Here is a 114952-nt window from a genome sequence, read left to right on the forward strand (position 1 = left end):
CCGGCCATCTCCACGTCGATCTGGTGGAACTCGGCGAGGTGCCGGTGTGTCGCCGAGGTCTCCGGTGGCTCGAGGCGAACGTTGGGCGCGATGAAGAAGATCTTGTCGAAGCCGACCAGGGTGGCCTGCTTGTAGAGGATGACGCTGGCCATCAACTTGTACCGATGACCGTAGTAGTCGATGTCGACCTGTTTCGCGCCGCGAACAGCCGGATCGGTGACCGGGCCGATGAGCGGCGGCAGGAATTCCATGAACCCTTCCCCGCGGAGGTACTCGCGGGCCGCGGACAGCATTTTCTGCTGGACGGTCAACACGGTGCGAGTCACCGGCGAGGACAGGTGCTCCCGAGGCAGCGGAGGCACCCGCCGCGTTCCCTCACCCTGTTCACGATTCATCGGTTCACTCCCTCGAGTCGGGTGCGTGCACTGATCACTGTGGACAGTCTTCCGACACCGGCCTCGAACTCGTCCGGGGTCAGCGACTGGAACGGCAGCCTCAGGAACAGCTCGCCCGGTGGCCGTCGTTCGGCGCGGGGATAGAAGGCCGAGCCCGGGATGAGCGCGAGTCCCTCCCGGCTCGCTCTGTCTATAAAGGACTGTTCGTCCTCGTCAACGGAGAGCCGGACACCGATGTAGTACCCACCACCGGGCACGGCCAGCATCGCGTCGCCGATCATGGCTCGTACGGCCGCTTCGGCCGCGTCGTGCCGTGGCCGCAGAAGGTCCACGATCCGCGCGACATTCTCGTCGACGATGCCCAAGCGCAGACAGCGTGCCGCCACCGCCTGGCAGAGCGGAACCGGCGACAGATAGACGCCTTCGGAAAGCGTGGCCAGCGTACGGGCGGTGTCACCGTCGCTTACCGCGTAGCCGACCCGGAGGCCCGGGCTGAGCACCTTGCTCAGTGAACCGATGGTGATCACGCGCGCGCTCCCGGCGATCTCCCCCAGGCCCGGCGGCGGGGTCCCGTGGAATCGAATCCGCCGGTAGGGGATGTCCTCGAGGACGGTGAACCCGTAGACCTCGGCCAGTTCGACAAGCTCTCGCCGTTTTTCGCCGCTCAGCGTGACGCCGCTGGGATTCTGGAAGTCCGGGATCGTGTACAGCACATCCGGTACCTCGTCCCGCAAGCGGTCACGCAACCGCCCGATGTCCATACCGTCGGACTCCACGGGTATCGAGCTCACTCGCGCGCCGTGCCGCTCGAAAATGCGCGCCGCTCGATCGTAGGTCGGCCCCTCCACGTACACGAGTGGGGAATCACCGGTCAGCAGGCGGGTGGCGAGCAGATCGAGCGCCTGCAGCGAGCCGGTGGTGACGACGATGTGATCGGGATCGGCGTTGTGGGCCTTCGCCAGCTGCTCGCGCAACGCCGGATCGCCGAGATAGCTGCCGATCGGCGGGTACTGGAACATCGTGGGGCCGAACTCGTCGAGCACGGCCCGCACCTGCTCCGCCAGCCGGTCGCCCGGAATCGCCTCGATGGGTGGGATGCCACGGGAAAAGCGCAGCACTCGCCCGGTGTGTTCGCTCATCGGATTCCTTTGTTCTCCAGGGGCGCGGACCAGACACAGTCCCGCCGAACTTCCGATACCGAAGCCAGCCCGAGCTGAAGGAGAACGTCGGTGATCTCCCGCCGGAAGGTCGCGAGCACCGCCTCGACCCCCGCCTGACCGGCCACACGCAGCCCCCACAGGTAAGGCCGCCCGACGCAGACGGCGTTCGCGCCGAGGGCGAGCGCCTTGACCACGTCGCCGCCCGAGCGGATCCCGCCGTCTACCAGGAGCGTGCATTCGTCACCGACCTCGGCGGCGATGGCGGCCAGCGCGGGCAGTGCCGGTGTCACGCAGTCGAGCTGCCGCCCGCCGTGATTCGACACGACGACACCGTCCACGCCGGCGTCCACACAGCGGCGGGCGTCTTCGGCCCGCAGCACACCCTTGACCAGCAACGGCAACTGCACCCGGGCCCTGATGCGGTCCAGATCGCCCCAGCCCAGCGGGATCCGGTCGATCCTGGCGTCGGGAGGTACCTCGCCGTCCAGGATGCCCAGCAGGCGCAGCGTGCCGAAGTCGACCTCCGGCGGGACCCGGAATCCGGCACGGCGCGCGGTGACGCGCTGGGGCCGGTGATAGGCGTCCACGGTGAGCACGATTCCCCTGGCGCCGGTCTCCTCGGCCATCGCGATCATCTTGTCGATATGGGCGTGGGACCGGTACGGATATACCTGGAACCAGCAGGCCGTACCGCCCGCTTCGGCGATTCGCGGAAACGGGAAATGGCTGTCGGAACTCACCACGGAAACCGTGCCGGCACGTTTCGCGGCGCGGGCGGTGGCCAGTTCGGCCTCCTCGTGCAGAATCCGCTGCGGACTGGTGGGTGCCAGGATCACGGGCAACGACAGGCGCTGCCCGAACAGCGAGACCGCCGTATCCGGCCGGGACCCCGCGTCACTGAATATCCTTGGCCGGAACCAGAATTCGTCGTAGGCGGCGATGTTCGCGTGCACCGCGCGCTCCTCACCGGCGCCGCCGGCCAGGTAGGCCCACCCGGCCCGGTCGAGGCTCGCTCCGGCCGCCCGCTCGTAGTCGGCCACTGTCATGAACGCCGTCAAGTCCACGTTTTGCCGCCCTTGTTCGTGTCGTGTTCCCCGGCCGCACCAGATTAGGTCGGCGGAGTTATCGGGAGCTTTTCGTCGCGATTTACCCCATTCGCTCGGAACCGCCGGGGTCACGTCCGTCACCGGCCCCGTCCGGCGATTCCGCGAAATGGATTCAAAATTCGGCGCGACTACCGTCTTCGGCACAACTTTCGCCGTTGTCCGGTATCATCTGGAGGTCGTCGTGTCGTTGCACGCCGCAGAAATGCCCAGCTATCCGCTGACCGTCGGTGAGCGGCGCGCTTTCCACCAGCTGGCCGCCACGCTGGCCTGCCGGTTCGACTCCGCGCCACAGGAGACCGTGATCCCCGTCGAGGGGGTCCCGGCCGGCCTCGCGGCCTTCGTCTCGCGCTTCGCCAAGGATTCCGGCCGCCACGGTTTCGCGGTGATCCGGGGTATCGCCATCGACGCGCTGCCACCCACCCCGGACTCCTACACCACGGGGTTCCTCACCGGTCACAGCACCAGCGGATATCTGCTGCTGGTGGCCGGGCTGCTCGGCTCGCCGGTGGGCTACGCCGACGAAAAGGGCGGCACGCTGATTCACGAGGTGCATCCGGTGCGGGGCGAGGAAGCCCGCATCGAGAACACCGGCTCCCGCGAATTCGGTTTCCACACCGAAAACGTGCACCATCCGCTGCGCCCGGACTTTCTCGGCCTCCTGTGCCTGCGCCAGGATCACGCCGGCCTCGGCGCGGCGCGGTTGTCGTCGGTGCGCGAGGCAGCGGAAGGGTTGCCCGCGGAGACTGTCGCGATCCTCGGAAGCCCCGTCTTCCGCAGCCTCTACCCCACCTCGTTCACCCGTGGCAGCTCGGGAGCGCGCCCGTCCAGCCGGCCGCATCCGGTGATCTCCGGCCAGGACGACGGCCTTCTCATGCGGTTCAACGTGCACAACACCTACTCGCACGAGTCGCGGGGCAAGGCCGCGCTGCGGGAACTGTCCGCCGCGCTCGACGCCAGTTGCCGGGAGGTCTTGCTGGAACCGGGCGACCTCATCCTCATCGACAACCACGTGGCCGCCCACGGCCGGTCGGCTTTCACCGCGCGCTACGACGGCAACGACCGCTGGCTGCGCCGTTTCTACTCGCTGCGCACGGTGCCGGCGTGGATCCGTGACCACATGCCCGCTCCGCGAGTGCTGCCCTCGGTCTCCGAGGTTTGCCGGCTCGCTCGTGCGTAGATGTTCCGCGCCAGGTCACCGCGGCCGGGTCACCGCGGCCGGGTCACCATCCGGTGAGGCAGGGGCGGCCGTCCGGGGACATGCCCAGTGTGCCGTCCCGGATCGCGTCGCGCAGCCTGCACAGGCGCGCGCTCGGCTCGATGCCCAGGTCCGTCAGGAACAGCTTCCGGGTGGCCTGGTAAACGCTGAGCGCCTGGGTGCGACGGCCGGCCCGGTAGAGTGCGATCATCAGCTGTTCGCGGGGTCGCTCTCGCATGCCCCGGTCGGCGACCATCGCGGTCAGCTCGCCGATCACCGCCCGATGCCGGCCCAGGTCCAGGTCCAGTTGCACGCACTGTTCGAGCAACTCCACCCGGCGTTCCTCCCAGCGCACGATCTCCGGCGCGAGCAACCGGCCGCCCAAGCCCGGCAGGACCGGTCCGCGCCAGCACCGCAGGGCCGCGCGCAACTCCGCCAGTGGCTCCTCCCGCTCCCCCCTGGACTCCGCGTCCCGTACGCGCGCGATATGGGACTCCACCCGTAGGGTGTCCAGCTGTCCCGGTTCGATTCGGATGAGGTAACCCGGCGACCGGGTGATGATGAACTCGCGCGGGGCTCCCGCCGCCCGCAGCCTTCTGCGCAGGGAGAGCACACAGATCGCGATCTGGTTGGCCGGGTTCGCCGGCAGGTCGTCGTCCCACACCGCGGCGGCCAACCGGCCCGTCGACACGATTTCGTTGGGATGAAACAGCAACGCGGCCAGCGTGGCCATTTCGCGGTGCGCCTTCACTTCGACCGCGCGGCCGCCGACCCGCACGTCGAGCGGCCCGAGGAGACGAAATTCGACCGAATCCGCCATGGTGCCCCCAATCTACTCGGTCGCCGGGACGTGGTCGGCGCGCACTTCACGACTGTCGCCGACGCTATGGCGCGCCCTTTTCGTCTGTATATCGTGACCCGGCGCACGGGCACCGCGGTCCGCTGACCAGCCACTAAGGCGACATGACACCGGCGTTCGTCCGATGCCGAGTACGTTTTGGCCGTGTGGCAGGTGCGCCGAGCCCACAAAAACATCAGGACGCGGACGTCCGGTCGCGCACACGCCGGTTTGACCGACCTGCGGACGTGCGCCGCTGCTCTGCGGAGGTGACCTTGCGACCATGACTCAGCTGGTTTGGGGATATCTGGACGAATACGAGCGGGAACGGGACGACATCCTGGACGCGGTGGACACCGTCTTCCGGTCCGGCCGGCTCGTGCTCGGACCGAGCGTGAAGCACTTCGAAGAGGAGTTCGCCGCATATCACGGCGTTCCCCACTGTGTCGGGGTCGACAACGGGACCAACGCGATCGTGCTGGGCCTGCGCGCGCTCGGAGTAGGTCCTGGCGACGAAGTCATCACGGTTTCGAACACAGCGGCTCCGACCGTCGTGGCCATCGACGCGGTCGGCGCGACCCCGGTCTTCGTGGACATTCACGGCGACACCTGCCTGATGGACGTCGAACAGGTGGAATCGGCGATCACCGACCGAACCCGGTGCCTGCTGCCGGTGCACCTGTACGGCCAGTGCGCCGACATGGACACGGTGATCGCGATCGCCGAAAAGCACGGATTGACGGTTCTCGAAGACTGCGCCCAAGCCCACGGCGCACGCTATCGAGGCCGGCTCGCCGGAACCATGGGCAAAGCCGCGGCCTTTTCCTTCTACCCCACCAAAGTTCTCGGCGCCTACGGCGACGGTGGTGCGACCATCACCGGCGACGCGACGGTGGATGGAAATCTCCGCAGGCTGCGCTACTACGGCATGGAGCAGGTCTACCACGTCGTCGAGACACCCGCGTACAACAGCAGACTGGACGAGGTGCAGGCGGAGATCCTCCGCAGGAAACTGCGCAGGCTCGACACCTACATCGAAGCACGCCAGGCCATCGCGGCACGCTACGCCGAGGCACTGGCCGGCACCGAGCTGGTCCTGCCCCGGATCGCCGACGGCAACAGCCATGTGTACTACCTCTACGTCGTGCACCACCCGGCCCGGGACAAGATCCTCGCCGCGCTACGCGAGCGCGGCATTTCGCTGTCGATCAGCTATCCGTGGCCGGTGCACCGCCAGCGGGGTTTCGCCCACCTCGGTTACCGCCAGGGCGCGCTGCCGGTGACCGAACGGTCGGCGGAGGAGATCTTCTCGTTGCCGATGTACCCGTCGCTGTCGCGCGGTGACCAGGACAAGGTCATCGACGCCCTCCTCGATGTCCTCACGATGATGTGAAGGAAGTACGGCGTGACCGAACGAACAAGGAGATCGCCGGACGACGTGGTCCGGCCCGCCCGGAACGAAGTGCTGGCCGACGCCGGGGAGTTCCGGCGCTGGTGGTCGGACCGGCACCACACCGGAACCTTCGAAGTGACCAGGGTGCCCTTCGCCGACCTCGAGCCGTGGAGCTTCGACCCCTCGACCGGCAACCTCAGCCATGCCAGCGGCCGATTCTTCACCATCGAGGGGCTCCAGGTCGAGACCGGCGGCCTGGCCGTGCGCGCCCAGCCGGTGATCAACCAGCCGGAGATCGGCCTGCTCGGCATCGTGGCCAAGACGCTCGACGGGGTGCCGCACTGTCTCATGCAGGCGAAAATGGAACCCGGCAATATCAACACGCTGCAACTGTCCCCGACCGTGCAGGCCACCCGCAGCAACTACACCCAGGTGCACCGTGGCCACCGGACCCGCTACCTGGAGCATTTCCTGGGTGCGGACCGGGGCGAGGTGGCCGTCGACGTCATCCAGTCCGAGCAGGGCTCGTGGTACTGGCGCAAACGCAACCGCAACATGGTCGTGCACGTCGCCGGAGAAGTGCCGGTCAACGACGACTACCGGTGGATACCGCTGCCCCTGGTCTACGACCTCCTCCGTGTCGACAACCTCGTCAACATGGACGCCCGCACCGTGTTGTCCTGCATACCACCCAGTGACACCATCGCTCCCCACGTCCGCGAGGACGACCGGGACGACGACCGCGCGCTGCACGGCCTCGGTGAGATCCTGAGCTGGCTGATCGAGGCGAAAACCCGCTGCGACTGGAGCACCCGCTTGGTCCCGCTGCGCGACGTACCCGGATGGCGGCGCACCGAGGACGAAATCGCCGACCCCGGCGGCCGGCATTTCCGGATCATCGGTGTCCAGGTCGCGGCCGGGAACCGGGAGGTCACGACGTGGCGGCAACCGCTGCTCGCGCCGCACGGGCCTGGCCTGGCGGCGTTCGTGTTGTCCCGGATCAACGGAGTGCCGCACCTGCTGGTGCAGGCCCGGCCGGAGATCGGCCTGCTGGACATGGTCGAGATGGGACCGACGATTCAGCTGCTGCCCGGTGAGGACCCTTCCTCGGTGGGCCATCCGCTGTTGAAAGAGATCGCGCTCGGCGGGCTGGGCCGCCCGCTCTACGACGCGATGCTCTCCGAGGAAGGTGGCCGCTTCTACCACGCCATGACGCGCTACCAGGTGATCGAGGTGGGCGAGGACTTCCCGGTGGACGTGGCCGACAACTTCCGGTGGGTGAGCATGCGCCAGCTCATGACGCTGCTGCGGCATGGGCACTACGTGAACATCGAGGCACGCACGCTGCTCGCGTGCGCCCAAGCCCCGCGTGACCGAGGAGACTTCCATGCAGGTACGTGAACTCGCCGTCGAAGGCGCTGTCGAATTCACCGCCAAGGCCTATCCCGATGACCGCGGATATTTCGTGTCGCCGTTCCAGGAGGAAACCTTCATCGCCGCGACGGGAAGACCCTTGTTCCCGGTGACGCAGACGAACGTCAGCAACTCCCGGCGCGGAGTGGTGCGCGGTGTCCATTTCACCGTCACCCCGCCGGGAGGCGCCAAATACGTTTGCTGTGTGCGCGGGCGGGCGATCGACATCGTGGTCGACCTCCGGGTCGGATCACCGACCTTCGGGCGGTGGGACAGCGTGCTCATGGACCAGGAATCCTTCCGCGCGTCCTACTTTCCCCTCGGCGTCGGACACGCCTTCATCGCGCTCGAGGACGACACGGTGATGAACTACCTGGTTTCGCAGAGCTATGTGCCGGAGTGGGAACTGGCCGTGTCCGCCCTGGACCCGGAACTCGGGCTGCCGATTCCCGCCGACATCGACCCCGTCATGTCCGACCGTGACACGGTGGCCCCCACTCTGGCCGAAGCCCGGGCGGCCGGTCTCCTGCCGGACTACCGGCAGTGCCAGGAACTGACAAGGAAACTGCATGCGATCGACTAGCGCGGACGAGCGCAGGACCGTCGTGCTCGGTGCCTCCGGCCTGCTCGGTACCGCGATCACCAGGGAACTCGCGGCGCGTCCGGGACGACTCCGGCTGGTCGGGCGGCGGGAACCGGCAGTGCCCGCCGCGCCCCGGGCCGAAGTGGAGATCCTTCGGGCCGACCTCACCACGCCGGGCGAACTGGCGCGAGCGGTTTCCGGTGCCGGCGCGGTGGTGCATCTCGTCGCGCACACCACCGGGGCGGGGCAATGGCGGACGGCGGAGAACGACCACACCGCCGAACGCCTGAACGTGGGCTTGATGTGCGACCTGATCGAGGTGATCCGGGCACAGCGGGCCGCCGCACCGCCCGCCGTGGTGTTCGCCGGGTCGACCTCGCAGGTGGGCAGGCCGACCGCGCCGGTGCTCGACGGTGGCGAACCCGACCGGCCCGTCACCGAATACGACCGGCACAAGCTCGCGGCCGAACGTGCGCTGGAGGCCGCGACCGCCGCGGGAATCGTCCGCGGCTGCACACTCAGGCTGGGAACCCTGTTCTCCCAGGGCACCGGGCCGGGCTCGCTCGACCGCGGGGTGGTCGCCGCCATGATGCGCCGGGCGCTCGACGGCCGGCCGCTCACCATGTGGCACGACGGCAGTGTGCGGCGCGATCCGATCTGCGTGGACGACGTGGCGCGCGCGTTCGTCGCCGCGCTCGACCACGCGGACACGCTGGCCGGGAAGCACTGGCTGATCGGCACCGGGCGAGCCGTCTCCGTGCGGAACCTGTTCACCGCCATCGCGGCCGCGGTGGCGGAACTGACCGGAAAACCGCCGGTCCCCGTGGTGTGCGTGGAACCACCGGAGGAGTCGGTCGCCGGCGACCTGGTGGACTTCGTGGCCGATCCCTCGGCCTTCCGGAACGCGACCGGATGGTCCGCGCGGATACCGCTGCCCGACGCGCTGGCACGCCTGGCGAGCTCCTTCGTGGCGGAACGGAACCTCCCGTCCACCGGCCGGTGAAGAGAAGACGGTGCGAGGAGAAGCCGTCACTGTGCCCTTCGTGACCAATCCGGCCACAGTCACGGCTATCCGGCTTGTGTGGCAACGGTTGCGCGCGGCCCGGGGTCTGCCTTCCTTCGGCCGGATTGGTAAAACTGAAAAACTGGGGAATCAAGAATGTCGATCCAATTGGAGTTTTTCCTGTTAGGCGCGCTCGAGGCCCGGGTCGGCGCCCGTCCGGTGGTGGTGGGCAGTCCACGGCAGCGCACCATCCTGGCCATGCTCCTGTTGTCCGCGGATCGGGTGGTTTCGGTCGACAGCCTGATCGAGGCGGTCTGGAACGGGAGCCCGCCTGCCACCAGACGGACGCAGGTCGCGATCTGCATCGCCGCTCTGCGCAAGGCGTTCAAGGCCGCGGGCTATCCCGGCGAGGTGATCGTCACGGCGGCTTCCGGCTACGTGCTCCGCTCGGCCGAACACCGCATCGACGCGGTCGAATTCGCCGCCGCGGTGCGGGCCGCGCACCTCGCGGTCGAATGCGGGCAGATCGCCGAGGCCACCGACCTGCTGGGCCGGGCACTGAGTCTGTGGTCCGGACCGGCGCTGGCCGGAGTGACCGGATATCCGGTGGAGACCGAGGCCGCGCGGCTGGAGGAACAGCGTCTGACCGCCTACGAGATGCGGACGGCGCTGCAGCTCGAACAGGGCCAGCATGGTCCCCTGATCAGCGAGCTCGCCGCGATGGCCCAGGAATATCCGCTTCGCGAACAGGTTCGCGCGCAACTGATGCTCGCGCAGTACCGGGCCGGCCGGCGGGCCGAAGCGCTGGAGACCTTTCGCACCGGACGTGACCACCTCGTCCGGGAAATCGGCATCGAGCCTGGGCGGGCACTGCAGGAACTGCACAACGCGATCCTGGCCGACGACCCCTCGCTCGCCCTGCCACGGCACCTCGGCATCCAGGTCGGCGACGCGCTGACCCCCGCGCAGCTACCGCCGGATCTTCCCGGTTTCATCGGGCGGCGCGAGGAGTTGCAGATCCTCGACGGGCTGCTGGCGGCCGAGACCGGGAAGGCGCCTGCCGTCGGCGTGGTGATCGGCGCGGCCGGCGTGGGCAAGAGCGTCCTGACCCTGCACTGGGCGCATCGCGTCGCACACCGGTTCCCGGACGGTCAGCTTTTCGCCGACCTCAACGGCTATGACGAGCATGCCCGGCCTCGCGAACCGCACGCGGTACTCGAGGTTTTCCTGCGCGCCCTCGGGGTCCCGGGTGAGCGGATCTCCGACGATCTTCATGAGCGCGCGACCCTCTACCGCAGCCTTCTCGACCGAAAGCGTGTTCTGGTGGTCCTGGACAATGTCCGCGGCCCCGAGCAGATCCTCCCGTTGCTGCCGGGCAGCGGCCAGTGCTGCGTGGTGGCCACCGGACGCGGCGAGGTGGGCAGGCTGCTCGGCGGGCACGGCACGACCCAGGTCCGGCTCGGTGTCATGGCCGAGCGGGAGGCCGTGGAACTGCTGGACGTCGCCATCGGTGACAGCAGACCGGCCAGCGAACCGGAAAGTGTGGCCAAACTCGGGGAGCTGTGCGGCCGCCTGCCGCTCGCACTGCGGATCTCCGCGACCAAGCTGGCCAGAAAGCCACATTGGACGGTCAAACACCTGGTGAGCCGGCTGGAGGATCACCGGCGCCGCCTGGACGAACTCGACGCGGACAACGATCTGCGCAACAGCTTCGAACCCAGCTATCGCGACCTGAGGCCGAACGCGGCACTGATGTACCGCAGGCTGGGCCTGCTCGATCGCGCGAATTTCGCGCCGTGGGTGGCCGCCGCACTGCTCAATACCGATCTGGGCCACGCCGAGGAACTACTCGAGCAACTCGTTGACGCCCAGCTGCTGGACGTCGGTTCCGGCAGGTTCACCGTGCGGTACCAGTTGCACGAGTTGCTGTGGTTGCACGCTCGTGAGCACGCCTTCCGCGAGGAGACCCGCACACAGCTGCGAGCCGCCAGTGAACGTGTGCTCAGTGGCTGGCTCGCGCTCACCGCGGAGGCGCACCGGCGCGACGTCGGCGATACCCTGCCCGTCCTGGCCGACGTGTCGCAGCTTTGGCACTGGGATCACGACTACCTCAACGAGTTGTTGCGTGAGCCCCGGGCATGGCTCGAGCAGGAACGCGCATCGATCGTGGCCGCGATGAACGAGGCGGTGCGGCTGCAGCTGGGGAACCTGGCCGGCCGCTTCACCGACACCGTGAGCAAACTGTTCCCCGGCCACGACGCGATGTGCGTTCTGTGACGCTCGTGGCGCGAGCTTCGTCAGGGCGGTCAGGAGGTGGACGACGTCGGGCGCGGGGCCGGGACGATGAGCACCTCCTGACCGCTCGCGGGTTCGATCCCGCGTCCGAGGGAAGCGGCGTACTGCCGCATGAGATCGAGGAACCGGTAGCGACCGGGCACCGGTTCCTGCAGCATGTGCGCGTCCACGAGGTCCTCGAGCAGCGCACCGGCGGTCTCGAGGCCGACACCGGCCAGGGCGGCCGCGGTGCCCGTGTCGAAGTCGCGGTCGGGGCAGGTGCCCAGGAGCCGGAACATCCGCTGCTGCGCCGTGGTGAGATTGCGGTAGGAGACGCCGAACGCGGCGGCCACCCCGCGATCGCCCGTGGTGAGTTCGGCCAGCCGTCGTTTCCCGTCGCGAAGCCGGTCGGCCAGGTAGCCGATCGTCCACACCGGACGGTTGCGCAGCTTGACCGCGGCGTTCCTGATCGCCAGCGGGAGGTACCCGCAAAGCCGGGCCACCTCCTGCACGGCATCCCGTTCGGCCACCGCGCGTTCCTCGCCGACGATGCGCGCGAACAACGCGGAGGCCTGCGACGGAGAAAGCGGGTCCAGGGACAGATGTCCAGCGCCTTCGAGTTCCGCCAAGCGATGGCGGCTGGTGACCAGTGCCAGGCACCGTGCCGTGCCCGGCAGCAGCGGCCGTACCTGGGTGGTGTCGAAGGCGTTGTCCAGAACCACCAGGACCCGGCGCGCGGCCAGTTCGGCACGCCACAGCGCGGCCCTTCCGTCCAGCCCGTCCGGAATGACCGCGGCGGGGACGCTGAGGGCGCGCAGCAGGTTTTCCAAAGCCGTCGACGAATCGAGCGGACCGCGGCCATGGGTGTGGCCGTGAAGGTCGAGATAGAGCTGCGCGTCGGGGTAGTTCCACGCGAGCCGGTGCGCCAGGTGCACGGCCAGGGCCGTCTTGCCGACCCCCGCCATGCCGTCGATGACCTGTACCGTGGCCGCGCCCGTCCCGGTGGCCCGCGCGTGCCCGGCGTCCGGCAGATCGCCGAGCACGCACAGCACTTCCCGCTGCCTGCCGGTGAAATCGACGACGTCGGCGGGGAGATCGTTGCGTCTGACGAACCGCTTGGTCAGGGTGGATCTGGCCGGACCCACGTCACCACGCAGGATCCGCTCGTGCAGTTCCCGCAGTTCCGGGCCGGGATCGATGCCCAGCTCGTCGGCGAGCCTGCGACGGACGTCCTGGAAGACCGCCAGCGCCTCCGCCTGGCGGCTGGCGCGGTAGAGCGACAGCATGAGCAATGCCCACAGATGTTCCCGGCCGGGATTGACCGCCACCAGATCCCTGAGTTCGGCGATCGCCTCGGTCGTCCGGCCGCGGTCGATCGAGATCTGCGCGCGCAGTTCCCTGGCCGTCAGATGCAAGTCACCGAATCGCCGCCGCTGGGCCTCCACCACGGGCCCGTCGAGCCCGGTGAACGGGTGGCCTTGCCACAGCCGGAGCGCGGTGTCCAACTGCGTCCCGGCCGCAGGAAGGTCGCCGTGCTGGTAACGCTTCTGCGCGCCGACCAGATGCCGTTCGAACATTTCCAGGTCGACCAGAGCCGGATCGCCGCGGAGCAGATACCCCGAGCCGGTGGAGACCAGCACTCTGCCCGGCCAGCCCACCCCGCGGTCCGGTTCCAGCAGACGGCGCAGCCTGCTGACATAGGTCTGCACCGCGTTGCGCGCGTCCCGGGGCATTTGCCCTCCGTGCCACACCGCTTCGATTATCGTCGCCACCGGTACCGGCCGGTTCATTTCGACCAGCAGCGTCGCGAGCACGGACTGCTGCTTGTGCCAGCCCAATTCGACCTCGCGGCCCGCTCGCCGCACGCTCAGCGGGCCCAGCGCCCGGTACCGTATCCGATGGTCCATCTCGTTGCCGCCCTCACGAGGGATCGGCACATTCTTCGCCACGCTGCCCCCAGCCGACGATGCGATCTTCGAACCTTACGATTCGCCATGGTAACCATGCGAGTGCGGTACGTCAGGGGGCAGGTGCCTTACCGGACTAGTCCGAATGACCGAAACCATCGTCGCATCGCGCGTGGGCCGACCACGGAAAGCGTGGCGGGAAATCGGAACAAGTCACCCGTTATCGGCCGGATATCACGGCTTTATCGCCTGACGCGACAGGCGTTACCCGCCGGTGATGCCGTGCTCTTCCGAGGTGGGCGCGGGGTCGCCGGTGGTGGACCGGGCGGTGTGCCGCCGGGAGCCGATCACAGCGGTGGCTGCGGTGACGAACGCGGTCGATGTGACGAGCGCCGGGGCGTGGGTGAGCAGGGTGGTGCCCGTCGCCGCGAGCAGCACGGCCAGCACGCCGCGCAGGAGCCGCGCGGGGATCCGGCCGGCGAGCAGGCTGCCCGCCACGACCGCGGGCACGCCGCCGAGCAGAAGCGGCCATGCCACCGACAGGTGGAAGTCACCGACCAGCAGGTGGCCGATCGCCGCGGTCACGACGATCGGCAGCGCCTGGACGATATCGGTCGCCACGATCGCCGACATGCGCAGCGCGGGGTAGGCGAGCAACAGGCACGCGGCCACCACCGAACCGGACCCGACGGAGGTGAAACCGACAAGCACTCCGGTCACGCCACCGAGCAGCAGCGTCGGCCCCCGCCGCACCGGGACCTGCCCCGGCCCCCGCCGCCCGCGTGGGTCCCATCGGGACAGCGCGACCACCATCACGGCGGCGACGGCGAGCAGAATGACGCCCAGCAGGATGGTGAGCGCCCGCTGCACCACCGGTGCCGTGCCCACGTAGTGGATCACCAGCGGACCGAGGAGACCCGCCGGAACGCCACCGAGCGACAACCAGCCGACGATCGGCCAGTGCACGTCTCCACGCCGCTGGTGCACCACGCCGCCGGTGAGTTTCATGCACGCGGCGACAAGCAGATCGCTGGACACCGCGGCCGTCGGCGGGAGTCCGAACACCAGCACCAGGACCGGCGTGAGCAGAGCGCCGCCGCCCACCCCGCTCAGCCCGACCAGAAATCCGGCAAGCATCCCGGCCGCGGTCAGCGACAACACCGGATCGCCCCCCTTTCCATTGTCTCCCCCGTTTGCGCGAAACCGGCCCCGGAGCATACTCCGATCGTCCGGGATCTCATTCCGCACAATGGGTTGATACCTGCCACTGGACCATCCCGCGCACGGAAGAACTCGTGTGTGCGGCCAAATGATGCCATGTTGACACCTCGGGTACCGACATATAGTTTCGACTTGTCTGAACATGGGGCACGGTCACCCACCTATTTCCTGACGACCGTTGTTTTGGGGGAGGTTGTTCTTACTGTGCCGTTTTCGCCGGACGAACCTGATCGCGTCGTCGTCGTTTCCGTCGTGAAAACCGGAACGCACCGCACCGAGGCCGGACCGTGCTGAGTCACCTACGCCGCCTGGAGGCCGAGAGCATTCACATCTTCCGCGAAGCCGTGGCGGAGTCGGAGAATCCGGTGCTGCTGTACTCGGTCGGCAAGGACAGTTCGGTGCTGCTGCACCTGGCGCGCAAGGCTTTCCACCCCGGACCGGTGCCCTTTCCGTTGCTGCACGTCGACACCACGTGGAAGTTCCGCGAGATGATCGATTTCCGGGACCGGGTGACCGCGGAACACGGGCTTCGCCTGCTGGTGCACCAGAATCCGGAGTGCGTACGCCGGGGCATCAACCCGTTCACCCACGGCTCGGAGCTGCACACCCGGCTGTGGAAGACCGAGGGGCTCAAGCAGGCACTCGACGAGCACCGGTTCGATCTCGCCTTCGGCGGTGCCCGGCGGGACGAGGAGAAGTCGCGGGCGAAGGAGCGGGTGTTCTCCGTCCGCTCGGCGGGGCACACCTGGGACCCGAAACGGCAGCGGCCGGAACTGTGGCAGCTCTACAACGCGCGCACCGGACCGGACGAGACGGTGCGAGTCTTTCCCTTGTCGAATTGGACGGAGCTGGATGTCTGGGCCTATGTGCATTGGGAGGCCATCCCCGTGGTCCCCTTGTACTTCGCCGCGGAACGTCCGGTGGTGCGACGCGACGGCCGCCTGATCATGGTCGACGACGACCGGATGCCGTTGGCGCCCGGTGAACGCCCCGTACCGACCAAGGTGCGATTCCGCACGCTCGGCTGTTACCCGTTGACCGCGGCGGTGCCGAGCGCCGCCGACACCGTTGCGGCGATCATCGCGGAACTGGCGGCCGCCACCACGTCCGAGCGCGCCGGCCGGGTGATCGACCACGACACGGCCGCCTCCATGGAGCGAAAGAAGCGCGAGGGATACTTCTGATGCTGACCGACACCGGCGAAGAAGAAGGCGCCGACGTGCTCGAGTTCCTGCGCGCGCACGCCGAGGCGGACCGGCTGCGGCTGGTCACCTGCGGCAGCGTGGACGACGGCAAGAGCACGCTGATCGGTCGGCTGCTGTACGAGTCCCGCGCGCTGTTCGCCGACCAGATCACGACGCTGGCCAAGGAGTCGGCGCGGTTCGGCACCCGCGGCGACGAGCTGGACTTCGCTCTGCTGGTGGACGGTCTGGAGGCCGAGCAGGAACAGGGCATCACCATCGACGTGGCCTACCGGTTCCTCACCACACCGCGGCGGCACTTCGTGGTGGCCGACTCCCCTGGGCACGTGCAGTACACCCGGAACATGGTCACCGCGGCGTCCACTTCGGACGTGGCGGTGATCCTGGTGGACGCGCGGAAGGGCGTGCTCACCCAGACCCGCAGGCACACCTGGCTCGTGTCGCTGGTCGGCATCCGGCGGGTGGTGCTCGCGGTGAACAAACTCGATCTGGCCGGGTACGCGCAGGACGTGTTCGACGGAATCAGTGCCGAGTACACCGAACTGGCGGCGAACCTGGGCGTCGAGGACGTGTCCGCGATACCGGTTTCGGCGCTGCACGGCGACAACATCGTGCGGCCGAGCGAAAACATGCCCTGGTATACCGGGGAACCGCTGTTGCGACTGCTGGAGGACATGCCGGTCGATCGGCTGGGCCAGGGGCCGCTGCGGCTGCCGGTACAGCGGGTCGAACGGCCGGACCCGGACTTCCGCGGCTACTCCGGCTCGATCTGCGGCGGGCGAATCGAGGTGGGCGACGAGGTGGCGGTGCTGCCCGCCGGGTCGCGGTCGCGGGTCACCCGGATTCTTTCGGCAGGCCGCGAAGCGGCGGCCGCGAGCACCGGTGAAGCGGTGACCGTGGTCCTCGCCGACGACATCGACGTCAGCCGGGGCGACCTGCTCTGTGCGGTGGACGACCGCGCGCACTCCGGGCGCCGGTTCACCGCCTGGATCGTGTGGATGGCGGAGGAACCGATGCTGCCGGGCCGCCAGTACCTGCTCAAGATCGGCACACTGTGCGCGGGCGCGCGCGTCGTCACACTGCACCACCGGGTGGACGTGGACAGCGGTGAGCGGCGGCCCGCTGCCGAACTGGCGCTCAACGAGATCGCGCTCGCCGAGGTCGCGCTCGAGTCGGCGGCCGGTTTCGACCGCTACGCCGACTGCCCCGGCACCGGCGGATTCCTGCTGATCGACCGGCTGACCGGCCACACCGCGGGCGCCGGGATGGTCGATGAGCCGAATACGCGGCCCGCGGAGGTGCACTGGCAGGACCTGGACATCGACAAGACGGCGCGCACCCTGCTGCACCCGCACCGGCCCTGCGTCATCTGGTTCACGGGTCTGTCCGGCGCCGGGAAGTCGACCATCGCGAACCTCGTCGAACGCAAGCTGTACCCCCACGGCGTCCACACCTACCTGGTGGACGGTGACAACCTGCGACACGGCCTCAACGCCGACCTCGGGTTCAGCGCCGCGGACCGGGTGGAAAACGTGCGCAGAGCGGCGGAGGTGGCCGCGCTGATGGCCGACGCCGGGCTGATCGTGCTGGTTTCGCTGATCTCACCGTTCCAAGCGGAGCGAGCCAGAGCACGGTCGCTGGTCGCACCGGACGAGTTCTGCGAGGTCCATGTCGACGTGCCACTGGCCGTCGCCGAAGAACGCGACCCGAAGGGCCTCTACCGCAAGGCACGCACCGGCGAACTTCCCGACTTCACCGGTATCGGTTCACCGTACGAGCCACCGCACCGGCCCGACATCCGGGTGGACACCACCGCGGTATCGCCGGAGGAAGCCGCCGACAAGATCCTGCGGATGTTGCGCGACAGGGGAACGCTGCCCGGCACCACCGCTTGAGTTCTACCCTTCGCCCCGAGTGAAGACCGGCTTGTCCGGCGGCGGTTCCAGCAATATCCCGATCGCATCGTCGTAGCGGAAAGGGCCGGACAGCATCGGCGACGGGTCCAGGATTCCGTCGCCGACAAGCCTCAGCACGTCGGGTACGTGCGGGCTGGCGTGAGGTGGACCGGTGACGAGGTTGATTCCCGTTCCGTACAAGGCGAAATAGGGCAGGCGCAACTCGCCGAAATAGACGGACCGGATGACGCAGGTGCCGCCGGGGCGCGTCGACAACAGGGCACAACGGAAGCCCGCGGTCGAGGCCGAAGCATCCACGACCAGGTCGAAGCCTCCGTCGAACCGGTCGGGATAGGCGTCGGCGGTGACGACGGCAGCGCCCGCCGCGGAAGCCTTGGCGCACCGTCGTTCGTCGACGTCAAGGTAGGTGACGTCCGCGGCCCCCAGCGCGATGGCGCTCAAGACGGTCAACAGCCCGAGGCTGGCCGTTCCCCCGACCACGAGCACCTTGGCGTCGGGACGGCCGGTGAGCGTCGGCCGGACAGCCTGAAAGGCGTCGGTGAGATTGTCGGCGGCCGAGGCGGCCAGGAACGGTTCGACGGCAGGCGGCAGCGGCGTGAGGTTGTGCCGGGCCCAGGGAACGCGTACCAACTCGTCGAACAACCCTCCCCACCGGCCACCGGCGGTCGTGCCGTAGGACGCGAGGCGCGGCACCGACGTGCACGTGCCCGGGAGGCCACGCCGGCAGTTCTCGCATGTGCCACAGCTGATGTGCCACGGGATGACCACCCGCTGGCCGACCCGGAGCGCCGAATCGTCGTCGGCGAGGTCGACGATCTCGCCGACCGCCTCGTGGCCGAGCGCGAAAGGGGGCTCGAAGGGCGAAGGTGACGCCACCAGCCGGCGGTCGAGGTCGCAAACGGACGAGGCGATGGGCCGCACCAGGGCGTCCATGGGTGCGGACAGGCGTGGCGCCGGGCGGTCCTGCCATTCCAGGCTGCGGGGACCGGTGAGGACGAGGCTCTGCATGGGGTCTCCCCGCGTGAAGTAGACGACGCTCTCTAGAGAGAGAACTCTAGAGAGCATGTCCGGTATCTTCAACCCATGCCGCGGCTCGTTCACGACACGTCGGCGATCCTCGACGCGGCGGTACGGCTGCTCGCGGCCGGGAGCGCGGACGCGATCACCATCGCCAGCGTGATCCGGGAAGCGGGTGTGTCCAGCGGCTCCGTCTATCACCGGTTCCCCAACCGCGCGGCACTGCTCGCCGCCGTCTGGAACCGGGCGGTGCAGCGCTTCCACAACGAGCTGTACCCGCTTTTCGGCGACGAGCCAGTGGACGCGGCGGCCGCTCTGGGGCGCCGGACCGTGTCCTGGTGCCGCGCCAACCCGGCTGACGCCCGGGTCCTGCTGGCCGGTCTCGGCTCCTTCGAGCCGGCCGCTTGGCCCGCGGAAAGCAGAAGCCTGCGAGAAGCCGACCAGGCACGTTGGGACAAACACATCCGACGGCTGGTGAAGGACCTCAAGGCGGCGACAGGGCGCGAGACGGCCGAAGTGCTCCTCGTCGTCGTCGATCTGCCCTATGCCGCCGTACGCCGGTACCTCGCTATCAACCGCGAAATCCCGGCGTCCCTCGAAGGCATCGTCGAGCGTCTCATCCGGTCAATGCTCACCTCGGCCGCGCCACCCGCGCCGGAATGCGCGTAGCCCGGCCTTTCGCAGGGGCTCAAAGGGTCCTGAAAAGCCGTTCGACAAGCCGGGCCGCGGTGCCCGGCTCGACCGGGCGCCGGAACAGCACTCGCACGTAGAGCGGGGCGAGAACGTGGTCCAGCACTTCGTCGACCGACGGCACCGCCTCACCGCGCGCCGCCGCCGCGTCGATCGTCTTCTGGAGATCATCGCCGCGCGCCTTGAGGTACTCGAACGGCTTCCCGTCGGGGGCCATGGTCGCCACGAGCGCGCGGAGCAGGATCTGGCCGTGCGGGTCCCGCATCGCCCGTTCGACGCCTTCGGCCCAACCGAGCAGATCGCCCCGCAGCGAACCGGTGTCCGGAATGGGCGACGTCGAGCGCAGCCGTGTCACGGCGGCGTCCAAGAGCAGGTTCTCGCGGCCACCCCAGCGCCGGTAGATGCTCGTCGGGTTCACGCCCGCGCGCTCGGCGATCTTCGGAATGGCCGCGTCGATTTCTCCGGCGGCGAGCAACTCGATGACGGCTTCGTGCACCGCGTCGCGGACGCGGGCGCTGCGGCCGCCGGGTCTGGTCATCGAGGGAATCTTAAAGCAAAAATTCTTGCCTTTGCCTGCGACACCCGGATAGCCTTAAAGCAAATATTTTTGCCTTAAGGAGACTGGTTCATGGCCCGCAAGATGACCAAGGAAGAGCGCGAAGCGTTCCTCGCCCGCCCACAGGTCGGCGTGCTGAGCGTCGCGGCCGAGCCCGGACGGGCACCGCTGACCACGCCGATCTGGTACCGCTACGAGCCGGGCGGCGACGTCGTCGTCATGACCTCCCCCGGCGCGCGCAAGGCCCGGCTGATCGAAGAAGCCGGCCGGTTCGCGCTGTGCGTGCAGCAGCAGGACGGCGTCTACAAGTACGTCTCGGTCGAAGGTCCGGTCGTGAGGTCGTCGCCGATGACCAAGGCGGACCGGCACGAGATGGCGGCGCGCTACCTACCGCCGGGGGCGAGCGAGGCCTACACCGACGCGACCGACGAAGCCCACGCCGACAACATCGAGATCGTGATGCGCCCGGAGCGCTGGAACACCGCGGACTTCAGCGACATCACGGAAAGGCTCTCCTGAGCACGATCAAGTCGCATGACGGCCGCGACGGCGCGAAGGCCGTCGCGGCCGGCCGGTGACCACATCCCGGCCTTCGTGGTCCACGGCGGCCAGGTTGACACGAACTAAGTTCGTCTTATAGAACTTAGTTCGCTCCTGCGCTCTCGCAGACCATCGCGAAAGGGATATGCCGCCGTGACCACCAAAACCGCTTTGATCACCGGCACGAGCCGGAGATCCGGACTCGGCTTCGCCGTAGCCCGCCAACTCGCCGAACTCGGTTACCACGTGATCCTTACCGCGCGCGATGTCACCCGCGCGGAGCCACTGGCCGAGCAGTTGCGTCAGGACGGGTACGCCGCCACCGCGCTGCGCCTCGACCTGACCGACCACGCAAGCATGCACGAAGCGGCCGGACATCTCACCGGACTCTTCGGCCACCTGGACGTCCTGATCAACAACGCGAGTGTCATGCCCGACTTCAAGGCACTCTCCGCGCTCGACGCGGACCTCGATGTGGTGCGTTCGGCGATGGAGGTCGACGTGATCGGCCCATGGGGACTGGTCCAGTCGATGCTGCCGTTGCTGACCGCCGCGCCCGCGGCGCGGATCGTGAACGTCTCCAGCATTTCGGCCCTTCAGATCGCCACCGGACTCGATCTCGGCGCGAGTCTGCGTGCTCCGGCGTACTCGATGGCCAAGCACATGCTCAACGTCCTGACCACCGTGCTCGCGCGCGCCTTGGCGGACACCCCGATCCTGGTCAACGCCGTCGACCCCGGCGAAACCGCCACACACCCCGAACGCGGTGACGACGAACACGACCGCCCGGCCGCGGAAAGCGCGCGAGGCATCGTCTGGGCCGCCACCCTGGGCGCCGACGGGCCGACCGGTGGGCTCTTCCGCGACGAACAGTCCTTGGTCTGAAGGCGATATGGCAGAGATGGGGATGACGGCGACCGGCGCACCCGCCGGTACCAGTACGCCAGGGCCGCACCACGCGCGCCGATGGTGGATCCTGGCCGTGATCTGCCTGGCCCAGCTGATGGACGTCCTCGACGTCACGGTCGTGAACATCGCGTTGCCCGGTGCGCAAAAGGAACTCGGCTTCTCGGTCGGCGACCGGCAATGGATCGTGACCGCCTACTCGCTCGCCTTCGGCAGCCTGCTGCTGCTGTTCGGCCGAGTTTCCGACCTGGCCGGACGACGGGTGATGTTCCTGGCCGGCCTGATCGCCTTCGGCGCCGCTTCGGCCCTGGGCGGTGCGGCGCCGAACTTCGCGATACTCGTCACCGGCCGCGCTCTGCAGGGCGCGGCCGGCGCGATGCTCGCTCCCGCCGCTTTGTCACTGCTCTCGACGACCTTCACCGAAGCCAAGGAGCGTGCCACGGCGTTCGCCGTGTTCGGTGGCATCTCCGGTTCGGGAGCGGCGGTCGGCATGCTGCTCGGCGGTGTGCTGACCGAATACCTCGACTGGCGCTGGACGCTGTTCGTCAACGTCGTCATCAGTGTCATCGCGGTCGCCGGCACCGCGACCCTGATCCCCCGCCGGCCCACCTCCGGAGACCGGCCCCGTCTGGACCTCCCCGGCACGCTCATCGCCTCGGCAGGCCTGTTCGGCATCGTCTACGGCTTCGCGAACGTCGAATCGCATCCGTGGAGCGCCCCGGGCACCTGGGTCTTCCTGGCCGGTGGCGCCCTGTTGCTCGCGATGTTCGCCTGGTGGCAGACCCGTGCCGCGCATCCGGTGCTGCCGCCGCGCGTCATCGCCGACCGCACCCGCGGCGGGTCTCACCTGGCGATCTTCATCGGCGGCGTCGGCCTGTTCGGCGCGTTCCTGTTCCTGAACTACTACCTGCAGGAGATCCTGCGGTACTCACCGGTCATGACGGGCCTGGCGTTCCTGCCCATGGTCGGTACCCTCGTGATCACCGGGGGCATGTGCACCACACGGCTTTACCCGCGCGTCGGCGCGAAAATCCCGGTGTTCGCGGGCATGGTCGCCGCCGCCGGAGGGATGGCCTGGCTCACCGGCATCGGCCAGGACAGTTCCTATGCCGCGAACATCCTGGGCCCGCTGCTGCTGTTCGGGAGCGGCATCGGCGCCATCATCGCCCCGGCGATGAACGCCGGAACCTCCGGCGTCCGGCCGCACGACGCGGGCGTTGCCTCGGCCACCGTGAACATCGCCCAGCAGATCGGCGGCTCGATCGGTATCGCGTTGCTCAACTCGCTCGCCGCCTCCGCGCTCACCCGGTCCCTGATCGGCCGGGACGCCACCAGCCCGGTCGTCGCGGCGGAGGCCGCGATCCACAGCTACACCGTGGCTTTCCGGTGTTCGAGCGCGATCTTCGCCGTCGGCGCCGTGGCCTGCGGCCTGACTTTGCCGGCCGGCAAACCCGGACTCGTCGAGCCCGGCTCCCGTGGCTGACGCCGGTCAAGGTGCGCCCGGATCGGGCGTGCCACTCAGCGCGGCGGCGATCGAAGAAAGGTCCGCGCACAGACGCTGACGAGCTTTGGGCGCCACCGCCGAGTGCATCCTGTCTTCCACCACGGCGAGTGCCTCGTTCGCCGCCAGCAACCGTTTCCGCCCGGCGGGGGTCAGCTCGGTCGGCAGGGCTTTGCCGTGAGTCGGCGCGGGCGGACGGCTCAGCAACCCCCGGTCTTCGAGCCCCTTCAGCACCACGTTCATCGCCTGACGGCTGACGAAGACGGCCCGGGCCAGTTCGGATCCGGACAGTCCCGGCTTTTGCCGCAGCACTTCGAGGCACGCGTACTGCGGCACCGTCAGGTCAAGCGGCCGCAACGCATTGTCCATCGCCGACCTCAGCGCGGTGGCCGCCTTCTTCAGCACGTACCCGAGCGACTCGTCGACCGGCTGGAGAATTCGCTCTTGACTCATGTCAATATCTTGACACAAACTATGCGTGTCAATGTTTTGACACATCAAGCGAAGGAGATGGACATGACCGTCGGTGGACCCGACTTCATCGGCCTCCAGGTCCGCGACCTCGAGCGGGCCGCGAACTTCTACGAATCCCGGCTCGGGCTGAAGCGGGCGCCGGGCGCTCCCCCGCACGCCGTCGTCTTCGCCACGACACCCGCCTTCGCCGTCCGCGAGCCGTTGCCCGGCGTCGACCTCGACGCCGTCACACCCCATCCCGGAAGCGGAGTCGTCCTGTGGCTGGGCGCGGACGACCCCCAGGCACTGCACGACAAGCTGGCCGCCGACGGCGTCTCGATCACCGTCGCACCCTTCGACGGGCCCTTCGGGCGAACGTTCACGTTCACCGACCCGGACGGCTACGCCATCACCATCCACGGACGCGCCTGACCCCGCCGTCCTCCACCGAAAGGCCACTTCGGATGACCTCCACCGACTTGTCCGGTTCCACCGCGCTGGTGACCGGCGCCACCAGCGGTATCGGCCGGGCGGTAGCCGTCTCGCTCGCCGGACGCGGTGCCCACGTGCTCGCCGGCGGCCGGAACGCCGGCCGAGCCGACGCCGTCGTTTCCGCGATCCGCGCCGCGGGCGGCAAGGCCGACTTCCTGGCCGGCGACCTTGGTGACGCCGGTGCCGTGCGCGCACTGGCCAGGGAAGCCGTCGACCTCGGCGGCGGACACGTCGACATCCTCGTCAACAACGCCGCCGTCTATCCCGCCCGCGGGCAGTCGGCCGAAACCCTCGAGGACGACTTCGACTCTCTCTACGCCGTGAACGTCCGGGCGCCGTTCTTCCTGGTAGCCGAACTGGCTCCCGCGATGGCCGCACGCGGCCACGGAGCCATCGTCAACGTGCTGAGCATGTCCGCGCGTTTCGGGATGTCCGGATTCGCCCTTTACGGCTCCAGCAAGGCCGCATTGGAACTGCTGACCAAGGCGTGGGCGGCCGAGTTCGGACCCAGCGGCGTACGGGTCAACGCGGTCAGCCCAGGCCCCACCCGCACCGGAGGGACCGAACGGTTCGGACCAGGGCTGGACCGCATGGCCGCCGCGGCTCCGGCCGGACGGCCGGCGGCGCCCGAGGAGATCGCCGCCGCCGTCACCTACCTCGCCGGCGGCGGGGCGAGTTTCGTGCAGGGCGCCGTCCTCGATGTGGACGGCGGCCGCAACGCGACCTGAGAACCGGCTAGTTCGCCGCCCTCTGGTCCGATCCCGAGGTCTCCGACGAACGCCACCTCATGAAGACGGTCGATCATCCCGAGCTGGGTCCCCTCGACCTGATCTGCGACATCCTGTCCGTGCCGGAGCGCGACCAGCACGTCGTGCTGTTCACCGCCGAGGCCGGCACACCCGCACACGAGGCATTGCGGTTGCTTTCGGTGATCGGGCTGCAACAGTTGGGCTGACCAGGCGATCAGGGCACCACGGACCGGGCCTCCGCGAAGTGACACGCCGAGAGATGTCCGTCGGTGCGCGGTTCCAGCTCCGGCACCTCGGTGGCGCAGACATCCCGCGCCTTCCAGCACCGCGTGCGGAACCGGCAGCCCGACGGCGGATCGAGCGGGCTCGGCACGTCGCCTTCCAGCCGGATCACCTGCCGCTGGCCGCGCACCTGGGGGTCGGCCACCGGAACCGCCGAAAGCAGGGCCTGCGTGTACGGGTGCGAGGGCCGCTCGTAGATCTCGTCCTCGGTGCCGATCTCCACGATCTTGCCCAGGTACATCACCGCCACGCGGGTGGACAGGTGCCGTACCACGGACAGGTCGTGCGCGATGAACACATAGGACAGTCCGAACTCCCCTTGCAGCTCACCGAGGAGGTTCATCACCTGCGCCTGGATCGAGACGTCCAATGCGGACACCGGCTCGTCGCAGATGATCACCTTCGGCCGCAGCGCGAGCGCCCGCGCGATCCCGATCCGCTGGCGCTGTCCGCCGGAGAACTGGTGGGGATAGCGGTTGAGGTGCTCGGGATTGAGCCCCACCACCTCCAGCAGCTCACGCACCTTCCGCGCGCGCGAACCCTTCGGCGCCACCTCGGTGTGGATCTCGAACGGCTCGCCGACGATGTCGCCGACGGTCATGCGCGGGTTCAGCGACGTGTAGGGGTCCTGCAGCACGATCTGGATTTCCCGCCGCAGCCGCCGCAACTCGCTGCCGCGCAGCTGGAAAATGTCGCGGCCCTCGAACGTCGCCCCGCCGGCGGTCGGCTCTTCGAGCCGCATCAGCACCTGCGCGAGCGTCGACTTGCCACAGCCCGATTCGCCGACCACGCCCAGCGTCTCGCCCGGCATCAGGTCGAACGAGACCCCGTCCACGGCCTTGACCTGCCCGACGGTGCGCTTGAACAGGATCCCTTGGCGCACCGGGAAATGCTTGACCAGGTTCCGCACCCTCAAGATCGGCTCAACCACGGTTTCCGACCACCTCTTCGGCGAAGTGACACGCACTGACCCGGCCGGAACCGAGGCCGTGCAACGACGGCCGTTCCTCCGAACAGCGTTGTTCCGCCCGCTTGCACCGCGGGTGGAAGGGACACCCGGGCGGGATGTCGAGCAGGCTCGGCGGCAAGCCCTTGATCGTCTCGAGCGTCTGCCCCTTGAGGTCGAGCCTCGGCAACGAGTCCATCAGCGCCGCCGTGTACGGGTGGCCCGGTGAGGAGAACAGCTCGTGCACGCCGGCCTGCTCGACGATCCGGCCCGCGTACATCACCGCGATGCGGTCGGCGACCTCCGCGACCAGCCCGAGGTCGTGCGTGATCAGGACCAGGCCCATGCTCCGTTCCCGCTGGAGCTCTCCGAGCAGGTCGAGGATCTGGGCCTGCACGGTCACGTCGAGCGCGGTCGTGGGCTCGTCGGCGATCAGCAGGTCGGGGTCGAGCGCCAGCGACATCGCGATCATCGCGCGCTGGCGCATGCCGCCCGAGAACTGGTGCGGGTAATCCTTGACGCGCCGCGCGGCGGCCGGGATGCGGACCAGGTCGAGCAGTTCCACCGCGCGCCTGCGAGCATCCTTTTTGGACAGTCCTTTCCGGACGCGGAGCTGCTCTTCGATCTGGAAGCCGACGGTGAACACCGGGTTCAGGGCCGAGAGCGCGTCCTGGAAGATCATCGCGATCTCCGCGCCGCGCAGCTCGCGCCGCCGCTCACCGGTCGCGGTGAGCAGATCCTCGCCCCGGAACCGGATCGAGCCGCCGGTGATCACGCCGGGCGGCGTGTCGAGGATGCCCATCACCGTCTGCGCGGTCACGCTCTTGCCGGAGCCCGACTCGCCGAGCACTGCCAGCGTTTCTCCGGCGTGCACGGAGTAACTGACGCCGTTGAGCACGTTGGCCACGCCGTCGGAAGTGCGGAACTCCACGTGGAGGTCGTCGACCTCGAGGAGCAGTTCGCTGGTTGTGTGGGTCATCGCCGCTACCTCGACTTCGGGTCGAGCGCGTCGCGGATCCCGTCGCCGAGCATCACGAACGCGAGCACGGTGACGGTGACGAACGCACCGGGGAACAGGAGCATGTGCGGGTCGGCCCGGAAGTAGTCGCGCGAATCGCTGATCATCACTCCCCACGAGACCACCGGCGGCCGCACACCGATGCCGAGGTACGCCAGCGTCGCTTCCGCGCCGATCGCCGCGCCCAGCGCGATGGTGGCATACACCAGGACCGGGGCGACCGTGTTGGGCAGCAGGTGCCGGAAAATGATGCGCGGGGTGCCGGCGCCGAGCGCGCGAGCGGCCTTCACGTAGTCGAGTTGCTTCGCGACGAGGGTGGCCGAGCGCATGATGCGCATGGCCACCGGCCAGGTCAGCACCGCGATGGAGCAGACCACCTGCACGATGATCGTGACCGTGCCCGGATTGGAACCCGGCGCGTTGAACGTCGTGAGGATCACGATGGCGCCGAGCACGAACGGCAGGCCGGCGAAGATGTCGCCCAGCCGCGAGAGCAGGCTGTCGACCAGCCGGCCGTAATAACCCGCGAGGATGCCGACCAGCGACCCGAAGAGCACCGTCAGGACCGTCGCGAACACGCCGACCAGCAGCGAGGCCCGAGCGCCGTACATGGTCCGGGCGTACACGTCGTAGCCCTGGTTGTCGTAGCCGAACCAGGCGTCGGCCGACGGACCCTCGTTGGCCTTCGTCAGGTCGCTGAAGCCGGCCGGGCGGTGGGAGAACAGGCCGGGCGCGATGGCGATGAGCACCACGAACAAGATGATCAACGCGGAGAGCACGAAGACGGGCTTACGGCGCAGCTGACGCCAGGCGTCGCCCCACAGGCTGCGGGGTTTCTGCGTCTCGGTCGCGGAGTCGGACATGTCACTGACGCGCGACAGCGCCGCCGCGTCAGGGACTCCGCCGCCCCCGCCTCCTGCGAGATTGGGTTCACTCATAACGGATCCTCGGGTCGAGAACGGCGTAGAGCAGGTCCACGATCAGGCTCATCAGCAGATACACCAGCACGAGCAGCACCACGACGCCGGTCACGGTGGCGCTCTCCCGGTTCTGGATGCCGCGGAAGATGAGCCCGCCGAGGCCGTTGATGTTGAACACGCCCTCGGTCACGATCGCGCCGCCCATCAGCGTGCCCAGGTCGGTGCCCAGGAAGGTGAGCACCGGGATCACCGAGTTGCGCAGCAGGTGGATGCCCACCACGCGGCTGTTCGGCTGCCCCTTCGCGATGGCCGTGCGGATGTAGTCGGCGTGGCGGTTCTCCGCGATCGACGTTCTCGTCAGTCTCGCGACGTAGGCCATGGAAAGGCTGCCGAGCGCGATGCCGGGGACGATGAGTTCGCCGAAGGAGGGGTCGCTCGACACGCTCGCGTCGATGATGCCGAGCTCCGTGCCCAACACGATCTGCAGCAGGATCGCGGTGACGAACACCGGGAGCGAGATCAGGAACGTGGTCGAGACCAGCACCAGGTTGTCGAGGAATCCCTTGCCGCGCAGGCCGGTGAGCACACCCGCGGACAGGCCGATCACGGCCTCGATGAGCACCGCGACGAGGGCAAGGCGCAGCGTGATCGGGTACGAGGTGCCGATCAGCTCCCCGACGGAGTTGCCGTTGAAGGTCTCGCCCCAGTCGCCGGTGAAGAGGCTCCCGAGATACTTGAAGTACTGGACGATCAGGTTGTCGTGGAGGTGGAACTTCTCGGTCATGAGGTCGATGTAGGCCTGGGGACAGGCCGTTTGACCGCATTTTCCGGAGAAGGGATCCCCGGGGACCGCCCACACCAGCGCGTAGATCAGGAAGGTGGTTCCGAAGAACACCGGGATCAGCTGGAGCAGGCGTCGCAGGACGTAGCGAATCATGCGTGGAGTTCCTTGGAGTGCGCGCCGGGCGAACCGCGGAGAAGTCCGGCCGGGACTTCTCCGCGGCCCGCCCTCGCTGGCGGGACGTCGATCAGCGCGTCACTTGGTGACCTCGACCGACGAGTAGTCGGCGCGGCGGCGGAAGTCGAGCGTCACGGTCTTGACGTGACTGGACTTCGCGCCCACCCCCTTCTCGTCCCACACCGGGATCGAGGGCAGGTCCTTGGCGATGAGGTCCTCGGCCTGCTGGTAGATCTTGATCGCCGCGTCCTTGTCCGGCGTGGAGTCGGCCTGCTTCAAGAGTTGGTCGACGGCGGGGTTGGAGTAGGCCGAGTCGTTGGACGAGGCACCCGTGCGGTAGATCGGGTTGAGGAAGTCCTCGATCGACGGGTAGTCCGCGGACCAGTCGGAACGGCCCATGCCGGTGAGCTTGTGGCCGGTCACGATGCTGCGCCACTGACCGAAGTCGGTGGCGGGCACGAAGTCGCACTCCACGCCGAGCACGTTCTTGATGCTGTTGCACGCGGCCACCAGCGGCTCCTTGCGGCCACCGTCGGCGTTGGAGGCGATGGTGAGCTTGCCCTGGAAGCCGGACTTGGCGAACGCGTCCTTGGCCGCCGCCGGGTCGAACTTGCAGAACTGGCAGACGCCGGGGCGGTAGCCCTCGATGCCCTGCGAGATGTAACCGTCGGCGGGTACGTAGGTGTCGTTCATGACGGTCTTGGTGATCTGCGCGCGGTCGATCGCCATCGAGATGGCCTTGCGCAGTTCCAGGTTGTTGTAAGCCGGGACGTAGTACGGGACCGCGATCGCGCTGATGCCGAGCAGGTGGCCGAGGACCAGGTTGTTCTTCAGATCGGCCTTGTACTTGCTGCCGGCGAGCGCCGAAGGCGGAAGCGTCTCGATGAAGTCGAGCCGGCCGCTCAGCAGGTCCTGGTACGCGGTCTCCTGGCTCGCGTAGATCTTGACGTCCAGGTCCTTGAACTTGACCTTGTCCTGGCCCTTGTAGTCGTCGAAGCGGGTCAGCTTGATGTCCACGTTGGGCGTGCGGCTGACGAACTTCATCGGGCCGTTGCCGATCGGGTGCGCGGCGAAGGCCTTCGGGTCGGCGAAGAACACGTCGGGCAGCGGCGCGAAGGCCGTGTAGCCGATCATGGTGGCGAACACCGAGAACGGCGCCTTGAGCGTCACCTGGAACTCGTAGTCGCCCTTCACCACCAGGCCGGACATCTTGTCCGTGGCCGGCTTGGCGTTCTCGTCGGCCGGGTGGACGTCGTCGTAGCCCTGGATGTTCTCGAAGAACGTGCTGTTGATCTGGCCGTTGGGCGCGTAGGCGCCGTAATTCCAGGCGTCCACGAAGTTCTTGGCCTTGACTTCGGTGCCGTCGTGGAACTTCCAGCCCTGCTTGATCTTGATGTCGTAGACCTTCGAGTCGGTCGTGGCGATCGACTCGGCCATCAGGTCGTAGGGCTGGGCGTTGTCACCGCGATAGGCGACCAGCTCGGCGAACATCGGGTCGACGGCCTTCGTGCCGCCGAGTTCGTTGGTGTTCGTGGGGATCAGCGTGTTCTGTGGTTCGGTGCCGTAGACGGTGAAGGTACCGTTCGGATCTACCTGGCCGGACGACCCGCTGCCACCGGAACCACCGCACGCGGCGAGCACCAATGACAACGTTGTCACCACCGCGGCGGCTCCCCAGAGCCTGCGCGAACCCCACATGTTCCACTCCGTCTCGTGTTCCGAAAAGTGAGACGCACGGTATCGGGAGATGGGGCTTTGTAACCAGATCGCGGGGTTGCAAATGAGTGACAAACTCATCCTTCACCCGGAAAGAGCAATACAACGGGGGCGTCGATCACCGAGGGTAGCGTCACCAGCTCACGCAGGTGGGGCTCAATCGAGGTACAGACGATAGCCCTGGGCGATGGTCCGGAATCCCAGCGACTCGTAGAAGGCGTGTGCCGCTTTGCGGCTGGACCGAGACAACAGTTGCATCTTGTAACAGCGCGTCTGCCGGGCCAACGTGTGTGCCGCTTCCAGCAAGGCCCTGCCGACGCCCGAACGCCGATGCGCTGCCAGGACCACGACGTTCTCCACGAGCATGAACGGCCGCGTGCCCCGGGTCAGATTCGGCAGGGTCGTGCAGTCGACCGTCCCGACGACGAGACCCCGCGATTCGGCGACCAGGACCGTCCGCCCTGCCTGGGTTTCGATCGCCCGCCAGGTCTCGAGCGCGGTGTGCGGGTCCGGCGCGGGGTCGCTCGGATGCAATTCCGCGTACAGCCCGAGTAACGCGGGCAGGTCCCCCTCGTGCGCCGGGCGGATCGTGACCGTCATTCCCGGCAACCTACCGGTCAGTGGTAGAAGTGCCTCAGTGTGGGCCAGATCCGCGACCAAGGCCCGTCCGGTGGCGAACACACCGACACTCCAGTGCCCTGTTCTTCGTTCTTGAGGCCGATCCCGTTGTCGTTCACCGCGACCACCCGGCATCCGGTGAACCGTCCCGGGTTCCGACCGACGAGCACGACCGGGCCGGTCATGCCATCCGGCGGTGGTCCCCAGTCCGAATAGGACATATGTCCGGAGTAGGGCGCCGGCAGGCCGTATTCCGGGCCGTACCGTTCGATCGCGGACGCCTGACCGTAGTCGGCCGTGAAGATCACCGCGGTGGCGCGTTCGCCCTCGGGGACCTCCCGCCACGCGCGAGCCACGGTCGCCGCGAACTCCGGCCAGCCGTACTGCTCCCCGAGTTCCTTGTTGATCGCCAGAACGGGACCGTTCAACGCGTTCGGTGGCAGGATCGGCAGGCCGACGACCAACGAGAGCACCACCCCGACGCCGACCGCCACCCCCGTCAGGCCCCGCCGGACGGCGGGCCTTCCCCGGGACAGCCACCGCAGGGCCGGTTCCGTTCCCGCGGGTATCAAGAGCAGCAGCATGGGCAGCGAGTAGTACGGTTTTCCGCCCAGTACCAGCAGTTCCACACAGATGACCGGATAGGAAACCGCGAAGGCCCGTCCCCAGCGTGATCGCCAGAACCACACAATGCCCGCGATCCACACCGGTACCAGGACCGGTGACAGATACACAAACTGCAAGGGCAGGAACAGGATCCGGTTTTCCGGACCGTCACCCTGGCTGATTTCGGATGCCACGGTGAGCATCGGGAAGCCGTGCACCGCCTGCCACACCATGATCGGCGCCGCCGGCACCAACGCGGCCGCGGCCCCGGCCGCCGGCCACCGGCCGCGCAACACGCTCCGCGGTCCGCACGCGAGCACGCCGATCGCGAGCCCTGACACGAGCACGAGGATCAGCCACTTGTTGGCCAGGCCGACGCCGATGATCGTGCCGACCGCCACCCACCACCGGCCGTCGCCCGTCCGCAACAACCGCATCACCGTGAGTCCGAGCGCCACCCAGATCAGCATGTCCACACTCGTGGTGGACAGCATGTGCGTCACGACGACCACATATGTCGACAGCGCGGCCGCGGCCGCCGAAACCCCTTGAGCCGTCCGGCCGGCGCCCACTTCCCTGGCCACCAACGCGACCAGCACGACGGTCGCGGCACCGGCCAGCGTCGAGACCACCCGTAATCCGGCCGGGCTGTCGCCCAGCGTCGCGGTGGCCAGCCGGGCCAGCAACGGCGTGATCGGCGGCTGGTCGGTATATCCCCAGTCCGGGCGTTTGCCCGCGGCCACGTAGTACAACTCGTCCCGGTGGAATCCGTAGCGCGATGAGAAGGCCGTGGCCACCGCGACCTGCACGGCGACAACGATTCCCACGCCTCGGAAAGCGAACCGAGGTAACGAAGTGGCCGAACGGGCTTCGCTCATCTGCGGCCTCCCCAGCGGCGCAGCCACTATAGCGGTCCTGTCATGGGGAGCGGTGAACTCTTTGGTGACGACGCTGTCTTCCTGGTCACCGCCGAGCCGTGGCCCGGGCGCATTTCACCTCTTTGAGGTGGCGTCTGGCGGAGACGTCAGCGCACAGCCTGGGAACCGGCCCGGAACAGCATGCTCCTGGGCCGTGGACGATGGGAGACACGAGATGGTCAACCCCGACGCGGTATTCGTCTACGTCGGCACCTATCCCGACAAAGCGACGGCAGAGGCCGACTACGACGTCGTGAAGGACCTGCACACCGTCGGCGCGGTCGGCTCCTACGACGCGGCCGTGGTCACCAAGGACGACAAAGGCAAGATCCACGAGAACAAGGACGAGACCGCGACCCGGCACGGCGCCTGGGGCGGCGGCGCCGTCGGCGCGCTCATCAGTGTCCTGTTCCCGCCCGGCTTCATCGCCGCCACCGCGGCCGGTGCGGCCCTCGGCGCGGTGAGTGGCCATTTGTGGCGCGGCATGTCCCGCGCCGAGTGCAAGGAGCTCGGGGAGTTCATCGACAACGGCGAGGCCGCCCTGGTCATCGTCGGGGAGAGCAAGGTCGCCGAGGCGGTGGACAAGGCCGCGCTGAAGGCCGCGAAGCGGGTCGCCAAGGAACTCGACGTCAAACCGAAGGACATCGACAAGGCGATCCGGGAAGCCGCCGGCGGAGCCGGCTGACCCGCCGGGCTCGGCCCGGCGGCGGCAGATCGAACGGGTCACCAGCGAGCGGCGGCGCGCCGGATCGGCAAAGGGAGGGCCGTGTGATCGTCGCTCTCATCACCATCGCCGTGATCCTCATCCTGTACGGCGTGGTCTCCCGGCCGCTCGGCGCACGAGGCATCACGTCGGCCATGGTGTTCACGGCGGCCGGCGTCGCCGTCGGGACGTCGGCCCTCAATCTCGTGAACATCCACCTCGAGAGCATCGCCGCGCAGCGGTTCTGCGAACTCGCCCTGGTCTTTCTCTTGTTCGCCGATGCGACACGCATCGACCTCGCGGGTCTCCGCCGGCATCTCGCCTGGCCCAGACGACTTCTGCTGATCGGCCTGCCGCTGACGCTGTTCGCCGCCTTCGGCACCGGCCTCCTCGTTCTTCCCGGCATCGCGCTGACCGGCGCGTTCGTCCTCTCGACGATGGTCTGTCCGACCGACGCGGCGCTCGGGCAGCGTGTCGTGTCGGACCAGGCCGTGCCGGCGCGCGTGCGCCAGGCGCTGGACGTCGAAAGCGGGCTCAACGACGGCCTCTGCGTGCCGTTCTTCCTGGTGGCTGTCGACCTGTCGCTGGCGAGGCTGTCGACCGGCGTCACGGCCGCCGTCATCCGCAACATGGCGGAGCAGATCGGGTGGGGCCTGGTCGCCGGTGTCGGAACCGGCGCGCTCGCGGGCCTGTTGCTCCGTGCGGCAGACGATCGCGGGTGGATCGAAGGCCAATGGCGGCAGATCCTGCCCCTGTCGGCGGCACTGCTTTCCTACCTGGTCGCCCTGCGGCTGGGCGGCAGTGGCTTCATCGCGGCCTTCACCGGCGGGATGACGTTCGGCTATTTCTCCCGGCGTCACGATCTGCGGGTAACCACCCTGAGCGAGGATGTCGGCGGCGTACTCGCGGGCGCTACCTGGGTCGGCTTCGGGGCGCTCGCCGTCGGCGTGCTGCTGCCGCACGTCACGTGGCAGACCGTCGTGTTCGCGGTGCTCAGCCTGACGCTCGTCCGCATGGTCCCCGTGGCGATCGCCCTGCTGGGGACCGGGACGCGGCTGGAGACCGTTGCCTTCATGGGATGGTTCGGTCCTCGGGGCCTGGCCTCCATCGTGTTCGCCCTGATCGCGCTCGACGAAGGCGTCCCCGACCGGCAAACGCTGCTCGCCACGGTGATGATGACCATCCTCCTGAGCGTCTTCCTGCACGGCTTGTCCTCCGCGCCACTGGTGGCGGCCTACAGCCACTGGTACGCCGGGCACGTAGCGAAACAGCCGAGTGCGGCCGAGGCGAAGTCGACGGCCATGTCCCGCCTACGGCGTCACCCGGCACCGGAGTGACCGGATCTTCAGGCGCCGCACGGCTCGGCACGAGGACAAGAGGAGGTGGCGGCGATGTTGTCCGAAGCCGTGCCCGCCGCGTTCGGTGCGGCGATCTACCCGCCTGCCCTGCTGTTCATCGCGTTCCTCCTGGCCAATCCGCGCCCGAGGAGGCGGGCGCTGATCTTCCTGGCCGGCGCCGTGCTGATCACCCTGAGCGTCGGTTTCCTCGTCGTCTTCCTGTTGGAGGACAGCGGAATCGAGAGCCCGAAACACCGGACCGTGCCACCCTGGATCGACCTCGCTCTGGGCATCCTGGCGCTGGCCTTCGCCGTCGTGGTCTACCTCCGGCCACCGCGCGGGCCGAAAGCGGCCAAGCGCCGCCGCGAACTCGGCCTTGTCGGACTGCTGGCCATAGGCATAGCGATGTACTCGCCGTCACCGCTTTACCTGGCCTCGCTGCATTCCATCGCCAAAGCACACGCCGGCGTGCCGGTCGTCGTGCTCAGCGTCATCCTCGTCGCCGCGATCTACATGCTGATGATCGAGATTCCGATCATCGCCCACGCCATCTGGCCTGACGCCACGATCCGCGCCGTCACCGTCGTGAACGCCTGGCTGTCGAGACATGGCCGCACCATCGTCATCGTCGTGGCGGCCTGCTTCGGCACCTACTTCGTCATCTCGGGAATCGTCCACCTCAGCTGACGATGACCGTCGGCCATACACTGTCCACTTCGGACCGATACGTCCTTCTGGGCACGTCCCCTTGCTCCTCACGCGGCCCGAAGCAAGGCGACAAGGAAGTCCGAATCCTCTGTGTAGGGACGAAGATCCCACGTGGACAGCAGCAGGTCGGGTTCGAGCGCGGCAGCTGTCGCGTGCTCGATGAACTCGGCGAACTCATACCCCCGGCCCGCGCCGAAGCCGATCACGACCCGGCCGTCCGGCGCGAGGTGCGCGCGCAACCGCTTCAGTACCTCACCACGGGTGCTCGGGGCGAGGAAGGTCATCACGTTGCCCGCGCAGACGACGACGTCGAACGGCGCGGTGATACCCCGCGCGGGCAGGTCGAGTTCGGCCAGATCGCCCACCATCCACAGTGGCCCGGGATGGTCCTGCTCGGCGGCCTCGATGAGGAACGGATCGACGTCGACACCGACGACATCGTGACCGGCCTCGGCCAGCGCGCCACCGACCCGGCCGGGTCCGCAGCCCGCGTCGAGGATGCGGGCGTGGCGCGGGACCATGGCGTCCACGAGGCGGCCCTCTCCGGCGAGGTCGTCGCCGGAGCGAGCCATGGCACGGAACCGCTCGACGTACCAATGGGAATGTCCGGGGTCCGCGGCGACCTTCTGCATCCAGATGCTCTGCTCGACCATGCCCTCATCCTCCCAAACGGGAGGCGACCCTCACCCCGCAAGGGCGCGGAAGCCAGGCCTGGCCGGAGCCAGATGTCAGGGCGCGGTGCGCAGGGCGCGCCGGCCGTGAGCGAGGACCTCGGCGAGGCGATCGACGTCGGCGCCGGTGTTGTAGAGGCCGAAGGAAGCCCGCAGCCCACCGCGGACCGGGGACAGCCGCACGCCCGCGTCGGCGAGGAACGCGGGCCAGCCGTCGTCGTGGAGGTCCAGTACGTAGATGTGACTGCGGTGCTCGCGCTCGCGGGGGCCCACCAGTTCGATGCCGAGACTGTCCAGGTGCTCGATGAGCCGGTCGCCGAGGCTGAGCACGTGCTCGGCGATCGCGGGCAACCCGGTCGACGAGATGAGGTCGAGAGCACCGCCGAGGGCGTGAATCGCGGGAAGGTTGAAATTGCCGATCTCGAACCGGTACGCGTTGGGCCACAGTTCGACGGCCTCGGGACCGGCGACGAGGTCCGCGCGGGCGTTCGCCACCCCGGCGGTGGCGACGTAGGTCGGGGCCAGGACATCGGCGGGTGCGGTGGTGCACAGGAACCCGAGGCCTTGGGGCACAAGGAGTCCCTTGTGGCTGCCCGCGGCGAGCGCGGCCACCCCCAACTCCCCCGCGTGGACGGGAAACACGCCGACCGACTGCATCGCGTCGAGCACCACCAGCGCACCGGCCGCCCGAGCGAGTTCGACGATGCCGGCGATGTCGTTGCGTTGCCCACTGTGGAACATCACGTGCGAGATCGCTATCGCGCGCGTGCGGTCGTCGACGTAGGGGGCGAAGGTCGCGGCATCCGCCCACTTCTTGTCCTCGGGTATCTGCCGGACTTCGAGTCCGCCGGGGCGCTGGGACAACCAGGCATAGGCATTGTTGGGGTGCTCGGACTCCAGGAGCACCACGTTGTCGCCTGGTTTCCAGGACAGCCCACGGGCGGCGATGTTCAGGCCTTCGGACGTGTTCTTGGTGAAAGCCACCGCGGCAGGTGCCACCCCGAGCAGCGCGGCCAGTTGCGCCCGGACTTCTTCGATCCGTTTCAGCCACCTCGATTTGGGTCCCGCGGTGAACTGGGCTTCGTCGTAGAACGCGTCCAGCCTGGCACGCACCGGACCGGACAGGGGTGTCTGGTGTGCCGCGTCGAGGTAGAGCATCGCGTCCACGGCCGGGAAATGGGGGCGGATGCCGGCGTTGTCCAGCAGTACCAAGTGCTTGGTCCCCTTCACTTCGTCTCGCGGGAATTTTGCCCGTGCAGCACGGGATAGTCCTCGTAGTGCCGGGTGATGGCGTCGAAGACGCCGGCCGGGTCATGGTTCACGATCGCCTCGACCAGATCACGATGGACATCGAAGGAGAAGGCCGCCACCTCCGGGGTGTACCGATCGTGCAGCAGCCATTGGTCGTCGCGGTGGCGGTCGGTCAACTCGGTGACGACGCGGATCAGGTAAGCGTTGCGCGAGGCCTTGGCCACGAGGATGTGCAGATCCAGCGTGCTGAGCAGGTACGACTTGTAGTCGCTCTGCTCGAGGTGCTCCTCCATCTCGGCGACCACGGCCTGCAGCTTGAGCAGGTCCGATCTGCTCGCGCGCCGGATCGCCATGAACGCGCTGGACAGTTCGACGGCCTGGCGTACCTCCAGTGTCTCGCTGATCGACAGGCCCGCGAGCAGGCCCGGGTCGTCCTCCGTCGAGGTTCCCGCAGGCGGCTCGGCGACGAAACTGCCGTCCCCGAGCCGGGTCTCGATGTGCCCGGACAACTGCAGGACCTGCAACGCCTCCCGCACCGCGGCCCGGCTCACCTTGTATTCCGCCGACAGATCACGTTCCGACGGGAGCTTGGTCCCGGGAGCCCACTCTCCCGAGCGCACCCGTGACAACACCGCGTCGACCACGATCTGGGGCTTGCGGATCCGCTCGCCGCGCGCATTCTCCACCACTCGTCTCCCCTCACCGCACCCAGCTTTCCGGCATGGGCGTTCCACTGGTCGAACCGTGGTCAGACCAGCATGTCTCACCGGAAACACACCGTCAAGGCGCCCGGTTCACGCCACACCGGGGTCCGGCTCGGCGCCACCTGCCGCGAGCCCCTCGCCGCGCGCGGCACCGGATGACGCGAGATCGCGTCCGGCGTCCGGACGGCGACCCGTCGGCGCCTGATCGGCGGCCACGACCGGGACGCGCCGGTTCCGCCGCCGGCCGGCCCGGCGCGCCGGGCCGCTGAAGGTGCCCTCCGAGCGGTCCAGGATCACCGAAGCCAACGCGTCGCCGATCACGTTGACCGAGGTGCGCGGCATGTCCGCGAAGAAATCGATCGCCAGCAGAATGGCCACGCCTTCCGGCGGCAGCCCGACCGCGGTGGCCGTGGCCAGCAACGTCACGATCGACGCCGACGGCACCGCCGCGATGCCCTTGGTCAGCAGCATCAACACCAGCACCACACTGACCTGATGCCCGAAGGACATCGGCACGTGGTAGGCGTGGGCGATGAACAGCACCGCGACCGCCTGGTACATACACGCCCCGGAGGTGTTGAACGAGTAACCCAACGGGACCGTGAACGAGTAGGTCTTGCGCGAAACGCCGTAGCTGTCCAGTTTCTCCAACAACGGCGGGAGCGCGACCTCGGTGCTACGGCTCAGAAAAGCGATCAGCGACACGGGGAAGATGTGCCGGAACAGGTGCCAGTACCGGATACCGAACGCCAGACCGGCGAGCGGGAAAAGCCCGAAGATCACCACCGCGAAGCCGAAATACAGCACCCCGAGGAATCCGAGCAGGGAAACCAGTGTCGACACCCCGTAGTTGGCACTGGCGTAGGCCATCAAACCGAACACGCCGAGAGGGGTGAGCTTGATGATGTAGCCCATCACCTTGAACATCGTCTGCGCCAGCGAGTCCAGGAAGTTCTTCACCGGGGCCGCCTTCTCACCCAGCGCCGCCAGGCCGACCCCGACGAATCCACCGAACACCAGCAGGGCCAGCAGGTTCCCCGAGGACATCGCCTGCACGATGTTCGACGGGAACACCGTCAGAATCAGGCTCTTGAAGTCGACCCCGTGTTGCAGGGTGCTCAGCTTCGCGGTGTTCGCCGACGGCAACGACGCGCTCTGACCGACCTCGGTCAGGTTCGCGATCGCCAGCCCGAGCAACAGGATCACCGTCGTCGCGACCTCGAAGTAGAGGATCGCCTTTCCGGCCAGCCGCCCGAGCGCCCGCGTCGATTCCATGGTCGCGATCGCCAGAATGATCAGCGGCAGCATCAGCGGAACGATCACGACCTCGATCAGATTCACGAAGACCGTACCGAGAACCTGCAAATTCAGGCCGAGCTGCCTGTTCGCCAACCCCACGCCCACACCGGCCGCGACGGCCACTCCGGCCTGTAGCGAAAGGGGCACTCTGGTCCACCAGCCCCGGCGCCGGCCGGGCTCCTCTGAACCGGGTTCTTGTGACTTCGTCGACATGGTGGTTCCCTTGGTCCGAAGTTGGTCAGACCAAGGTCTGACCGGTTGGACCAGTCTGCTTCGTCACCCCGGACGCGGTCAATGTCCACACAGCCAGGAATTTCTTCCCCGGCAACCGCGCCGATGGCTGCCGTGTGACCGCACGGTTTTCGGAACCGCTCGTCGTGCGCGACGATGGGAATCACGACGACCAGTCGCCCTTCACCGCCCGCCTCGCCGACCAAGGGGGTGATCATGGTGGGTCCCTCGCCGGGCCGAGTCCGCGGTCACCGGCGGTTCGCCCTCGCGGCGGTCGTTTGTCTGCTGTTTTCCGCATGTGGATCCGAGACCGGGAAGCCACCGGAGCCGGTCCCCCGCATCACGGATGGGCAACTGGCGCAACAGCTCAAGAGCGCCGTCAGCGACTCCGGAGCGTTCACCCACCTGCAGGCATTGCAGGAGATCGCCGATCGCAACGGCGGCAACCGGGCCAGCCCGGGACCTGGATACGACGCCAGCGTGGATTACGTCGTCAGCGTCCTGCACGGCGCCGGTTACGACGTCACCACTCCGACCTATGCGTTGTCTCCCGACGACAGCCACGGGCAACCACCACCACGCAACGTCATCGCACAGACCCGCACCGGCGACTCGGGGCGCGTGGTGCTGCTCGGTGCCCACCTGGATTCGGTCCCTCAAGGACCGGGCATCGTCGACAACGGTTCCGGCGTCGCGACGCTCCTGGAGATCGCCACCCACCTCAGCGCATCGGCCCCCGTGCGCGACGCGGTCAGGTTCGCGTTCTTCGGCTCGGAAGAAACCGGCTCACAGGGTTCCGGCGCTTACGTGCAAAGCCTTTCCGCCCAGGACCGCGCGAAACTCATGCTCTACCTGAACCTGGACATGGTGGCTTCGCCCAACGCCGGCTACTTCGCGCAGGGCGGCAGGGGGAACGACAAGTCCGAAGCGGGCCCGCCCGGATCGGCCACGGTGGCCGGCGTCCTCGCCGACCAACTCGCGAAAACCGGTATGGACGCGGAGAACGCCGAATTCACGGGGGACGACGAAGCACCCTTCATCGACGCGAACATTCCCTCCGGCGGTGCCGAGAACGGCGACCGCAAGGACAAGAACCCCGGGCAGGCCCACGCCTGGGGCGGCCAGGCCGGACAGCCCTTCGACCCCTGCTACCACAAAGCCTGCGACCAACTGGGCAACGTCAACCGGGACGTCCTGAATCGCTACCTCCACGCGGTCGCCGGTACCACCGCGTATTTCGCCACGTCCGGACAAGATCTTCCCGGCTGATCAGTCGCTACCGTTCAGGCTCGGCAGGTCAGCGGGCGGCCGCCGTTGTAGGTGACCATGTCGCGGAACGCGCCCGGGATGTCGATGCGCGCGCCCGGCGCCGCACCGTTCTCCTCGGCGTAGGCGCGGTGCAGGTTGCCGACGATGCGCTCACTGTCGAGCCATTCGGCGTACCGACCGAGGTCGCACTGACGGGCGGCATCGAGTGGCGACAGTCCGGCCGCGACGCCCTGCTTCGCGACCTCCTGGACGAAATGGAGATATCCCAGCGTGTCGTCGATGGCCTCGGGTCCGCACACCGGACCGTGGCCGGGAACGATCGTCGTGGCACCGAACGCGATGACCACGTCCTCGAGGACCGCGATCGAGCCGGCGACCGAACCGGAGAGAAGGAAGGGAGTGCCGCCCGAGAACAGCAGATCGCCCGCGAACAGGACGGAGCGCTCCGGCACCCAGATGACCGAGTCGTTCGTGGTGTGCGCCGGAGTGCCCACATGGCGGACCTCGCAGCGCAGGTCGTCGACCCACAGCGTCACGCCCTCGCGGTAGGTCAAAAACGGTGGTGCGCTCGGCAGCGAGCCCTCGTCGATCGGCTCGAAGATCCCGGTGAGCGGCGGCGCGGCGGCCATGGCCAGCATCTCCGACCGGGTCTCCTCGTGGGCGACGATCGTGACCCCGGGCAGCCAGCCGTTGCCCGCGGTGTGGTCGGGATGGCTGTGGGTGTTGATCAGGGTGTGCACCGGTCCCGGCGACACGGTACGCAGGGCGGCGTCGAACGCACGGGTGCGCCGCTCCGTCGAACAGGTGTCGACGGCCACCGTCCCCGACCGGCCGACGAGCATCCCGGTGTTGTTGATCATCCAGCCGCCGTCGGGCTGCACGTAGGCATAGAGACCGCCACCGAGGTCCTCGATCCGCGGATCGCCGAGGGCGTCGTCGCTCATGCGTCCACCCTCGCGTCCCGTATGCCCATCGGGAAGCTGATTTCGCGTATACCCGCCATCAGCCGGACCGATGGGCATACTAGCCTGAATTCGCTGATGTCCCACATCAACGAACGCGATGTGGAGGCCGCCGTGAAGCTGTCGAACCTGGACCTGAACCTCCTTGTGTCGCTGGACATGTTGCTGGAGGAGCGATCGGTGACGCGCGCCGCCGCGCGCCTTGGCCTGTCCCAGCCCGCCCTCTCCGGCGCGCTCGCCCGGTTGCGGCGCCACTTCGACGATCCGCTGCTCGTCCGTTCGGGCAACAAGTCCGAGTTGAGCCCACTCGCCCAGGCGCTGCGGCTCCGCACCTCGTACGCGTTGAACGAGGTCGAGCGCGTGTTCGCCAGCGAGGCCGTGTTCGATCCGGCGACTTCCCAGCGCACCTTCACCGTGCAGGCCTCGGATTACGCCATGGCCGTGCTCGGTCCGCGGGTCGCGCAGGTGCTCGCGGACCGGGCTCCGGACGTCATGCTGCGGTTCGAGGGTCATTCGAGCACCGCGACGGACAGCCCGACCGACTGGCTCCGCGGGGTGGACGGCATGATCCTTCCGCGAGGATTCGTCTTCGACCTTCCCTCGAGCGACCTGTTCACCGACGAATGGGTGTGCGTGGCCGATCAGGACAACGGCGCCGTCGGCGATGCCCTGACCATGACGGACGTCGCCGAGATGCCGTGGGTCCTCACCTACCACGGACCGACCCGCTTCCTCTCCGCCGTGCGGCAACTGGAGCAACTGGGAATCGAACCCAGGGTCCAGGCCGTCGTCGAGAGCTTCCTCGCCCTGCCGTTCTACATCGCCGGGACGAACCGGCTCGGACTCGTTCAGCGCCACCTGGCGGATGTGCTGGCTCCCGGCAACCGGCTCCGGGTGCTCGCCTGTCCCTGGGACGTGGTGCCCGTGGTGGAGACGCTCTGGTGGCACCCGCTGCACACTCGCGACCCGGGTCACGCCTGGCTGCGGTCGGTCCTCACCGAGACGAGCCGTCACCTCAGCCGGCGGCCCTGAGGTTCGCGGTGGAAACACCGCCCGGCGACCACGCCCACGGCCGAAGCGACATTCGTCTGCCTTATGGAGGGCATCAGCCATTTCGGCTTCCCTGATGCTGTCGGCCGCGCAGATAGTAGTGGCCGTCACAGCAAACGGAAGGACCACTCGTGGTTACCCCTTTCGCTCTCGCCACGGTCACCGACGGCACCGCGGAGCGTCCCGCGCTGGTCGTCGATCTCGACGGAGCTCCCACCTGGCGGGACCTCTCCGATCTCGCGCCGACCGTGCACGCGTTGCTGCAGGACTGGGACGCGGCGCTACGAACCCTGTACGCGCTGACCGACGAGGCCACTCGCCCGCTGGAGCAGGACCAAATCCGGTGTCCGTTCGTGCCGGGTCAGATCCTTCAGGCCGGTGCGAACTACCGCACGCACGTCATCGAGCTCGCGGTCAAGCACGCCCCCGGCGACCGCCCCGAGTCCGAGGTACGGGCCGAGGCCACGGCGGCGATGGAGCGCCGCACGACCGAAAGCGAGCCGTACCTGTTCATCGGACTGCCCTCCGCCGTCACCGGCCCCTATGACGACGTCGTGCTTCCCGCCTACTCGCGGCAGCACGACTGGGAACTCGAACTGGCCGCGGTGATCGGCCGGGAGGCATTCCGCGTGGACCGCGCGCATGCCCTCGACCACGTCGCCTGCTACACGATCGCCAACGACCTGACCATGCGTGACCTGGTGTTCCGCCGTGACATGCCGGCGATCGGCACCGACTGGTACCGCGCGAAGAACGCCCCTGGCTTCACCCCGCTGGGCCCCTACCTGGTGCCCGTGGAATTCGTGCCCGAGCATCCGCGGATCCGGCTCGAACTCAACGGAGCGGTGATGCAGGACGAGTCCACCAAGGACATGATCTGCGACGTCGCCTCGATCGTCGCCGCCGCGTCGCGGACGACCCCGCTGCGCCCAGGCGATCTGCTGCTCACCGGCAGCCCGGCGGGCAACGGCATCGCCCACGGCCGCCTTCTTCGCCCGGGCGACATCATGACCGGCACCATCACCGGGCTCGGCGGTCAGCGCACACGGGTGGTCGCGCCGTGACCGCGGTCGGATCCGCCGGGATCATCGGAGCCGGGATCGCCGGCCTTGGCGTCGCCATCCTCCTCGCCGAAGCCGGCGTGCCGGTGGACGTCATCGAGACCACGGCGGCGGTCGGCGCTCTGGGATCGGGCGTCACGTTGCAGGGCAACGCGCTGCGCGTCCTACGCCGCCTCGGGGTGTGGGAAGGGATCGCGCAGGCGGGGTACGCCTTCGACTCGGTCGGCCTGCGCACGCCGGACGGCGCGCTTCTCACCGAGATGCCCGACGCCCGGCTCGGCGGTCCGGACCTTCCCGCCACCGTCGGGATCTACCGCCCCGATCTGGCGCGTCTGCTCCTCGACCGCGCCGTCGAACTGGGTGCGAAGGTGCGGACCGATGTCCGGCCCGTCTCCCTCGAGCAGGACGACCGCGGAGTCGATCTCGGTTGCTCCGACGGCACGCGCGCTCGCTACGACCTCGTCGTGGGCGCCGACGGCGTGCGGTCGTGGACCCGTGACGCGCTCGGCGTCCCGTTGAGGACCGACCCGGTGGGCATGGGGATCTGGCGCGCGTTCGCGAAGCGGCCGGCGTCGGTGACCCGCACCGACCTCTGCTACGGCGGCGCGGCCTACATCGCCGGGTACTGCCCGACCGGCGAGGACACGCTCTACGCCTACCTCGTCGAAGACGCGCGGAACCGCAGCACGCTCTCCCCCGACGAGCGGCTGGCCACCATGCGCGGCCTCGCCGAGCACTACCACGGCGCGTGGGACGAAATCCGCGAGAACCTGACCGACCCGTCCCGGGTGCACTACACGTGGTTCGAGTGGCATCTCGTGGACGGGCCGTGGCATCGCGGCCGCACGGTGCTGATCGGCGACGCCGCCCACTGCTGCCCGCCGACGATGGCCCAGGGCGCCGCTCAGGCACTGGAGGACGCGCTGGTGCTGGCCGACCTGCTCACCACCCGCGACACCTTGGACGAGGACCTGTGGTCGGCGTTCACCGCGCGCCGGTTCGACCGCGCACGCACGGTCGTCGAGGGTTCCGTGCAGATGTGCCGATGGCTGCGGGCCGGTGAGCAGGGCGACCTGCCCGGACTGTTGGGCCGCGTCCACTCCCTGCTCGTGGAGGAGCCGTGAACACTCCAGTGGGAAACCCTGTGATCGACGTCCACGCCCACTGCCTCATCGCCGAGGTGGAGGCGCTGGTCGCCAACGAGCCGGGGCTCGCCGAACTCCGCGCGCTGGAGGTTCGGCGCCACGGCGCGGAATCCATGGCGGTTTCCGGACAGATGGTCCAGGCGGCTCTGCCCGCGTTGACGACCGTTGAGCGGCGCCTGTCCGACATGGACGCGGCGGGTGTGGACGTGCAGGTCGTCTCGCCGTCCCCGTCGCACTACCACTACTGGGCCCGCCCCGATCTCGCGATCGCGGTGTGCCGGGCGGCGAACCGCGGTGTGGCGGCCGTGGTCGCCCAGGCTCCTGGCCGCCTCACCGGGTTCGGGCTGGTCCCCTTGCAGCATCCCGATTTGTGCGTCGCCGCGCTCGACGACGCCCTCGGTCGCGGTCTCAAGGGCGTCGAGATTTCCTCCTTCGCCCCTGGCGTCGAACTGTCGGACGCGCGGCTCGACCCGTTCTGGGCGCGTGCCGCCGAGACGGCCGCCGTGGTGTTCCTGCACCCCTTCGGCTGCTCGCTCGACGAGCGGCTGGACCGGTTCTACCTGGCCAACACGGTCGGACAACCGGTCGAGAACGCCGTCGCCCTCTCGCACCTGATCTTCGCCGGGGTTCTGGACCGCCACCCGGACCTGCGGGTGGTCGCGGCGCACGGCGGCGGTTACCTGCCCACCTACCTCGGCCGCTCCGACCACGCCTGGCAGGTGCGCGGCGAGGCCCGGCACTGCGCCGAAACACCCTCGGCGTATCTGCGCCGGATCTGGTTCGACTCGCTCGTCCACACCCCACAGGCGCTGCGCGCGCTGGTCGCCGCCGTCGGCGCCGACCGGATCCTGCTCGGCTCCGACCATCCTTTCGACATGGGCGTGCCCGATCCGGTGGCCCGCCTCGACGCCGCCGGACTGGAAGCGGCGGACCGCGCCGCGATCGCCGGTGGCACCGCACAGAAGCTGGGGCTTGTCCCCGGGAAGGAATCCTGATGCCGGACACGGCGGCTCCACGCCTGATCACGCACGTGCGGCACGTCGACCTCGCCGTCCCCGACCTGACCGCCCAGCAGGCGTTCTACACCGGCCACTGGGGTCTCACGGAAGTCGCCACGGACTCCGGGTTGTCCTTCCTCGCCGCGGAGGGTTCGCCCGAGCAGTACGTCGTGCGCCTCCGTCAGGCCGCCGGCAAGCGCATCGACCTCGTCGCGTTCGGTGCCGCGACCCCGGCCGACGTCGACACTCTCGCCGGCAGACTGGCGCGGGACGGAGTGACGCTCGTGTCGGAGCCGGGAACGATGGCGACGCCCGGTGGCGGCTACGGGTTCCGGTTCTTCGACAACGAGGGCCGCACCATCGAGATCTCCGCCGATGTCGCCAAGCGGGTCCACCGCAAGATCGAGCAAGGCGAGTCGATTCCGGTGCGCCTGTCGCACGTGGTGGTCAACTCCGCCGATCCCGAGGGCACCGTCGCGTTCTACGAGCGCCACCTCGGGTTCGCGCTGTCGGACATCCTCACCCACCCGCACATGGGTCACATGATGTGGTTCCTGCGCTGCAACCCGTGGCACCACAGCTTCGCGATCGCCCGCTGCCCGCATCCGTCGCTGCACCACGCGAGCTTCGAGTTGCGCGGGATCGACGAGTACATGCGCGGTACCGGGCGTCTCCTGCGAGCCGGTGTCGAGAAGATCTGGGGGCCGGGCCGGCACAAGGCCGGGAACAACACCTTCTCCTACTTCCTCGACCCGCAGGGCAACACGGTCGAGTACACGACCGAACTGGAGCGCCTGGACGAGGACGCCTGGCACCCCGGCCTGCACGACTTCACCGATCCCGAGGTGTCCGACCAGTGGGGCACCGCCAACCGGATGGACGAGTTCGTCGCGAGGAAGTCGTTCAACGACCCGGACCAGGGCCTGTTCCTGGCCCCGCCCGTCTGAGGAGGCTGTCCATGCGCTTCGCCACAGTCTCCGACACCGGAGGCCAGGTGCGGTGCGGGGTGGTGCGGGACGACACGCTCTTCCGCCTCCCCGCCGGAAACACGGTACTCGACCTGCTCCGCACCGGGGGGCTCGTCGAGGCCGGAGCTCGCGCCGTGACCGAAGGCGACGCCGTCCCGCTGGCCGGACTACGGCTGTTGCCACCGCTCGAGGCGCCCACCGTGCGCGACTTCGTCGCGTTCGAGGAGCACGTCGAAGGGATGGCCGCCGGGGCGGGTGTGGTGCCGGAGTGGTACGAGGCACCGACGTTCTACTTCACCAACCCGTATGCGCTCGTGGGCGCGCACGACGACGTGGCGGTGCCGCCCGGCTGCACCAGGCTGGACTTCGAGTGCGAGGTCGCGGCCGTCATCGGCCGGGGTGGCGCCGACATCGCCCCCGAAGACGCGTCCGCCCACATCGCCGGCTACACGGTCTTCAACGACTGGTCGGCGCGAGACCTCCAAATCCGCGAAATGGCCGTCCGCCTCGGCCCCTGCAAGGGCAAGGACTTCGCCACCACGCTCGGCCCCGTCCTGGTCACGGCCGACGAACTCGAGCCCTACCGCGACGCCGACGGCTTCCTCGTGCTCGAGATGACGGTCGCGGTCAATGGCATCGAGATCGGCCGTGACCTGCTCTCCAACATGAGCTGGCCGTTCGAGGACCTCGTCGCCTACGCCAGCCGCGGAACAGAGGTCCGTCCCGGTGACGTCCTCGGCTCCGGCACCTGCGGCAACGGCGGTTGCCTCGCCGAAGGGTGGGGCCGCGGCCGCACCGATCTGCCCCCGCTGCGGCCCGGAGACGTGGTCACGATGACCGTCGAAGGACTCGGCACCCTCCGCAACACCGTCGTCGCCGGACGCGAACCGCACCCGATCCCCAAGGCCCGGATCCGCCCTCGCACCCGTCCCTGAATCCGTCCTGTTCCGCCCCCACAACGTCGTGAGGTCGCCATGAACACCAACGCATCCCGCACCGCCGGGCTGCCCCAGCTCATCCTGCTGCTGGCCGCCAGTTCCCTGCCCGTGCTGGGAGCGGTCCTGATCGCTCCCGTGCTCCCGCTCATCGCCGCGCACTTCGCCTCCGTGCCGGGGGTCGGGGTCCTGGTGCCGATCGTGCTCACCGTCCCCGCGCTCGTCATCGGGCTGACCGCGCCGTTCGCCGGGCAGATCGTGGACCGGCTCGGCAGGCTGCGGGTACTACGGGCCGGCATGGCCGGCTACGCGATCGCCGGCACCGCGCCGCTCTGGCTCGACAGCATCGGCTCGATCATCGCCAGCCGTGTGTTCGTCGGCGTGTTCGAGGCCGGCATCACGACGGCGGCGACCACCCTGGTCGGCGACTACTGGAAGGAAAAGCGCGACCGCTACATCGGTCTCCAGGCGACGACGGCGTCGCTGGGCGGGGTCGTCTTCATCGCGCTCGGCGGCGCGCTCGGGGCCGGAGGCTGGCGCACGCCGTTCTGGGTGTACGCGATCGCGCTGGTTCTCGTCGTCCCGATGACGTGGCTTCTGCCCTCGCCCGAACGCTCACCGGAGGCGGCGGATCCGCGCTCGGTCGGCGTCCCCTGGCGCGCGATCGCCGCGCCGTGCGTAGTCACGCTGTTCGGCGGCGTCGTCTTCTACATCCTCATCGTCCAACTGCCCACCGTGCTGACCTCGATCGGGATCACGTCCACCGCGACCACCGGTCTGCTGACCGGTGTGCTCGCCGTCGCGATCGCCGTCGGCGCGGCGCTCTACGGGCGCTTCGCGAAGCTGGGCAGGCGAGTGCTCCTGCCCGTCGAGTTCGCGACATCGGGACTCGGACTCGTCATCGTCTTCGCCTCGTCAAGCGTCACGGTCGTGATGGTCGGCGCCGTCGTAACCGGGTTCGCGAGCGGTCTGCTCTTCCCCACACTCATCTCCTGGGTGCTCGACAACGTCGAGTTCCCCCAGCGCGGGCGCGGCACCGGCCTCTGGACCGGCACGGCGTACGTGGGCCAGTTCCTCTCCCCCATCGTCGTGGCGGGGCTCGGCGTCTTCACCGGCGGTCTCCAGGGCGGAATCGGCGCACTCGGCGCGCTCTCCGTCGTCCTCGGAGCCGCGCTGTTCGTGGCCTTCCGCAAGCAGAACCCGACGGCCGCTTCCGCCGTCCGGCCCGCGCCGGCCGGTGACGGGATCCGTCCCGAGGCCCCCTGACCGACCAGTCCACTGTGGACAGTCCGGCCCGGGCCCGGTGGCCGGTGGTCACCGGGCCCGGCCTTCTACTGCTGCGAAGACGGCCCGCCGGACGGTCCCTGCGGGGGCTGCTGCGGCGGCTGGTTCCGGTTCGGTGAGCCGGGCGGAGCGCTCGGCGGAGATCCGTAGTGCAGACCGGGCTGCCGGTGCGGCAGGTCGGCCTGGGCAGGACCCGTCGGAGGTGGCTGCGGGACGAACGGCTGCGGGGGCCGCGACTGCGGTGCCGGCTGAGGCGGCGGCGCCTGGCGTTCGGTGACCGGTTCGGGGTCGTCTTCCTGCTCGCGCGTCTCCTGCCGGGGCTGGCCGCCGGAGGCCGCCTGCGACGGCCGGGCGGGCGGTGGCAACGGCGAGGCCCCGCCGACGATCGGGCTGGGCACCTCCTTGCGCGCGACGGCCTCGGCCGCCCGGACCGCCTCCTCGATGCGCGGATCGGTGGAGGTGTCGAACCAGCCGGACACCTCGTCGTCGTCGATGGCCGGCGGCGCGACGGCCTCCTCCTTCGGCGGCTCGTAGCGGAACACACCGTCGTCGTCGGCCTTGGCGAAGGCCCGGGCGAACTGCTCCAGCGAACGGCCGTAGTCGCTGGGTACCAGCCAGACCTTGTTCGCGTCGCCCTGCGCCATCTGCGGCAGGGTTTGCAGGTACTGGTAGGCCAGCACCTCGGGGGTCGGCTTGCCCGCCTTGACCGCCGCGAAGACCTTCTCGATGGCCTTCGCCTGGCCCTGCGCCTGCAGGTAGCGCGCGGCGCGTTCACCCTGCGCCCGCAGGATGCGGGACTGGCGGTCGGCCTCGGCCTGCATGATGGTCGCCTGCTTCTGGCCCTCCGCGGCGAGAATCTGCGACTGCTTCTGCCCCTCCGCGGTCTTGATCGCGGCCTCTCGCTGCCCTTCGGCGTTGAGGATCATCGCGCGCTTCTCCCGGTCGGCGCGCATCTGCTTCTCCATCGAGTCCTGGATGGACGGCGGCGGCTCGATCGCCTTGAGCTCGACTCGCGCGACCCTGATCCCCCACCGCCCGGTGGCTTCGTCGAGCACACCGCGCAGCTGGCTGTTGATCTGGTCGCGCGAGGTGAGCGCCTGCTCCAGGGTCATGCCACCGACGACGTTCCGCAGGGTCGTGGTGGTCAGCTGCTCCACACCGACGATGTAGTTCGAGATCTCGTACACCGCGGCGCGCGAGTCGGTGACCTGGAAGTAGACCACCGTGTCGATGGAGACGGTCAGGTTGTCTTCGGTGATGACCGGCTGCGGCGGGAAGGTGACGACCTGCTCGCGCAGGTCGATGCGGGCGCGCACCTTGTCGAGGAAGGGCACCAGGAAGTTCAGGCCGGGCGAGGCCACGGCGCGGAACCGGCCCAGCCGTTCGATCACCGCCGACTGGGCCTGGGGGACCACCATGATGGCCTTGGCGATGGTGATGATCACGAACAGGGCGATTACCGCGACAACTATGACGGCTGCGGTCGTCAAGATCTCTCCCCTATATTCAGGTTGTTTCCTAGGGCTCGGGCGAGACCACCGCCGTCGCGCCTGATATCTCTACCACGGTCACCTTGGTGCCGGGCTCGATCCGCACACCTTCCACGAAACTGCGGGCGGACCAGACATCGCCGCCGATCTTGATCCGGCCGCCGTGGCCGTCCACCGTGGACAGCACGATGGCGTGTGCCCCGATGAGCGCCTCGACGCCGGTCTTGACGTGCGGCCCGTGCAGGAACCTGCGCTTGAGCGCCGGCCGGGCGAGCCAGATCAGTCCCGCCGAGGACACCGCGAAGACCAGGACGTCGATCAGCGGGTTGCCGGTGAACGACGCCGACGCCGCTCCGGCGAGCGCACCCAAGCCCAGCATCAGGAGGACGAAGTCGCCGGACAGGACTTCGGCGGCCATCAGCACGAGGGCCACGATCAGCCAGACGAGCGCCGGTGTCATGAGTCCATCGTGGCAGATGGTGACCACACGCGGCGAGTGAACCACGAGATGTGATCATCACTTGCGTCACTGTTCGGTGACGAAATCGATCAGGCGTTCGACCGCGCCGATGAGTGGCGTCTCCAGGTCGTGGAAATCACCGACCGCGCCGAGCACACGCTGCCAGCCCTCGTAGGGCTCGCCCCACCCGAGCGCGGCGCAGATCCCCTCCTTCCACGGACGCCCGCGCGGTACCTCCGGCCACGCGGCGATGCCCAGCGCCGAGGGTTTGACGGCCTGCCAGATGTCCACGTAGGGATGCCCGGTGACCAGCACGTTCTCGTCCCGGATGCGCTCGACCAGCCGCGACTCCTTGCTGCCGGCGACCAGGTGGTCGACCAGGACACCGAGCCGCCTGCCGGGCCCGGTGCCGAACTCCTCGATCCGCTCGGCCAGCACGTCCACCCCGTCCAGCGGCTCCACCACCACGCCCTCGACCCGGAGGTCGTGACCCCACACGCGTTCGACGAGCTCGGCGTCGTGTTTGCCTTCCACCCAAATGCGTGAATCCCGGGCGGTCCGGGCCTGGTGACCCTGGACCAGCACCGAACCCGATTTCGAGATGACACGATCGGGTGGTGGCGCGGCGGCGGGCGCCACGAGCGTCACCGCCTTGCCCTCCAGCAGGAAGCCCGCCGGGGCGAGCGGGAAGACGCGATGCCTGCCGCGACGGTCCTCCAGGACGACGTTCCCGTACTCGAGCCGGACCACCGCGCCGCAGAACCCGCTGCCCGGTTCCTCCACGACCAGCCCGGCCTCGGCCGGCACTTCGGGGATCTTGCGCCGACGGGGGCCGGCGAGCACGTCGTCGTACGAATGAGAGCGCACGAACCGGCACGGTAGTGCCGGGACCGCCGTCCCGTCGGGCGCCACGCCGGAACCGCCTCCTCCGCGAGTTCACGCGAGGGCCCGCGCCCTGCACACCCCCGGCTCAGTGCCTGTCTTGAAACCCGCCCACCCGTCACCCACCACCGCCCTCATCAGAACAACGGCCACGGGATCGCGCGCCAGTCGTCGCCGGGCGCGGGGAACACACCGCTGGACACCAGCTTTTCGGTGCGTTCGAGGATGGCGCCGATCTCCACGCCGGTCAGGTGCGCGGACAGTTCCTCGCCGAGCCCGCCGTAGATCTTCTCCGGCAGCGCGCCCAGCTTGTCCATGGCCTCCTCGGGCAGCGGCTCGCCGATCCAGCCCCACAGCACCGTCCGCAGCTTCGGTTCGGCGTGCAGGCAGATGCCGTGGTCCACGCCGTAGACCTCACCGTCGACCCCGGCGAGCACGTGCCCGCCCTTGCGGTCGGTGTTGTTCGCGATGATGTCCAGGATCGCCAGGTCGCGCACGCCGGGGCGGTCGGCGTGGGTGAGGACCGCGGGTTCGCCCAGCCGGTCGTGCGCGTGGAGCACCACACGCCAGCCCTCGGGCACCTGCTCGGGCGAGACGACGTCGATCAGCTCTTCGTCGGTGGTGTCCACCCACAACTGCACCATGCCGACGCCGAGCGGCCCGTCGCGCAGGACCGTGGGCGGCACCGCGCCCAGCCCGGACTCCCGGGACAACAGCGCGGTGGCGACCTCACGCCCGGCCAGGGTGCCGTCGGGAAAGTCCCACAGCGGCCGCTCCCCGGACACCGGCTTGTACACCGCGTGCCCGCTCATCCCGTCCAGCTCGATGGTGCAGTACAGGGTGACGTTCGAGGCGTCCACCATGCGGCCTTCGACTTCGAGCCTGCCGTGCGTGATGAGTTGTACCGCTTCGGGAGTCACCGTCACCTAACCCTCGGTGAAGTCGGGCTCGCGGCGGTAGCCGTTCTGCCGCGGGCAGATGTGGCCGGCCGGGTCGAGAGGCTCCCCGCACAGCGGGCACGGCTTGCGGCCCGCGTTGACCACCCTGTCGGCGCGCTCGGCGAAGGCACGGGCGGCGGCGGGCGTGAGGAACACCCGCACCGCGTCGGGGCCTTCTTCGGTGTCGTCGAGCACCACCGTTTCGTCGACCTCGCCCTCGGTCATGGCCAGCAGTTCGATCACCACCGCTTTGCTCTCGGCGTCCCAGCCCAGCCCCATGGTGCCGACCCGGAACTCCTCCTCGACGGGGACCCGCAGCGGGTCGACGTCGACCAGGTCGTCGGGGGCCACTTCGGGCACGTCGGCGCCGAACCGGTTGGCCACCTCCTCCAGCAGCGAGGCCAGGCGTTCGGCGAGGACCGCCACCTGCTGCTTCTCGATCGTCACGCTGATGGTGCGGACGTCCTCGGACGCCTGCAGATAAAAAGTGCGGTCGCCAGGCTCCCCGACGGTCCCTGCGATGAACCGGTCAGGCTGGCGGAAGACGTGGATTACACGAGACATGGCACCCCCGACCCTAAGCCACCGTTCCATGATCGGCATCCGCCGCCCTGGCTAAGAGTTTAGTTAGGGTGAGGAGGTGGTCGAAACCTCACCATACGGAACGTGGAAATCGGCGATCGGCGCCGCTGATGCCGCGGCGGCCGGAGGCGGCCCGCAGTGGGCGGACGTGGTGGATGGCCAGGCCTGGTGGGCCGACGCGCGCCCGGCCGAGGGCGGCCGGATCACCGTGGTACGCGGCGGAAACGACGGAACCGCCGAGGAGATGCTGCCCGCGCCGTGGAACGCGCGCAGCAGGCTCCACGAGTACGGCGGGCGTCCGTGGCTTGTGCACGAAGGGTCACTGTTCTTCACGCACTGGGACGACCAGCGTGTCTACCGCCGCGAACCGGACTTGGGGGAAATCACACCGATCACGCCGGAACCGCCGGTCCGGCAAGGTGTCCGGTATGCCGGCCTGCGGCCGGGCCGCGGCCCGGAGATCTGGGCCGTGCGGGAAACCCGCACGGGTTCGCGCCGCACCGACATCCGCCGTGACCTCGTGGCGCTCGAACCGGGCAGGGAGCCACGAACGCTCGCGGCGAGTCATCACTTCCTCACCGCGCCGCAGCTTTCCCCGGACGGCAGGCACGCGGCATGGCTCGGCTGGGAGCACCCCGCGATGCCTTGGGACGAAACGGAACTCTGCGTGGCCAAGGTTTCACCCAGCGGCGCCTTCGGACCGCACCGCGTACTGGCCGGTGGTCACGGTGTCTCCGTTTGCCAGCTGGAATGGGAGTCCGAGGACTCGTTGCTGGCGCTGCTCGATCCCAGCGGCTGGTGGAACCTGCACCGGATCACGCTCGACGGCCACGCCCGGAATCTCGCTCCGGTCGAAGCCGAACTCGGCGGCCCACTGTGGAAAATCGGCTTCCGCTGGTTCGCGCCGCTCGGCGACGGCCGGTATGCGGTGCTGAAATCGGGGCGGCTGGCCGTGCTCGACGAGGCGAGCGGCACCGTCACCGAGGTGCCGTGTGAGCTGACCGAATGGGAGCCATCGCTGGCGATCTCTCGCGGCGAGGCCGTGGGGATCGCGATGGGACCGGACCGGGACCACGCGGTGGTCCGGGTCCGCCTCGATGACGGCACGGTGACAGACCACACGGATCCGGCGCCGCCCGTGCACCGTGCATATCTTTCGAAGCCTCAGGAAAGAATTTTCACCGCACCCGACGGTGAAAAGATCTTCGCCTATCTTTATCCTCCGGCGAATTCTCGTTACCGCGCCCCGGACGGCGAACTTCCGCCTTACCTGGTGAACGTGCACGGCGGCCCGACCGGTCGTGCGTTTCCCGTGCTGGATCTGGACTTCTCGTTCTTCACCAGCCGGGGAATCGGTGTCGTGGCGGTGAACTACGGCGGCTCCACCGGTTACGGCAGGCGTTACCGGGAACGGCTGCGTGGGCAATGGGGCGTGGTGGACGTCCGGGACTGCGTCACGGTCGCGCGGGCCCTGGCGGCGGAGGGCATCGCCGATCCCGCCCGGACAGCGATCCGGGGCGGCAGCGCGGGCGGCTTCACCGGCGCGCTCGCCATGACCACGGAACGGGCCTTCGCCGCGGGCACGATCAAGTATCCGATCGTCGACCTCACGAACTGGACCCGAGACGGCGACGAGACCCACGACTTCGAATCCCGCTACATCGAAGGACTGGTCGGCCCGTTGCCGGAAACCACCTCGCGCTACTACGAACGGTCACCGCTCACCCACGCGGCACGGCTGGCGGGCCCGGTGCTGTTCCTCCAGGGCCTCGACGACGAGATCTGCCCGCCGGAACAGGCCGGACGCTTCGTCGACGCGGTGCGGGGCAAGGGAATTCCGCACGCCTACCTGACCTTCGAGGGCGAGCAGCACGGGTTCCGCAAGGCGGAGACGATGATCGCCGCGCTGGAGGCTGAATTGTCCTTCTACGGTCAGGTCTTCGGCTTCACCCCGCCCGGGGTGCCGGTGCTGGATCTGCGCCGATGATCGTTGAGAGGGGCCTTCGGCGTGGTGACGTCGTCGCGCTGGTCTCCCCTGCGGGCCCCGCTTCGCCGGAGGCGCTCGACCGCGCCGCGGCGGAGCTCGCGGACTGGGGCCTGGTGGTCGACCGGCTCGACAGTGTGCGGCCGGTCCGGAAGTACCTGGCCGACACCGATGCCCGGCGCGCGGGGCTGTTCCAGGCGGCGTGGACGGATCCGGTGGTGACGGCGGTCATCGCGGCGCGCGGCGGGTACGGCACGCATCGCATCCTCGATCTGCTCGACTGGGAGGCGCTGCGCGCGGCCGGTCCGAAGATCTTCGCGGGGTCGAGTGACCTGACCGCGCTGCATCAGGCGATCGAGGCGCATCTCGGGCTCCCCACGCTGTTTTCGCCCATGCCCGCCGCCACCTTCTGGGACGAAGAGGCCAAGCGCCACCTGCACCGCGCGCTGTGGGCTCCCGGCGAAGAGATCGTGTTCTCGGGCCTGGAAACGGTTGTTCCGGGCACAGCGCGGGGCGTGCTCACCGGCGGTACCCTCAGCGTTCTCGCCGCGGGCGCGGGTGCCCCCGAGTACCGGCCACCGGAGGGCGCCATCGCGGTGTTCGAAGACATCGCCGAAGCGCCGTACCGGATCGACCGCCTGCTGACGCAGTTGTCGCGGTCGGGCTGGTTCGGCAAGGTGAGCGGGATCGCGCTCGGGTCGTGGTTCCGCTGCGGTGACCCGGGCGAGGTCCGCGCCGTCCTGCTGGACCGGCTCGGCACGCTCGGGGTCCCGGTCGTGGGTGACCTGCGGTTCGGGCACTGTCCCGGCGCGGTGACCCTGCCGTTCGGGACCCGGGCCGTGCTGGACGCCGAAGCGGGCACGCTGACGGTGCGGGGATGGGCCACGGGGGCATCCTGAAGACATGCGTCTTTCCCCAGACGATTCCCGGGAACGGTTCGCGGCGGCACGGGTCGCGCACCTGGCCACGGCGGACGCGCTGGGCGTGCCGCATCTGGTGCCGGTGACCTTCGCCGTGCACGGTGACGAGATCGTGTTCGCGGTGGACCACAAACCCAAGCGGAGCAACGACCTGCGGCGGTTGCGCAACATCGCGGCGAATCCGTCCGTGGCGTTTCTGGCCGACCACTACGACGAGGACTGGGCCCGGCTGTGGTGGGTGCGTGCGGACTGCTTCGCCACCATCATCACCACTGCCACCGAGCCGGAAAGCCGGGTGGAGCCGCTGCGGTGGTTGTGCGCCAAGTACCGCCAGTACGCGGACCACCCGCCGAAAGGGCCGGTGGTCCGCGCGGCGGTCACTGCGTGGCGGGGGTGGGCTGCGAGCTGAGGAAGTCCGGCACCTTCTGCTTGCGCCACGCCTCGATCAGGCCGAGCGGGTCGGGGCGCAACAGGGACGCGGCCGCGTAGACGCCCAGCGCCAGCGTGAGCACGACGTAGGGCCAGGCGTAGAGCGCCTGCTCGCCCGTGGGGTAGTACGCCATGACGAGGAACACCGCGACCCCGACCACGATGGCGAGATGCCTGCGCCGCCACGGGAACGCCGCGGCGAGGACGAAGCCCCAGGTCAGATACCACGGCAGGGTCGGCGGAGCGAGGATCGCGGTGGCCAGCAGCGTCACCGTCATGCGGAAGATCGCCTCGTTGCCGCCGTAGCGGGACCGCCACCACTGCCGCGCGAAGACCACGGCCAAGGTGATCATCGACACCAGCCGCGCGACCGTGATGAACGGCGACTCCGGCACCTTGATCACCAGGTGCACCAGCGTGTAGACGACCTGCCCGATGCCGGTCGACGGGTTCAGCCAGTTGGTGACCAGAGTCGGCGCCTGCAGGCCGGTGACCCAGCCGAGGTTGAACGAGCCCAGCGAAACCCAGGTGCCGAGCACGAACACCGGCAGGAACAGGCCGACCGACGCCGCGCCCGCCTTGAGGAAGTTGCGCCTCCGGTTCTCGCCTGGCAGGTGGTTGGTCCAGACCCAGACCAGGAACGGCAGCGCCACCGCGGCCGTCGGCTTGATCAGCATCGCGGTCGTCACCAGCACGATCGACACCGCGTGCTTGCGCTCCAGCGCGGCCACCACGCCGACGGCGAGGAAGCCGAGCATCATCGCGTCGTTGTGCGGGCCGCCGAACAGGTGGATCACGGTCATCGGGCTGGCCACGGCCAGCCACAGGGTGATCGGCAGCTTGCCGCCGAGATGCCGCACCAGGCGGGGCAGCGCCCAGACCATGGCGCCGAGGCCGGCCAGCAGGACCAGCCGGGTCACGATCACCCCGGCGATGACGTTGTCACCGGTCAGCGCGACGATGCCCTTGGCGATGAGCAGGAAAAGCGGTCCGTAGGGTGCGGGGGTCGTCTGCCACACCGGGTGCACGTTCTGCACGATGTTCGGCAGGATCTCCAGTTCGGCCGGGCCGTGCGCGTACGGGTTGAGCCCGTGCAGCAGTTGCGCGCCCTGTCCGAGGTAGGAGAACACGTCCCGGGTGAACAGCGGCGGCGAGACCAGCAGCGGCGCCATCCAGCAACCCGCCGCGATCAGGATCGCCCTGCTGCCGACGCGCCCGGCCAGCATGTAGCGGCCGAGCCGGACCCAGGCCCACACCACCAGCCCGAATCCGGAGTACAGCACCGCGTTGGCCAGCATCCGGCCGTGTCCGTACCGGATCCACGACAACGGCCCCGTGCCGAGGACCGGGTCACGGATCAGGATGCCGCCGGCGCCGAACGCGCCGAGCAGCACCAGCACGCTCCCGATGGTGCCCATCAGGGTGGTGCGAACGGGAAACGGAGGCGTCTCGTCACGCGCCTCCGCCGGGCGCGCCTCGTCGGGCGCCCCGGCCGCCGGAGTCCCCGGCGCGGGATCTGTAGTGGTCGCCATTTCGTTGAAGAAGATTACACAGGGCGGCGGCCGGGGCGCTCGGCGCCTTGACATCGCGGGCGGCGTAAAGGTATTTGCGCGCGGGCAGAAAGGAGGCTCACCTCGCCGCCTCGAGGTTGGGCACGGCCGCCAGCAGGGATTTCGTGTAATCGTGCCCCGGCCGCAGCAGGACCTCCTCCACGGTGCCGGTTTCGACCAGTTCGCCCCGGTACATCACGGCGACCCGGTCGGCGATGGTCCAGGCGAGGCCGAGGTCGTGCGTGATCACCAGCGCGGACAGCCCGGCGGACCGGCGAAGCCGCAACAACAGGCCGAGGATCTCGCCGCGCACCGAGGCGTCCAGCGACGCGACGGGCTCGTCGGCCACCAGCACGGACGGCCGCAGCGCGAGCGCCCCGGCGATCACCACCCGCTGCCGCTGGCCGCCGGAGAGCTCGTGGGGCAGGCGGGCGAAGAAATATTCGGCGGGACGCAGTTCCGCGACTTCGAGCGCGGCGGTGACGATCTCACGTTCGTCACCGGGAAGCCGGTGGATCCTGGGCCCTTCCGCCACGGCCTCGTAGACGGTGTGGCGGGGGTTCAGCGCGGCCGCCGGGTCCTGCAGGACGAGCTGGACCTGCCGCCGGTAGGCCTTGAGCCCGCCGCCCGAGGCCGGCACCGGCGCTCCCTGGTAGGTCACCGTGCCGGAAGTGGGCGCCTGCAACCCGAGCAGCGTCCTGGCCAGCGTGGTCTTCCCGGAACCGGATTGGCCGACCAGCGCGACGATCTCGTTGCGCCGGACCTCCAGGTCCACGCCCGCCACGGCGTCGACACGGCTCCCGGCACGGTCGCGAAAGGTCACCCGCACGTCGTGGGCCGCCAGCAGGACCTCTGGTTCCTCCGCCGGCTCCTTCGCGGGTTCCGGCGGCGCGATGGGGGTGCTGGTGGCGGGCGCGTACCGGGAGGCCCGGTCGCCGATCGTGGGAAAGGCGGCGGCCAGCGCCCGGGTGTGCTCGTGCCGCGGAGCGGACATGATCCCGGCGCCCGGGCCTTCCTCGACGACCTCGCCCCGGTACATCACCGCGATGCGGGCGCACGTGGCGGCCAGCACGGACAGGTCGTGGCTGATCATGACCAGCCCGAGGCCGCGCTCGGCCACCAGCCGGGTGACCAGGTCGAGCACCTGGGCCTGCACGACCACGTCCAACGCCGTGGTCGGCTCGTCGGCGATGATCAGCCGGGGGCGGCAGGCCAGCGCCATCGCGATCATGACGCGCTGTTTCTGCCCGCCGGAGAGCTCATGGGGGTAGGCGGTGGCCCTGGCCGGCGACAGGTCCACCTGCTCCAGCAACTCGGCCACCCGCGCGTCGGCCTCGGATCCGGAGGGCGGCTTCGCGGCATGCAGCCGGATCGGCTCGGCGATCTGGTCACCGATCCGGCGCACCGGGTTGAGCGAGTGCATCGCACCCTGGAACACGACGGACGCCTCCGCCCAGCGGACCGCGCGCAGCCGTCCCCACCGCATCGTGGTGACGTCTTCGCCGTCGAGCAGGATTTCGCCCTCCACGCGCGCGGATTTCGGCAGCAGCCGGAGCACGCTCATCGCGACCGTGGACTTGCCCGAACCGGACTCACCCGCGATGCCGAGCGTGTCACCGGGATCAAGACGCAGGTTCACGTCCTTCACGGCCGGTACGTCACCGCCGGCGGTGCGGTAGGTGACGTTGAGATTTTTCAGTTCCAGCAAGGGATTCACTGCCGCTCCCCGGAAAGCCGCGGGTTGATCACCGTCTCCAGGGCCCGGCTGACCAGCGTGAAGCCGAGCACCACCGCGACGATCGCGAGCCCGGGCGGCAGGAGGTACCACCACGCTCCCCCGGTGACCGCGCCCGAGCTGAGCGCTCGTTGCAGCATCGAGCCCCAGGACACCACGGTGGGATCGCCGAGACCGAGGAACGACAGCGTGGACTCGGCGATGATCGAGTTCCCGACCACGAGGGTGGTGTTGGCCAGCACGAGCGGGAGCACGCCGGGCAGGACGTGCTTGCCGATGATGTGCCAGTGCCCGCCGCCCAGCGCCTTCGCGCGTTCGATGTACGGGCGGCTTTCGATGGTCAGTGTCTGGGCCCGCACCAGGCGCGCGGTGGTGGGCCACGACGTCACGCCGACCGCGAGGATGATCGTCGCCACGCCTTGCGGCAGCACGCTCGACAACGCGATGGCGAGCACCAGGGAGGGCAGGACGAGGAAGAAATCGGTGAACCGCAACAGGATCGCCGACACCCAGCCGCCGAAATGCGCGGCGGCGATCCCGGCGATCGTGCCGATGAACACGGACAGGATGGTCGCGGACAACCCGACCAGCAGCGAGACTCGTGCGCCCCACAAGGTCAGCAGGGCCACCGAGCGGCCGTCGACATCGGTGCCGAGGAGGAACGCGCCGGTGGGTGGCTGTAAGGGTTTTCCGGTGGCGTGGATGACGTCGAGCCCGGCGGGGTCGGTGATGACCGGGGCCAGCAGCGCCAGCAACGCGATCAACGTGAGGATTCCCAGCCCGCCGAGCCCGGCCCGGTTCGCCGCGAACGCGCGCCACGTTCCGGCCGCGGCCGCGCGGCGCCGCCGCCAGGCGACGGAGGCGGTCATGTTTTCTCCGCGAGCTTGCGCGCCCCCGCGAACGTGTCGACAGGGCGCTCCTTAACCGCGCAGATCACGGAGAGCCGCTGGGCGCCCTGCCGCCCCGTTAGCGGACTCAGACGGCGCGCTTTGTGGTCACATTGAGAGCCGCGAGTTGACACAACGTGTGGTCTCATGAGGCACGCACCCGGGGGTCAAGCGTCCGGTAGAGCACTTCGGCGATCAGGTTCATCACGATCACCGAACCGGCCAGCACCACGAAAACTCCTTGCAGCAACGGAAGATCCGGCACGCGCAACGCCTGGTAGGTCAGGTAGCCCAGCCCTGGCCAGGAGAACACCGCCTCGACCGTGACCGTGCCCGAGACCACCATGCCGAACTGCAGGAAGATCAGCGTCACCGTGGGAAGGAGGGCGTTGGGCACGGCGTGACGGCGGCGCACCAGGTCGTCCCGCAGTCCCTTGGCCCGCGCGGTGGTGAGGTACTCCGCGTTCATCTCCCCCAGCAACGACGCGCGCATCACCAGCATGTACTGCGCGTACATCACCGCCAGCAACGTCAGGCACGGCAACGTCAGGTGCCACAGCAGGTCCAGCGTGTGCGAAACGAGGCCGGGCGCCACGTCCGGGGATCGCATCCCACCACTGGGGAACGCGCCGTGAGCGGCGATCAACAGCAGCAGGCCGAGCCAGAACTGCGGGACCGACCACAGGGTGAGGGCGATCCCCGTCTGCGTGCGGTCGAAGAAGCTCTCGCGCCGCCAGGCCGCACGGACGCCCAGCCACAGCCCGATCGCGACGGCCAGCACGGTGGCCGCGCCGACCAGCAGGACGGTGGGCCAGAACCGTTCGGCGACGAGGTCGGCCACCGGCCGGTTGTAGGCGTAGGACGTGCCGAGGTCTCCCCGCACGATCCCGCCGAGGTAGTCGAGGAACTGCCGGTACATCGGCTTGTCCACGCCCAGGCGCTCGCGCAGCTGCGCGAGTTGGACGGGATCGAACGGCTTTTCCTTCGACATCGTGGCGACCGGATCGCCCGGGATCATCCGGAACAGCAGGAATCCGAGCACCACGACGAAGAACAGGCTCGCGACCGCGCCACCCAGCTTGCCCAGCAGGAACCGGGCCGTACCGGTCCCGCCGCGCCGCTCCCGCGGTTCGACGGTGATCGCCTGGCTCACCGCCGGGCCTCCATCGCGTCACTCACGGTCTTCGTCGGGCTTGCGGCGGTGGGTGGCCGCGACGGCTCCGATGGCGACGAGGACCACCACACCGGCGCCGATCCCGATCCAGGCGCCGGTGGGCAGACCACCGGCGCCACCTTGCCCGGAACCCGGGGTCGCGCCGTAGAAGCTCCAGTAACCGGACTGTTCCATGATCGTCCCGTTGCCCGCCGGCTGGGTGGGGAAGGCGGTGAAGTGATCGGACCGGTAGGCCTCCAACGCGTTGTCGTAGTCGAGGACGAAGCTGGGCACCTGGTCGTAGTAGCGCGCTTGGGCCTGTTTCACCTCGTCCACGCGCTTGGCGGGATCGAGGTCGGTGCTTTCCTTGTCGTACAGGCTGTCGAACTCCGGGTCGCAGAAGAAGGCGGTGCTACTGCTGCTGCCCCCGACCGCGGGCAGCGCGGCACAGGTCTGCTTCGCCAGGATGTAGTCGGGATCGGGGCTGGTGCCCCAGCTGGACAGGGCGAGGTCGTAGTTTCCGGCACTGGTGCGCTCGTCGACTTCGTTGTCGGAGACCAGTTGCTTGGTCACGCCGATGCCGACGGCGCCGAGCCAGCTCACGATGTAGTCCGCGGCGCGCTGCGAGAAGTCCTCACTGGACTTGGCCACCAGCCGCAGGTTCAGCGGCTTGCCGTCCTTGCCGGTGCGGATACCGCCCGCGCCGCGCGGGTATCCGGCACGGTCGAGTCCGGCGTTCGCGGCCGCCGGATCGAAGGTGTAGCGCTTGCCGGGCTCGGGATCCCAGTGGTAGAGCGGGAACGCGGCCGGGATGATGCCGCCGCCGAGTTGCCCGTACCCGCCCAGGACTCGGTCGATCAGAGTCTGCGGGTCCACGGCCCTGGCTATCGCGCGCCGCACTTCGACATCCGTGAGCGCGGGGTTGCCGTCCCCGATGGGCTGCCGGTCGGCGTTGCGGGCACCCGGGTTCATCAGCAGTTCGCGGTAGCGGCGGCCGATCGCCTTGTTGGTGGTGATGCCGGCCTGATCGCGCAGGCTGTCGAACTGGGTCGAGGTGAGCCGGTTGACGACGTCGACCTCACCGTTGCGGAGCGCGTTGACCGCCGCGTCGGCGTTGGTGTAGCTGACGAACTGGAGCTCGTCGAGCTTCGGCCTGCCCCGCCAGTAGTCCGGGTTGGCCTTGAGCCGGATGAGCTGGTTGGGCCGGTACTCGGTGATGACGAACGGGCCGTCCCCCACGCCGACCACGGCGAGAGAGTCGGTGGCCGGGTCGTCCATCTTGCCGATCTTGCTCCAGACGTGCTCGGGCACGACCGGGATGTCGATCGCGGTCATGCTCGCCTGGGGCTTGCGGGTCTTGATGACCAGGGTCGCCTCGTCGGGCGCGGTGACCGTCTCGAAGTTCTCGACGTAGGTGCCGTTGGCCTCCTGCGCCTCCTTGTCGGTCATGATCCGGTTGTAGGTGTAGGCGATGTCCTTGGCCGTCATCGGCTGGCCGTCGGACCATTTGATCCCACGCCGGATGCTGAAGGTCCAGGTCAGCTTGTCATCGGAGGCCCGCCACGAGGTCGCGAGCACCGGGCTCGGCGTGTTGTCCTCGGCCGAGGGCGGCGTCAGGTATTCCCAGGTCATCCGGCCGACCATGATGCTGGAGGCGAACGAGGCCAGGAACGGGTTGAGGTGGTCGATCTCCTGGACCAGGGCCACCCGCAGCACCTTGCCCGTGTCCTGCGCGTGAGCGTCCGGGGCCAGTGTGGCGGTCAGCGCCACCGCCCCCGCCACGGCCCCGGCCGTGCGCCATCTCACCGGGTTTTTCCACCTCACGATTGCGCGCCCCCATCTCTGGTCTGGTCCTCAAGGGGAAGAAGTAACCACATGGACACAGAGGCGCGCAATATCCACCCGGGACACCGGGTGGCCGATCGTTGCCCAACCGTGTCCGGATCAGATGGAGGGGACCTTGAGGACCGGCGTCCAACCGGGTGGTCCACTGTGGACGATTTTTCTCGACGGTCCGCGGGCGCGGGCGGCGGCGGGTGACAAGGGGGCCGAGAACGGTTCACGGGCGTGCTCGGCGGCGGCGGGCGTACCGTATGTTGTGGGTCCATGCGCATCCTCATCTCGGCGGACATGGAGGGCGCCACTGGCGTGACCTGGACCGACGACGTCGTTCCCGGAACCGAACAGTGGCAGCGCTTCCGCCGCCTGTTCACCGGTGACGTGAACGCGACGATCACCGGACTCTGTGAGGGCGGCGCGACCGACCTTCTGGTCAACGAGGCGCACTCGTCCCAGCGCAACCTCCTGCTCGAAGAGCTCGACGTGCGGTCACGGATGCTCACCGGGCGCCACAAGCCGCTGTCGATGATGCAGGGCATCGAATCGAACGTGGACGGCGTGGTGTTCGTCGGATACCACGCCGGAGCGGGGGCCGAAGGTGTCCTGGCCCACACCTACCTGGAGAACCAGATCACCGGCGTCTGGCTGGACGGGGTGGCGGCGAGCGAAGGACGGCTCAACGCCGCACTCGCGGCCGAGTACGGGGTGCCCGTGCTGATGGTCAGCGGCGACGACCGGACCTGCGAGGACGCCCGGGACTACGCGCCCGAGGCGTCCCTGGTGGTGGTCAAGGAATGCGTGAGCCGCTACGCGGCCATCTGCACGCCGCCGCTGCGCACGGCGGCCGCGCTGACCTCGGCGGCGAAACAGTGCATGAAGATCGCCGGCCGGGGGAACCCGAAGGCCGGCGCGCACCGTATCGAGGTGGAGTTCGACGCGAGTCATCTCGCCCAGGCCGCGGCCGTGGTGCCCACCGTGGAGCAGATCGGCGTCCGCCGGGTCGGCTTCACCGCGCCGGACATGACCGAGGCGATGAAGGCGTTCAAGGTGGTCACGGCGATCGCCGGGGGCGCGGTACAGGGGTTGTATGGCTGAGTCCGATGTCGCGGCGTTGTGCGCCGAGCTGATCCGCTTCGACACCACCAACCGCGGGGATGGTGACGCCGAGGGCGAGCGGGAGGCGGCGGAATTCGTGGCCGGCGTCCTCTCCCGGGCCGGGGTGGAACCCAAGATCATCGAGTCGGCGCCGCGGCGGGCCAACGTCCTGGCGCGGATTCCCGGCCGCGACCCCGCGCTGCCGGCCCTGTTGGCGCACGGGCACCTGGACGTGGTGCCCGCGGACGCGGCGGACTGGTCGGTGCCGCCGTTTTCCGGCGAGATCCGCGACGGGTACGTGTGGGGCCGGGGCGCGGTGGACATGAAGGACTTCGTGGCCATGATCCTGGCCGTCGTCTCCGAGGGGCTGCGCCCGCGCCGCGACATCGTGCTCGCCTTCGTCGCCGACGAGGAGGACAACGGCCTTTACGGCGCGCACTGGCTGGCGGCCGAGCATGCCGAAGAGTTCTCCGGCTGCGCGGCGGCGATCAGCGAGTCGGGCGCCTACACCTACCGGGTGCCCGCGGCGGACGGCCGGATGGTCTCCCTCTACCCCGTGGGCGCGGCCGAGCGCGGCACCGCGCACATGCGGTTGACGGCGCGTGGCCGCGCGGGGCACGGCTCCCGGCGCAACGACGAGAACGCGGTGACCCGGTTGATCGGCGCGCTGGGGCGGATCACGTCACACCGGTGGCCGGTCCGGCTCACCCCTGTGGTGGAAGCGTTCCTGACCCGCACCGGCCAGGCGCTCGGCGTGCCGGTCGATCTGTCCGATGTGGACGGTACGCTGGCCCGCCTCGGGCCCGCGGCGTCACTGGCCGAGAACACGGTCCGGGTCAGCACCACCCCGACCATGCTCCAGGCGGGTTACAAGGTGAACGTGATTCCCGGCGTGGCCACCGCTCAGCTGGACGCCCGGGTGCTGCCCGGCACCGAAGCGGAGATGCTCGACGAGCTGGACGCCTTGCTGGGGCCCGGCGTGGAGCGTGAATTCGTCGCGCACCAGCCGGCGGTCGAGGCTCCGGTCGACTCGCCATGGTTCACCGCGATGGCCGACGCGTTGCGCGCCGAAGATCCCGGAGCCGTGGTCGTGCCGTACTGCCTGGGCGGGGGGACCGACGCGAAGGCGTTCAGCTCGCTGGGCATCGACGGCTACGGGTTCGCGCCGTTATGGCTGCCCGAAGGCTTTCCCTACCGGGAGATGGCCCATGGCGTGGACGAGCGCGTCCCGGTCGAGGGGCTGCGCTTCGGAACCCGGGTTTTGAAGCATTTTCTCCGTACCTGCTGACGAAACGGGCGTTGTCCTGTTCGAGTCAGGATCGGGTGGCGGTCTTGACTCGGACGTGACTCCTCGGCGAGTTTCAGTACATGGTTCGAACCATTCGCGTGCTGGTGGCCTCCGCCCTGACCGCCGGGCTGATGGCCGTTCCCGTCGCCGCACAGGCCGACTCCGCGGGCGTTCCCGGGTTCTCGTCTTCGTTCGAACCAGGCGATCCACAGCCGAGCTGGCAGGACACGGTCGAGACGGGCCCGGACGGGAAGCCGAAGACCGAGGGTGTGAACGGTGCCAACGGTTCGGCCATCCCGGGTGACATCCGCGGGAAGATCACCGACATCGTGGCCAGCGGCGAGAACACCGGAGCCGGTGAAGTCTCGGCGAATCTGGTCGACGGCAGCCCGGAGACCAAATGGCTGACGCCCGAGCCGACCGGCTGGGCCCGGTTCACGCTTTCGGAGCCGACCGCCATCACCCACTACGCGGTGACCTCGGCCAACGACGCGCCGGAACGCGACCCGAAGGACTGGACGCTGGAGGGGTCCGACGACGGAAACGCCTGGACCGCGCTGGACCGGCAGACCGGCCAGAGTTTCGCGGACCGCTTCCAGACCAGGCAGTACCAACTCGACCCCGCCGTGGCGAACCGGCCCTACCGCTACTACCGCATCGACATCACCGCCAACAACGGCGGCCCGCTCCTGCAGTTCTCCGAGCTTCTGCTCGCCAACGACCAGCCCGCGCCACCACCGTCGCCGAACATGCGCTCCTACGTCGGCAGCGGCCCGGCCTCCGGCTACACGAGCAAGCCCCGCGCCGGTTACTCGGGCATGCACGCCCTGCGCTACGCCGGCACCCAGACCACGACGGGCCACGGCTACTCCTACAACAAGGTCTTCGACGTCAAGGTGCCGGTCCTTCCCGACACCGAACTGTCGTACAAGATCTTCCCCGACTTCGCCGACCAGTCCTACACCGCCACGAACGTCGCGGTCGACCTTGCCTTCACCGACGGCACCTATCTGTCCGGTCTCGGCGCCCTCGACCAGTACGGCTTCACGTTGTCGCCGCAAGGACAGAGCGCGGGGAAAGCGCTCTACAGCAACCAATGGAACCTCATCCGCTCGCAGATCGGCCACGTGGCCCGCGGCAAGACGATCGCGCGGATCCTTGTCGCGTATGACAATCCCGCAGCCGCCGCACCGGCGAGCTTCGGCGGCTGGATCGACGACATCCGTCTCGGAGCGAGCCATCCACAGGCAGTGACGCATCCGGCGGACCAGGTGCTGACCACACGCGGGACGAACGCCAACGGAACCTTCAGCCGCGGCAACAACTTCCCGGCGACCGCGGTGCCGCACGGGTTCAACTTCTGGACCCCGGTCACCGACGCCGGCTCGGACAGCTGGCTCTATTCCTACCAGCAGGCCAACAACGCGCGGAACCTGCCGGAGCTTCAGTCGTTCTCGGTGAGCCACGAGCCGAGTCCGTGGATGGGCGACCGGCAGACGTTCCAGGTCATGCCCGAGGTGGGCGCGCCGAACGGGAACCGCACACAACGGGCGCTGGCGTTCAAGCACGAGAACGAGACCGCCCGCCCTTACTACTACGGGGTGAAGTTCGACAACGGGATCGGTACCGAACTCGCGCCCACCGATCACGCGGCCCTGTTCCGGTTCACCTTCCCCACCGACGACGCGAGCCTGGTCTTCGACAACGTCAACAACAACGGCGGATTGACCCTCGACCCGGCGACGGGCTCGCTGAGCGGCTTTTCCGATGTCAAGAGCGGTCTGTCGGCCGGAGCCGGACGGTTGTTCGTCTACGCGACCTTCGACCAGCCGGTCGCCAATGGCGGGATGCTGCCCGGCGAAGGTCGTGACAACGTCCGCGGTTATCTGCGTTTCTCCGGCCGCACCGTGACGATGCGCATCGCGACCTCGCTGATCAGCGTCGATCAGGCGAAGAAGAACCTGGACGCCGAAATCGCACCGCACGCGACACTGGAATCGGTACGGGACGCGGCCCGGGCGGCCTGGGACGCCACCCTCGGCGTCATCGAAGTCGAAGGCGCGAGCCAGGACCAGCTCACCACTCTGTACTCCAACCTCTACCGGCTGTTCCTGTATCCCAACTCGGGCTTCGAGAATGTAGGGACACCGCGTCGGCCGCAATACGCCTACGCGAGCCCCTTCACGAACAAGGTCGTCGACGGCCAGTTGTATGTGAACAACGGGTTCTGGGACACCTATCGCACCACCTGGCCCGCGTACAGCCTGCTCTCTCCGGACATGGCGGGGAAGATGATCGACGGCTTCGTGCAGCAGTACCGAGACGGTGGCTGGATCGCGCGGTGGTCGTCCCCGGGGTACGCGAACCTGATGACCGGCACGAGTTCGGACGTCGCCTTCGCCGACGCCTACCTCAAGGGGGTGCGGAACTTCGACATCCGCTCCGCCTACGACGCGGCGATCAAGAACGCCACGGTCGCGCCGCCCAACGACAACATCGGCCGGAAGGGGCTCGCGGACTCGATCTTCCTCGGTTACACGCCCACCACGACCGGGGAAGGAATGTCGTGGGCGATGGAGGGCTACGTCAACGATTTCGGCATCGCGAACCTGTCGAAGGCATTGCTGGACGAAAGCGCGCCCGGGGATCCGCGACGGCAGGAATACGCCGACAACTACACCTACTTCCTCAACCGCGCGCAGAACTACGTGAACATGTTCGATCCGAGTATCGGCTTCTTCCAGGGCCGTAACCCCGACGGTTCGTTCCGGTTGCCAGCCTCCCAGTACGACCCGCGGGTCTGGGGTAACGACTACACCGAAACCGATGGCTGGAACATGGCGTTCACCGTGCCGCAGGACGGTCAGGGACTGGCTGGCCTCTACGGCGGCAAGGCGGGATTGGCGAACAAGCTCGACCAGTTCTTCGCCACCCCGGAAACCGCGGGCTTCCCCGGATCCTACGGCGGCACCATCCACGAAATGCGTGAGGCGCGGGACGTGCGCATGGGCCAGTACGGCCATTCCAACCAGCCATCGCATCACATCATGTACATGTACGACTACGCGGGCCAGCCCTGGAAAACACAGGCCAAGGTCCGGGAAGCGCTTTCTCGCCTGTATGTCGGCAGCGAACTGGGACAGGGTTATCCCGGCGACGAGGACAACGGAGAAATGTCCGCCTGGTACATTTTCGGCGCCCTCGGTTTCTACCCGCTGCAAATGGGCAGTCCCGATTACGCGGTCGGCTCGCCGCTGTTCACCAAGGCCACCATCCACCTGCAGAACGGCCGTGACCTGGTGATCAACGCGCCGAAGAACAGCGCGAAGAACGTCTACGTGCAGGGCCTGCGCGTCAACGGCAGGCCGTGGTCGTCGACCTCCTTGCCGCACGCTCTGCTCGCCGCGGGCGGCAGGCTCGACTTCGACATGGGCCCCACGCCATCACGCTGGGGCACCGGCCCGCAGGACGCGCCGAAGTCGATCACCCAGGGCGACCGGCCGCCGGCCCCGCTGGCCGATCTGACCGGCCCCGGCAAGGGCACCTCCGCCGGCCAGGATGCCTTGTTCGACAACACCTCCACCACCGAGGCGTCTGCTTCGACGGTGGACTACCAGCTCACCACCGCCGGTGAAGCCACCTACTACACCCTTACGTCGGCCAAGACGGCGAACGATCCGACCGGGTGGACGCTCGAAGGTTCCGCCGACGGAGAGCACTGGACGACCTTGGATGTCCGCCACGGTCAGGTCTTCCCGTGGCGGGACCAGACCCGGGCGTTCCGGGTCGCGCATCCGGGCCGGTTCACCCATTACCGGTTACGACTGGACGGACCCGCGACACTGTCGGAGGTGGAACTGCTCGCGCAGCCCCGCTGATCTTCGCTGGTCGCCACGCGCCCGGGGCTTCAGGCTTCAGGCCTGCGAGCGCGCCGGGAACGCGGCTGCGAGTATGGACAGGGTGATGTGTCGATACCAGGCGTCGTAGCGGCGCTCAGGAACGGACTCGGTCCGCGGGCGCGGTCCAGCCGCTGGACCGGATCCACTCGGCCAGGTCCCAGGTGGTCGGCTCGATCGCCCGCACCGCCGCGAGGTCCGACGGGTGTTCGGACGCCTTTTCGAACTGGCGGAACATCTCCCTGTCGAGTTCGTTGGGCAGGACGCTCAGCGGCAGGGCCTCGTAGCGCGACGGGAGCCCGGCGTAGGCGCCGAACGCGGCGGCGATCTGAGGGCCCGCCAACTCGTCGCCGACGGCCTCGACGGCTCCGCCGGGCACGTCCACGGTGCCGAGCAGGACCGCGGTGGCGACCCGGCCGATGTCCCTGATCGAGATCAGCTTGAGGGGGGCGTCCTCCGGCAGCGGCATCCTCAGCACCATCGTGCCGTCCTCCACCCTCGGCGCCATCACGTTCGCGAAGTTCTCCATGAAGCCGGCCGGACGGACCATCGTCGTCCTCAGGCCGGAATGCCTCAGGTGCTCCTCGATCCGGTGCTTCGAGTCGTGGTGTGGCACGCCCGTCACGCGATCCGCTCCGAAGACCGAGTTGAACACGACGTGCGGCACGCGCGCCGCGACCGCCGCGTCGACGAGGGTGGTGCCCACGCGGACCTCCTCCTCGATCTCCTCGAGGCTGTTGGCCTCCGGGGTCATGAAGTAGAACGCGTCGACCGCCTCCAGCGCGGTGACCACGGACGCCGGATCGTCGATCCGGACGGCTGCCAGCTCGACGCCCCGGGCGGCCAGTGCTCGTGCCCGGTCGGATTCCGGGGAGCGAACGAGGGCCCGCACCCGCGCCCCTCGGTCCAGGAGCGCGTCGACGACCGCCCCGCCCTGCTGCCCTGTGGCACCGAAGACGGCGATCGTGCCGGTTCCCTGCGTGTTCATCTCGTCCACCCTCTCGCTAGTTCATGACATGAACCATATTAGTTCATGCCGTGAACTACCGCAAGGCGTACGGGTGCCGCGAGGGCACTGCGCGGTAGGTCAGGACGAAGTGGACGCCGAGACGCCCGACGCGTCCACGACGGCGGTGGCGACGCGTTCGAACTCGCGCTGGTCGTCGGCGTCGAGGTTCTCCGCGATGTCGGGCAGGCGCTTGGTGATCTCGGCGTACACGGCCTCGGCGAGCACCTTCCCCGTGGGCGTCACGCCGAGCATGATGACCCGCCGGTCCTGCTCTGAGCTCACCCGGCTGACCAGGTCGCGCCGCTCGGTGCGGTCGACGAGCTGGCTCAGCGCGTTCTTGGTCATGCCGAGCGCGGTGGCGAGGTAGCTCATCCGCCGCGGCTGGTCCTTGACCGCGCACAGCAGCGTGGCCTGCGAGGAGGTCAGGTCATACTCAGCGCAGATCTGCGCGTACCTGCGCTGGATCAGGACCGAGAGCCAGAAGAGCTTGTCGCCGTAGTCCACGCCCGCCTCCCCTCGTCCGGTGCCGAACGCCCAGTCTACCGCCGCGGGACCGGCTCGCCCGGCCGCTCACCTGCCGGTGAAGTCCGGCTTCCGCTTGGTCTGGAGCGCCGTGACCCCCTGGGCGACGTCCTCGGTGCCGAACAGCGCGAGCTGCCCCCGCGTTCACGGGCGAGCGCCGCGCCGGGCCCCGCCTCCCGTCTAATTCGCCTACCCACGAAAGACCTCACCGCGCCCGGGACCCGCTCTGTAGAAGCTTCCCGCCACCAAGCCGTGGTCGTTGACGATGTCAGCGGTGTTGTTGCCCCCCAACGACTCCAGGTCGGTCACCACCCCGTCGTGCCAGACGGTGAGCGGGCATCAGGACGAGGCGACCGACCGTTCCGAGATGACACGTTCGACCGCTTTCGTGAAGCCAAGCGGGGGTCGTCGCAGGATGTGGCGGATGGCGCTGGTGTCGCCCGTCGAGTCGGACTCGAGGCCGGAGACAAAGCCTCGCAGGGAGCCGCGGGGCAACCGGCCGAGCCGCTCCATCGCCGGAGCGATCGAGGAGATCACCCAGCGGGGAATGTGGATCTTGATGGTGCGGGGGCGCCCGAGTATGCCGGCGGCGAGATCGACCATCTCGTTATAGGTGAGAACCTCGTCGCCGCCGACGTCGAAGGCGTGACCGAAGGTGCGCGGCTCTTCGAGCGAAGCGACCATGTAGTAGGTCAGGTCCTCGATGGCGATGTGCTGGAATCGCTGCTTGCCGTCGCCCAGGACCAGCGCCACCGGGTGTCTGGCCTGGCTCATGAGAGCGCTGAAGCCTCGCCCGCCGGTTCCGACGATCATGCCGGGCCGGAAGATGGTGACATCGAGGCCGCTGCCCAGCAGGTACTGCTCGGTGTCCCAGCGTCCACGGGTCCACCGGCTGGGGGAATCCGGGCGGACTCCGAGAAAGGTGATGGAGACGAGCCTGCGGACGTCGTTGGCCCGGCATGCGGCGACGATGTTCTTCAGACCTTGGATCTCGATGTCCATGAAATCCGCCGCGGCGTCGGTACTTCCCGGTTGCCGCAGGACGGTGTGCACGCAGACGAACACCGCGTCCATCGAATCCAGCGCCGCGTCCATGGAGTCCGCGTCGGACATGTCGCCTCGGACGACCTCGCAGCCACGGGCCGCGAGATCGTCGAGTTTTCCGGGCCGGCGGGTGACACAACGCACCTGGTAGTTCTCCGCCAGCAGATGCTCGACCGCGTGGCGTCCGACAAATCCGGAGGCCCCGATGACCAGCACCGAGCGAAGAGCTTTGGGGGTCATCGCGTTCTCCTTCCTCTCCCCCACAGCTTCCTGCCACCGGTGCCTGCCGTCCAATGAATCTCGCGTATCGCCCGATCCGTTTTCCGCATCCCTCACCGCGCGTCGCGCAGCCGTATTCCGCTGAATTCCACGGTGCTGGTGATCACCGCCGCCCAGAACGGCCGGAGATCGGCGAGCACCCGGAGTCGGATTCCCGCTTCCTCGTGCAGCGCCAGCAGGTCGCCGACCGGCTCGGCCGGGCCGAGTGGCTCGACGGGTTCGGTGGCTTCGGCCCTCGGCGGGTTGGCTGGAGGCAGGTGCCTCCGCGACACTGGCCCGGCACGCCGAGGAAAGGGAAGGCCGTGAGCAGCGAGCTTCGGGATCATCAGTCCAACGCAGTCGCGACCCGCGACGAAGTCATCCACCTGGCCGGCAAGGAGTTGCCGGACATCGCCGTCCCGGTGACCACCGCGCCGGAGCCGCGCTCGCTTCGCGATCTCGCCCGGAGCACCGCGCGCCTGGTCGTCTACGCCTATCCGTCGATCGGCGCGCCGGACCGCGAGCCGATCACCTCCGACTGGAAGAGCATCCCGGGCGCGTTCGGTTGCACCGCCGAGTCGTGCGGCTTCCGTGACCTCGCCGCCACGCTCGGCGAACTCGGTGCCGGTGTCTGCGGGCTGTCGACCCAGTCCCCTGATGAACAGGAGGAAGCCGCTCAACGGCTCGCGCTCGGCTTCCCGCTGCTGTCCGACCGCGACCACGCGATCACCGGCGAACTGCGTCTGCCCGTCTGGTCCGCCGGTGGACCAGACGGGCCGGGCCTGCTCAAGCGGTTCACGATGGTCACGGACGGGACCGTGATCCAGCACGTGTTCGCCCCAGTACCCGACCCGGCGACGCACGCCGCCGATGTCGTCGCCTGGCTCCGTGAGAACCCCCGGTAGGCCCGAGCCGCCCGCTCGCGGCCGACGACTTCGTCGTAGATACTGTCAACAATTTCATTGGCGATTAGGGTTACGAGAGACCGGCTGTCCGCATCCCGAAGAGGAACCGCCTTGATCATCGACTGCCACGGCCACTACACGACCGCCCCGCCCGCCCTCGCGGCCTGGCGCGACCAGCAGATCGCCTCCCTGTCCGGCTCATCGGCCGCGCCCGCCCGCGCGGACCTGCGGATCAGCGACGACACGTTGCGAGAGACGATCGAGCGGAACCAGCTGCGAATGATGGACGAACGCGGCATCGACCTGACGATCTTCTCGCCGCGCGCGTCGTTCATGGCCCACCACATCGGCGACTTTTCGACCTCGTCGGAGTGGGCGAGCATCTGCAACGAACTGTGCCACCGCGTGAGCCTGCTCTACCCGGAGCGGTTCGCGCAGGCCGCGATGCTGCCCCAGTCGCCGGGCGTCGACCCCGCCACCTGCCTCCCGGAACTCTCCCGTTGCGTGGAGGAATACGGCGCCGTCGCGCTGAACCTCAACCCCGATCCCTCGGGCGGCCATTGGACCGCTCCCCCGCTCACCGACCGTTCGTGGTACCCGATCTACGAGAAGATGGTCGAGTACGACATCCCGGCGATGGTGCATGTCAGCACGAGCGTCAACCCCGCCTTCCACACGACCGGGGCGCACTACCTCAACGCCGACACGACCGCGTTCATGCAACTCGTGGAAGGCGACCTGTTCCGCGACTTCCCCACGCTGAGGTTGATCATCCCGCACGGTGGCGGGGCGGTGCCCTACCACTGGGGCCGGTTCCGTGGGCTGGCCATGGCCTTGGGCAAGCCGGAACTCGAAGAACACGTGCTGGGCAACGTCTTCTTCGACACGTGCGTCTACCACCAGCCAGGTTCGGACCTGCTCTACGACGTCATTCCCGTGCGCAACATCCTGTTCGCGTCCGAAATGATCGGCGCGGTGCGGAGCGTCGACCCCCGCACCGGTCACTACTTCGACGACACCCGCCGCTACGCGGAAGCCTCGAAGCTGTCCGAGGACGACTGGGCGGCGGTCCGGGAACGCAACGCCCGCGCGGTCTATCCCCGGCTGGACGCGTTGCTGAAGAAGCAGGGCCGATGAGCACACTCGCCCCGAAGACGCCCACCTGGCTGGACTGGCACCCGAATCCGTCGAAGCCCGCCTTCCGGCTCCCGCCCGGGACGGTCGACGCCCATTGCCACGTGTTCGGCCCGCAGGCCGAGTTCCCCTTCGCGCCGGAACGCAAGTACACGCCCTGCGACGCGAGCAAGGACCAGCTGTTCGCGCTTCGCGATCACCTGGGCGTCGCACGCAACGTCATCGTGCAGGCCACCTGTCACGGTGCGGACAACTCCGCGATGGTCGATGCCGTCCGGGCGGCCGGTGGCCGGGCTCGCGGCGTCGCGACCGTTCGTCCCGATGTCACCGAAGCGGAGCTGCGTGAACTCGACGCCGCAGGTGTGCGGGGCGCGCGGTTCAACTTCGTGCGGCGCCTTGTCGACGCCTCTCCCGAGGAGGATCTGCGGACGATCGCGAGGAAGATCGCCCCGCTGGGCTGGCACGTCGTGCTCTATTTCGAAAGCGCGGATCTGCCGGAGCTGGAAGGCTTTTTCACTTCGCTGCCCACACCGCTGGTGGTGGACCACCTGGGACGCCCCGACGTGACGCGTCCGGTGGACGGGCCGGAGTTCGCCCGGTTTCTGAACTTCGCCGAACGCAACGATGTCTGGGTGAAGGTGAGCTGTCCCGAACGCCTGACCGTGACCGGGCCCGCCGCTCTCGACGGGGAGCGGCACGCCTACACCGATGTCGTGCCCTTCGCCCGCCGCGTCGTGACGGAGTTTCCCGACCGGGTGCTGTGGGGCACCGACTGGCCACATCCGAACCTCGTCAGCCACATGCCCGACGACGGCCTGCTCGTCGATTACGTGCCACAGGTGGCGGTGACCACCGAACAGCGGCGAAAGTTGCTCGTCGACAATCCCATGAGCCTGTACTGGCCGGACGAAACCCCCTACTGTGCCGATCGTTACCAATCCGACCACAGCCACGGCGGAAACGGGTCTATATAAGCAGGTTGGCGGCGGTCCGTCTCCGCCTCCTTTTGGTCGGATTGGTAACCCGGAAGGAATGTGATGGTGCAGGCCAACGCGCGGAACCGGCTGGACCGGCTCCCGATCGCCCGATTCCACAAGATCACCATTCTCGCCGTCTCGTTCGCCTACTTCTTCGAGTTCGCGGACATCAACAGTTTCTCGGCCACCGCTCCCAAGCTGATCAAACTGTGGGGCGTGACCGTCAACCAGGTCGCCTACGTGACCTCGCTTTCGTTCGTGGGCATGTTCTTCGGCTCGATCGTGGCCAGCACGATCGCCGACCGCTGGGGCCGGAAGAACGCGCTCATGGCCACGACCCTGTGGTTCGGCGTGTTCTCCCTCGCCGCGACTTTTTCGTGGGATGTCGTGTCGATCGGGGTCTTCCGGGTGCTGACCTCGGCCGGGCTGTCGGCGATGACGGTGGTGGCGGTCATCTACGTCAACGAGCTGTATCCCGCCGCCAGCCGTGGTAAGTACCAGGCCTACGCGATCGTGATCGGCATCTGCGGCACGCCGGCCACCAACCTGATCGCGAGCCTGGTGATCCCGATCAACACCTGGTCGTGGCGCCTGGTCTACCTGTGGGGCGCGCTCGGTGTGCTGCTCGTCTTCTTCACGCGGCAGCTGAAGGAGTCTCCCCGCTGGCACGAGAGCCGTGGTGACCACGAACAGGCGGACGCGGTACTGAGGGAGATCGAGGAACAGGTCGCGGCCGAAAAGGGACCGCTGCCCGAACCCGCGCCGCCCGTCGAAGAGGCGCCCGCGACCAAAGCCCCGTTGAAACTGTTGCTGCGGAAGAAATACCTGCTCCCGACGCTGTTGCTGACCGTCGTCTGGGTCACGCAGACCATCGGGTTCTTCGGGTTTTCGAGCTGGGCGCCCACACTCCTGGCCAAGGAAGGCTTCAGCGTCGAGAAGTCGGTCTTCTACGTCGCGCTCACCACGGTCGGCGCCCCGCTCGGCTCGTACCTGGCGGCCCTGGTCACCGACCGCTTCGAACGCAAGTGGTGCCTGGTCGCCTTCGGCTCGGTCATCGCGTTGTGCGGTCTGCTCTACGGGCTGACCTTCACACCCATCCTGATCGTGGTCTTCGGGTTCCTGGTCAACCTTTTCGAGCGCGGCTACACGGCACTGGCCTACGCCTATTCCCCCGAGCTCTTCGACACCCGCGGCCGCTCACTCGGGACCGGCGTTTCCTACGGTCTCGGCCGCTTGTCGAACGCGGCGGGCCCGCTGATCGTCGCGGCCCTTTACAACGGCAGCGGGTACCGGAGTGTCTTCTTCTTCATCGCCGGCACCTGGATGGTCGGTGCGGTGGTGCTCGCCGTCTTCGGGGCCCGGACGCGCCCCGCGAGGGTGATGGCGCCGGAACGGAAACCCGCCGGTGCCTGAACGACCCTAGGGGGTGGGCGCGCGGCGTTCGATGAACACGGTGTCGTGCCAGACGCCGTGGAGCCGCGCGATGCGTTCACGGACACCGACCGTGCGGTATCCGGCGCCGTGATGCAGCGCGATGCTGGCCGTGTTCTCCGCGAAGATCGCGGTCTGCAGCGTCCAGATCCCGGCGGCGTCCGCGGCGCTGATCTGCCGGCGCAGCAAGGCTTTGCCGACTCCTTGCCCGCGAAACCCGTCCCTCACGTAAACCGAGGTTTCGGCGACCCCGGCGTAGCAGTCCCGGTCGGACGCCGCGCTCGCGGCCGTCCAGCCGGCGACTTCACCGTCGATCTCGGCGACCCAGCGGTGGCCGGGGAGCCATTTCGCGTCGAGTTTCTCCTGGCTGGGCACCATGGTTTCGAAAGTGGCGATACCGGTGGCGATCCCTTCGGCGTAGATCCGGCGCACCGCCGGCCAATCCCTTGGCTCCAGGGCACGGACAGTGACAGCACGGAGAGACCCGATCGACATGCTTCGAAGTCTATCGACGGGCGACGGGCTCAGGATCGGCGTCGAGCGCGTCAAGAACCGCTTCGCCGTTCGCCCTCGCCCACTCGGTCAGCACGTGGATCGGATCGATCAGCGTCACCCCCAGCGGGGTGAGTTCGTACTCGACGCGAGGCGGCGCCTCGGCGTAGGCGTGCCGGCGCACGAGTCCGTGCGACTCGAGCCGCCGGAGCGTCTGGGTGAGCACCTTGCGAGAGATGCCACCGCCGATCAGCTCGATCAGCTCTCCATGGCGCACCGGGCCCTTGCTGAGACCGGCGAGCACGACCACCGTCCACTTGTCGGCGATCAGCTCGACCGTCAGACGCCCCGGGCAGTCGGCGAGGAAGAACTCGCTCATGGCCTCGAAGGGTACCTGGGGGTCCCTTTCGGAAACCTAATCTGGGGTTCTCCCACCCAGAGCCAGGAGAGTCATGCGAGTCATCACGCAGCAGAAGCTCGGCGGTCCCGAGGTGCTCACCATCGTGGACGCGCCCGAGCCCAGGCCGATTCCGACCGAGGTCCTCGTCCGCGTCAAGGCGGTCGGGCTGAACCCGCTGGAGCCGCGCCTGCGCGGCGGCGAATTCCCGCTGCTCGGCCGGCCGCCGTTCATCCTCGGCTGGGACATCAGCGGCGTGGTCGAAGAGGCGCAGACCTGGCGGTTCAGGCCCGGCGACGAAGTGTTCGGAATGCCACTGTTCCCGCGTGCGGCCAACGCGTACGCCGAAGTCGTGGCTGCTCCGGCGCTGCACCTGGCGCGCAAGCCGGCGTCGCTCTCCCATGTCGAGGCGTCGGCGTTGCCGGTCGTCGGTCTGACGGCCTGGCAGGGCCTCGTCGACCTCGGCGGGGTGACCGAGGGCGACCGCGTCCTGGTCCACGGCGGTGGTGGCGGGGTCGGCCACGTCGCGATCCAGATCGCGAAAGCACTCGGCGCGCACGTGATCGCCACCGCCGGCCCAAGCAAGCGGGCGTTCGTGGAGGAACTCGGCGCCGACGAGGTGATCGACTACACGGCCGTCGACTTCACCGAGGCGGTCCGTGACATCGACGTCGTGCTCGACACGCTCGGCGGCGACACAGCCGAGCGCTCGCTGGAGGTGCTCCGCCCAGGGGGCCACCTGGTGACTGCGGTCGCCGAGGAGGATTCGGAGCTCATCGCCAAGTTCGAGGGCGCCGGGATGCGTTTCAGCGGCATCGCGGTCGACCCCGATCCTGTCGCCCTGCGACGTCTCGTCGAACTCGTCGAGCAGGGCAAGCTCCGGGTCCACGTGCACAAGACGTTCCCGTTCGAGCGCGTGGCCGACGCGCACCGGGCGCTCGAACGCGGTCACCTCCAGGGCAAGCTCGTCCTCACCGTCTGATCCCGTTGTGGGGCCTCGCACGTCGGGCCCCACGGACCTCTAAATCCCCATGGCGAACGAACGGAGGTAAGCCAGGGCGGCGTTCATCGACGCCTCCAGCGGCTGGACGTGGCGCATCGTCTGCGAGAGCAGAACTCCGCCCTGCAGCGCGGAAAGCAGCGCGAAAGCGAGTTCATCGAGGTCGGTGCCGTCGCGCAGCTCTCCCCGATCGCGCATGGCCCGCAGGCCGTTGAGGATCATGTCCTTCCAGCGCAGGAAACCGTCCGCGATATCGGTGCGGGATTCCTCGTCTTTGGTGCTCAACTCGCCCGCCAGGGAACCGAGACTGCAGTCGCCGCGACAGTCGTTCTCCCGCTGGCGTTCGATCGCGGCGTCGGCCCACGCGCGCAACGCGTCGAAGCTGTCCAGCGCCGCGACGCGGGGTTCGCCGGTATCGAGCGCGGAGTCGGCCTGACGGGTGATCACCGCCCTGATCAGCGCCTGTTTGCTGATGATCGGCCGGCCACGACTCCGGGAAATGGCGGCTACGGGGTGAGGTGGGCCAGCTGGTCCCGGGCGGCGCCGGCGATATCGGCGCGGACGCCCAGTTCGCCGAGCATTTCCGCCGCGGCCGCCATTTCGGCGGTGCGGCGGACGGCGTGCCGGTACGAGCCGGTGACCACTCTGTCCACAGTGGACTCGTTCGCGGCGGCGAGTTCGTCGACGATGATCTTGCGCAGCCAGTCCTCACAGCCCGCGGCCCGAGCCGCCTGGAGTGCTTCGACCACCGCGGCCGACATTCCCTTGAAGAAGACGCTGCGCAGCAGTTTGCGCTCGGCGGCGAGCCCGGCCTCCCCCGCCATGACCTCGACCGCGGCGCCGAGCGGATTCAGGGTGTTCGCGACGACTTCGGCGGCCCCGGTTTTCGAGCCGGTGACGAGCATCGGAACCCGCAGGCCACGGCCCGGCACCGGGGCCATGATCGCGACATCGGCGAACGGCACGTCCCGGGCGGCGGCGATCTCCGCGAGGCGCCGTTTGGTGCCCGGCGACGCGGTGTTCAGGTCCGCCCAGACCGCCCCCTTCCGCATACCGCCGAGACCCGCTTCGAGCGCGCCGACAGCCGCTGACGCGCTGTTCACACTGAGCACGAGATCGGCGCCCTCGGCGGCCTCGGCTTCCGACCCGGTGCCGATCAGGCTTTCGGCCACCGACGACGCCGGCACAGCCGGGTCGTAGGCCCGCACGACGGCCCCGGCGGCGGACAGGTCACGCGCCAGCGCACCGCCGGCCTCGCCGAGCCCGAGTACCGCGATTGTTCCGGTCATAGCAGAATCCTTCCCGCAGGCTACGATCGAGTACACGATGCGCTCGACAAAATTGTCAACAAACGGAGTCCGGCACGAGACGCGCCAGCGCGGACTCGCGGAGGCGGAAAACTATGACCGAGAGTGCGGTGGACCGGCAGCCGGGGCAGCCTTCCGTGACCGCGGCCATCCGTGACGCCATCGTCCGCGGCGAGTTCGTGCCCAACCAGCGGTTGGTCGAGGCGGACCTGTGCGGCCAGTTCTCGGCCAGCCGGGCGACCGTGCGGTCCGCGCTGATCGAACTCGCCAACGAGGGGCTCGTCGAGCGGATGCAGAACCGGGGTGCCCGCGTGCGCGCGGTGTCCCTCGAGGAAGCCGTCGAAATCTCCGAGGTCAGGATGATGCTCGAAGCACTGTGCGCGGCGAAGGCGGCGGAGCGCATCTCGGACGAAGAGATCATCGAACTGCGAGAGCTGGGAGAGGCGATCCGCGCCGCCGTGGCGGGCGGGGATGTCGTCGGGTATTCCAACCTCAACCAGCGGTTGCACCGCCGGGTGCGGGAGATCAGTGGTCAGCGCACGGCGGCGGGCTTGCTGGAAAGGTTGCGGGGACAGAGTGTCCGCCACCAGTTCCGCCTGGCGATGCGACCGGGACGGCCGCAGGTCTCCCTGCCCGAGCACCTGGCGATCATCGACGCGATCTGCGCGCACCGCCCGGACGAGGCGGCAGAGGCGACCCGCGCGCATCTCGCGAGCGTGATCGAGGCCTTGCGGGCGAGCGACACAGCGGACATCTCCCCGCTGCACCCGTGAGCCCGCCCGCGACCTGCTCACCAAATTGTTGACAATTTCGTCGATCGATCCTAACGTCTGAGTCGTCTCACCGCCGAGGATCGACAAGGAGCGGCATGACCGGCGTGCGCTGCATGCTCATGCGCGGGGGAACCTCGAAGGGCGCCTACTTCCTGGCCGATGACCTCCCCTCGGACCCTCAGGCACGGGACGACCTGCTGCTGCGGATCATGGGCACCCCCGACCCTCAGCAGATCGACGGCCTCGGCGGCGCCCAGCCGGTCACCAGCAAGGTCGCCGTCGTGTCGCCCGCGGGCGGCCCGGATCGTGACGTCGACTACCTGTTCCTGCAGATCGGCGTGGACGAAGCCACCGTGTCCGACCGGCAGAACTGCGGGAACCTGCTGGCCGGCATCGGCCAGTTCGCGGTCGAACGAGGACTCGTGCCCGCCGGGCCCGAACGCACCACGGTGCGCATCCGGATGGTCAACACCGACAGCATCGCCATCTCGACCTTCGCCACCCCCGGCGGAGAAGTCGACTACAGCGGTACGACCGCGATTTCCGGAGTCCCCGGCACGGCGGCCCCGGTCGAACTGGACTTCACCGGCACGGAGGGCTCGGTCTGCGGCAGCCTCCTGCCGACCGGCAACGTCCGGGACGAGATCGACGGCATCGCGGTGACCTGTGTGGACAACGGGATGCCGGTCGTCGTGGCGCGCGCGGCCGATCTCGGGGTGACCGGGTACGAACCGGTCGGAGACCTCAAGGCGGACACCGCGCTCGCGGCACGGATCGACGCGCTGCGCATCCAGGCCGGGAAGCTCATGGGCCTCGGTGACGTCAGTGGCACGTCGGTCCCCAAGACCACCCTGGTCGCCGCGCCCCGTGACGGCGGGGCGATCTGCACCCGCACGTTCATCCCGGTCCGGCCGCATCCCTCGATCGGCGTCCTCGGCGGCGTCAGCGTCGTGACCGCGCTCCTGCTCGACGGCGCGGTGGGACACGACCTCCTGGTCACCCCACCCGACGGCGCGCCGGTCGACATCGAGCACCCCAGCGGCAAGCTCGCGATCGGAATCGAGTTCGACACCACTTCCCCGTCACCCCGGGTCAGCCGGTCGACGGTGATCCGGACGGCGCGGAAGTTGTTCGACGGCACCGTTTTCCCGCGCCCCTGATCCTTCACCGAGGAGCCCCGAGAATGTCATCAGCGCCCCAGCCCTCGCCCCGCCACGAGATCGCGCACCTGGGTCACGTGGAACTGCTCACCCCGGAGCCGGAAAAGAGCCTGGACTTCTTCGTCCGCGTGCTCGGGCTGACCGAGAACGGGACCGAAGGCGACTCGGTGTACCTGCGTACCTGGGACGACTACGAACACCACAGCCTCAAGCTCACCGCGAGCAAGACCTCCGGTGTCGGGCGCACGGCACTGCGCGCATCCAGTGAGGAGGCCCTCAAGCGGCGCGTGGTGGCGATCGAAGAGCGCGGACTCGGGATCGGCTGGGCCGACGGTGACACCGGAATCGGCCCCACGTATCGCTTCCACGACCCGGACGGCCACGAACTCGAGATCTACTGGGAGACCGAGCGCTACGACCCGCCGGAGCATCTTCGTCCGGCGCTGAAGAACCAGGCCCAGGCCTACCCGGGCCGCGGGGTCGGCGTCCGCCGCCTCGACCATGTCAACTATCTCGCGCTGGAGGCCGAGGCCAACGGCCGGTTCATCTGCGACGCTCTCGGCGGGCGGGTGACCGAGCAGATCCAGCTCGACAGCGGGGTCATTTCCGGGCAGTGGACCAACTTCGCGCAGAAGTCCTACGATTTGGTCTATACCAATGACTGGACGAAGACGAAGGGCAGGCTGCACCACATCGCCTTCGCCACCGACACCCGCGAGGACATCCTGCGCGCGGCCGACATCGCGCTCGACAACGGCGTCCACATCGAAACCGGGCCGCACAAGCACGCGATCCAGCAGACCTTCTTCCTCTACCTCTACGAGCCCGGCGGCAACCGGATCGAACTGTGCAACCCGACCGCGCGGCTGATCTTCGCGCCGGACTGGGAGCCGGTCACCTGGACCGAAGCCGAGCGGGCCAAGGGACAGGCCTGGGGGCTCAAGACCATCGAGTCCTTCCACACCCACGGCACCCCGCCGGTGGAGTGACGACGGAGGCATGACCGACCTCTGCTTCATGACCGCGCTCGACCTGAAAGCCGCGCTGGCCGCCAGGGAGCTGTCCGCACGCGAAGTGGTGCGAGCACACCTGGACCGGATCGAGCGGGTCAACCCCAAGGTCAACGCCGTGGTGACCCTCGTCGCGGAGCGCGCGATCGAGGCGGCGAAGGCGGCGGACGAACGTGCCGCCGCCGGTGCCGCACTGCCGCCGTTGCACGGAATTCCCGTCGCGCACAAGGATCTCCACGAGACAGCGGGAATCCGTACGACGTTCGGCTCGCCCCTGCGCGCCGACTACGTCCCGGAGCGCGATCAGCTGATCATCGAGCGGATGCGCGGTGCGGGCGCGATCACGCTGGGCAAGACGAACGTGCCCGAGTTCGGCGCCGGGTCGCACACCTTCAACCCGGTGTTCGGGGCGACGCGGAATCCTTACCACACCGGCAAGTCCGCGGGCGGCAGCAGCGGTGGCGCGGCCGTCGCGCTGGCCTGCGGGATGTGCGCGCTCGCGGACGGCAGTGACACCGGCGGCTCACTGCGCAACCCCGCGTCGTTCACCAACGTCATCGGTTTCCGGCCTTCGCCGGGGCGCGTGCCGAACTGGCCGGCGCTGCTGGGATGGACCACGCTCAACGTGTCCGGACCGATGGCGCGGACCGTCGCCGACGCCGCGTTCCTGCTCTCCGTGATCGCCGGGCCGGACCCGCGGTCGCCGATCTCGCTTGAGGAGCCGGGCGCGAGCTTCGCGAAGCCGCTGGACCGTGACTTCCGGGATGTCCGCGTGGCGTGGTCGCCGGACCTGGGCGGTGCGGTGCCGGTGGAACCCGCGGTCGCCGCCGTGGTCGGCGACTCGGCGAAGGTGTTCGCGGATCTCGGTTGCGTGGTGGAGCGTGCCTGCCCGGACTTCGCCGGAGCCGACGAGGTGTTCCGGACCCTGCGAGCCTGGCAGTTCGAAGTGTCGTTCGGCCCCCTGCTGGAAACGGGGCGGCTCAAGGAGACCATCCGCTGGAACACCCTGGCCGGAAGGCGGCTCTCCGGGCCGGAACTGGGCCGTGCGGAGGTGTTGCACACTGAGTTGTTCCAAAGGATGCGCGAGTTCTTCACCCGCTACGACTTCCTGCTGCTGCCGGTCAGCCAGGTGCCGCCGTTCGACCTGGAACTGGAGTACCCGGCCGAGGTGGCGGGGGTGGCGATGGAGACCTACCTGGACTGGATGCGCTCGGCGTACTTCGTTTCGGCCACCGGCAATCCGGCGTTGTCCGTGCCCGCCGGTTTCACCTCGGACGGTCTCCCGGTGGGCGTGCAGATCGTCGGGCCGCACCGGGCGGATTTCGCCGTCCTGCAGGCGGGGCACGCGTTCGAACAGGTCACCGCCTTCGCGCGCCGCCGCCCACCGGTTTGTGCGGACTGAGCCGTTACTTCGGGTCGAGCACGAAGACCGGGATCTGCCTGTCGGTCTTCGTCTGGTACTCGGCATAGGGCGGGAAGGCCGCGACGGCCCGCTCCCACCACTCGTCCCGCTCGGCGCCCTCGACCTCGCGCGCGACGTAGTCCTTGGTCACCGTTCCGTCCTGGAGCGGGAACTCGGGGTGCGCCTTGATGTTGTAATACCAGGTCGGGTGCTGGTCGGCACCGCCCTTGGACGCGACGACGGCGTAACTGCCGTTGTGCTCCACCCGCATCACCGGGGTGTAGCGCAGTTTGCCGGTCTTCGCGCCACGCAGCGTCAACAGCACGATCGGCATGCCGTTGATGTCGACGCCGTCCGTGGTCCCGGTCTCAAGGATCTTCTCGGTCTGGTCACGAACCCAGCCCGCGGGGCTGAGTTCCACAGTCTCGTTTGGCACGTCAAGGTAGAACGCTCTTGGCGCCGAGACCATTCCCGCGCCTGATATAACCGACGGGACATTTGCCGAAGGAAGGCGGGCACCTCGGATGACGGACCTCGACGCATGGCTGGCCGAGAGCCCGTTCCTGCGTGACCTCGGCGTCCGGTGGCGCGACGGGAAAATCGTGATGACGGTCACCGAGCCGCACACCCTCACCGGGGCTCTGCACGGGGGCGCGACCGCCGCACTGGCCGCGGTGTCGGCTCAGGCGACGATGCGCGCCTCGGAGCCGGAACTCGATCCCAGCACGTCGTCGATCCACGTCACCTACCCCCGCTCCGGGCGGGGCACCGTCTTCACCGCGGTGAGCACGCCGATCCGCCGCGCACGCGAGCTCGGCTTCTACCAGACCGAGGTGCGCGACGCCGAGGAACGGGTCATCGCCACCGCGTCCAGCGCCCTGTCCACCGATCGCCACGGCGGCGCCGACATCCCCGCCCAGCCGTCACCTCCGCACGATCCGGGTGGACTGGGCAAGGGAATCGAGTCGATTCCGTTCATGCGACGCCGGGGTGTGCGGACCGAGGGCATCGACCACGGCGCTCTCGAACTCACCATGGCCGCCGAGGAGCGGAACCTCGACGGCAAGGGCAGGCTCCACGAAGGCGCGGTCCTCACCCTCATCGACGTGGCAGGCGCATGCGTGCCGTGGACGCACTCACGTCCCTCCGATGCCACCAGCGGTGTCACCATCACGCTGCACGCGCACATTTTGGGCGAGCTTCCCGACAGCGGCGTGGTCGCCCGGGCCGGGGTGACCGCCCACGACGACCGCTTCTTCTGGTGCGACGTGGACGTTTTCACCCAGGCCGACCGCCGGCTGTGCGCGAAGGGACACCTGACCTACCGGTACCTGTGACCGTTCGCGCGGCATTACCCCGGTGACCCGCGAGCGAATGTACGGAAAATGCGTTTTGTCGCGAACAACCGTCCGGAAGCGCGCTGCCGCATGGCCCAGAAGGCACGGCCGAATGTTCGTATTTTTCGTCTGACGCTTGCCTCGTTTCAGCGAGCGCGTTAGATGGAAAACGCTGTCCGCGCCGGTGTGGAGCGGAGTCGCTGGGGGACGACGTGGTGCCGGAATTCCGTCTGCTGGGTGATATCGAGGTCCGTCTTGACGGACGCCCGATCGCGATCGGCTATGCACGGCTTCGCCATGTCCTGGCCGTCCTGTTGCTGGAGATCAACCGGCCGGTACCGGTGGACGAAATCGTCGGCCGTGTCTGGGGAGAACGTCGCCTGCCGCGCAATCCGCGTGGCGCCGTCCAGCACAGTGTGAGTGTTTTGCGCCAGGCTTTGGCCGTTATCGAGGACGTGTCGATATCCCGGCGTCCGGCGGGATATCAACTCGATGCCGATGCCGGAACCGTCGACGTGCACCGATTCGCCGCGCTGCTGCGGGAGGCGCGCGCCACGGAGGAAGACGAACGCGCCGCCGAGTTGTTCGAGCAGGCGCTGGAATTGTGGCGCGGAGAACTGTGTACGGGCCTGGACACGCGCTGGGCCGAATCCGAGCGCGCCGCGCTCGACGCGCAATGCCAGGCGGCCCGGTGCGATCTGACCGACATCCGGCTGCGCCTTGGCCGGCACACCGCCCTGCTGGCCGAACTGTCCGGCCAAGCCCAGCGGTATCCGCTGGACGAACGAGTGGCGGGCCAGTATCTGCTCGCGCTCTACCGCAGCGGCCGTCAAGCGCAGGCCTTCGAGTACTACCACCAGGTCCGGCACCGTCTGGCCGAGCAACTGGGCGTCGATCCCAGCGCCTCGCTGCAACGGCTGTACCAGCGGATCCTGGCCGCGGATCCGGAACTCGCCGCTCCCGAGCGCCCGCCCTCCCCCGGCCTCACGCCGGTTCCGGTGCCACGCCAGCTGCCCGCCCGGCCGCGGTCCTTCACCGGCCGTGAGCGCGAACTCGACGACCTGACCACCGCGCTGAACACGGCGGAAGGACCCGGTGGCACGATGGTGATCTCGGCGATCGGCGGGAGCGGCGGGATCGGCAAGACGTGGCTCGCGCTGCACTGGGCACACGAAAACCTCGACCGCTTCCCCGACGGCCAGCTGCACGTCAACCTGCGCGGGTTCGACCCCACGGGAGAACCGATGCCGCCCGCCGTGGCGGTGCGCGGATTCCTGGATGCCCTCGGCGCCGGACCCGCCGCGCTGCCTTCCGGAGAGGATGCCCAGGTCGGGCTGTACCGCAGCCTGGTGGCGGACCGGAAGATGCTGATAGTGCTGGACAATGCCCGCGACAGCGACCAGATCGCCCCGCTGCTGCCGGGCAGCACGAGCTGCACCGTCGTGATCACCAGCCGGCGTCGTCTCACCGGGCTGGTCACCGGACACGGCGCGCACATCCTGGATCTGGACGTGCTGGGCCCGGCCGAAGCGCGGGACCTGCTCGCCCGCCGCCTCGGGAACGAACGGGTGGCCGCCGAACCCCGGCCGCTGGCCGAACTGCTCGAAGGCTGCGCCGGGCTGCCACTGGCACTCGGCATCGTGGCCGCGCGCGCCGCGGCCCATCCCGGCTTCCCACTCGCCTCACTGGCCGGCGAGCTGCGTGACCTGGCCGGCCGTCTGGACACTTTGGACGGTGGGGAGCTGGCCACCAACATGCGCGCGGTGTTGTCCTGGTCCTACCACGCGCTGGCCCCCGAGACGGCCACCGTCTTCGCGTTGCTCGGACTGGTGCCGGGGCCGGACATCGACACGGCCGCCGCGGCGAGCCTCACCGCGCTTCCGGCGACGCGGATCCGCGCGATACTGCGTGACCTGGAAAGCGCGTCGCTCGTCCAGCAGCACGTCCCGGGCCGCTACCGGATGCATGACCTGGTCCGCCTCTATGCCGCGGAGCAGGCGCAGCGCGATGGTGACGACGAGGTCCGGACCAGTGCCCTGCGCAGGTTGACCGATTTCTACCTGCACACCGCGTTGAACGCCGAGCAGTTGCTTCAGTCCCTGCTCCCGCCGATCGAACTCGGCGAACCCGCCGCCGGCTGCCATCCGAGCCCACTGAACGACCAGGCCACGGCGCTGGCCTGGTTCACCATCGAATATCCGAACCTGCTGGCCATGCAACGCCTGGCCGCGGCACAGGGCTGGGCCATGTCGGTCTGGCGCCTGGCCCGGAGCGTGACCACCTTCCTCTACCGGCAAGGGCGGTTCCCCGCGGCCCTGACCGCGTTGCGGACCGGCGAGGCCGCCGTCGCCGATCTGGACGACCCGATCGTGGCCACCGGCTCGCATCAGCTTCTCGGCGCGATCTTCTCCGAGCTGGGCCAGTACGACAACGCCCTGCGTCATCTCACCCTGGCCGAACAGGGCGGTGACCTGCCCGGCCAGGCCTACACCGACCACACTCTGGGCTGGCTGTGGTCATTGCGCGGGGACAACCAGCGGGCGTTGCGGTATGCGACCCGAGCCCTGCACCGGTACCGATCCCTCAACATGGTGGCGGGACAGAGCCGGGAGCTCACCGTGATCGGCTGGTACCTGGCACAACTCGGCGAATACGACAAGGCCCGCACCCAGTGCGCGGCCGCACTGGGCCTCGCCCGCCGCCACGGGCAGGTCGAGGACGAAGGGCTCACCCTCGGCATCCTGGGCCACATCGCCCATCACACGGGCAAGCAGGTCGCGGCCCTCGGCTACCTCCGGCAGGCCCTCGCCATTTTGCGCGAAATCGGCAACACCTACTACGAGGCGACCGTCCTGGACTATCTCGGACGATGCCACGAAGCCATCGGCGACATCGGATCAGCGCACGCGGCCTGGCGAGAAGCGTTGCGGCTGTACCGGATCCAGCATCGCACGACCGACGCTGAGCGCCTTGACGAAAACCTCGGCTCAGGCCCCGCATCGTGACCGGGCCGGCTGACGCCGGCCCGGAAGCGCACGCGATGCTCAGGCGCAGTACGCGATGAAGTACGGGCCTTCATAGACTGGACTGGGGAAAAAGTCGCCATATTCGTCCTCGTACCAATAGGTCACCCCGCCGGGATAGACATAGGTTTGCACGAGGACGAAGACGTCGGTCCCGTCCGTCGCGCAGTCCGCGGGTTTCACCTGGTTCGCGGAAGCGGTCGCCGTGGGAGCCGGTGCGGTGGCCGCCATCGCGGTACCGGCGGGAACGAGCAGAGCGGCGGCGAAAGCCACCACCACGGTGATTTTCCTTGCGACTGACTTCACGAGCGTGCCTGCCCTTCATCCGAGTCGTCATCCGGACCGGCGAAACCGGCCGGGGAAAGACTGCGCTCCCGGCCTTTGGCGTTTCTTTGGTTTCGCGTTGGTACGGAGAGCGCGGTCGATCGACGCCGGGCGCCTGACCAGCGGCCAATGCACCACCAAAGCATTACCAACGGGCCCGGGAGCAGTCTTTCCCCGCGGTCACCCGACCACCGAGGTGACTTAGCAGAAAGGTCGATGATGAAGAGAACGCTCTGCGTTGGTGCCATCGCGGCGGCCGCCGTGCTGGGGACGGTAGGTACCGCGGCGGCCGCGACACCGGCCGCTTCCCAGGGGCAGGCCGCACCGGCGGCGTCCTGGGTTCTCTACGAGTCCCATGTTTCGGGGAGCCAGTGCGTCACCGACGGCCAGTGGGTTCTGGCGCATATTTCCGGTGTTTTCAACTACTGGTGTGACGCCTCGGACAACCACGCCAACGACGGAAAGTACGCCCTCTGGGTGAACCAGTGATCTGATTCACCTCGCGTGGGCCCGTCCTGTACGACGGGCCCACGCCGCGCTCGCTGGGCGCACTCCCTGATGTTCGGCATATGGTCTTCCCGTCCGCATTGTGCTACAAGTGAGACGGTCCAATGACGGCACCCCGACGATGAGGAACAGTGTGAACGCAGAGTTTCCCGACTACGACGCACTGTTCCAGCGCCCCGGCACCGCGAAGGGAACCGCCTGGGGCCTGTGGGGCGATGACGACCAGCTCGGCACGATCAACCTGCTGACCCCCGAGCGCGTGGTCCAGGCGGCGGCCCTCGTGCGATCCGGCAAACGGTTCAATCTCGACTATCCGGTCAACGCCTTCGAGCCGTTCCCGACCGGCACGCGGCACGCCGCCGGCCACCACATGTTCGCCAACAATCCCCACCACCGCGACGACTACCTGGACTCGTTCTACCTGCAGTCGTCGTCGCACCTCGACTCGCTCCGGCACATCGGCCATCCCGGGCGCGGTTTCTACGGCGGCCGCGCGAAGGAAGAGATCACCGACGCCACCGACGTGCTGGGCATCCACCACTACGCGCAGGCGGGCATCGTCGGGCGGGGTGTGCTGCTCGACGTCGACCGCTACCTCGCCGCTCAGGGCACACCGTTGGAACTCAACGATCCCACCGCTTTCGATGGTGACCTGCTCGACGCGGTCGCCGCCGCTCAGGGCGTGGAACTCGCGCCGGGAGACATCCTCCTGCTGCACACCGGCTGGGCCGCGCGCTACCTCGCGCTGACCACGGAGGAACGGATCGCGCTCAACAAGCGGCGCTCCACGCCCGGACTGGCACAGACCGAATCCGTCGTCCGCTGGCTCTGGAACCACCGGATCGCGCTCGTCGCCGCCGACAACACCGGCGTCGAGCGTTCCCCGGCGCAGCAGTCCGACTACTTCGACCCGGCCCAGCCACCACCGGAGCGGGGGCCGAACCACAACGGCATGATCCACCGCCCGCTGATCGCGCTCCTCGGCATGGCCCTGGGTGAACTCTGGGCGCTCGACGAACTGGCGGCCGACTGCGCCGACGACCACCGCTACGAATTCCTGCTGGTCGCCTCGCCGCTGAATCTGGTCGGCGGGGCCGGGTCGCCGTGCAACGCGATCGCGATCAAGTGACGCCTCCGATGGAACTCGGACTGGCGCTCGATCTCGGCACCGATCCGTCGTCCGGCGGCATCGCCGACCAGATCCGCCGGGCCGCTCCCCTGCTCACTTTGGCCGAGCAGGCCGGTTTCACGTCCGTCTGGCTCGGCGAGAGCTACCACACCGCACCCGCGCCGTTCCATCTCCCCAGCGCGCTGATGGTCCTGGCCCACCTCGCTCCGATGACGAAGCTGGGACTGGGAACCGGGGTGCTGCTGGCCCGTGCCCACCATCCGGACCGGCTGGCCACCGAGGCGGCGCTGGTCGACCAGCTTTCCGAGGGACGGCTGACGCTGGGAATCGGGCTGGGCGCCGACGGTTTGAAGGGAGTGCTGGGCGGCCTCGGCCAAGCGGGCGGACCGATGTTCGAGGCGATGCTCGCCCGGCTCCGCACGCTGTGGCGAGAGCGGCCGGCCGGAACCTACGTGCCCGCGCCGTACCGGACGGGAGGACCGCCGATCCTCATCGGCGGGCGCGGCCCCGTCGCGGCCCGGCGCGCGGCCACCCTGGCCGACGGCTACTACTCGGCGACCAACTACTCCGACCGGCTTCTCGCCGCGCAGAGCACCGCTTACCTGGAAGCCCTCGCGGCGCACAACCCTCATGCCCGACCGTCGATCGCGGTCAACCGAGTGTGCATTGTGGACAGTGATGGCGCCACCGCCCGGAACCACGCCGAGGAACACCTGGCGCGGCTGCACCATTACTACCGGTCCCTCAACGCGTGGGACATCGGTCGTGCGGACGGCGACCCCGAGCCGGTCCTCGTCGGTACGCCGACGGAGATCATCGCCAGGCTCCGTCACTACCGCTCGCTCGGCGTGACCCACGTGCAGGCCCGGATCGCTCCGGCCGGTATGCCGGAGGAAGTGATCCGGCGCACCATCACGGAACTGGGCGAGCACGTGATCCCGAACTTGCGGGCCCTCGACGCGGGCCACAGGTTTACGCAGGGCACTTCTTCGGCATGAAGAACGGAAGGGTCAGCTGCATCAGCGGTCCGATCGCGACGGCATACAGCACGGTCCCCACGCCGACCGATCCACCCAGCGCCCAGCCGATCGCCAGGACGAGGACTTCGATCACCGTCCGCACCACGCGTATCCGGTAGCCGCGCGCCGCGAGCGCGGTGGTCAGGCCGTCTCGCGGGCCCGGACCGAAACCGGCCGCGATGTACAAGCCGGTCGCCACGCCGTTCAGCAGGACACCGGTGACGAGCGCGACGACCTGTAAGGCCACAGCGCGTTGGGGCGGGACCAGCCACACCGTCGCGTTGACGCACAAGCCGACCAGGACCGCGTTGCCGAAGGTCCCGACGCCGAAACGCTGACGCAGCGGGAACCACAGCAGCAGGATGACCAGGCTGACCACGATCGTCCAGGTGCCGACCTGTCCGCCGAAGGTCCTGGACAGACCTTGGTGCAGCACGTCCCACGGCCCGACGCCGAGATTCGCCCGGAGGATCAGGCCGCTGCTCACCCCGTAGGCGACGAGACCGCTGAGCAGCATTGCCGAGCGCAGCGGAAGACGGTCATCGGGCAGCGGGAGAAGGATGCTCACGTGATCAATCTGCAGGAATTGGTCTGCGTGCTCCAGTACCAATCTACCCTTGCTGGTATGGCTGACCTCACCGAACTCGTCGCCCAGCTCAAACCCGCCCTGGGGCGGCGTTCGGCCTATCTGGATCTCGCCGACGGTCTCCGGACGCTGATCATGGACGGTCGTCTCGTGGCCGGCGACCGGCTGCCGCCTCAGCGGACGTTGGCCGACGCGCTCGAACTGAGCCGGACGACGGTCGTGTCGTCGTTGACCCTGCTGCAGGCGGAAGGGTTCCTTTCGTCCCGCCAGGGAAGTGCCACCACCGTGTGCGTCCCGCCCGAGCGCGTCGACCGGCCCGACGAACCGGCCTGGCTGGCGAAGGACGAGCCCCCTGCCATCGACCTGTCGATCGCCGTTCTGCCCGCGCCCGGCCAAGTGAGCCCGGCGGCCCACCGGGCCGCCGAACGCCTGCCGGCGATCCTCGCCGGAGGAGGGCTGCACCCGCTGGGGCTCACCGAACTGCGGAACGCCGTCGCGGCGCGGTTGAGCCGTCTCGGGGTGCCGACGCGGGCCGACCAGATCGTGATCACACAGGGCGCGTTGCACGGCTGGGACCTGATCCTGCGCACCTTCGCCCGGCCGGGCAGCCAGGTTCTCGTCGAGCAACCCAGCTACCCGGCCGCGATCGACGCGATTCGCGCGCATTACGCCCGCCCGCGGCCCGTGGCCGTGACAGCGGAGGGCTGGCAGTGGCCTCAGCGTCTCGACAGATCCGCGGACATCGCCTACATGGTGCCCGATTTCCAGAATCCGACGGGCCATCTGGCCGACGAGAGCGAGCGGCGCCGTCTCGTCAAACGCACCCGGGGAATGATGCTGTGCGTCGACGAGACCTTCGCCGAACTGGGCGACGGTCCGGTGATCACCCCGACCGCCGCGTATGACAAACGGGTCATCACGATCGGAACACTGTCCAAACTGGTCTGGGCGGGACTGCGGATCGGCTGGGTGCGAGGGCCGCGCGAGGTCGTCAACCGGCTGGCGGCGGCACGATCGAGCCAGGACATCGCCGGGCCGGTTCTGGACCAGTTGCTCGCACTCGAACTGATGGACCATCTCGACGAGATCGGCGACGGCAGGCGATCCCTTCTGCGACAGCGACGCGCGCACACCGCCGCAGCGTGCCGTCGTGCCGGCTGGGAGGTCGTCGAACCGTCGGGCGGACTGTTCCTGTGGGTGGACCTGAAGGGTGCCAGCAGCACACGACTGTCCCATCTGGTTCGCGCACGGGGCGTCCGGGTCCCGCCGGGAACGCGTTTCTCCACCGGCGGAACGCATGATCGGTACCTGCGCGTGCCGTTCACATCTACGCCACCGGTGTTGTCCGAGGCTGTCCGCCGAATAGCGGAAGCGGCCGACGAGGCCGACGGGAAGTCCCGCTCCGCGACGTCTCCCGTCTGGACGATCTGAGCTTCGCTTTACCTGTGGGAAAGCGGCTTTTCGCCGTCGTCGTCCGGTAATCGTGCGGTGAGGACCGGTTGGAAGAATCCGGTCCCCTCCGGGGGATGCCAGACCGTTTCGCGGAAGCCCACACCGGTGGCGACCGCGGTGATCTGGTTCTGGGTCAACGCCCAGTAGGTAGCGCGGTAGACGTGGGTCGACCAGGTTCCGTCGTGCGGGACGAGCTGGAAGAGTTCGAGATCGTAGCGTTCTCCGTCGTCATGCCAGTTCCAGAGTTGGAAGGTGATGGCTCTGCCGCGCGGAGTATCGATGACCTGCGGCAGTGTCGCGGGTGGCCGGTGGGCACGGAGCACGTCGTAGGGCCGGGCTGACCGCGGCGTCTCGTCCGCGTTCTGACCGAACGTCCCCAGCCGTCCTAAACCCGCGGTCCCATCGCGTCGACGCGCGCCTCGGCCGTGGCCCAGTCGCCGCCGGTGGGCAGATAGCGCTCGACCGTCTGCGTGGCACGCACCAGCGCCCGCATCGCCGCCAGATCCGGCAGGTCCTGTCCCAACGCCCGTGCCTGGACCAACAGGTTGCCCAGTGCCGCCGCCTCGACCGGTCCGGCGATCACCGGTACCTCGCACGCGTCGGCGGTCAGCTGGCACAGAAGCCGGTTGCGCACCCCGCCGCCGACGATGTGCACCACGTCGACCGGGCTGCCCGTCAGCCGGGCCGCGCACCGCACGGTTCGCCGGTAAGCGAGCGCGAGACTGTCCACAATGCACCGGACCGTCTCACCACGGGTGCGGGGGGTGGGCTGCCCGGTGTCGCGGCACACCCTAGCGATCCGGGCGGGCATGTCGCCGGGGGCGAGGAATTCGGGCGCGTCGATGTCGACGACCGCGGCGAGCGCCGGTGCCTCGGCGGCTTCGGCGAGCACCTGGTCCAGTTCGACGGCTTCGCCCCGAGCGGACCAGGTGCGGAGCGTTTCGGAGAGCACCCACAGGCCCATCACGTTGCGCAGGAAGCGGATCGTGCCGTCCACCCCGCCTTCGTTGGTGAAGTTCGCGGCGCGCGCGTCCTCGCTCAGCTCCGGCTCGGGCAGTTCGAGGCCGACCAGGGACCAGGTCCCGGACGAGATGTAGGCGAAGCGCGTGCCGGGTTCGGCGGGCACCGCGACGACGGCCGATGCGGTGTCGTGGGACGCCACCGCGACCACCGGCAGTTCCGGCAGGCCGTGCTCGGCGGCGATTCCGGGCCGCAGGGTGCCGACTCGCTCGCCCGGGTCTCTGAGCGGTGGCAGCAGTCGCGGCGGAATGCCGGCCCGTTCGGCCAGACTGGTTGCCCATGTTCGCGCGCGGACGTCGTAGAGCTGGGTGGTGGAAGCGTTGGTTTGTTCGGCGCCCACGTTCCCGGTGAGCCAGTAACCCAGCAGATCCGGCATCAGCAGCATCGTCTCCGCAGCCGCGAGACGGTCCACTTCGGACAACAGTTGATAGAGCGTGTTGAACGGCAACTGCTGCACACCGGTGACCTGATAGAGCTCGCGTGCCGAAACCGACTCGGACACCCGCGCGGCCACGCCGTCGGTCCGGAAATCCCGGTAGTGCACGGGATTGCCCAGCAACCGGCCGGCCCGATCGAGCAGGCCGTAGTCGACGGCCCACGAGTCGATCCCGATGCCCGACACCGGCCCACCGGCGCACGCGGCCCGCACACCGGCCAGCGTCTCGCGGTAAAGCCCGAGCACGTCCCAGTACAGCGTGTCCCCAGCCCGCACGCCCCCGTTCGGAAAGCGGTGCACTTCGTCGAGAGCGAGCGTGCCGGAACCCACGCTTCCCGCGATGACGCGCCCGCTCGTCGCGCCGAGATCGACCGCCGCCAAACGCAGCGGCCGCCCGGGATGAGTGCTCATGACGCTCAGCGCAGGAAGGCGGCGGGCACGCCGGCGTCGACGGGCACATGCATGCCGGTGGTGTGACCGAGGTCGCCGGCCGTGAGCGCGAACACCGCGGCGGCCACATGTTCGGGCAGCACCTCGCGCTTGAGCAGCGTCCGCTTGGCGTAGAAGACGCCGAGTTCCTCCTCGGGCACGCCGTACACGGCGGCGCGCTGGGCACCCCAGCCCCCGGCGAAGATGCCGGAACCTCGGACCACACCGTCCGGGTTGACGCCGTTGACGCGGATGCCGTACTCCCCCAGTTCCGCCGCGAGCAGCCGGACCTGGTGCGCTTGATCGGCCTTGGCCGCGCCGTAGGCCAGGTTGTTCGGCCCGGCGAACACGGAGTTCTTCGAGGCGATGTAGACGATGTCACCGCCGGTCCCTTGCGCGATCATCGCTTTCGCCGCCGCCTGCGCCACCAGGAACGAACCCTTCGCCATGACGTCGTGCTGAAGATCCCAGTCCTTCTCCGTGGTTTCCAGTAGTGGCTTGGAAATCGACAGCCCCGCGTTGTTGACCACCAGGTCGATTCCGCCGAAGGCGAGCACCGTGGCGTCCACCGCCGCCGCGACCGCACCGGCGTCGGTGACGTCGGCGGTGACCGCCACCGCCGTGTCGGGACCACCGATCCCGCGTGCGGTTTCGCCGGCCGCCCCGGCGTTCAGATCCGCGACCGCGACGCACGCGCCCTCGGCGGCCAGCCGTTCGGCGATCGCCTTGCCGATGCCCGAACCCGCGCCGGTGACCAGCGCGATCCGGCCCGCCAGCGGCTTGGGCCTGGGCATCCGCCGCAGCTTGGCCTCCTCCAAGGCCCAGTACTCGATCCGGAACTTCTCGCTTTCGGGGATCGGGGCGTAGCTGGAGATCGCTTCGGCGCCGCGCATCACGTTGATCGCGTTGACGTAGAACTCACCCGCGACCCGCGCGGTCTGCTTGTCCTTGCCGAAGGAGAACATCCCGACGCCCGGCACGAGCACGATCGCCGGATCGGCGCCCCGCATGGCGGGGCTTTCCGCGGTGGCATGCCGCTCGTAGTAGGCGCGGTACGAATCGCGGTACGCGGCGTGCAGTTCCTTCAGCCGCGCCACGACGTCCTCGATCGGCGCGGTCCCCGGCAGATCGAGCACCAGCGGAGCGACCTTGGTGCGCAGAAAATGGTCCGGGCACGACGTGCCCAGCGCCGCGAGCGGCTCGAGCCTTTCGCGGGAAAGGAAATCGAGCACGACTTCGGTGCCGGTGTAGTGGCCGACCTGGCGCTGATCGGTGGAGACGAGCCCGCGGATCACGGGGGCGAGCGCGGCGGCGCGGGCCAGGCGGTCGGCTTCGGGCAGCGGTTCGAAACCGGATACGACGGCGCCGAACGGCTCGGCCTTGCCCCGCTCGGCGATGAACCCTTCGGCGGTGCGGATGATCTCCAGCGAGTTCCGCTCGCATTCCTCCGACGTGGCGCCCCACGCGGTGATGCCGTGGCCGCCGAGGATCACGCCGATGGCACGCGGATTGGCCCGCTTGACGGCCGCGATGTCCAGGCCCAGCTGGAATCCCGGGCGGCGCCAGTCCACCCAGGCCACGCGGTCGCCGAAACACTCCTTGGTGAGCGCCGCGCCGTCTGCCGCGGTCGCCAGCGCGATGCCGGAGTCCGGATGCAGATGGTCGACATGGACGGCATCGACCAGCCCGTGCATCGCCGTGTCGATCGACGGCGCGGCACCACCACGACCGTGCAGACAGTAGTCGAACGCGGCGACCATCTCGTCCTCGCGATCGACTCCCGGGTAGACATCGGCGAGAGCGCGCAACCGGTCCAGCCGCAGCACCGCCAGTCCCGCTTCGGTCAGCGTGCCGAGGTCACCACCGGATCCCTTGACCCACAACACTTCCGTGGGCTGGTTCGTGACCGGGTCGCGGACCTCGCCCTTGGCGGAGGTGTTCCCCCCGGCGTAGTTGGTGTTGCGGGGATCGGCGCCGAGCGCGTTGCTGCGCGCCACGAGTTCTTCCGGGACTGTCATGGCTTTCAGGCTCCCCATCCGGCCTGCCGGCCACCGACCCGTTCGGCCTCGATCTTCTGCTGATAGCCACTGCGGTGGTAGGCGGCGACCGGGTTCTCGTCGAGCCCGGCTTCGGCACGAACCTCGGCCAGAAGCGGCCGCACATCGGTGTTGTAGGCGTCCATCAGCACGGCGTTGGCTTCGAGCACGTTCCCCTCGCGCTGAGCGGCCCGCAGCGCGTCCCGGTCCACCAGCAGCGCCTTGGCCGTGGCCTCCTGGACGTTCATCACCGAGCGGATGGTCGCGGGAATCTTCCGCTCGATGTTGTGGCACTGGTCGAGCATGAACCGGATACCGGAGGACTCCCCGAGCCCGTCACCGCGGACGATCTCGTACATGATCCGGAACAGCTGGAACGGGTCGGCGGCACCGGCCATCAGATCGTCGTCGGCGTAGAACCGCGAGTTGAAGTCGAACGCGCCGAGCTTTCCGGCCCGCAGCAGGAACGCCACGATGAACTCGATGTTCGTGCCGGGCGCGTGGTGGCCGGTGTCGATACACACCGTCGCCTTCGGACCGAGTTCGACGCAGTGCGCGTAGGCCGTGCCCCAGTCCGGGATGTCCGTGGCGTAGAAGGCCGGCTCGAAGAGCTTGTACTCCAGCAGCATGCGCCGGCCGTCACCGAGCCGGTCATAGGCCTCGCGCAGCGCCTCGGCCAGCCGGTCCTGACGGTCGCGCAGGTCATCCTGGCCCGGATAGTTCAGGCCGTCGGAAAACCACAGCTTCAGGTCGCGTGACCCCGTGGCGTCCATGATGCCGATCGCTTCGAGGAGGTGGTCGGTGGCCTTACGGCGAATGGCCGGGTCGGGATTGGTCACCGAGCCGAGCTTGTAGTCCTCGTCCTGGAACACGTTGGTGTTGATCGCCCCGATCTCGACACCCAGGTCGCGCGCGTAACGGGCGAGCGCACCGAAGTCGGCCACCTGGTCCCACGGGATGTGCAGCGCGACCGAGGGCGCGACGCCGGTGAACCGGTGCACTGTGGCGGCGTCGGCGATCTTCTCCTCCGGAGTGCGGGGAACGCCGGGCTGGCCGAACACCTTGAAGCGGGTGCCCGAATTCGCGTACCCCCAGGACGGGGTCTCGATGCGCTGCGCCCGCAGCGCGGATTTCACAGCCGTCTTGTCGGCCACGTGGCTCACGTCTTTCCTTCCCGGGCACCGTCGCGTCCTTTGTGGAGGGACCGGCCGGGCCGCGCGGCCCGGCCGGTCCGGCGCGTCAGAAGTGGAACTGGTCGATGTTGTTCGCGTCGAAGACGGTCGGCGGGCCGAGCACGATCTCCCCGTCCTTGCCGATGGTGTACTCACCGAGCTTGCCCGCCTTGAACTTCTGTCCCGCGGTGCCGGTGATCTGCCCGGAAGCCAGGGCGACACCGGCGTAGGCGGCCAGGTAGCCGATGTCGGCCGGGTTCCACAGCGCGAACTGCTTGACCGTGCCGTCCTTGACGTATTCCCGCATCTGGTTCGGCGTGCCGAGGCCGGTGACCGCGACCTTGCCCTTGTAGTTCGACGACGACACGTAGCGCGACGCGGCGGCGATCCCGACCGTGGTCGGCGCGACGATCACCTTCAGGTTCGGGAACGACTGCAACAGGCCCTGCGCCTCCTGGAACGACTTCTGGTCGTCGTCGTTGCCGTAGGCGATCTTGTCCAGCTTCAGGCCCGCGTTGTCCGGCTTCGCCAGCTCCTGCTTGACCACGTCGATCCAGGCGTTCTGGTTGGTGGCGTTGGGCGTCGCGGACAGGATGGCGATCTCGCCGGAGCCGCCGGTCAGGTCGCGGGCGCTCTTCACCAGCTGCTCGCCGATGCTCTGGGTGGTGGCCTGGTTGATGAACACGTCCCGGCAGTCCTTGGCCGCGTCGGAGTCGAACGCGACGACCTTGATGCCCGCGCTCCGCGCCTGGTTCAGCGACGGGCACACCGCGTTCGGGTCGTTCGCGGCGATGCCGATCACGTCCTGCTGCTGCTGGATCAGCGTGTTGATGTAGCTGACCTGTGACGACGCGCTCGCGTCGTTCGGCCCGACGAGCTTGTACTCGCCCTTGAGTTCCTCGACCGCGGCCTTGCCGCCACCGGCCTCGATATCGGAGTAGGGATTGTTCAGCTGCTTGGGCAAAAACGCCATCTTCACGCCCTGTTTGGTGGGCGCGTTCGGGTTCGCCGTCGCGGTCGACGGCGCGGCCACGCCCGAACCCGAGGCGTCGTTCTTGGTGGTGCCCCCGCACGCGGCGAGCGTCACCACCAGACTCGCCGCCAGGAAGCCGGTGAGAACTCGACTGGACAATTTGGGCACCTTTCTTTCGCGAGTGGGGATCCGCGACGCAACGAAAGCCATCCATCACCTCATTCGCTGACGGCGAGCACAGGATCGGGAATCCGGGACGAACGGCCTCGGCGTCGCCGGATCGCGGCGCGGGCCGAGGAGACGATGTTGGGCAGCAGCACGGAGATGATCAGCAGCACACCGGTCACGATGTTGAGCGCCTCGTTCGACACGTCACGCAGGCGCAGGACGTTCTGCAGGGTCGCCAGCAGCACCACCCCGGCGAGCACGCCCGGCAACGTGCCCTTGCCCCCGAAGATGGACACGCCGCCCAGCAGCACCGCGGCCACCACGGCCAGTTCGAGGCCGAAACCGTTGTCGGCGCGGGCACTGGAGTAACGCAGCGTCCACACCACACCGGCCAGGCCCGCGACCGCGCCGCTGGTGACGTACAACCAGAACTTCAGGCGCCCGGTCCGGATCCCGGCGAAGCGGGCCGCCAGCTCACCACCGCCCGCCGCGAACACCGCGCGCCCGGCCGGAGTCGCGTGCAGGACCAGTCCGAAGATCACCGCCAGGAGCACCAGCGGGATCAGCACGTTCGGGACGCCGCCGAGCGTGCCGGTGACCCACGACGTGTAGGCGCGCGGGAAGTCGGCCACCGCGGAATCGCCCAGCACGACGAAGGCGAGCCCGCGGTAGAGCGCGAGGGTCCCGATGGTGACCGCCAGCGAGGGCAGTTTGAGCACGGTCACGAAGAAGCCGTTGACCGCGCCGAGCACCGCCCCCAGCACGACGCACAGGGGCATGATCGAATCGATGGTCAGGCCGCTGTCCCACAAGGACCCCATGACCGCGGAGGTCAGGCCCAGCGTGCTGGCGACCGAAAGGTCGATCTCGCCGGTGACGATGACGAACGTCATCGGCAGTGCCACCAACGCGATCGGAAGCAGGTCCAGCAGCAGGAAGGTGAAGTTCCGGCCGGTGCCGAAGTTCTCCACGGCCACCGACGCGATCACGAGCACGACGGCGGTGACCACGATGACGGCCGCGTCCCAGCTCGCCAGGCGACTCTTAAGCGCTCCGGACATGAGCATCCCTCTTCTTGAGTGCCTTCGCGACCCGGGCCGCGACCAGCCGGTCGGCGCCGATGGCCAGCAGGATCAGCGCGCCGACGATCGCCTGTTGCCAGAACTGGTTGATTTCGAGCACGGCCAGGGCGCTGCCGATCACGGTCAGCAGGAGCGCGCCGAGACCGGCTCCCCAGACCGTTCCGCTGCCGCCGAACACCGCCACCCCGCCGACCACCGCGGCCGCGACGACGTTGAGTTCGTAGCCGGTGCCCGCGGCCGCGTCGACGGTGCCGAAGCGGGCCGCGAACAGCACACCGGCAAGCCCGGCGAGCGCGCCGCTGACGCCGAACGCGACGACCGTGTGGCGTCCCACCTTGATGCCGGCCAGCTCGGCGGCCCGCGGGCTCGACCCCATCGCGTACAACTCGCGCCCGGCGCGGTAGTTGCGGAGCACCACGCCGGCGACCACGATCACCAGTGCCGCGATCAGGACCAGCCAGGGGACGCCGAGCAGCGACGAACCACCGAAGTCCAAAAAGGACCGTGGCAGCCGGTCGGCGTTGATCTGGCGTCCGCCCGCCCAGAAATAGCTGATTCCGCGATAGGCGTAGAGCGTGCCGAGGGTGACCACGAGCGCGGGCACCTGGCCGAAGCGCACCAGCGCGCCGTTGACGAGTCCACATGCGACACCCACGCCCACCCCGGCCAGCAGTGCCACGATCACGGGCAGGCCCTGGTCGTCCCGTAGCAGCGAACCGACCGCGAACGCCGACAGGCCCAGGACCGACCCCACCGACAGGTCGATGTTGCGGGTGATCATCACGATCGCCTGGCCCACCGCGAGCACCGCCAGGATCGCCGTGCCGAGCAGGATGTCCCGGATACTCTGGCCGGACAGGAACCGGGAGTTCTGGGTCGCGGTGAACGCCACGAGCGCGACGAGCGCCAGCACGATTCCCAGCTCGCGCGCCTGGAAAACCGCCGGCGACACCGAACGTCCTGGAGAAGTCTTCGCCCGCGCGGACGCCGCCACCCTGGTCGCGTTCATGCCGCCGCGTCCTGTCCCATCGCGGCGAACATGACCGAGTCCTCGGTCGCCTCGGCCCGGGGGATCTCCGCGACGAGGCGGCCTTCCCGCATGACCAGGATCCGGTCCGCCATGCCCAGGACCTCGGGCAGGTCGGAGGACACCATCACCACCGCGACGCCTTCCGCCGCCAGTTCCGACATCAGGCGGTGTACTTCCGCCTTCGTGCCGACGTCGATGCCCCGGGTCGGCTCGTCCACGATCAGCACCGCCGGGGCCATCGCGAGCCACTTGGCGAGCACGGCCTTCTGCTGGTTGCCGCCCGACAGTGTCCCGACGGCGTCCCCGAGCCGGCCGTACTTGATGCGCAACCGGTCCGTCCAGCGCAGTACCTCGCGCCGTTCTCCCGGCCCGAACAGGAAACCGAACCTCGACAGCGCACCCGACCGTGGCAAGGTCACGTTGCGCTGCAGGGAAAGGTCCATCACGAGTCCCTGCTGTCTGCGGTCCTCCGGCACGAGCGCCATACCGGCGGACATGGCGGCGCGGGGTGAGTGGGGCCGCAGCCGTTTCCCGCGGACCGTGACCGTTCCGGCGTCGCGTTCGTCGACGCCGAACACCGCCTGCACGACCTCGGAACGCCCGGCTCCCACCAGGCCGGCGAAGGCCACGATCTCGCCTGCCCGCACCGAAAACGAAATGTCACGGAAGACTCCCTCGCGCGTGAGTCCGTCGACCTCGAGCACCACCGCGCCCGGAGTCACGTCCTGCTTGGGAAAAAGCGCGTCGAGATCACGGCCGACCATCCGCCGGACCATCTCGTCCACGGTCAGCCCGGCGATCGGGTCGGTGGAAACATGCCTGCCGTCACGCATGATCGTCACGCGCTGGCACAGCTCGGTGATCTCCTCGAACCGGTGCGAAATGAACATGATCGCCGCACCCTCTTCCCGCAGCGCCCGCACGACCGAGAACAGCCGCTCGACCTCGACCACGCTCAACGCCGCGGTCGGCTCGTCCATGATCAGCACGCGGGCGTCGGCGGAGAGCGCCTTGGCGATCTCGACGATCTGCTGGTCGGCGATCGACAGCCCGCGGGCGGGGCGCGCGGGATCGATCCGGACGCCGAGACGCTCGAAGAGTGCCCTCGCCTCCGCGCGCATCGCGGCACGGTCGATCATGCCGAGGCCACGCCGGGGATGGCGCCCCATCACGATGTTCTCCTCGACCGAAAGATCTCCGAACAGCGTGGGTTCCTGATAGATCACCGCGATCCCCGCCGCCTTGGCGTCCGCGGGTGACGAGAATGCGACCGGTTCACCGTCGAGGGCCACCGTGCCGGCGTCCGGACGGTGCACTCCGGCAAGGATGCCGACGATGGTGGACTTCCCGGCGCCGTTCTCGCCCACCAGCGCGTGCGCTTCTCCGGGGTGGAGGCCGAAGGAGACATCCGCGACGGCGGCGACCGCGCCGAAGGACTTGGCCACGCCGCGGACCTCCAGCAGGGGCACGCCGCCCGGATCGGGGCGCTCCATCGCGACCTCCGAAATTGAAAGGTTTCATTCACCTGGCCGCGGTGACGGTACTATGAAGGAAATCACGGTGTCAATCGCGAGGGTGAAAACCGCGATCAACTACGGTTTGGCGGAGTCGGCAGCGCCTGCCTACGGTGTTGTTGTCACGTTTCAACGAAGGGGCCGCGGATGCCGGTTCAGGGATCATCGGAGACGTCCGGCGCAGACGCGCGCGCGGCGGGCATCAAGGACGTCGCCGCGCTGGCCGGCGTGTCGCTCGGCACCGTGTCCAACGTACTCAACCGCCCGGACCGCGTCAGCCCCCGCACCCGGGCCAAGGTCGAGGCCGCGATGGCGGAGTTGCGGTTCGTCCGCAACGAGTCCGCGCGCCAGCTCCGGGCGGGCCGCAGCCGGATCGTCGGCTACGTGATGCTCGACGGGCGGAACCCGTTCTTCACCGACGTGGCCGCAGGCATCGAAGATGCCGCCGACGAGGCGGATCTCTCGTTGTTCCTGTGCAACAGCGACAACCAGCCCGAGCGTGAACGCGCTTACCTGAGCAGGCTCGAGGAGCAGCGTGTCCAGGGCATTCTCATCACGCCGATCGACCCGGACCTGCGCATGCTGGACGAAATGGCGTTGCGCGGCACCCCGATCGTGATCGTCGACCGCACGCGGGACACCGCCACGCACTGTTCGGTCGCGGTGGACGACGTGCACGGCGGCGAGATCGCGGTCAAGCACCTGATCGAGCGCGGGCACGAGCGGATCGCGTTCATCGGCCCCCCGCCGGAACTCGGTCAGGTACGGGACCGCAGGGACGGAGCGCTGCGCGCCCTGCGTGACGCGGGACTGGCCCGCGACCGCCTGGTCGACCTGACCACGAAGGCCCTCACGGTCGCCGACGGCCGCAACGCCGGTGAACGCCTGGCCGGGCTGCCCGCGTCGGTCCGCCCCACGGCCGCCTTCTGTGCCAACGACCTGCTCGCCCTCGGCCTGCTGCAGACCTCGGTGAGCCTGCGCCTGCGCGTCCCGGAGGATCTCGCGATCGTCGGCTACGACGACATCGACTTCGCCGGCGCGGCGGCGGTGCCCCTCACCTCGGTACGGCAGCCACGACACCAGCTCGGCCGGACCGCCGCCGAACTCCTCCTGCAGGAGACGACCGATCCCGGCCACGAGCACAAGCGCGTGGTGTTCACCCCCGAACTCGTGGTGCGGGCCTCGACTCAGCGAGGGCGCTAGACAGCGGCGCCCCCATTTGGTCTAGACCGGTAGCCGACTTTCGCCGGTCCCGCTCGTTCGCTGATCCTGGTAGGGTCTCCAAATTGAAAGGTTTCATTCACTGGTTGAACCAACTCCCTGCCGTTGCCATCGTCGCGTCCGCGACCGGAAACGGTCCCTCGTGAAACGTTGCAACCTCTCCCTTGCCGTTCTGGCGTTCACCACCGCGAAACGGAGTGAGCACGATGTGGCGCAACGAAGCACCACGCCCCCGCCGAGCACGGATCGCCGGCGCGCTCGCCCTCGCCGCCGTCCTGGCCGCCGTCCTGGCCGCGACGCAGGCGATTCCCGCCGTGGCATCGGCGGCGCCCTCTCCCGGCCCGTACCAGGCCGGTACCGCGAGCGCCCCGGATTCGCTGCGCGTCGACGGCCAGTCGTCCGGCGCGCTCGTCGATGCCGCGAACCCGAGGTTCTCCTGGGCCGTCAACGACACCGCGCGCGGTGAGGCACAGACCGCCTACGAACTCCGCGTCGATCCGGTCGCGACAGGCCCCGCGCCCCGGACGCCGGGCTGGGATTCGGGCCGGGTTTCCTCGGCCGAGTCCACCGGAATTCCCTACGCGGGACCGGCTTTGCTCAGTGACCGCACCTACCGATGGTCGGTGCGCACCTGGAACCGCGAAGGCCGGATGTCACCGTGGTCGGCACCCGCGTCCTTCGACACCGGACTGCTCGCCCCGTCCGATTGGTCGGCGTGGTGGCTTCAGGTCGGCGACGGCGCCCTCGTCCGCGGCGACTTCGACGTGACCAAGCCCGTGGCCAGAGCGCGGCTTTACTTCGGTGCGCAAGGCATCGTGGAGCCGCACCTCGACGGTGCGCGGGTGAACCCTGCCGAAGTGCTCGACTCGTCGGTGACCGACTACGCCTCGCGCGTGCTGTATCGCGACTTCGACGTGACCACCCTCCTCACCACCGGCCGCAACACGCTGTCGTTCATGGCGGGTAAGGGCCAGTATGCGGATCACCCGGCCTTCGTCGCGCAACTCGACATCACCTACGCCGACGGGAGCACCTCGCGCTTCGGCACCGATCCGGCCTGGAAGACCACTGCCGGGCCGGTGACCGGAGACGACTTCTATCGCGGCGAAACCTACGACGCACGCAAGGCGATCCCGGGCTGGGACACCGTCGGCTTCGACGACGGATCGTGGGCGGCCGCGCATGCCGTCGCGCCCGCCTCCCATCAGCAGAGCCTGGCGCGGGGAAAGCCGGTCACCGCACTGGATGCCACGATCTGCTGCGGCTGGTCGCCCGCCGCGCTGACCGACGGCATCGACGGGTCCAGTGACGCCTCCGAGGGCTACCACTCGGCGATAGTGTCCACATCGGACACTATCAAGTGGGTTCAGACCGACCTGGGCTCCGCTCAGCATGTTCGTGGCATCCGGCTGTTCCCGGCGCGGCCGACGAACGACGCGCACGGTGCCGACCTCATCGGTGCCGGCTTCCCCGTGCGGTACCAGGTCCAAACCAGTGATGACCCCACCTTCGCCACCGCGACCACGATCGTCGACCGGACCGGGGCCGATCAGGCCAACCCCGGCATCGCACCGGTGAGCCTGGACACCGACGTGACCGCCCGCTACATCCGTGTCATCGCGACGAACCTGGCCTGCACCGGCAACGGCTGTGACTTCCGGCTCGCCGAACTCGGCGTCTACGGGCCGGATCCGGCGATCACCGACAGCGGGGTCACCACGTTGCGGGCGGACCGGACTCCGCCGACCCGGGTGCTCACCACGCTGCCCGTCGTCACGGAAACCCGGCCCTCCCCCGGCCGGCGTGTGTACGACTTCGGGCAGAACCAGACCGGCCGGGTGACGATCTCGGCGACCGCGCCCGCCGGTACCACCGTGGACATCAGGAAAGGCGAAATACTCGACGGGGCCGGTGAGGTGTCGACAGCCAACATCAGCTTCGACCCCGGCGACCCGCCTCGGCAGACCGACCATTACACGTTCGCCGGCACGGGCACGGAGACCTACACGCCACACTTCCGCTACGACGGCTTCCGCTACGCCGAACTGACCGGACTGCCCGACGACGCCACGGTCGCCGTGACCGCCGAGGTCGTGCACACCGACGTCGCGACCACAGGCGATTTCCACACCTCCAACCCGTTGCTGAACAACATCCAGGACGCGGTGGCGCGGACACAGGTCAACGACCTGGAAACCATCCCGATGGACTGCCCCACCCGGGAAAAGCACGGCTGGCTCGGCGATGCCGGTGACACCGACCAGGAGGCGATGAGCAACTACGACATGGAGTCCTTCTACACCAAGTGGTTCGGCGACATCGCCACCAGTGCCAACCCTGACGGCAGTGTGCCGTCCGTGGCGCCGGTCAACGGCCAGGTCGGCGCGTGGCCCACCGATCCGGCGTGGGGAACGGCCTATCCGCAGATCCTCTGGGACTCCTATACCCAGTACGGAAACTCGCAGCCCGTGGTCGCCAACTACGCGCGGGTGAAGGCTTGGGTCGACTACCTCGGCACGATCAGCGACGCCGACCACATCGTCGTCAACGCCCCGACCTCGTACGGTGACGACTGGCTGTCCACTGTGATCACTCCGCACGACTACTTCCAAACCGGTTTCTACTACCTCGACGCGACCCTTTTGGCGAAGATGGCCACCGTGGTCGGCAACAGCGCCGACGCCACGCGTTACTCGTCGTTGGCGGGGCAGATCGCGGCAGGCTTCCTCAAGCGCTATTTCGACGCCGGCACGGGAGTCTTCGGGACCGGAACACAGTTGTCCTACGCGATGCCGCTGGTGCTGGGCCTCGTCCCGGCGAGTCACGAGCAGACGACCGTCGACCGCCTGGTCGCCGACATCACCGCGCACGGCAACCACGTCACGACGGGTTTCGTCGGTACCACTCTCGTCTACCAGGCTCTCGGGCGCTACGGCCGCGACGACATCGCGTTGGCGCTCGCCGAACGCACGGACTTCCCGAGTTTCGGGTACATGCTCGCCCAAGGCCCGGGCACGATCTGGGAGAAGTGGGTGAACTCCACGGCACCGGACGGTACCTCGTCCAAGGATCACATCGGTCTGGGCGGTTCGATCGGCCAGTGGTTCTACCAGCGGCTCGGGGGCATTCAGCCCGGCGCCGCCGGATATCGCACGGTGACCCTCGCACCCAGCGTCGTGGGTGACCTGACGGATGTCTCGGCCCGGCAGCGCACGGTGCGTGGTGTGGTCGAAAGTTCCTGGCAGCGCAACGGAACCACGCTCACCTATCACGCGAAGGTACCGGTCGGGACCACGGCCACGATCAAGCTGCCGTTGCTCGGCGGCCGGGGTTCGACGGTGCGGGAAAGCGGCCGCACGATCTTCGCCGGCGGCCGCCCCGGTCAGCCCGACGCCGGCCTCACGGTCGGCACCGCGACCGACGACACGCTGACGATGACCGCCGGTTCGGGCGACTACACCTTCACCGTCATGCCGCCCGGAAAGCCCTTCACGAAAACGACGCTGTCGGCCGGTGCCACGGCTCCTGTCACCGCCGGGTCCACGGGTGACGTCAACGTGGTGGTCGAGGGGCGTTCCACCGCCCCAGGCACAACCGCTATCGCGGCCACCGCCCCCACCGGCTGGACCGCTACCGTGTCGCCCGCACGGTTCCCGCTGACCCCCGCCACCATGGCGACCGACGCGACCGTGCACCTCGCGGTGCCCGCGGACACCCACGGCGGCGTGTATCCCGTCACCGTGACAACCCGTGCGCCCGACGGCACGACCGCGACCACGACCACCGACGTGCTCGTGTTCGGCAAGTGGGCAAGCGGCGCAACGGCTTCGGCGTCCAGCGAACACGGGCCCAACGTCGTCAACGGCGCGACGCGGACCTACATCGCCTCGAACGCGATCGACGGGAACCTCACCACATTCTGGAACGACGACACTCAGAACGCCTACCCCGACACGCTCACGATCACGGCACCGTCGGCGGTGACCCTGACCGGTGCCGGGTTCGCGTCCTTCCCCGACGGCGCGCCGGCCGCGTTCACGATCCAGACCTGGAACGGGACGCAGTGGGTGACCCAGGGCGACGTGTCCGGAAACCGGCAGCTCTACCGGTGGATCCCGTTCGCGGGCCCGGTCACGACCAGCCAGGTGCGCATCGTGGTCACGGCGACGCCGGACGGTTTCAGCCGGATCGCCGAGCTTACGCCGTGATTTCGTCCATTGTGGACACGGTCGGCGTTTCGCGGCTGAAGCCTGTTTGACAGGCCGGGACTTGACCGCCGCGGCGATGCCATGGGGCTGTTTTCACCCCTATAGCACGCGCCGCGGTGGTCACCGCCGGCCGTTTTCACTCTTTCCGGTGGTCTCTTCTTTACCTAGATCTAGGCCGTTCAATCGTTCGATAAAATCGAGGGCATGAGCGCGTCGACCGTCCCCACCCTGCCCGACTTCTCTGACCTGCGGGACCTGCCGGAGTTCCCTGGGATTCCGTCCAGCCGGTCAGGGATTCTGCGTCGGATGCGGCAGGTGCAGGCATGGGTGAACCGGTTGCAGGCCCACTATTTCGAGGCACTCGCCCATTTCACGCGTACTGCGGAGGAACCGGCGACGGTGCCACAGGAGGTGGCACTCGCGCTGGCCATCGGCAAACAGGCGGCACACCACCAGGTGGAGTTGGCCCAGGCGCTGACCACACGGCTGCCGCGCACGCTGGAGGCCATGCGGTGCGGCGAGATCGATGGGTACAAGGCGGCGAAAATCCACGAACCCACCGCGCTCCTGACCGATGCGGAAGCCCGCCAAGTCGACGCCGTGATGGCCACCCGCCTGGCCGGGAAAGACCCGGGCGGACTACGCCGGTCGGCGAATCGGGCGGTCGCGAGGATCGACCCGGAGGGCTATGCCGGGCGTTGCCGTGCCCGCCGTGTGCGGCGGAAGGTGGAACTGATTCCCTTGGATGAGGGGATGGTCCAGCTCTCCGGTGATCTCCCGGTGGAAATCGGTGTGGCTGCCTACCAGCGGATCGACCGGGAAGCCCGGCGCCGGAGGGTGCGAGACAAGACCCGGACGCTTGAGCAGCATCGGACGGACGTCTATGCGGAGTTGCTGCTCACCGAGCAGCGCGGCAGCGTGACGCCACCGCGTGCGGAAGTGTTCGTGTATATGGATGTGTTGACCTGGCTGGGTCTCAATGAGGACGTCGCGGAGTTGGGTGGGCAGGGAGTGATCCCCGCCTGGCTGGCACGCCAGATCGCCTACAGCGACAACGCGACGGTGCGGCGGGTTATCACGGATCCGGACACGGGGCAGATCGTGTCGGTGGGCCGCAATGCCTACCGGCCCCCGGCCGGGTTGGCCCGTCTGATTCGTGTGCGGGATCGGGAGTGTCGCCTGCCGGGCTGTTATCGTCCCTCCCAGGCCTGCGACATCGACCACAGCGAACAGTTGTACGCCCACGACGGCGAAACCGCCGACCAGAACCTCGTCGCACTCTGCCGAACCCACCATGGATTGAAGAACCGGCTCGGCTGGGGCTTCCACATCGACAAAAAGACCGGCCGCCTGACCGTGATCACCCCCACCGGCGACCACCACACCAGCGACCCACCACCACTCCACGAACCTCGACCACCGGAGACGCAAGCACCCGAAGCACAAACACCTGAACGCGACATTCCTCGGTCCACAGTGGATTCGTCCACAATAGAGGATTCCAGGGTAGCCGATTATCCGGGCAACCAGGCCGCGCTCGATAACGACGACGGCGGCGACACACCGCCGCAGTCGGACTCTCACCCCGGCGCCGACGAACCTCCACCGTTCTAGTTGTCGCGGGCCGTGACGTTGGTGTCGGCTCGCGGGACCTGACGCGAGGGGTGGGTCTTTCGGCGGCAGGGCAGCGACCAGGACCGGCGCAGCGCCCGCGGCAAAACCCGCGGCGGCCGGCCCCGCTACACCTACCTGCGCTCCGCCGTCGACGGCTACTCGAGACTGGCCCACACCGAAGCCCTGCCCTCAGTACCTCCGGGTGCTGAGCGGACTGATCACCGGGGAAGCCTTCGAGCCCGGATCACAGGAGGCGCAGCAGGACTACTGGATCACCCGTCGCGGCGGCGACGCGCAAGGCGCGGCCACCCGACGTTCCTCGCCTACGAGACGGGCATCGCCTCGTAGGCGAGGAAGGGCGTTCTCAGTCTCCCTCGACCGGACGGAAGCGGGGCAGCGCGCCCTCTCCGTAGGACTGGAAGACCAGCTCGACCGCCTGGCCGACGCTCACCGAGTCCGGATCGTCGGTCACGATGTTGGTCAGCATCCGCGGGCCCTCTTCGAGCTCGACGTAGGCGAGCACGTAGGGCAGCGCCTCGTTGAACGGTGGCATCGCCCCGCGTCGGACGGTGCTGTGGCTGTAGACCGTTCCGCGTCCGCTCGCCTCGATCCACTCGATTTCCCGCGAAAGGCAGGCTGGACACCAGCTTCGCGGGTACCAGATCACCGTCGCGCATTCGGTACAGCGGGGCAGCAGCATGCGTCCGGACGCGGTGGCGTCCCAGAACGGCTTGGTCTCCACCGTCACGATCGGCGCGGGAGTGGGCAGTGGGGCGCTCATGCGTCCTCCGTTCCGAGGATGACGGTGGCGGCGCCGGCCCGGGTGGCCAGTGAACCGCCGTTGCCGTGGGCGAGGGCGAGGCGGCAGTTGGGCACCTGCACCTCCGGGTTGGCCTCACCGCGCAACTGGCGGACCGCTTCGATCACCTTGGTCATTCCGCCCCGGTTGGCCGGGTGGTTGTTGCACAGACCGCCGCCGTCGGTGTTGAACGGCAGGCCACCGAAGGGCGCCTGCAACCGGCCGTCGCGCACGAACTGGCCGCCCTTGCCCTTCTCGCAGAAGCCGAGATCCTCCAGCGCGAGGAGAACCGTGATGGTGAACGAGTCGTAGATCGACACGTAGTCGATGTCGGACGGGGTGACGCCGGCTTCGGCGAAGGCGGCGGGCCCGGACCGGACGGCCGCGCTGTAGGTGAGGTCGACCGCGCCGTTCGAGCTGTGTTTCACCGCCTCGCCGTGCCCGAGCACCTTCACACACGTGCGGTCGAGGTCGCGTGCCACCTCCGGGCTGACGAGCACCAGCGCCCCGCCGCCGTCGGTCATCACGCAGGAATCCAGCCGGTGCAGCGGATCGGCCACCATCGGCGATTCCAGCACCTCTTCCACCGTGACCAGCTTGCGCAGCAACGCGTTCGGGTTGTACTGCGCGTGGTGCGAGGCGGCCACCTTGATCTCGGCCAGTTCGGCGCTGGTCGTGCCGAATTCGTACATGTGGCGGCGCGCGGCCAGCGCGTACTCACCGACGGTGTTGCCACCGAAAGGACGTTCGAAGCCGCTCTCCGGCGGCCCGTCGGGGCTCGAACCCCGTCCGCGCCCGGAGGCGGCCCGGCCCGCGAGCAGGATCAGCGCGACCTTGACCTTGCCCGCCGCGATCGCCTCCGCCGCATGGCCCACATGGGCCAGGTAGGACGACCCACCGGTGTCCGTACTGTCCACATGGGACACCTGGAGACCGAGGTACTCGGACAGGGAAAGCACGGACAGCCCACCGATGGTGACGTCACAGTAGAGCGCGTCGACGTCGGAAGCCCGCAGCCCCGCGTCGGCCAGCGCGCCGTGCGCCACGTCCGCGTAGATCTGGCCGATCGAAACATCGGGCAGCTTGCGTTTCGGGTGCTCATAAGCCCCCGCGATCAGGGCCCGGCCACGGATGCCCGTCATGAAGCCGCCTTGCCAGTGCCTGTCGCGAAAACTGTGCTTTTCATACGCGCTCCTCCTCGGAGTCGAGACGCCCGGTCGCCGATCCGGCGAAAACCGTGGTGCCTTCCTGATTGACCGTGTCGATGTCGAACCGGACCGATTCCGGGGTCACTTCCGCCACCGTCAGCCGCGCCCGGAGGGTGTCCCCGGGCCAGCTCGCCCCGACGAACCGGCCGCCGAACGAGGTCAGCCTGCCGTCGCCGAGGTAGTCGGTGATCGCCGTGCCGGTCATGTTCATCACCAGCAGCCCGTGCGCCCTCACGGACGGATTGCCCAGGACTGTTTCGTATACCTGGCCGACGGCGAGGTCCGCGGCCCGCAGCCCCATGGTCACTTCTCCTCTCCCGCGGTGCGCGCGCACGAGGCGTACTTGTTCACGTTATGCACATCATGTTCGCAGAACGAGCCTGGGTCAATCCTTGCCGGTAACATCACCATCGCCTTTGCGTACAACGTTTGAACATCACGTCTGTAATGTGAACTGCCCGACGCATCGACCATCAGCTGTCCCATCACACACATTCACCTCGTCAGGAAACGCCGACCGCGGCCCAGTCGAAATCGTTGAGGGCCGGGCCCTTCAGTCCGGAAACGCCGTTGCGGTAGGCGAAGTGGAACGTGGTGCTGCAGATGGGCACCATCGGCTGCCCCGCCTGATAAACGTCCGCGCTGATCTGCGCCAGCAGTGCTCCCCGGGCGTTGTCGTCGCTGCTTTGTTCCGCGTTCCGCAGCAGCTGGTCGACGGTGGGTGAGGAGAAGCCGCCCGGGTTGTTCACGCCGCCCTTGATGTAGGTGTCGGCGATGTAGATGATCGGGTCGGGCCGTGCCGTGGGGGTCAGCGACAGTGCCATGTCGAAGTTCCCCTTCAGGCGCTTCGAGGTGAGCGTGGCCTGGTCGAGCACCTCCACCTTGACCGGGATCCCGGCCGCGCCGAGTTCCGCCTGCAGGATGGAACCGAGCTGCTGCTGCTGCGTGCTGGAACTGACACTCAGGGTGAGCTGCGGAATCGCGCCGGCGTTCGCCTGCGTCACCAGGTCCTTCGACTGGGCCAGGTCGAACCCGAGCTTCGGGTCGTCCAGCGCGTCGTTGTGGCCGACGAAGCCCTTGCCGAACGGCTGCACCGTGGCCACGCAGGTACCCGAGGTCATGTTGTCCGAGATGGCCTGGCGGTCGATCGCGTGCCCGATCGCCTGGCGCACCTTGGGATTCGCCAGCACCGGGTTGCTCACGTTGAGTTGCAGTGCCCACAACGACGTGGTCGGCGTGGCGAGGACGTTCAGTCCCGCCTCCTTGGCCTGCTTGGCCTGCGCGGCCAGGATGCCGACCGCGTCGAGCTGGCCCGACTGCAGGCCACGGAACAACGTGTTGGCGTCGGGGTTGATGGTGAAGTCCAGCTCCTTGTTCTTCACCGTGTTCTTGGCCCAGTAGCCGTCCCACGCCTGGTAAGTGATCTGCCCCTGGACGTTCTTGACCACTTTGTACGGTCCGGCGCCGACCGGGTTGGTGCCGAGATCGCTCTTGTCCAGCGCCGTGGGGCTGATCATCATGCCCGCCTCACCGGCCAGCACACCGACCATCTGGGTCGCGGGGCCGGACAGGTTCAGCCGCACGTGCGTCGGGTCGACCACGTCGACGCTCTTGATCGGCGCCAGTTCCGCCGCGCGCAACGACCCCTT

Annotated in this window: 101 protein-coding genes and 3 pseudogenes (2 of these 104 cut by a window edge); 50 read left to right on the forward strand and 54 right to left on the reverse strand. The window is 68.7% G+C overall.

Annotated features, from left to right (window positions below; genetic code table 11):
• The 3 genes in view from ACFSXZ_RS05405 to ACFSXZ_RS05415 are tightly spaced (each overlapping or abutting the next) and all read right to left on the reverse strand, a layout consistent with a single transcriptional unit that may run on beyond the window.
• Positions 1-395, reverse strand: the start of a protein-coding gene (locus ACFSXZ_RS05405) for an asparagine synthetase A (protein WP_378261845.1). It extends 613 nt beyond the left edge of the window; the window shows 395 of its 1008 coding nt (coding positions 1-395); the start codon lies at positions 393-395; the stop codon falls past the left edge of the window.
• A complete protein-coding gene (locus ACFSXZ_RS05410; protein WP_378261847.1) occupies positions 392-1534 on the reverse strand; it encodes an aminotransferase-like domain-containing protein in 1143 nt (380 codons plus the stop codon). Before ACFSXZ_RS05410 ends, ACFSXZ_RS05405 begins: the two co-directional genes overlap by 4 nt.
• Complete coding sequence (locus tag ACFSXZ_RS05415; RefSeq protein ID WP_378261849.1) at positions 1531-2619, reverse strand: alpha-hydroxy acid oxidase; 1089 nt, start codon at positions 2617-2619, stop codon at positions 1531-1533. The genes ACFSXZ_RS05410 and ACFSXZ_RS05415 overlap by 4 nt, the downstream gene beginning before the upstream one ends.
• 244 nt (positions 2620-2863) lie before the next feature.
• On the opposite strand from ACFSXZ_RS05415, the gene ACFSXZ_RS05420 reads away from it, so the two are divergent.
• The gene (locus ACFSXZ_RS05420) at positions 2864-3838 is read left to right on the forward strand and encodes a TauD/TfdA family dioxygenase (RefSeq protein ID WP_378261851.1); all 975 of its coding nucleotides are present in this window, start codon (positions 2864-2866) and stop codon (positions 3836-3838) included.
• A 43-nt stretch (positions 3839-3881) separates the two neighbouring features.
• Here the strand turns inward: ACFSXZ_RS05420 and ACFSXZ_RS05425 are convergent, their stop codons facing one another.
• A complete protein-coding gene (locus ACFSXZ_RS05425) occupies positions 3882-4676 on the reverse strand; it encodes an AfsR/SARP family transcriptional regulator (RefSeq protein ID WP_378261853.1) in 795 nt (264 codons plus the stop codon).
• Positions 4677-4977: 301 nt separating this feature from the next.
• Between ACFSXZ_RS05425 and ACFSXZ_RS05430 the strand changes: the two genes are divergently transcribed.
• The 5 genes from ACFSXZ_RS05430 to ACFSXZ_RS05450 all read left to right on the forward strand — a co-directional run bounded on the left by ACFSXZ_RS05430 (position 4978) and on the right by ACFSXZ_RS05450 (position 11363).
• Positions 4978-6087: a DegT/DnrJ/EryC1/StrS family aminotransferase gene (locus tag ACFSXZ_RS05430; RefSeq protein WP_378261855.1), complete on the forward strand. Its 1110-nt coding sequence runs from the start codon at positions 4978-4980 to the stop codon at positions 6085-6087.
• 12 nt (positions 6088-6099) lie between these two features.
• Positions 6100-7488, forward strand: coding sequence for an NDP-hexose 2,3-dehydratase family protein (locus ACFSXZ_RS05435; protein ID WP_378261857.1), 1389 nt, complete (start codon positions 6100-6102; stop codon positions 7486-7488).
• Entirely contained in the window at positions 7475-8083 is a 609-nt protein-coding gene (locus tag ACFSXZ_RS05440; protein WP_378261859.1) for a dTDP-4-dehydrorhamnose 3,5-epimerase family protein, read from the forward strand. Before ACFSXZ_RS05435 ends, ACFSXZ_RS05440 begins: the two co-directional genes overlap by 14 nt.
• On the forward strand, positions 8070-9086 hold the full coding sequence (locus ACFSXZ_RS05445; protein WP_378261861.1) for an NAD-dependent epimerase/dehydratase family protein: 1017 nt from the start codon (positions 8070-8072) through the stop codon (positions 9084-9086). The genes ACFSXZ_RS05440 and ACFSXZ_RS05445 overlap by 14 nt, the downstream gene beginning before the upstream one ends.
• Before the next feature lie 156 nt (positions 9087-9242).
• Positions 9243-11363, forward strand: coding sequence for an AfsR/SARP family transcriptional regulator (locus tag ACFSXZ_RS05450; RefSeq protein ID WP_378261863.1), 2121 nt, complete (start codon positions 9243-9245; stop codon positions 11361-11363).
• A gap of 29 nt (positions 11364-11392) precedes the next feature.
• Here the strand turns inward: ACFSXZ_RS05450 and ACFSXZ_RS05455 are convergent, their stop codons facing one another.
• Together ACFSXZ_RS05455 and ACFSXZ_RS05460 are read right to left on the reverse strand one after the other, a co-directional pair.
• Positions 11393-13309: an AfsR/SARP family transcriptional regulator gene (locus tag ACFSXZ_RS05455; RefSeq protein WP_378261865.1), complete on the reverse strand. Its 1917-nt coding sequence runs from the start codon at positions 13307-13309 to the stop codon at positions 11393-11395.
• A 222-nt stretch (positions 13310-13531) separates the two neighbouring features.
• Entirely contained in the window at positions 13532-14428 is an 897-nt protein-coding gene (locus ACFSXZ_RS05460) for a sulfite exporter TauE/SafE family protein (RefSeq protein ID WP_378261867.1), read from the reverse strand.
• A 344-nt stretch (positions 14429-14772) separates the two neighbouring features.
• On the opposite strand from ACFSXZ_RS05460, the pseudogene cysD reads away from it, so the two are divergent.
• Together cysD and cysC are read left to right on the forward strand one after the other, a co-directional pair.
• Positions 14773-15672: pseudogene (gene cysD, locus ACFSXZ_RS05465) on the forward strand (sulfate adenylyltransferase subunit CysD); the annotation flags it as partial.
• Entirely contained in the window at positions 15672-17585 is a 1914-nt protein-coding gene (cysC, locus tag ACFSXZ_RS05470) for an adenylyl-sulfate kinase (RefSeq protein ID WP_378261869.1), read from the forward strand. The pseudogene cysD and the gene cysC, both read left to right, overlap by 1 nt.
• Positions 17586-17588: 3 nt before the next feature.
• On the opposite strand, the gene ACFSXZ_RS05475 is transcribed toward cysC, so the two are convergent.
• On the reverse strand, positions 17589-18614 hold the full coding sequence (locus ACFSXZ_RS05475; protein ID WP_378261871.1) for a zinc-dependent alcohol dehydrogenase: 1026 nt from the start codon (positions 18612-18614) through the stop codon (positions 17589-17591).
• A gap of 75 nt (positions 18615-18689) precedes the next feature.
• Here ACFSXZ_RS05475 and ACFSXZ_RS05480 point away from each other — a divergent pair, with 75 nt between their 5' ends.
• Positions 18690-19292, forward strand: coding sequence for a TetR/AcrR family transcriptional regulator (locus tag ACFSXZ_RS05480; protein WP_378261873.1), 603 nt, complete (start codon positions 18690-18692; stop codon positions 19290-19292).
• A gap of 19 nt (positions 19293-19311) precedes the next feature.
• Here ACFSXZ_RS05480 and ACFSXZ_RS05485 read toward each other — a convergent pair whose 3' ends face one another.
• Entirely contained in the window at positions 19312-19851 is a 540-nt protein-coding gene (locus tag ACFSXZ_RS05485) for a TetR/AcrR family transcriptional regulator (protein ID WP_378261875.1), read from the reverse strand.
• 90 nt (positions 19852-19941) lie between these two features.
• Here ACFSXZ_RS05485 and ACFSXZ_RS05490 point away from each other — a divergent pair, with 90 nt between their 5' ends.
• From ACFSXZ_RS05490 to ACFSXZ_RS05500, 3 genes are all read left to right on the forward strand, one after another.
• Positions 19942-20388, forward strand: a complete 447-nt coding sequence (locus ACFSXZ_RS05490; RefSeq protein WP_378261877.1) for a pyridoxamine 5'-phosphate oxidase family protein — start codon at positions 19942-19944, stop codon at positions 20386-20388.
• Between the two features lie 174 nt (positions 20389-20562).
• On the forward strand, positions 20563-21294 hold the full coding sequence (locus ACFSXZ_RS05495) for an SDR family NAD(P)-dependent oxidoreductase (protein ID WP_378261879.1): 732 nt from the start codon (positions 20563-20565) through the stop codon (positions 21292-21294).
• A gap of 7 nt (positions 21295-21301) precedes the next feature.
• Positions 21302-22798 (forward strand): MFS transporter, encoded by a 1497-nt coding sequence (locus ACFSXZ_RS05500; protein ID WP_378261881.1) that lies wholly within the window; start codon positions 21302-21304, stop codon positions 22796-22798.
• Between the two features lie 6 nt (positions 22799-22804).
• On the opposite strand, the gene ACFSXZ_RS05505 is transcribed toward ACFSXZ_RS05500, so the two are convergent.
• Positions 22805-23269: a MarR family winged helix-turn-helix transcriptional regulator gene (locus ACFSXZ_RS05505; protein WP_378261883.1), complete on the reverse strand. Its 465-nt coding sequence runs from the start codon at positions 23267-23269 to the stop codon at positions 22805-22807.
• 63 nt (positions 23270-23332) lie between these two features.
• Here ACFSXZ_RS05505 and ACFSXZ_RS05510 point away from each other — a divergent pair, with 63 nt between their 5' ends.
• From ACFSXZ_RS05510 to ACFSXZ_RS05520, 3 genes and pseudogenes are all read left to right on the forward strand, one after another.
• Positions 23333-23701, forward strand: coding sequence for a VOC family protein (locus tag ACFSXZ_RS05510; protein WP_378261885.1), 369 nt, complete (start codon positions 23333-23335; stop codon positions 23699-23701).
• 32 nt (positions 23702-23733) lie between these two features.
• Complete coding sequence (locus ACFSXZ_RS05515) at positions 23734-24489, forward strand: SDR family NAD(P)-dependent oxidoreductase (protein ID WP_378261887.1); 756 nt, start codon at positions 23734-23736, stop codon at positions 24487-24489.
• A 23-nt stretch (positions 24490-24512) separates the two neighbouring features.
• Positions 24513-24716, forward strand: a pseudogene (locus tag ACFSXZ_RS05520) (MmyB family transcriptional regulator); the annotation flags it as partial.
• Positions 24717-24724: 8 nt separating this feature from the next.
• Here the strand turns inward: ACFSXZ_RS05520 and ACFSXZ_RS05525 are convergent.
• The 7 genes from ACFSXZ_RS05525 to ACFSXZ_RS05555 form a co-directional block, all read right to left on the reverse strand.
• Entirely contained in the window at positions 24725-25723 is a 999-nt protein-coding gene (locus tag ACFSXZ_RS05525) for an ABC transporter ATP-binding protein (protein ID WP_378261889.1), read from the reverse strand.
• Positions 25716-26717 carry an ABC transporter ATP-binding protein gene (locus ACFSXZ_RS05530; protein ID WP_378261891.1) on the reverse strand — a complete coding sequence of 334 codons (1002 nt, stop codon included), beginning with the start codon at positions 26715-26717 and terminating at the stop codon, positions 25716-25718. Before ACFSXZ_RS05530 ends, ACFSXZ_RS05525 begins: the two co-directional genes overlap by 8 nt.
• 5 nt (positions 26718-26722) lie before the next feature.
• Positions 26723-27694, reverse strand: a complete 972-nt coding sequence (locus ACFSXZ_RS05535) for an ABC transporter permease (protein WP_378261893.1) — start codon at positions 27692-27694, stop codon at positions 26723-26725.
• A complete protein-coding gene (locus ACFSXZ_RS05540) occupies positions 27687-28613 on the reverse strand; it encodes an ABC transporter permease (RefSeq protein ID WP_378261899.1) in 927 nt (308 codons plus the stop codon). Before ACFSXZ_RS05540 ends, ACFSXZ_RS05535 begins: the two co-directional genes overlap by 8 nt.
• 99 nt (positions 28614-28712) lie before the next feature.
• On the reverse strand, positions 28713-30332 hold the full coding sequence (locus tag ACFSXZ_RS05545) for a peptide ABC transporter substrate-binding protein (RefSeq protein WP_378261901.1): 1620 nt from the start codon (positions 30330-30332) through the stop codon (positions 28713-28715).
• A 174-nt stretch (positions 30333-30506) separates the two neighbouring features.
• On the reverse strand, positions 30507-30950 hold the full coding sequence (locus ACFSXZ_RS05550; RefSeq protein WP_378261903.1) for a GNAT family N-acetyltransferase: 444 nt from the start codon (positions 30948-30950) through the stop codon (positions 30507-30509).
• 17 nt (positions 30951-30967) lie between these two features.
• Positions 30968-32452, reverse strand: coding sequence for an ArnT family glycosyltransferase (locus tag ACFSXZ_RS05555; RefSeq protein WP_378261905.1), 1485 nt, complete (start codon positions 32450-32452; stop codon positions 30968-30970).
• 193 nt (positions 32453-32645) lie between these two features.
• On the opposite strand from ACFSXZ_RS05555, the gene ACFSXZ_RS05560 reads away from it, so the two are divergent.
• From ACFSXZ_RS05560 to ACFSXZ_RS05570, 3 genes are all read left to right on the forward strand, one after another.
• Complete coding sequence (locus ACFSXZ_RS05560) at positions 32646-33176, forward strand: DUF1269 domain-containing protein (protein WP_378261907.1); 531 nt, start codon at positions 32646-32648, stop codon at positions 33174-33176.
• Between the two features lie 83 nt (positions 33177-33259).
• Positions 33260-34531 (forward strand): cation:proton antiporter, encoded by a 1272-nt coding sequence (locus ACFSXZ_RS05565; protein WP_378261909.1) that lies wholly within the window; start codon positions 33260-33262, stop codon positions 34529-34531.
• Between the two features lie 54 nt (positions 34532-34585).
• Positions 34586-35218: a GAP family protein gene (locus ACFSXZ_RS05570; protein ID WP_378261911.1), complete on the forward strand. Its 633-nt coding sequence runs from the start codon at positions 34586-34588 to the stop codon at positions 35216-35218.
• Between the two features lie 68 nt (positions 35219-35286).
• On the opposite strand, the gene ACFSXZ_RS05575 is transcribed toward ACFSXZ_RS05570, so the two are convergent.
• The 4 genes from ACFSXZ_RS05575 to ACFSXZ_RS05590 all read right to left on the reverse strand — a co-directional run bounded on the left by ACFSXZ_RS05575 (position 35287) and on the right by ACFSXZ_RS05590 (position 39311).
• Positions 35287-35892, reverse strand: coding sequence for a class I SAM-dependent methyltransferase (locus tag ACFSXZ_RS05575; protein WP_378261914.1), 606 nt, complete (start codon positions 35890-35892; stop codon positions 35287-35289).
• Between the two features lie 75 nt (positions 35893-35967).
• Positions 35968-37140: an aminotransferase class V-fold PLP-dependent enzyme gene (locus tag ACFSXZ_RS05580; protein ID WP_378261916.1), complete on the reverse strand. Its 1173-nt coding sequence runs from the start codon at positions 37138-37140 to the stop codon at positions 35968-35970.
• On the reverse strand, positions 37137-37847 hold the full coding sequence (locus ACFSXZ_RS05585) for a FadR/GntR family transcriptional regulator (RefSeq protein ID WP_378261918.1): 711 nt from the start codon (positions 37845-37847) through the stop codon (positions 37137-37139). The genes ACFSXZ_RS05580 and ACFSXZ_RS05585 overlap by 4 nt, the downstream gene beginning before the upstream one ends.
• A 108-nt stretch (positions 37848-37955) precedes the next feature.
• A complete protein-coding gene (locus ACFSXZ_RS05590; RefSeq protein WP_378261920.1) occupies positions 37956-39311 on the reverse strand; it encodes a dicarboxylate/amino acid:cation symporter in 1356 nt (451 codons plus the stop codon).
• Between the two features lie 300 nt (positions 39312-39611).
• Between ACFSXZ_RS05590 and ACFSXZ_RS05595 the strand changes: the two genes are divergently transcribed.
• Complete coding sequence (locus ACFSXZ_RS05595; RefSeq protein ID WP_378261922.1) at positions 39612-40664, forward strand: M20/M25/M40 family metallo-hydrolase; 1053 nt, start codon at positions 39612-39614, stop codon at positions 40662-40664.
• A 14-nt stretch (positions 40665-40678) separates the two neighbouring features.
• Here ACFSXZ_RS05595 and ACFSXZ_RS05600 read toward each other — a convergent pair whose 3' ends face one another.
• Positions 40679-41608 carry an MBL fold metallo-hydrolase gene (locus ACFSXZ_RS05600; RefSeq protein ID WP_378261924.1) on the reverse strand — a complete coding sequence of 310 codons (930 nt, stop codon included), beginning with the start codon at positions 41606-41608 and terminating at the stop codon, positions 40679-40681.
• 96 nt (positions 41609-41704) lie between these two features.
• Between ACFSXZ_RS05600 and ACFSXZ_RS05605 the strand changes: the two genes are divergently transcribed.
• From ACFSXZ_RS05605 to ACFSXZ_RS05635, 7 genes are all read left to right on the forward strand, one after another.
• Positions 41705-42658 carry a LysR family transcriptional regulator gene (locus ACFSXZ_RS05605; RefSeq protein ID WP_378261926.1) on the forward strand — a complete coding sequence of 318 codons (954 nt, stop codon included), beginning with the start codon at positions 41705-41707 and terminating at the stop codon, positions 42656-42658.
• Between the two features lie 149 nt (positions 42659-42807).
• Positions 42808-43740, forward strand: coding sequence for a fumarylacetoacetate hydrolase family protein (locus ACFSXZ_RS05610; protein ID WP_378261928.1), 933 nt, complete (start codon positions 42808-42810; stop codon positions 43738-43740).
• Positions 43737-44861, forward strand: a complete 1125-nt coding sequence (locus ACFSXZ_RS05615; RefSeq protein WP_378261930.1) for an FAD-dependent monooxygenase — start codon at positions 43737-43739, stop codon at positions 44859-44861. Before ACFSXZ_RS05610 ends, ACFSXZ_RS05615 begins: the two co-directional genes overlap by 4 nt.
• The gene (locus tag ACFSXZ_RS05620; RefSeq protein ID WP_378261932.1) at positions 44858-45877 is read left to right on the forward strand and encodes an amidohydrolase family protein; all 1020 of its coding nucleotides are present in this window, start codon (positions 44858-44860) and stop codon (positions 45875-45877) included. Before ACFSXZ_RS05615 ends, ACFSXZ_RS05620 begins: the two co-directional genes overlap by 4 nt.
• Positions 45877-46827, forward strand: coding sequence for a VOC family protein (locus tag ACFSXZ_RS05625; protein WP_378261934.1), 951 nt, complete (start codon positions 45877-45879; stop codon positions 46825-46827). Before ACFSXZ_RS05620 ends, ACFSXZ_RS05625 begins: the two co-directional genes overlap by 1 nt.
• Before the next feature lie 11 nt (positions 46828-46838).
• Positions 46839-47783, forward strand: a complete 945-nt coding sequence (locus tag ACFSXZ_RS05630; RefSeq protein WP_378261936.1) for a fumarylacetoacetate hydrolase family protein — start codon at positions 46839-46841, stop codon at positions 47781-47783.
• 39 nt (positions 47784-47822) lie between these two features.
• Complete coding sequence (locus tag ACFSXZ_RS05635) at positions 47823-49049, forward strand: MFS transporter (RefSeq protein ID WP_378261938.1); 1227 nt, start codon at positions 47823-47825, stop codon at positions 49047-49049.
• A gap of 65 nt (positions 49050-49114) precedes the next feature.
• Here ACFSXZ_RS05635 and ACFSXZ_RS05640 read toward each other — a convergent pair whose 3' ends face one another.
• The 5 genes from ACFSXZ_RS05640 to ACFSXZ_RS05660 form a co-directional block, all read right to left on the reverse strand.
• Positions 49115-50557: an SPFH domain-containing protein gene (locus ACFSXZ_RS05640; RefSeq protein ID WP_378261940.1), complete on the reverse strand. Its 1443-nt coding sequence runs from the start codon at positions 50555-50557 to the stop codon at positions 49115-49117.
• A 28-nt stretch (positions 50558-50585) separates the two neighbouring features.
• Positions 50586-51017, reverse strand: coding sequence for an NfeD family protein (locus ACFSXZ_RS05645; RefSeq protein WP_378261942.1), 432 nt, complete (start codon positions 51015-51017; stop codon positions 50586-50588).
• Positions 51018-51083: 66 nt separating this feature from the next.
• The gene (locus tag ACFSXZ_RS05650) at positions 51084-51884 is read right to left on the reverse strand and encodes a DUF3097 domain-containing protein (RefSeq protein WP_378261944.1); all 801 of its coding nucleotides are present in this window, start codon (positions 51882-51884) and stop codon (positions 51084-51086) included.
• Positions 51885-52036: 152 nt separating this feature from the next.
• Positions 52037-52819: an SCO1664 family protein gene (locus ACFSXZ_RS05655; protein WP_378262771.1), complete on the reverse strand. Its 783-nt coding sequence runs from the start codon at positions 52817-52819 to the stop codon at positions 52037-52039.
• A 6-nt stretch (positions 52820-52825) separates the two neighbouring features.
• Positions 52826-53401: a DUF3090 domain-containing protein gene (locus tag ACFSXZ_RS05660; protein ID WP_378261946.1), complete on the reverse strand. Its 576-nt coding sequence runs from the start codon at positions 53399-53401 to the stop codon at positions 52826-52828.
• Between the two features lie 76 nt (positions 53402-53477).
• Between ACFSXZ_RS05660 and ACFSXZ_RS05665 the strand changes: the two genes are divergently transcribed.
• Genes ACFSXZ_RS05665 through ACFSXZ_RS05675 form a run of 3 tightly spaced genes read left to right on the forward strand, consistent with a single transcriptional unit; the run spans position 53478 to position 56732 of the window.
• Positions 53478-55406 carry a S9 family peptidase gene (locus ACFSXZ_RS05665; protein WP_378261948.1) on the forward strand — a complete coding sequence of 643 codons (1929 nt, stop codon included), beginning with the start codon at positions 53478-53480 and terminating at the stop codon, positions 55404-55406.
• Positions 55403-56302 (forward strand): S66 peptidase family protein, encoded by a 900-nt coding sequence (locus tag ACFSXZ_RS05670; RefSeq protein ID WP_378261950.1) that lies wholly within the window; start codon positions 55403-55405, stop codon positions 56300-56302. The genes ACFSXZ_RS05665 and ACFSXZ_RS05670 overlap by 4 nt, the downstream gene beginning before the upstream one ends.
• A 4-nt stretch (positions 56303-56306) precedes the next feature.
• Positions 56307-56732 (forward strand): TIGR03668 family PPOX class F420-dependent oxidoreductase, encoded by a 426-nt coding sequence (locus ACFSXZ_RS05675; protein ID WP_378261952.1) that lies wholly within the window; start codon positions 56307-56309, stop codon positions 56730-56732.
• Here the strand turns inward: ACFSXZ_RS05675 and mptB are convergent.
• From mptB to ACFSXZ_RS05700, 5 genes are all read right to left on the reverse strand, one after another.
• Positions 56701-58284: a polyprenol phosphomannose-dependent alpha 1,6 mannosyltransferase MptB gene (mptB, locus tag ACFSXZ_RS05680; RefSeq protein WP_378261954.1), complete on the reverse strand. Its 1584-nt coding sequence runs from the start codon at positions 58282-58284 to the stop codon at positions 56701-56703. The genes ACFSXZ_RS05675 and mptB overlap by 32 nt on opposite strands.
• Positions 58285-58381: 97 nt before the next feature.
• A complete protein-coding gene (locus ACFSXZ_RS05685) occupies positions 58382-60019 on the reverse strand; it encodes a dipeptide ABC transporter ATP-binding protein (protein WP_378261956.1) in 1638 nt (545 codons plus the stop codon).
• Complete coding sequence (locus tag ACFSXZ_RS05690; RefSeq protein WP_378261958.1) at positions 60016-60906, reverse strand: ABC transporter permease; 891 nt, start codon at positions 60904-60906, stop codon at positions 60016-60018. The genes ACFSXZ_RS05685 and ACFSXZ_RS05690 overlap by 4 nt, the downstream gene beginning before the upstream one ends.
• A 163-nt stretch (positions 60907-61069) precedes the next feature.
• Positions 61070-62077 carry an ABC transporter permease gene (locus ACFSXZ_RS05695; RefSeq protein WP_378261960.1) on the reverse strand — a complete coding sequence of 336 codons (1008 nt, stop codon included), beginning with the start codon at positions 62075-62077 and terminating at the stop codon, positions 61070-61072.
• Between the two features lie 18 nt (positions 62078-62095).
• Entirely contained in the window at positions 62096-63883 is a 1788-nt protein-coding gene (locus ACFSXZ_RS05700) for an ABC transporter substrate-binding protein (RefSeq protein WP_378261962.1), read from the reverse strand.
• A 300-nt stretch (positions 63884-64183) separates the two neighbouring features.
• On the opposite strand from ACFSXZ_RS05700, the gene ACFSXZ_RS05705 reads away from it, so the two are divergent.
• From ACFSXZ_RS05705 to ACFSXZ_RS05715, 3 genes are all read left to right on the forward strand, one after another.
• Positions 64184-65011, forward strand: a complete 828-nt coding sequence (locus ACFSXZ_RS05705) for a M55 family metallopeptidase (protein WP_378261964.1) — start codon at positions 64184-64186, stop codon at positions 65009-65011.
• On the forward strand, positions 65004-66299 hold the full coding sequence (locus ACFSXZ_RS05710; RefSeq protein WP_378261966.1) for a M20/M25/M40 family metallo-hydrolase: 1296 nt from the start codon (positions 65004-65006) through the stop codon (positions 66297-66299). Before ACFSXZ_RS05705 ends, ACFSXZ_RS05710 begins: the two co-directional genes overlap by 8 nt.
• Before the next feature lie 80 nt (positions 66300-66379).
• Positions 66380-70177 carry a GH92 family glycosyl hydrolase gene (locus ACFSXZ_RS05715; protein WP_378261968.1) on the forward strand — a complete coding sequence of 1266 codons (3798 nt, stop codon included), beginning with the start codon at positions 66380-66382 and terminating at the stop codon, positions 70175-70177.
• Positions 70178-70292: 115 nt separating this feature from the next.
• Here the strand turns inward: ACFSXZ_RS05715 and ACFSXZ_RS05720 are convergent, their stop codons facing one another.
• The 4 genes from ACFSXZ_RS05720 to ACFSXZ_RS05735 form a co-directional block, all read right to left on the reverse strand.
• Entirely contained in the window at positions 70293-71183 is an 891-nt protein-coding gene (locus tag ACFSXZ_RS05720) for an NmrA/HSCARG family protein (protein ID WP_378261970.1), read from the reverse strand.
• A 99-nt stretch (positions 71184-71282) separates the two neighbouring features.
• The gene (locus tag ACFSXZ_RS05725; RefSeq protein ID WP_378261972.1) at positions 71283-71708 is read right to left on the reverse strand and encodes a MarR family winged helix-turn-helix transcriptional regulator; all 426 of its coding nucleotides are present in this window, start codon (positions 71706-71708) and stop codon (positions 71283-71285) included.
• 357 nt (positions 71709-72065) lie between these two features.
• Positions 72066-73010 (reverse strand): SDR family oxidoreductase, encoded by a 945-nt coding sequence (locus tag ACFSXZ_RS05730; RefSeq protein ID WP_378261974.1) that lies wholly within the window; start codon positions 73008-73010, stop codon positions 72066-72068.
• Positions 73011-73102: 92 nt separating this feature from the next.
• Positions 73103-73321, reverse strand: a complete 219-nt coding sequence (locus tag ACFSXZ_RS05735) for a DUF6886 family protein (protein WP_378261976.1) — start codon at positions 73319-73321, stop codon at positions 73103-73105.
• Positions 73322-73351: 30 nt separating this feature from the next.
• Between ACFSXZ_RS05735 and ACFSXZ_RS05740 the strand changes: the two genes are divergently transcribed.
• The 4 genes from ACFSXZ_RS05740 (at position 73352) to ACFSXZ_RS05755 (ending at position 77457) form a co-directional block, all read left to right on the forward strand.
• Complete coding sequence (locus tag ACFSXZ_RS05740; RefSeq protein WP_378261978.1) at positions 73352-73933, forward strand: peroxiredoxin; 582 nt, start codon at positions 73352-73354, stop codon at positions 73931-73933.
• A gap of 111 nt (positions 73934-74044) precedes the next feature.
• Entirely contained in the window at positions 74045-75070 is a 1026-nt protein-coding gene (locus ACFSXZ_RS05745; protein WP_378261980.1) for an amidohydrolase family protein, read from the forward strand.
• Positions 75067-76041, forward strand: a complete 975-nt coding sequence (locus tag ACFSXZ_RS05750) for an amidohydrolase family protein (RefSeq protein WP_378261982.1) — start codon at positions 75067-75069, stop codon at positions 76039-76041. The genes ACFSXZ_RS05745 and ACFSXZ_RS05750 overlap by 4 nt, the downstream gene beginning before the upstream one ends.
• A 63-nt stretch (positions 76042-76104) precedes the next feature.
• A complete protein-coding gene (locus ACFSXZ_RS05755; RefSeq protein WP_378261984.1) occupies positions 76105-77457 on the forward strand; it encodes an MFS transporter in 1353 nt (450 codons plus the stop codon).
• A gap of 6 nt (positions 77458-77463) precedes the next feature.
• On the opposite strand, the pseudogene ACFSXZ_RS05760 reads toward ACFSXZ_RS05755, so the two are convergent.
• Together ACFSXZ_RS05760 and ACFSXZ_RS05765 are read right to left on the reverse strand one after the other, a co-directional pair.
• Positions 77464-77946: pseudogene (locus ACFSXZ_RS05760) on the reverse strand (N-acetyltransferase family protein); the annotation flags it as partial.
• Positions 77947-77980: 34 nt separating this feature from the next.
• Positions 77981-78346, reverse strand: coding sequence for a winged helix-turn-helix transcriptional regulator (locus tag ACFSXZ_RS05765; RefSeq protein WP_378261986.1), 366 nt, complete (start codon positions 78344-78346; stop codon positions 77981-77983).
• A 73-nt stretch (positions 78347-78419) separates the two neighbouring features.
• On the opposite strand from ACFSXZ_RS05765, the gene ACFSXZ_RS05770 reads away from it, so the two are divergent.
• Positions 78420-79346 (forward strand): NADP-dependent oxidoreductase, encoded by a 927-nt coding sequence (locus ACFSXZ_RS05770; protein ID WP_378261988.1) that lies wholly within the window; start codon positions 78420-78422, stop codon positions 79344-79346.
• Positions 79347-79385: 39 nt separating this feature from the next.
• Here the strand turns inward: ACFSXZ_RS05770 and ACFSXZ_RS05775 are convergent, their stop codons facing one another.
• Together ACFSXZ_RS05775 and ACFSXZ_RS05780 are read right to left on the reverse strand one after the other, a co-directional pair.
• Positions 79386-79811, reverse strand: coding sequence for a TetR family transcriptional regulator C-terminal domain-containing protein (locus ACFSXZ_RS05775; protein WP_378261990.1), 426 nt, complete (start codon positions 79809-79811; stop codon positions 79386-79388).
• Between the two features lie 59 nt (positions 79812-79870).
• The gene (locus ACFSXZ_RS05780; RefSeq protein WP_378261992.1) at positions 79871-80653 is read right to left on the reverse strand and encodes a DUF1932 domain-containing protein; all 783 of its coding nucleotides are present in this window, start codon (positions 80651-80653) and stop codon (positions 79871-79873) included.
• A 113-nt stretch (positions 80654-80766) separates the two neighbouring features.
• On the opposite strand from ACFSXZ_RS05780, the gene ACFSXZ_RS05785 reads away from it, so the two are divergent.
• From ACFSXZ_RS05785 to ACFSXZ_RS05800, 4 genes are all read left to right on the forward strand, one after another.
• The gene (locus ACFSXZ_RS05785) at positions 80767-81444 is read left to right on the forward strand and encodes a GntR family transcriptional regulator (protein ID WP_378261994.1); all 678 of its coding nucleotides are present in this window, start codon (positions 80767-80769) and stop codon (positions 81442-81444) included.
• Positions 81445-81539: 95 nt separating this feature from the next.
• On the forward strand, positions 81540-82604 hold the full coding sequence (locus ACFSXZ_RS05790) for a 4-oxalomesaconate tautomerase (protein ID WP_378261996.1): 1065 nt from the start codon (positions 81540-81542) through the stop codon (positions 82602-82604).
• Positions 82605-82627: 23 nt separating this feature from the next.
• Positions 82628-83593 (forward strand): catechol 2,3-dioxygenase, encoded by a 966-nt coding sequence (locus tag ACFSXZ_RS05795; protein WP_378261998.1) that lies wholly within the window; start codon positions 82628-82630, stop codon positions 83591-83593.
• Between the two features lie 10 nt (positions 83594-83603).
• Positions 83604-85016 carry an amidase gene (locus tag ACFSXZ_RS05800; protein WP_378262000.1) on the forward strand — a complete coding sequence of 471 codons (1413 nt, stop codon included), beginning with the start codon at positions 83604-83606 and terminating at the stop codon, positions 85014-85016.
• A 4-nt stretch (positions 85017-85020) separates the two neighbouring features.
• Here the strand turns inward: ACFSXZ_RS05800 and ACFSXZ_RS05805 are convergent, their stop codons facing one another.
• Positions 85021-85452 (reverse strand): nitroreductase family deazaflavin-dependent oxidoreductase, encoded by a 432-nt coding sequence (locus ACFSXZ_RS05805; RefSeq protein ID WP_378262002.1) that lies wholly within the window; start codon positions 85450-85452, stop codon positions 85021-85023.
• A gap of 88 nt (positions 85453-85540) precedes the next feature.
• Here ACFSXZ_RS05805 and ACFSXZ_RS05810 point away from each other — a divergent pair, with 88 nt between their 5' ends.
• Positions 85541-86353, forward strand: coding sequence for a PaaI family thioesterase (locus tag ACFSXZ_RS05810; RefSeq protein WP_378262004.1), 813 nt, complete (start codon positions 85541-85543; stop codon positions 86351-86353).
• A gap of 215 nt (positions 86354-86568) precedes the next feature.
• On the forward strand, positions 86569-89358 hold the full coding sequence (locus ACFSXZ_RS05815) for an AfsR/SARP family transcriptional regulator (protein ID WP_378262006.1): 2790 nt from the start codon (positions 86569-86571) through the stop codon (positions 89356-89358).
• A gap of 39 nt (positions 89359-89397) precedes the next feature.
• On the opposite strand, the gene ACFSXZ_RS05820 is transcribed toward ACFSXZ_RS05815, so the two are convergent.
• On the reverse strand, positions 89398-89655 hold the full coding sequence (locus ACFSXZ_RS05820; RefSeq protein ID WP_378262008.1) for a hypothetical protein: 258 nt from the start codon (positions 89653-89655) through the stop codon (positions 89398-89400).
• A 261-nt stretch (positions 89656-89916) separates the two neighbouring features.
• On the opposite strand from ACFSXZ_RS05820, the gene ACFSXZ_RS05825 reads away from it, so the two are divergent.
• The 3 genes from ACFSXZ_RS05825 to ACFSXZ_RS05835 all read left to right on the forward strand — a co-directional run bounded on the left by ACFSXZ_RS05825 (position 89917) and on the right by ACFSXZ_RS05835 (position 92334).
• The gene (locus ACFSXZ_RS05825; RefSeq protein ID WP_378262010.1) at positions 89917-90189 is read left to right on the forward strand and encodes a hypothetical protein; all 273 of its coding nucleotides are present in this window, start codon (positions 89917-89919) and stop codon (positions 90187-90189) included.
• A 151-nt stretch (positions 90190-90340) separates the two neighbouring features.
• Entirely contained in the window at positions 90341-91336 is a 996-nt protein-coding gene (locus ACFSXZ_RS05830; RefSeq protein WP_378262012.1) for a cyclase family protein, read from the forward strand.
• Positions 91333-92334, forward strand: coding sequence for an LLM class flavin-dependent oxidoreductase (locus tag ACFSXZ_RS05835; RefSeq protein ID WP_378262014.1), 1002 nt, complete (start codon positions 91333-91335; stop codon positions 92332-92334). Before ACFSXZ_RS05830 ends, ACFSXZ_RS05835 begins: the two co-directional genes overlap by 4 nt.
• On the opposite strand, the gene yczE is transcribed toward ACFSXZ_RS05835, so the two are convergent.
• A complete protein-coding gene (gene yczE / locus ACFSXZ_RS05840) occupies positions 92309-92923 on the reverse strand; it encodes a membrane protein YczE (RefSeq protein WP_378262016.1) in 615 nt (204 codons plus the stop codon). The two genes, ACFSXZ_RS05835 and yczE, sit on opposite strands and share 26 nt — an antisense overlap.
• A gap of 57 nt (positions 92924-92980) precedes the next feature.
• Here yczE and ACFSXZ_RS05845 point away from each other — a divergent pair, with 57 nt between their 5' ends.
• Positions 92981-94372 (forward strand): aminotransferase-like domain-containing protein, encoded by a 1392-nt coding sequence (locus ACFSXZ_RS05845; RefSeq protein ID WP_378262018.1) that lies wholly within the window; start codon positions 92981-92983, stop codon positions 94370-94372.
• 8 nt (positions 94373-94380) lie between these two features.
• Here ACFSXZ_RS05845 and ACFSXZ_RS05850 read toward each other — a convergent pair whose 3' ends face one another.
• The 8 genes from ACFSXZ_RS05850 to ACFSXZ_RS05885 form a co-directional block, all read right to left on the reverse strand.
• A complete protein-coding gene (locus tag ACFSXZ_RS05850) occupies positions 94381-94716 on the reverse strand; it encodes a hypothetical protein (RefSeq protein ID WP_378262020.1) in 336 nt (111 codons plus the stop codon).
• Between the two features lie 62 nt (positions 94717-94778).
• Positions 94779-96260, reverse strand: coding sequence for a rhamnulokinase (locus tag ACFSXZ_RS05855; RefSeq protein WP_378262022.1), 1482 nt, complete (start codon positions 96258-96260; stop codon positions 94779-94781).
• A 5-nt stretch (positions 96261-96265) separates the two neighbouring features.
• Positions 96266-98296 carry a bifunctional aldolase/short-chain dehydrogenase gene (locus tag ACFSXZ_RS05860; protein ID WP_378262024.1) on the reverse strand — a complete coding sequence of 677 codons (2031 nt, stop codon included), beginning with the start codon at positions 98294-98296 and terminating at the stop codon, positions 96266-96268.
• 5 nt (positions 98297-98301) lie between these two features.
• Positions 98302-99468: an L-rhamnose isomerase gene (gene rhaI, locus ACFSXZ_RS05865; RefSeq protein ID WP_378262773.1), complete on the reverse strand. Its 1167-nt coding sequence runs from the start codon at positions 99466-99468 to the stop codon at positions 98302-98304.
• An 85-nt stretch (positions 99469-99553) separates the two neighbouring features.
• Positions 99554-100618, reverse strand: a complete 1065-nt coding sequence (rhaS, locus tag ACFSXZ_RS05870; protein ID WP_378262026.1) for a rhamnose ABC transporter substrate-binding protein — start codon at positions 100616-100618, stop codon at positions 99554-99556.
• A gap of 59 nt (positions 100619-100677) precedes the next feature.
• Positions 100678-101688 carry an ABC transporter permease gene (locus ACFSXZ_RS05875; protein WP_378262028.1) on the reverse strand — a complete coding sequence of 337 codons (1011 nt, stop codon included), beginning with the start codon at positions 101686-101688 and terminating at the stop codon, positions 100678-100680.
• Complete coding sequence (locus tag ACFSXZ_RS05880; RefSeq protein WP_378262030.1) at positions 101672-102718, reverse strand: ABC transporter permease; 1047 nt, start codon at positions 102716-102718, stop codon at positions 101672-101674. The genes ACFSXZ_RS05875 and ACFSXZ_RS05880 overlap by 17 nt, the downstream gene beginning before the upstream one ends.
• Positions 102715-104232, reverse strand: a complete 1518-nt coding sequence (locus ACFSXZ_RS05885) for a sugar ABC transporter ATP-binding protein (protein WP_378262032.1) — start codon at positions 104230-104232, stop codon at positions 102715-102717. Before ACFSXZ_RS05885 ends, ACFSXZ_RS05880 begins: the two co-directional genes overlap by 4 nt.
• Before the next feature lie 168 nt (positions 104233-104400).
• Between ACFSXZ_RS05885 and ACFSXZ_RS05890 the strand changes: the two genes are divergently transcribed.
• From ACFSXZ_RS05890 to ACFSXZ_RS05900, 3 genes are all read left to right on the forward strand, one after another.
• Positions 104401-105456: a LacI family DNA-binding transcriptional regulator gene (locus ACFSXZ_RS05890; RefSeq protein ID WP_378262034.1), complete on the forward strand. Its 1056-nt coding sequence runs from the start codon at positions 104401-104403 to the stop codon at positions 105454-105456.
• A gap of 224 nt (positions 105457-105680) precedes the next feature.
• Entirely contained in the window at positions 105681-109682 is a 4002-nt protein-coding gene (locus ACFSXZ_RS05895) for a family 78 glycoside hydrolase catalytic domain (protein WP_378262036.1), read from the forward strand.
• Positions 109683-109886: 204 nt separating this feature from the next.
• Positions 109887-111296 carry an HNH endonuclease signature motif containing protein gene (locus ACFSXZ_RS05900; protein WP_378262038.1) on the forward strand — a complete coding sequence of 470 codons (1410 nt, stop codon included), beginning with the start codon at positions 109887-109889 and terminating at the stop codon, positions 111294-111296.
• 364 nt (positions 111297-111660) lie between these two features.
• On the opposite strand, the gene ACFSXZ_RS05905 is transcribed toward ACFSXZ_RS05900, so the two are convergent.
• The 4 genes from ACFSXZ_RS05905 to ACFSXZ_RS05920 form a co-directional block, all read right to left on the reverse strand.
• Entirely contained in the window at positions 111661-112077 is a 417-nt protein-coding gene (locus tag ACFSXZ_RS05905; RefSeq protein WP_378262040.1) for a Zn-ribbon domain-containing OB-fold protein, read from the reverse strand.
• On the reverse strand, positions 112074-113237 hold the full coding sequence (locus tag ACFSXZ_RS05910) for a thiolase domain-containing protein (protein ID WP_378262042.1): 1164 nt from the start codon (positions 113235-113237) through the stop codon (positions 112074-112076). The genes ACFSXZ_RS05905 and ACFSXZ_RS05910 overlap by 4 nt, the downstream gene beginning before the upstream one ends.
• 40 nt (positions 113238-113277) lie before the next feature.
• Entirely contained in the window at positions 113278-113604 is a 327-nt protein-coding gene (locus tag ACFSXZ_RS05915; RefSeq protein ID WP_378262044.1) for a hypothetical protein, read from the reverse strand.
• A 202-nt stretch (positions 113605-113806) separates the two neighbouring features.
• On the reverse strand, positions 113807-114952 hold the 3' portion of the coding sequence (locus ACFSXZ_RS05920) for an ABC transporter substrate-binding protein (protein WP_378262046.1). Its footprint extends 369 nt past the window's final position; 1146 of the gene's 1515 nt are visible here — the last part of the coding sequence; its start codon lies beyond the right edge, outside the window — the gene reads right to left on this strand; it ends in the stop codon at positions 113807-113809.

The organism is Amycolatopsis pigmentata (genome assembly GCF_042684065.1).
GTDB lineage: Bacteria > Actinomycetota > Actinomycetes > Mycobacteriales > Pseudonocardiaceae > Amycolatopsis_E > Amycolatopsis_E pigmentata.

Coding starts and splice junctions, on each gene's coding strand:
- ACFSXZ_RS05410 (WP_378261847.1), bottom strand. CDS start 1,534: ATGAGCGAACACACCGGGCGAGTGCTGCGCTTTTCCCGTGGCATCCCA.
- ACFSXZ_RS05420 (WP_378261851.1), top strand. CDS start 2,864: ATGCCCAGCTATCCGCTGACCGTCGGTGAGCGGCGCGCTTTCCACCAG.
- ACFSXZ_RS05425 (WP_378261853.1), bottom strand. CDS start 4,676: ATGGCGGATTCGGTCGAATTTCGTCTCCTCGGGCCGCTCGACGTGCGG.
- ACFSXZ_RS05430 (WP_378261855.1), top strand. CDS start 4,978: ATGACTCAGCTGGTTTGGGGATATCTGGACGAATACGAGCGGGAACGG.
- ACFSXZ_RS05440 (WP_378261859.1), top strand. CDS start 7,475: ATGCAGGTACGTGAACTCGCCGTCGAAGGCGCTGTCGAATTCACCGCC.
- ACFSXZ_RS05445 (WP_378261861.1), top strand. CDS start 8,070: ATGCGATCGACTAGCGCGGACGAGCGCAGGACCGTCGTGCTCGGTGCC.
- ACFSXZ_RS05450 (WP_378261863.1), top strand. CDS start 9,243: ATGTCGATCCAATTGGAGTTTTTCCTGTTAGGCGCGCTCGAGGCCCGG.
- cysC (WP_378261869.1), top strand. CDS start 15,672: ATGCTGACCGACACCGGCGAAGAAGAAGGCGCCGACGTGCTCGAGTTC.
- ACFSXZ_RS05475 (WP_378261871.1), bottom strand. CDS start 18,614: ATGCAGAGCCTCGTCCTCACCGGTCCCCGCAGCCTGGAATGGCAGGAC.
- ACFSXZ_RS05480 (WP_378261873.1), top strand. CDS start 18,690: ATGCCGCGGCTCGTTCACGACACGTCGGCGATCCTCGACGCGGCGGTA.
- ACFSXZ_RS05485 (WP_378261875.1), bottom strand. CDS start 19,851: ATGACCAGACCCGGCGGCCGCAGCGCCCGCGTCCGCGACGCGGTGCAC.
- ACFSXZ_RS05490 (WP_378261877.1), top strand. CDS start 19,942: ATGGCCCGCAAGATGACCAAGGAAGAGCGCGAAGCGTTCCTCGCCCGC.
- ACFSXZ_RS05500 (WP_378261881.1), top strand. CDS start 21,302: ATGGCAGAGATGGGGATGACGGCGACCGGCGCACCCGCCGGTACCAGT.
- ACFSXZ_RS05505 (WP_378261883.1), bottom strand. CDS start 23,269: ATGAGTCAAGAGCGAATTCTCCAGCCGGTCGACGAGTCGCTCGGGTAC.
- ACFSXZ_RS05510 (WP_378261885.1), top strand. CDS start 23,333: ATGACCGTCGGTGGACCCGACTTCATCGGCCTCCAGGTCCGCGACCTC.
- ACFSXZ_RS05515 (WP_378261887.1), top strand. CDS start 23,734: ATGACCTCCACCGACTTGTCCGGTTCCACCGCGCTGGTGACCGGCGCC.
- ACFSXZ_RS05530 (WP_378261891.1), bottom strand. CDS start 26,717: ATGACCCACACAACCAGCGAACTGCTCCTCGAGGTCGACGACCTCCAC.
- ACFSXZ_RS05535 (WP_378261893.1), bottom strand. CDS start 27,694: ATGAGTGAACCCAATCTCGCAGGAGGCGGGGGCGGCGGAGTCCCTGAC.
- ACFSXZ_RS05540 (WP_378261899.1), bottom strand. CDS start 28,613: ATGATTCGCTACGTCCTGCGACGCCTGCTCCAGCTGATCCCGGTGTTC.
- ACFSXZ_RS05545 (WP_378261901.1), bottom strand. CDS start 30,332: ATGTGGGGTTCGCGCAGGCTCTGGGGAGCCGCCGCGGTGGTGACAACG.
- ACFSXZ_RS05550 (WP_378261903.1), bottom strand. CDS start 30,950: ATGACGGTCACGATCCGCCCGGCGCACGAGGGGGACCTGCCCGCGTTA.
- ACFSXZ_RS05555 (WP_378261905.1), bottom strand. CDS start 32,452: ATGAGCGAAGCCCGTTCGGCCACTTCGTTACCTCGGTTCGCTTTCCGA.
- ACFSXZ_RS05570 (WP_378261911.1), top strand. CDS start 34,586: ATGTTGTCCGAAGCCGTGCCCGCCGCGTTCGGTGCGGCGATCTACCCG.
- ACFSXZ_RS05575 (WP_378261914.1), bottom strand. CDS start 35,892: ATGGTCGAGCAGAGCATCTGGATGCAGAAGGTCGCCGCGGACCCCGGA.
- ACFSXZ_RS05595 (WP_378261922.1), top strand. CDS start 39,612: ATGGTGGGTCCCTCGCCGGGCCGAGTCCGCGGTCACCGGCGGTTCGCC.
- ACFSXZ_RS05600 (WP_378261924.1), bottom strand. CDS start 41,608: ATGAGCGACGACGCCCTCGGCGATCCGCGGATCGAGGACCTCGGTGGC.
- ACFSXZ_RS05605 (WP_378261926.1), top strand. CDS start 41,705: ATGTCCCACATCAACGAACGCGATGTGGAGGCCGCCGTGAAGCTGTCG.
- ACFSXZ_RS05625 (WP_378261934.1), top strand. CDS start 45,877: ATGCCGGACACGGCGGCTCCACGCCTGATCACGCACGTGCGGCACGTC.
- ACFSXZ_RS05630 (WP_378261936.1), top strand. CDS start 46,839: ATGCGCTTCGCCACAGTCTCCGACACCGGAGGCCAGGTGCGGTGCGGG.
- ACFSXZ_RS05635 (WP_378261938.1), top strand. CDS start 47,823: ATGAACACCAACGCATCCCGCACCGCCGGGCTGCCCCAGCTCATCCTG.
- ACFSXZ_RS05645 (WP_378261942.1), bottom strand. CDS start 51,017: ATGACACCGGCGCTCGTCTGGCTGATCGTGGCCCTCGTGCTGATGGCC.
- ACFSXZ_RS05660 (WP_378261946.1), bottom strand. CDS start 53,401: ATGTCTCGTGTAATCCACGTCTTCCGCCAGCCTGACCGGTTCATCGCA.
- ACFSXZ_RS05670 (WP_378261950.1), top strand. CDS start 55,403: ATGATCGTTGAGAGGGGCCTTCGGCGTGGTGACGTCGTCGCGCTGGTC.
- ACFSXZ_RS05675 (WP_378261952.1), top strand. CDS start 56,307: ATGCGTCTTTCCCCAGACGATTCCCGGGAACGGTTCGCGGCGGCACGG.
- mptB (WP_378261954.1), bottom strand. CDS start 58,284: ATGGCGACCACTACAGATCCCGCGCCGGGGACTCCGGCGGCCGGGGCG.
- ACFSXZ_RS05690 (WP_378261958.1), bottom strand. CDS start 60,906: ATGACCGCCTCCGTCGCCTGGCGGCGGCGCCGCGCGGCCGCGGCCGGA.
- ACFSXZ_RS05705 (WP_378261964.1), top strand. CDS start 64,184: ATGCGCATCCTCATCTCGGCGGACATGGAGGGCGCCACTGGCGTGACC.
- ACFSXZ_RS05710 (WP_378261966.1), top strand. CDS start 65,004: ATGGCTGAGTCCGATGTCGCGGCGTTGTGCGCCGAGCTGATCCGCTTC.
- ACFSXZ_RS05715 (WP_378261968.1), top strand. CDS start 66,380: ATGGTTCGAACCATTCGCGTGCTGGTGGCCTCCGCCCTGACCGCCGGG.
- ACFSXZ_RS05720 (WP_378261970.1), bottom strand. CDS start 71,183: ATGAACACGCAGGGAACCGGCACGATCGCCGTCTTCGGTGCCACAGGG.
- ACFSXZ_RS05730 (WP_378261974.1), bottom strand. CDS start 73,010: ATGACCCCCAAAGCTCTTCGCTCGGTGCTGGTCATCGGGGCCTCCGGA.
- ACFSXZ_RS05750 (WP_378261982.1), top strand. CDS start 75,067: ATGAGCACACTCGCCCCGAAGACGCCCACCTGGCTGGACTGGCACCCG.
- ACFSXZ_RS05755 (WP_378261984.1), top strand. CDS start 76,105: ATGGTGCAGGCCAACGCGCGGAACCGGCTGGACCGGCTCCCGATCGCC.
- ACFSXZ_RS05765 (WP_378261986.1), bottom strand. CDS start 78,346: ATGAGCGAGTTCTTCCTCGCCGACTGCCCGGGGCGTCTGACGGTCGAG.
- ACFSXZ_RS05770 (WP_378261988.1), top strand. CDS start 78,420: ATGCGAGTCATCACGCAGCAGAAGCTCGGCGGTCCCGAGGTGCTCACC.
- ACFSXZ_RS05780 (WP_378261992.1), bottom strand. CDS start 80,653: ATGACCGGAACAATCGCGGTACTCGGGCTCGGCGAGGCCGGCGGTGCG.
- ACFSXZ_RS05785 (WP_378261994.1), top strand. CDS start 80,767: ATGACCGAGAGTGCGGTGGACCGGCAGCCGGGGCAGCCTTCCGTGACC.
- ACFSXZ_RS05790 (WP_378261996.1), top strand. CDS start 81,540: ATGACCGGCGTGCGCTGCATGCTCATGCGCGGGGGAACCTCGAAGGGC.
- ACFSXZ_RS05795 (WP_378261998.1), top strand. CDS start 82,628: ATGTCATCAGCGCCCCAGCCCTCGCCCCGCCACGAGATCGCGCACCTG.
- ACFSXZ_RS05800 (WP_378262000.1), top strand. CDS start 83,604: ATGACCGACCTCTGCTTCATGACCGCGCTCGACCTGAAAGCCGCGCTG.
- ACFSXZ_RS05810 (WP_378262004.1), top strand. CDS start 85,541: ATGACGGACCTCGACGCATGGCTGGCCGAGAGCCCGTTCCTGCGTGAC.
- ACFSXZ_RS05825 (WP_378262010.1), top strand. CDS start 89,917: ATGATGAAGAGAACGCTCTGCGTTGGTGCCATCGCGGCGGCCGCCGTG.
- ACFSXZ_RS05845 (WP_378262018.1), top strand. CDS start 92,981: ATGGCTGACCTCACCGAACTCGTCGCCCAGCTCAAACCCGCCCTGGGG.
- ACFSXZ_RS05855 (WP_378262022.1), bottom strand. CDS start 96,260: ATGAGCACTCATCCCGGGCGGCCGCTGCGTTTGGCGGCGGTCGATCTC.
- ACFSXZ_RS05860 (WP_378262024.1), bottom strand. CDS start 98,296: ATGACAGTCCCGGAAGAACTCGTGGCGCGCAGCAACGCGCTCGGCGCC.
- ACFSXZ_RS05875 (WP_378262028.1), bottom strand. CDS start 101,688: ATGTCCGGAGCGCTTAAGAGTCGCCTGGCGAGCTGGGACGCGGCCGTC.
- ACFSXZ_RS05880 (WP_378262030.1), bottom strand. CDS start 102,718: ATGAACGCGACCAGGGTGGCGGCGTCCGCGCGGGCGAAGACTTCTCCA.
- ACFSXZ_RS05885 (WP_378262032.1), bottom strand. CDS start 104,232: ATGGAGCGCCCCGATCCGGGCGGCGTGCCCCTGCTGGAGGTCCGCGGC.
- ACFSXZ_RS05890 (WP_378262034.1), top strand. CDS start 104,401: ATGCCGGTTCAGGGATCATCGGAGACGTCCGGCGCAGACGCGCGCGCG.
- ACFSXZ_RS05895 (WP_378262036.1), top strand. CDS start 105,681: ATGTGGCGCAACGAAGCACCACGCCCCCGCCGAGCACGGATCGCCGGC.
- ACFSXZ_RS05900 (WP_378262038.1), top strand. CDS start 109,887: ATGAGCGCGTCGACCGTCCCCACCCTGCCCGACTTCTCTGACCTGCGG.
- ACFSXZ_RS05905 (WP_378262040.1), bottom strand. CDS start 112,077: ATGAGCGCCCCACTGCCCACTCCCGCGCCGATCGTGACGGTGGAGACC.
- ACFSXZ_RS05910 (WP_378262042.1), bottom strand. CDS start 113,237: ATGACGGGCATCCGTGGCCGGGCCCTGATCGCGGGGGCTTATGAGCAC.
- ACFSXZ_RS05915 (WP_378262044.1), bottom strand. CDS start 113,604: ATGGGGCTGCGGGCCGCGGACCTCGCCGTCGGCCAGGTATACGAAACA.